This is a genomic window from Saccharospirillum alexandrii, from assembly GCF_043641555.1.
In the GTDB taxonomy this organism is placed as follows: domain Bacteria; phylum Pseudomonadota; class Gammaproteobacteria; order Pseudomonadales; family Natronospirillaceae; genus Saccharospirillum; species Saccharospirillum alexandrii_A.
The window spans coordinates 861,363-976,705 of record NZ_JBHZRJ010000001.1; the positions used below are offsets into that span (position 1 = coordinate 861,363).

At 57.0% G+C, this 115,343-nt stretch carries 96 protein-coding genes and 1 pseudogene (2 of these 97 cut by a window edge); 49 read left to right on the top strand and 48 right to left on the bottom strand.

The features are described from left to right. The 10 genes from ACHUE7_RS03730 to ACHUE7_RS03775 all read right to left on the bottom strand — a co-directional run. Positions 1–544, bottom strand: partial view of an ABC transporter ATP-binding protein gene (locus ACHUE7_RS03730; RefSeq protein WP_394168798.1) — the 5' portion only. 218 nt of this gene lie to the left of the window's left edge; the window shows 544 of its 762 coding nt (coding positions 1–544); its start codon is at positions 542–544; its stop codon lies off the left edge, out of view. Next, the gene (locus tag ACHUE7_RS03735; RefSeq protein WP_394168799.1) at positions 537–1,574 is read right to left on the bottom strand and encodes a branched-chain amino acid ABC transporter permease; all 1,038 of its coding nucleotides are present in this window, start codon (positions 1,572–1,574) and stop codon (positions 537–539) included. Before ACHUE7_RS03735 ends, ACHUE7_RS03730 begins: the two co-directional genes overlap by 8 nt. 11 nt (positions 1,575–1,585) lie before the next feature. Beyond that, positions 1,586–2,506, bottom strand: coding sequence for a branched-chain amino acid ABC transporter permease (locus ACHUE7_RS03740; RefSeq protein WP_394168800.1), 921 nt, complete (start codon positions 2,504–2,506; stop codon positions 1,586–1,588). A 105-nt stretch (positions 2,507–2,611) separates the two neighbouring features. After that, the gene (locus tag ACHUE7_RS03745) at positions 2,612–3,754 is read right to left on the bottom strand and encodes an ABC transporter substrate-binding protein (RefSeq protein ID WP_394168801.1); all 1,143 of its coding nucleotides are present in this window, start codon (positions 3,752–3,754) and stop codon (positions 2,612–2,614) included. Positions 3,755–4,293: 539 nt separating this feature from the next. Further along, a complete protein-coding gene (locus ACHUE7_RS03750) occupies positions 4,294–5,916 on the bottom strand; it encodes a benzoate-CoA ligase family protein (protein WP_394168802.1) in 1,623 nt (540 codons plus the stop codon). A 99-nt stretch (positions 5,917–6,015) separates the two neighbouring features. After that, positions 6,016–7,155: an acyl-CoA dehydrogenase family protein gene (locus ACHUE7_RS03755; protein WP_394168803.1), complete on the bottom strand. Its 1,140-nt coding sequence runs from the start codon at positions 7,153–7,155 to the stop codon at positions 6,016–6,018. Beyond that, positions 7,155–7,964, bottom strand: coding sequence for an enoyl-CoA hydratase family protein (locus ACHUE7_RS03760; protein WP_394168804.1), 810 nt, complete (start codon positions 7,962–7,964; stop codon positions 7,155–7,157). The genes ACHUE7_RS03755 and ACHUE7_RS03760 overlap by 1 nt, the downstream gene beginning before the upstream one ends. After that, positions 7,961–8,473 (bottom strand): MarR family winged helix-turn-helix transcriptional regulator, encoded by a 513-nt coding sequence (locus tag ACHUE7_RS03765; RefSeq protein ID WP_394168805.1) that lies wholly within the window; start codon positions 8,471–8,473, stop codon positions 7,961–7,963. The genes ACHUE7_RS03760 and ACHUE7_RS03765 overlap by 4 nt, the downstream gene beginning before the upstream one ends. Beyond that, a complete protein-coding gene (locus ACHUE7_RS03770; RefSeq protein WP_394168806.1) occupies positions 8,473–9,234 on the bottom strand; it encodes an SDR family NAD(P)-dependent oxidoreductase in 762 nt (253 codons plus the stop codon). The genes ACHUE7_RS03765 and ACHUE7_RS03770 overlap by 1 nt, the downstream gene beginning before the upstream one ends. 3 nt (positions 9,235–9,237) lie before the next feature. After that, entirely contained in the window at positions 9,238–11,514 is a 2,277-nt protein-coding gene (locus ACHUE7_RS03775; protein ID WP_394168807.1) for a bifunctional salicylyl-CoA 5-hydroxylase/oxidoreductase, read from the bottom strand. A gap of 251 nt (positions 11,515–11,765) precedes the next feature. On the opposite strand from ACHUE7_RS03775, the gene ACHUE7_RS03780 reads away from it, so the two are divergent. Further along, a complete protein-coding gene (locus tag ACHUE7_RS03780; protein WP_394168808.1) occupies positions 11,766–12,623 on the top strand; it encodes an alpha/beta hydrolase in 858 nt (285 codons plus the stop codon). 132 nt (positions 12,624–12,755) lie between these two features. Next, on the top strand, positions 12,756–13,541 hold the full coding sequence (locus ACHUE7_RS03785) for a transporter substrate-binding domain-containing protein (protein WP_394168809.1): 786 nt from the start codon (positions 12,756–12,758) through the stop codon (positions 13,539–13,541). Positions 13,542–13,602: 61 nt separating this feature from the next. Here the strand turns inward: ACHUE7_RS03785 and ACHUE7_RS03790 are convergent, their stop codons facing one another. Further along, positions 13,603–14,763, bottom strand: coding sequence for a PQQ-dependent sugar dehydrogenase (locus tag ACHUE7_RS03790; RefSeq protein ID WP_394168810.1), 1,161 nt, complete (start codon positions 14,761–14,763; stop codon positions 13,603–13,605). 258 nt (positions 14,764–15,021) lie between these two features. On the opposite strand from ACHUE7_RS03790, the gene ACHUE7_RS03795 reads away from it, so the two are divergent. The 3 genes from ACHUE7_RS03795 to ACHUE7_RS03805 all read left to right on the top strand — a co-directional run bounded on the left by ACHUE7_RS03795 (position 15,022) and on the right by ACHUE7_RS03805 (position 17,218). Then, entirely contained in the window at positions 15,022–16,395 is a 1,374-nt protein-coding gene (locus ACHUE7_RS03795) for a hypothetical protein (protein WP_394168811.1), read from the top strand. Between the two features lie 64 nt (positions 16,396–16,459). Continuing rightward, positions 16,460–16,891: a type II toxin-antitoxin system RatA family toxin gene (locus ACHUE7_RS03800; protein ID WP_394168812.1), complete on the top strand. Its 432-nt coding sequence runs from the start codon at positions 16,460–16,462 to the stop codon at positions 16,889–16,891. A 15-nt stretch (positions 16,892–16,906) separates the two neighbouring features. Further along, on the top strand, positions 16,907–17,218 hold the full coding sequence (locus ACHUE7_RS03805; RefSeq protein ID WP_394168813.1) for an RnfH family protein: 312 nt from the start codon (positions 16,907–16,909) through the stop codon (positions 17,216–17,218). A gap of 20 nt (positions 17,219–17,238) precedes the next feature. Here the strand turns inward: ACHUE7_RS03805 and ACHUE7_RS03810 are convergent, their stop codons facing one another. Further along, on the bottom strand, positions 17,239–17,655 hold the full coding sequence (locus ACHUE7_RS03810; RefSeq protein ID WP_394168814.1) for an outer membrane protein assembly factor BamE: 417 nt from the start codon (positions 17,653–17,655) through the stop codon (positions 17,239–17,241). A gap of 48 nt (positions 17,656–17,703) precedes the next feature. Here ACHUE7_RS03810 and fur point away from each other — a divergent pair, with 48 nt between their 5' ends. Both fur and ACHUE7_RS03820 read left to right on the top strand, forming a co-directional pair. Then, the gene (fur, locus tag ACHUE7_RS03815; RefSeq protein ID WP_127556598.1) at positions 17,704–18,114 is read left to right on the top strand and encodes a ferric iron uptake transcriptional regulator; all 411 of its coding nucleotides are present in this window, start codon (positions 17,704–17,706) and stop codon (positions 18,112–18,114) included. A 123-nt stretch (positions 18,115–18,237) separates the two neighbouring features. Continuing rightward, positions 18,238–18,825, top strand: coding sequence for a TlpA family protein disulfide reductase (locus ACHUE7_RS03820; RefSeq protein WP_394168815.1), 588 nt, complete (start codon positions 18,238–18,240; stop codon positions 18,823–18,825). A 189-nt stretch (positions 18,826–19,014) separates the two neighbouring features. Here the strand turns inward: ACHUE7_RS03820 and recN are convergent, their stop codons facing one another. Further along, a complete protein-coding gene (recN, locus tag ACHUE7_RS03825) occupies positions 19,015–20,691 on the bottom strand; it encodes a DNA repair protein RecN (protein WP_394168816.1) in 1,677 nt (558 codons plus the stop codon). 339 nt (positions 20,692–21,030) lie between these two features. Between recN and grpE the strand changes: the two genes are divergently transcribed. The 5 genes from grpE (at position 21,031) to ACHUE7_RS03850 (ending at position 28,335) form a co-directional block, all read left to right on the top strand. Beyond that, the gene (gene grpE / locus ACHUE7_RS03830; protein ID WP_394168817.1) at positions 21,031–21,642 is read left to right on the top strand and encodes a nucleotide exchange factor GrpE; all 612 of its coding nucleotides are present in this window, start codon (positions 21,031–21,033) and stop codon (positions 21,640–21,642) included. Positions 21,643–21,821: 179 nt separating this feature from the next. Further along, on the top strand, positions 21,822–23,738 hold the full coding sequence (gene dnaK / locus ACHUE7_RS03835) for a molecular chaperone DnaK (protein ID WP_394168818.1): 1,917 nt from the start codon (positions 21,822–21,824) through the stop codon (positions 23,736–23,738). 176 nt (positions 23,739–23,914) lie between these two features. Further along, entirely contained in the window at positions 23,915–25,039 is a 1,125-nt protein-coding gene (dnaJ, locus tag ACHUE7_RS03840; RefSeq protein WP_394168819.1) for a molecular chaperone DnaJ, read from the top strand. 130 nt (positions 25,040–25,169) lie between these two features. After that, the gene (gene dapB, locus ACHUE7_RS03845; RefSeq protein ID WP_394168820.1) at positions 25,170–25,970 is read left to right on the top strand and encodes a 4-hydroxy-tetrahydrodipicolinate reductase; all 801 of its coding nucleotides are present in this window, start codon (positions 25,170–25,172) and stop codon (positions 25,968–25,970) included. A 1,108-nt stretch (positions 25,971–27,078) separates the two neighbouring features. Beyond that, positions 27,079–28,335 carry a hypothetical protein gene (locus ACHUE7_RS03850; protein ID WP_394168821.1) on the top strand — a complete coding sequence of 419 codons (1,257 nt, stop codon included), beginning with the start codon at positions 27,079–27,081 and terminating at the stop codon, positions 28,333–28,335. 271 nt (positions 28,336–28,606) lie between these two features. On the opposite strand, the gene ACHUE7_RS03855 is transcribed toward ACHUE7_RS03850, so the two are convergent. Next, positions 28,607–29,506 (bottom strand): LysR family transcriptional regulator, encoded by a 900-nt coding sequence (locus ACHUE7_RS03855; protein WP_394168822.1) that lies wholly within the window; start codon positions 29,504–29,506, stop codon positions 28,607–28,609. Positions 29,507–29,623: 117 nt separating this feature from the next. On the opposite strand from ACHUE7_RS03855, the gene ACHUE7_RS03860 reads away from it, so the two are divergent. Then, complete coding sequence (locus ACHUE7_RS03860) at positions 29,624–30,454, top strand: pirin family protein (protein ID WP_394168823.1); 831 nt, start codon at positions 29,624–29,626, stop codon at positions 30,452–30,454. An 80-nt stretch (positions 30,455–30,534) separates the two neighbouring features. Here ACHUE7_RS03860 and ACHUE7_RS03865 read toward each other — a convergent pair whose 3' ends face one another. Further along, entirely contained in the window at positions 30,535–31,719 is a 1,185-nt protein-coding gene (locus ACHUE7_RS03865) for an ROK family protein (protein WP_394168824.1), read from the bottom strand. A 435-nt stretch (positions 31,720–32,154) separates the two neighbouring features. Here ACHUE7_RS03865 and xylF point away from each other — a divergent pair, with 435 nt between their 5' ends. The 3 genes from xylF (at position 32,155) to ACHUE7_RS03880 (ending at position 35,549) form a co-directional block, all read left to right on the top strand. After that, on the top strand, positions 32,155–33,192 hold the full coding sequence (gene xylF, locus ACHUE7_RS03870) for a D-xylose ABC transporter substrate-binding protein (RefSeq protein WP_394168825.1): 1,038 nt from the start codon (positions 32,155–32,157) through the stop codon (positions 33,190–33,192). A 261-nt stretch (positions 33,193–33,453) separates the two neighbouring features. Beyond that, on the top strand, positions 33,454–34,734 hold the full coding sequence (locus ACHUE7_RS03875; RefSeq protein WP_394168826.1) for a sugar ABC transporter permease: 1,281 nt from the start codon (positions 33,454–33,456) through the stop codon (positions 34,732–34,734). Continuing rightward, positions 34,731–35,549: an ATP-binding cassette domain-containing protein gene (locus tag ACHUE7_RS03880; RefSeq protein WP_394168827.1), complete on the top strand. Its 819-nt coding sequence runs from the start codon at positions 34,731–34,733 to the stop codon at positions 35,547–35,549. The genes ACHUE7_RS03875 and ACHUE7_RS03880 overlap by 4 nt, the downstream gene beginning before the upstream one ends. Before the next feature lie 82 nt (positions 35,550–35,631). Here ACHUE7_RS03880 and ACHUE7_RS03885 read toward each other — a convergent pair whose 3' ends face one another. Continuing rightward, positions 35,632–36,465, bottom strand: a complete 834-nt coding sequence (locus tag ACHUE7_RS03885; protein ID WP_394168828.1) for a DUF4198 domain-containing protein — start codon at positions 36,463–36,465, stop codon at positions 35,632–35,634. Between the two features lie 162 nt (positions 36,466–36,627). Next, positions 36,628–36,897, bottom strand: a complete 270-nt coding sequence (rpsT, locus tag ACHUE7_RS03890) for a 30S ribosomal protein S20 (protein ID WP_127556583.1) — start codon at positions 36,895–36,897, stop codon at positions 36,628–36,630. Positions 36,898–37,298: 401 nt separating this feature from the next. Between rpsT and murJ the strand changes: the two genes are divergently transcribed. From murJ to ACHUE7_RS03950, 12 genes are all read left to right on the top strand, one after another. Next, positions 37,299–38,888 carry a murein biosynthesis integral membrane protein MurJ gene (gene murJ / locus ACHUE7_RS03895; RefSeq protein WP_394168829.1) on the top strand — a complete coding sequence of 530 codons (1,590 nt, stop codon included), beginning with the start codon at positions 37,299–37,301 and terminating at the stop codon, positions 38,886–38,888. A gap of 108 nt (positions 38,889–38,996) precedes the next feature. Then, the gene (locus ACHUE7_RS03900; protein ID WP_394168830.1) at positions 38,997–39,923 is read left to right on the top strand and encodes a bifunctional riboflavin kinase/FAD synthetase; all 927 of its coding nucleotides are present in this window, start codon (positions 38,997–38,999) and stop codon (positions 39,921–39,923) included. Beyond that, positions 39,920–42,742, top strand: a complete 2,823-nt coding sequence (gene ileS / locus ACHUE7_RS03905; protein WP_394168831.1) for an isoleucine--tRNA ligase — start codon at positions 39,920–39,922, stop codon at positions 42,740–42,742. The genes ACHUE7_RS03900 and ileS overlap by 4 nt, the downstream gene beginning before the upstream one ends. 27 nt (positions 42,743–42,769) lie before the next feature. After that, a complete protein-coding gene (gene lspA / locus ACHUE7_RS03910; protein WP_394168832.1) occupies positions 42,770–43,261 on the top strand; it encodes a signal peptidase II in 492 nt (163 codons plus the stop codon). A gap of 36 nt (positions 43,262–43,297) precedes the next feature. Beyond that, the gene (fkpB, locus tag ACHUE7_RS03915) at positions 43,298–43,741 is read left to right on the top strand and encodes an FKBP-type peptidyl-prolyl cis-trans isomerase (protein ID WP_213679480.1); all 444 of its coding nucleotides are present in this window, start codon (positions 43,298–43,300) and stop codon (positions 43,739–43,741) included. Next, the gene (ispH, locus tag ACHUE7_RS03920) at positions 43,731–44,678 is read left to right on the top strand and encodes a 4-hydroxy-3-methylbut-2-enyl diphosphate reductase (RefSeq protein WP_394168833.1); all 948 of its coding nucleotides are present in this window, start codon (positions 43,731–43,733) and stop codon (positions 44,676–44,678) included. Before fkpB ends, ispH begins: the two co-directional genes overlap by 11 nt. 201 nt (positions 44,679–44,879) lie before the next feature. After that, the gene (locus tag ACHUE7_RS03925) at positions 44,880–45,374 is read left to right on the top strand and encodes a GspH/FimT family pseudopilin (protein WP_394168834.1); all 495 of its coding nucleotides are present in this window, start codon (positions 44,880–44,882) and stop codon (positions 45,372–45,374) included. Next, entirely contained in the window at positions 45,371–45,859 is a 489-nt protein-coding gene (gene pilV, locus ACHUE7_RS03930) for a type IV pilus modification protein PilV (protein ID WP_394168835.1), read from the top strand. The genes ACHUE7_RS03925 and pilV overlap by 4 nt, the downstream gene beginning before the upstream one ends. After that, positions 45,856–46,983 carry a PilW family protein gene (locus ACHUE7_RS03935; protein ID WP_394168836.1) on the top strand — a complete coding sequence of 376 codons (1,128 nt, stop codon included), beginning with the start codon at positions 45,856–45,858 and terminating at the stop codon, positions 46,981–46,983. The genes pilV and ACHUE7_RS03935 overlap by 4 nt, the downstream gene beginning before the upstream one ends. A gap of 6 nt (positions 46,984–46,989) precedes the next feature. Continuing rightward, positions 46,990–47,526 carry a pilus assembly PilX family protein gene (locus ACHUE7_RS03940; protein ID WP_394168837.1) on the top strand — a complete coding sequence of 179 codons (537 nt, stop codon included), beginning with the start codon at positions 46,990–46,992 and terminating at the stop codon, positions 47,524–47,526. A 77-nt stretch (positions 47,527–47,603) separates the two neighbouring features. Further along, positions 47,604–51,422, top strand: a complete 3,819-nt coding sequence (locus ACHUE7_RS03945; RefSeq protein ID WP_394168838.1) for a pilus assembly protein — start codon at positions 47,604–47,606, stop codon at positions 51,420–51,422. Positions 51,423–51,503: 81 nt separating this feature from the next. Beyond that, entirely contained in the window at positions 51,504–51,917 is a 414-nt protein-coding gene (locus tag ACHUE7_RS03950; RefSeq protein WP_394168839.1) for a type IV pilin protein, read from the top strand. A gap of 26 nt (positions 51,918–51,943) precedes the next feature. Here the strand turns inward: ACHUE7_RS03950 and ACHUE7_RS03955 are convergent, their stop codons facing one another. The 3 genes from ACHUE7_RS03955 to ACHUE7_RS03965 all read right to left on the bottom strand — a co-directional run bounded on the left by ACHUE7_RS03955 (position 51,944) and on the right by ACHUE7_RS03965 (position 55,668). After that, the gene (locus ACHUE7_RS03955) at positions 51,944–52,516 is read right to left on the bottom strand and encodes a GspH/FimT family pseudopilin (protein WP_394168840.1); all 573 of its coding nucleotides are present in this window, start codon (positions 52,514–52,516) and stop codon (positions 51,944–51,946) included. 198 nt (positions 52,517–52,714) lie between these two features. Further along, entirely contained in the window at positions 52,715–54,085 is a 1,371-nt protein-coding gene (locus ACHUE7_RS03960; protein WP_394168841.1) for a sigma-54-dependent transcriptional regulator, read from the bottom strand. 8 nt (positions 54,086–54,093) lie between these two features. Continuing rightward, positions 54,094–55,668, bottom strand: a complete 1,575-nt coding sequence (locus ACHUE7_RS03965; RefSeq protein ID WP_394168842.1) for a sensor histidine kinase — start codon at positions 55,666–55,668, stop codon at positions 54,094–54,096. Between the two features lie 164 nt (positions 55,669–55,832). On the opposite strand from ACHUE7_RS03965, the gene ACHUE7_RS03970 reads away from it, so the two are divergent. Beyond that, positions 55,833–57,455 (top strand): NAD+ synthase, encoded by a 1,623-nt coding sequence (locus tag ACHUE7_RS03970; RefSeq protein ID WP_394168843.1) that lies wholly within the window; start codon positions 55,833–55,835, stop codon positions 57,453–57,455. Between the two features lie 11 nt (positions 57,456–57,466). Here the strand turns inward: ACHUE7_RS03970 and ACHUE7_RS03975 are convergent, their stop codons facing one another. Beyond that, complete coding sequence (locus ACHUE7_RS03975; RefSeq protein ID WP_394168844.1) at positions 57,467–58,309, bottom strand: outer membrane protein assembly factor BamD; 843 nt, start codon at positions 58,307–58,309, stop codon at positions 57,467–57,469. Between the two features lie 65 nt (positions 58,310–58,374). Here ACHUE7_RS03975 and rluD point away from each other — a divergent pair, with 65 nt between their 5' ends. The 3 genes from rluD (at position 58,375) to clpB (ending at position 62,955) form a co-directional block, all read left to right on the top strand. Beyond that, complete coding sequence (gene rluD / locus ACHUE7_RS03980; protein WP_394168845.1) at positions 58,375–59,358, top strand: 23S rRNA pseudouridine(1911/1915/1917) synthase RluD; 984 nt, start codon at positions 58,375–58,377, stop codon at positions 59,356–59,358. After that, positions 59,355–60,092 (top strand): peptidoglycan editing factor PgeF, encoded by a 738-nt coding sequence (pgeF, locus tag ACHUE7_RS03985; RefSeq protein ID WP_394168846.1) that lies wholly within the window; start codon positions 59,355–59,357, stop codon positions 60,090–60,092. Before rluD ends, pgeF begins: the two co-directional genes overlap by 4 nt. A gap of 283 nt (positions 60,093–60,375) precedes the next feature. Then, entirely contained in the window at positions 60,376–62,955 is a 2,580-nt protein-coding gene (gene clpB, locus ACHUE7_RS03990) for an ATP-dependent chaperone ClpB (protein ID WP_394168847.1), read from the top strand. A 202-nt stretch (positions 62,956–63,157) separates the two neighbouring features. On the opposite strand, the gene gcvA is transcribed toward clpB, so the two are convergent. The 6 genes and pseudogenes from gcvA to ACHUE7_RS04015 form a co-directional block, all read right to left on the bottom strand. Further along, on the bottom strand, positions 63,158–64,108 hold the full coding sequence (gene gcvA / locus ACHUE7_RS03995) for a transcriptional regulator GcvA (RefSeq protein WP_394169152.1): 951 nt from the start codon (positions 64,106–64,108) through the stop codon (positions 63,158–63,160). A 105-nt stretch (positions 64,109–64,213) separates the two neighbouring features. Continuing rightward, positions 64,214–64,666 carry a Fur family transcriptional regulator gene (locus ACHUE7_RS04000; protein WP_394168848.1) on the bottom strand — a complete coding sequence of 151 codons (453 nt, stop codon included), beginning with the start codon at positions 64,664–64,666 and terminating at the stop codon, positions 64,214–64,216. A 79-nt stretch (positions 64,667–64,745) separates the two neighbouring features. Then, entirely contained in the window at positions 64,746–66,317 is a 1,572-nt protein-coding gene (locus tag ACHUE7_RS04005) for a glycerol-3-phosphate dehydrogenase/oxidase (protein ID WP_394168849.1), read from the bottom strand. Between the two features lie 138 nt (positions 66,318–66,455). After that, positions 66,456–69,197, bottom strand: a complete 2,742-nt coding sequence (gene uvrA / locus ACHUE7_RS20640; protein ID WP_463558430.1) for an excinuclease ABC subunit UvrA — start codon at positions 69,195–69,197, stop codon at positions 66,456–66,458. Positions 69,198–69,257: 60 nt separating this feature from the next. Beyond that, positions 69,258–72,029: pseudogene (gene uvrA / locus ACHUE7_RS20645) on the bottom strand (excinuclease ABC subunit UvrA); the annotation flags it as partial. Positions 72,030–72,201: 172 nt separating this feature from the next. Further along, on the bottom strand, positions 72,202–72,687 hold the full coding sequence (locus ACHUE7_RS04015; protein ID WP_394168851.1) for an Hsp20 family protein: 486 nt from the start codon (positions 72,685–72,687) through the stop codon (positions 72,202–72,204). 360 nt (positions 72,688–73,047) lie between these two features. Between ACHUE7_RS04015 and ACHUE7_RS04020 the strand changes: the two genes are divergently transcribed. Beyond that, positions 73,048–73,608 carry an RNA polymerase sigma factor gene (locus ACHUE7_RS04020; protein WP_394168852.1) on the top strand — a complete coding sequence of 187 codons (561 nt, stop codon included), beginning with the start codon at positions 73,048–73,050 and terminating at the stop codon, positions 73,606–73,608. Next, positions 73,593–74,363, top strand: a complete 771-nt coding sequence (locus tag ACHUE7_RS04025) for a hypothetical protein (RefSeq protein ID WP_394168853.1) — start codon at positions 73,593–73,595, stop codon at positions 74,361–74,363. The genes ACHUE7_RS04020 and ACHUE7_RS04025 overlap by 16 nt, the downstream gene beginning before the upstream one ends. A 57-nt stretch (positions 74,364–74,420) precedes the next feature. Here ACHUE7_RS04025 and ACHUE7_RS04030 read toward each other — a convergent pair whose 3' ends face one another. Genes ACHUE7_RS04030 through ACHUE7_RS04050 form a run of 5 tightly spaced genes read right to left on the bottom strand, consistent with a single transcriptional unit; the run spans position 74,421 to position 78,838 of the window. Further along, a complete protein-coding gene (locus tag ACHUE7_RS04030) occupies positions 74,421–75,092 on the bottom strand; it encodes a tRNA (adenine(22)-N(1))-methyltransferase TrmK (RefSeq protein WP_394168854.1) in 672 nt (223 codons plus the stop codon). Between the two features lie 15 nt (positions 75,093–75,107). Then, complete coding sequence (locus ACHUE7_RS04035) at positions 75,108–75,941, bottom strand: heme ABC transporter ATP-binding protein (protein ID WP_394168855.1); 834 nt, start codon at positions 75,939–75,941, stop codon at positions 75,108–75,110. Next, positions 75,934–76,980, bottom strand: coding sequence for a FecCD family ABC transporter permease (locus tag ACHUE7_RS04040; RefSeq protein ID WP_394168856.1), 1,047 nt, complete (start codon positions 76,978–76,980; stop codon positions 75,934–75,936). The genes ACHUE7_RS04035 and ACHUE7_RS04040 overlap by 8 nt, the downstream gene beginning before the upstream one ends. After that, complete coding sequence (locus ACHUE7_RS04045) at positions 76,977–77,819, bottom strand: heme/hemin ABC transporter substrate-binding protein (protein WP_394168857.1); 843 nt, start codon at positions 77,817–77,819, stop codon at positions 76,977–76,979. Before ACHUE7_RS04045 ends, ACHUE7_RS04040 begins: the two co-directional genes overlap by 4 nt. After that, positions 77,816–78,838 carry a hemin-degrading factor gene (locus tag ACHUE7_RS04050; protein ID WP_394168858.1) on the bottom strand — a complete coding sequence of 341 codons (1,023 nt, stop codon included), beginning with the start codon at positions 78,836–78,838 and terminating at the stop codon, positions 77,816–77,818. Before ACHUE7_RS04050 ends, ACHUE7_RS04045 begins: the two co-directional genes overlap by 4 nt. Positions 78,839–79,132: 294 nt before the next feature. Here ACHUE7_RS04050 and ACHUE7_RS04055 point away from each other — a divergent pair, with 294 nt between their 5' ends. Beyond that, positions 79,133–81,007, top strand: a complete 1,875-nt coding sequence (locus ACHUE7_RS04055) for a TonB-dependent receptor plug domain-containing protein (protein ID WP_394168859.1) — start codon at positions 79,133–79,135, stop codon at positions 81,005–81,007. Between the two features lie 237 nt (positions 81,008–81,244). Continuing rightward, positions 81,245–82,381, top strand: a complete 1,137-nt coding sequence (locus tag ACHUE7_RS04060) for an HmuY family protein (protein ID WP_394168860.1) — start codon at positions 81,245–81,247, stop codon at positions 82,379–82,381. Between the two features lie 180 nt (positions 82,382–82,561). On the opposite strand, the gene ACHUE7_RS04065 is transcribed toward ACHUE7_RS04060, so the two are convergent. After that, positions 82,562–83,461 carry an energy transducer TonB gene (locus ACHUE7_RS04065; protein ID WP_394168861.1) on the bottom strand — a complete coding sequence of 300 codons (900 nt, stop codon included), beginning with the start codon at positions 83,459–83,461 and terminating at the stop codon, positions 82,562–82,564. 162 nt (positions 83,462–83,623) lie between these two features. Between ACHUE7_RS04065 and ACHUE7_RS04070 the strand changes: the two genes are divergently transcribed. The 5 genes from ACHUE7_RS04070 to ACHUE7_RS04090 are packed head-to-tail and all read left to right on the top strand — an operon-like array spanning position 83,624 to position 88,545. After that, positions 83,624–84,481 (top strand): ABC transporter ATP-binding protein, encoded by an 858-nt coding sequence (locus ACHUE7_RS04070; RefSeq protein ID WP_394168862.1) that lies wholly within the window; start codon positions 83,624–83,626, stop codon positions 84,479–84,481. Beyond that, on the top strand, positions 84,478–85,527 hold the full coding sequence (locus tag ACHUE7_RS04075; protein WP_394168863.1) for a FecCD family ABC transporter permease: 1,050 nt from the start codon (positions 84,478–84,480) through the stop codon (positions 85,525–85,527). The genes ACHUE7_RS04070 and ACHUE7_RS04075 overlap by 4 nt, the downstream gene beginning before the upstream one ends. 1 nt (position 85,528) lies before the next feature. Beyond that, complete coding sequence (locus ACHUE7_RS04080; RefSeq protein WP_394168864.1) at positions 85,529–86,593, top strand: FecCD family ABC transporter permease; 1,065 nt, start codon at positions 85,529–85,531, stop codon at positions 86,591–86,593. Positions 86,594–86,638: 45 nt separating this feature from the next. Beyond that, positions 86,639–87,580 carry a sucrase ferredoxin gene (locus ACHUE7_RS04085; protein ID WP_394168865.1) on the top strand — a complete coding sequence of 314 codons (942 nt, stop codon included), beginning with the start codon at positions 86,639–86,641 and terminating at the stop codon, positions 87,578–87,580. 29 nt (positions 87,581–87,609) lie between these two features. Beyond that, positions 87,610–88,545, top strand: coding sequence for an ABC transporter substrate-binding protein (locus tag ACHUE7_RS04090; protein ID WP_394168866.1), 936 nt, complete (start codon positions 87,610–87,612; stop codon positions 88,543–88,545). Between the two features lie 164 nt (positions 88,546–88,709). Here ACHUE7_RS04090 and ACHUE7_RS04095 read toward each other — a convergent pair whose 3' ends face one another. The 5 genes from ACHUE7_RS04095 to ACHUE7_RS04115 form a co-directional block, all read right to left on the bottom strand. Further along, the gene (locus ACHUE7_RS04095; RefSeq protein ID WP_394168867.1) at positions 88,710–89,759 is read right to left on the bottom strand and encodes a FecCD family ABC transporter permease; all 1,050 of its coding nucleotides are present in this window, start codon (positions 89,757–89,759) and stop codon (positions 88,710–88,712) included. Then, positions 89,756–90,760, bottom strand: coding sequence for a FecCD family ABC transporter permease (locus ACHUE7_RS04100; RefSeq protein ID WP_394168868.1), 1,005 nt, complete (start codon positions 90,758–90,760; stop codon positions 89,756–89,758). The genes ACHUE7_RS04095 and ACHUE7_RS04100 overlap by 4 nt, the downstream gene beginning before the upstream one ends. 15 nt (positions 90,761–90,775) lie before the next feature. Then, positions 90,776–91,693 (bottom strand): ABC transporter substrate-binding protein, encoded by a 918-nt coding sequence (locus tag ACHUE7_RS04105; RefSeq protein WP_394168869.1) that lies wholly within the window; start codon positions 91,691–91,693, stop codon positions 90,776–90,778. A gap of 719 nt (positions 91,694–92,412) precedes the next feature. After that, positions 92,413–93,108 carry a VWA domain-containing protein gene (locus ACHUE7_RS04110; RefSeq protein WP_394168870.1) on the bottom strand — a complete coding sequence of 232 codons (696 nt, stop codon included), beginning with the start codon at positions 93,106–93,108 and terminating at the stop codon, positions 92,413–92,415. Then, positions 93,105–94,634 (bottom strand): hypothetical protein, encoded by a 1,530-nt coding sequence (locus ACHUE7_RS04115; RefSeq protein ID WP_394168871.1) that lies wholly within the window; start codon positions 94,632–94,634, stop codon positions 93,105–93,107. The genes ACHUE7_RS04110 and ACHUE7_RS04115 overlap by 4 nt, the downstream gene beginning before the upstream one ends. Positions 94,635–94,967: 333 nt before the next feature. On the opposite strand from ACHUE7_RS04115, the gene ACHUE7_RS04120 reads away from it, so the two are divergent. The 4 genes from ACHUE7_RS04120 (at position 94,968) to ACHUE7_RS04135 (ending at position 97,908) form a co-directional block, all read left to right on the top strand. Next, entirely contained in the window at positions 94,968–95,483 is a 516-nt protein-coding gene (locus ACHUE7_RS04120; protein ID WP_394168872.1) for a cupin domain-containing protein, read from the top strand. A 40-nt stretch (positions 95,484–95,523) separates the two neighbouring features. Further along, the gene (locus tag ACHUE7_RS04125; protein WP_394168873.1) at positions 95,524–96,204 is read left to right on the top strand and encodes a helix-turn-helix transcriptional regulator; all 681 of its coding nucleotides are present in this window, start codon (positions 95,524–95,526) and stop codon (positions 96,202–96,204) included. Positions 96,205–96,319: 115 nt separating this feature from the next. Then, positions 96,320–96,949 carry a SatD family protein gene (locus ACHUE7_RS04130; protein WP_394168874.1) on the top strand — a complete coding sequence of 210 codons (630 nt, stop codon included), beginning with the start codon at positions 96,320–96,322 and terminating at the stop codon, positions 96,947–96,949. Between the two features lie 185 nt (positions 96,950–97,134). Further along, a complete protein-coding gene (locus ACHUE7_RS04135; RefSeq protein ID WP_394168875.1) occupies positions 97,135–97,908 on the top strand; it encodes a hypothetical protein in 774 nt (257 codons plus the stop codon). 1 nt (position 97,909) lies between these two features. Here the strand turns inward: ACHUE7_RS04135 and ACHUE7_RS04140 are convergent, their stop codons facing one another. Beyond that, the gene (locus ACHUE7_RS04140; protein WP_394168876.1) at positions 97,910–98,347 is read right to left on the bottom strand and encodes a nucleoside deaminase; all 438 of its coding nucleotides are present in this window, start codon (positions 98,345–98,347) and stop codon (positions 97,910–97,912) included. A 154-nt stretch (positions 98,348–98,501) separates the two neighbouring features. Between ACHUE7_RS04140 and ACHUE7_RS04145 the strand changes: the two genes are divergently transcribed. The 4 genes from ACHUE7_RS04145 (at position 98,502) to ACHUE7_RS04160 (ending at position 104,612) form a co-directional block, all read left to right on the top strand. Beyond that, positions 98,502–99,314 carry a response regulator transcription factor gene (locus ACHUE7_RS04145; protein WP_394168877.1) on the top strand — a complete coding sequence of 271 codons (813 nt, stop codon included), beginning with the start codon at positions 98,502–98,504 and terminating at the stop codon, positions 99,312–99,314. Continuing rightward, on the top strand, positions 99,298–100,935 hold the full coding sequence (locus tag ACHUE7_RS04150; protein ID WP_394168878.1) for a sensor histidine kinase: 1,638 nt from the start codon (positions 99,298–99,300) through the stop codon (positions 100,933–100,935). Before ACHUE7_RS04145 ends, ACHUE7_RS04150 begins: the two co-directional genes overlap by 17 nt. Before the next feature lie 124 nt (positions 100,936–101,059). Then, positions 101,060–102,838, top strand: a complete 1,779-nt coding sequence (locus ACHUE7_RS04155; RefSeq protein ID WP_394168879.1) for a hypothetical protein — start codon at positions 101,060–101,062, stop codon at positions 102,836–102,838. A 496-nt stretch (positions 102,839–103,334) separates the two neighbouring features. Beyond that, the gene (locus ACHUE7_RS04160) at positions 103,335–104,612 is read left to right on the top strand and encodes an MHYT domain-containing protein (protein ID WP_394168880.1); all 1,278 of its coding nucleotides are present in this window, start codon (positions 103,335–103,337) and stop codon (positions 104,610–104,612) included. Between the two features lie 49 nt (positions 104,613–104,661). Here ACHUE7_RS04160 and yfaE read toward each other — a convergent pair whose 3' ends face one another. The 9 genes from yfaE to hisA form a co-directional block, all read right to left on the bottom strand. Next, positions 104,662–104,934: a class I ribonucleotide reductase maintenance protein YfaE gene (yfaE, locus tag ACHUE7_RS04165; protein WP_348476863.1), complete on the bottom strand. Its 273-nt coding sequence runs from the start codon at positions 104,932–104,934 to the stop codon at positions 104,662–104,664. Continuing rightward, positions 104,931–106,055: a class Ia ribonucleoside-diphosphate reductase subunit beta gene (nrdB, locus tag ACHUE7_RS04170; RefSeq protein WP_394168881.1), complete on the bottom strand. Its 1,125-nt coding sequence runs from the start codon at positions 106,053–106,055 to the stop codon at positions 104,931–104,933. Before nrdB ends, yfaE begins: the two co-directional genes overlap by 4 nt. A gap of 9 nt (positions 106,056–106,064) precedes the next feature. Continuing rightward, on the bottom strand, positions 106,065–108,332 hold the full coding sequence (gene nrdA, locus ACHUE7_RS04175; RefSeq protein ID WP_394168882.1) for a class 1a ribonucleoside-diphosphate reductase subunit alpha: 2,268 nt from the start codon (positions 108,330–108,332) through the stop codon (positions 106,065–106,067). 425 nt (positions 108,333–108,757) lie between these two features. Then, positions 108,758–109,315, bottom strand: coding sequence for a TMEM165/GDT1 family protein (locus ACHUE7_RS04180; RefSeq protein ID WP_394168883.1), 558 nt, complete (start codon positions 109,313–109,315; stop codon positions 108,758–108,760). 205 nt (positions 109,316–109,520) lie between these two features. Continuing rightward, entirely contained in the window at positions 109,521–111,539 is a 2,019-nt protein-coding gene (locus tag ACHUE7_RS04185) for a TRAP transporter permease (protein ID WP_394168884.1), read from the bottom strand. Then, positions 111,536–112,072, bottom strand: coding sequence for a DUF1850 domain-containing protein (locus ACHUE7_RS04190; protein WP_394168885.1), 537 nt, complete (start codon positions 112,070–112,072; stop codon positions 111,536–111,538). Before ACHUE7_RS04190 ends, ACHUE7_RS04185 begins: the two co-directional genes overlap by 4 nt. A gap of 6 nt (positions 112,073–112,078) precedes the next feature. Then, positions 112,079–113,035: a TAXI family TRAP transporter solute-binding subunit gene (locus tag ACHUE7_RS04195; protein WP_127556521.1), complete on the bottom strand. Its 957-nt coding sequence runs from the start codon at positions 113,033–113,035 to the stop codon at positions 112,079–112,081. A gap of 393 nt (positions 113,036–113,428) precedes the next feature. Next, positions 113,429–114,187, bottom strand: coding sequence for an imidazole glycerol phosphate synthase subunit HisF (gene hisF / locus ACHUE7_RS04200; RefSeq protein WP_394168886.1), 759 nt, complete (start codon positions 114,185–114,187; stop codon positions 113,429–113,431). Positions 114,188–114,650: 463 nt separating this feature from the next. Then, positions 114,651–115,343, bottom strand: the 3' portion of a protein-coding gene (hisA, locus tag ACHUE7_RS04205) for a 1-(5-phosphoribosyl)-5-[(5-phosphoribosylamino)methylideneamino]imidazole-4-carboxamide isomerase (RefSeq protein ID WP_394168887.1). It continues 42 nt past the right edge of the window; 693 of the gene's 735 nt are visible here — the last part of the coding sequence; the start codon falls outside the window, past its right edge; it ends in the stop codon at positions 114,651–114,653.

The window sequence follows — 115,343 nt, forward strand, 5'->3', positions numbered from 1 at the left end:
CCGGACCAAGCCCTGCCATGGGTTCGTCCAGCAACAGAACTTTGGGCTTCAGCGCCAGAGCACAGGCTACTTCAACCTGGCGGCGCTCACCGTGAGACAGCTCGGCCACCGGCGTATCGGCGCGGTGGCCAAGGTCCATCTGCGCCAGTACCGCATCGGCAGGCTCGCGCAAGCTGGCATCACTGTTTACCGGTTTCCAGAAACGGAAACTGCTGCCCTGCAGGGCTTGCACGGCCATCATGACATTGCGCCGTACGCTCAGGCTTTCGGCCAGTGACGACACCTGGAAGCTGCGGCCCAGCCCCTGGCGAGCGCGCTCCGCGACCGACAGGGCATCGAGTGATTGTCCGTCGAGCCAGAGGGTGCCGGAATCGGGTGGCAGGGTACCGGCGATTTGGGCAATCAGGGTCGATTTACCGGCCCCGTTCGGGCCGATCAGCGCATGAATTTCACGCGGCATCACGTTGATGGAGACGTCTTTGGTCGCGTGCAGGGCGCCAAAGCGTTTGTTCAGGTTCTGAATGCTGAGGACGGCCTTATTCATGACGCGACCTCCCGGCCAGCAGACCAAACACGCCACCGCGCGCGAACAGCACGACGGCCAGCAACACCAGCCCGAGGAAGAACTGCCAGTATTCGGTTAAACCGCCGAGCCAGAATTCCATGGCAACAAACAACATGGCACCCGCTACCGGGCCATAGAGCCGGCCGACGCCGCCAAGAATAACGATGACCATGATTTCCCCGGAGCGATGCCAGTCGAGCATGGAGGTTCCAACAAAGCCGTTCAGGTCGGCAAAGAGTGCCCCGGCCAGGCCGGTGATCATACCGCTGATAACAAAGGCCACCAGTTTGACCGGACGGGGTTCAACCCCCGAGGTTGCCAGCCGGACGGGGTTCAGACGCGCCATGGTCAGGGCCGCACCGAAGCGCGAGCCAAGCAGGCGATGGCAGAACGACAGAGCCGCGAGCAGTAACCCGAAGCACAGAAAAAAGAAGACCAGGCTGTTGTTGGTATTCAGCCCCCAGATCTGGTTGCGAATGTAAATCGGCAGACCATCTTCACCGCCATAGGTCGGCCAGGAAATGGCGAAATAGTAGATCATCTGGGCAAAGGCCAGGGTGATCATGATGAAGTAAACGCCGGAAGTGCCCAGCGAAAGTCGGCCAATGCCATAGGCCAGCAGGCCGCACAGGGCAATGGCGGTTAACCAGAGCGGAATCAGCTGGTCGCTGCCGTTGGGCAGAAACGGAATGCCAAGCGCCGGGGTCATGTCGAACGCATGAAAAGCGCCGATGCCCGCGACATAGCCACCGAGGCCAAAGTAGGCAGCGTGCCCAAAGCTGACCATGCCACCAAAGCCCAATGCCAGGTTCAGGCCAACACCGGCCAGCGCGATGATGACCATGCGCGAGGCCAGGTTCACGAAAAAGTTCTCGCCGGCGAGGTAAGCGACCGAGGCGCCGACGGCCAGAATCAATAATAGGCTAAGGCTGATCCAGCCTTCCCGGTCGAGCCGGAAACGGGCCGGTTGTGCCGGGCCTGTTGCGGTAAGGGAATGCGATTGCGTCATAACCGGCCTTCTCAGTGTTTGACGGCAAAAAGGCCGTTGGGTTTAAAGATGAGGATGATCGCCATCAGGATGTAGATCAGCATTGAGGCAATGGCCGCCCCAACGCCGGAAGCGGCTGAAGCTTCCATAAAGAGTTTGAATAAATCCGGCAGTAAAACCCGGCCCAGGGTATCCACCACGCCAACCAGCAAAGCCCCGACAAGGGCACCCTTGATAGAGCCAATGCCACCGATGACGATCACCACAAAGGCCAGAATTAACACGGGCTCACCCATGCCAACCTGAACCGACTGCAGCGCGCCGATGGTGGCACCGGCGAGGCCAGCGAGACCGGCGCCCAACGCAAACACCAGGGTGTACAGCGTGCTGATGTCCACGCCGAGCGCACCGATCATTTCGCGGTCGTTCTCACCAGCGCGGATGCGCATGCCCAGGCGGGTGCGGCTAATCAGCAGATACAGGCCAATGGCAATCAGCACACCCATGCCAATGATGGCGAGCCGGTACAGCGGATACTCGACGCCAAAGGGCAATGTTACAGACCCCGCCAGGCTATCCGGCACATTTAGCCACAGGGGCGATGAACCGTACAGCCAGCGGGTGCCTTCGGAAAAAATAAGGATCAGCGCGAAGGTGGCGAGCACCTGGTCGAGATGATCCCGATGGTAGAGCCGTCGGATCACGGCAAATTCGACCAGTGCACCCACGGCCGCAGCCGCCAGCGTACCGGCCAGCAAACCCACCCAGAAATTCCCGGTGGTGCCGGTTACCCAGGCCGTTACAAAGGCACCGGTCATGTAAAACGACCCGTGGGCCAGGTTGATCAGCCCCATGACGCCGAACACCAGCGTCAGGCCACTGGCCATCAAAAACAGCATAGTGCCCAGCTGCAGGCCATTGAGCAGTTGTTCAAAGAGTAACGACAGGGTCACACCGGAGTCCTCGTAAGCATTAGCAGGTTATTGAAATTCGGAGAATTTCGGTGGCCTGCCTTTTTCAACAACCTATTAGCAGGGGGAGCGGGCTCCCCCGGTCAATCACATGCTGCACTGATCGACGTAAACGTCTTGCATGTCTTCAACGGCCACACCGACCAGCTGGTTGGTTACGCCGTCGCCGCTGGCCACGATCTCACGGACGTAGATGTCCTGAATCGGATGGTGGTTGGCGCCGAAGCGGAAGTCGCCGCGAACGGAGTCGAAATCGGCTGCACGCAGGGCTTCGCGGAAGGCATCTGCGTCATCCGGGTGGGCGTCGTCGAGGGCGGCGAGAATCAGGCGGGCGGTATCGTAACCCTGAGAGGCATACAAAGTCGGGGTGCGACCGTGTTTTTCCCGGAATGACGATACAAAGGCCTGGTTGGCAGCGTTGTCGAGGTCATACGCCCACTGGGACGTGTTGCGTACGCCAATCGCAGCGTCACCAATTGCGCCGATGATGATTTCATCGAAGGAGAAGGCCGGGCCGTAGACCGGAATGTCGACACCGGAACCGGCATACTGCTTCATAAAGGCGATACCCATGCCTCCTGGAAGGAAGTAGAACACGCTGTCGGCACCGCTGGCGCGAATCTGCGCGATTTCAGCGGCGTAGTCGGTTTGCCCCAGCTGGGTGTAGACTTCGTTGGCCACTTCGCCGGTATAACGCGCTTTGAAGCCTTCGAGTGCATCGGTACCGGCCGGGTAGTTGGGAGCCAGAATAAAGGCGTTTTCAAAGCCTTCGGTGCTCATGTATTCGCCCATGGCTTCGTGCAGGCTGTTGTTCTGCCAGGCGACGTTGAAGTAATTTTCATGGCACAACCGACCGGCCAGATCAGACGGGCCCGCGTTCACCGACAAGTAAAAAGTACCCTGGCGCACAACGCTGGGTACCACGGCCATGGCCAGGTTCGACCAGATAATCCCGGTCATGATGTCGACCTCTTCGCGCTGCACGAATTCATCAGCCAGGCTTTTGGCGACATCCGGTTTCTGGGCGTCGTCCTGAATCAGCACTTCAACATCGTCCCGCCCGGCCTGTTCAATGGCCAGCATAAACCCATCCCGTGCATCGACACCCAGGTGCGCGCCGCCGCCGGACAGTGTAGTAATCATCCCAATCTTAACGTTTTCAGCCTGCGTCGGTGCCGCAATGGCGGTAGCCATCAACAGTCCCAAACCTGCATTCATTACCTTCTTCATGGTCACACCTCCTGGTGTTTTTCTCGTTATTGTTTGACTCTACTTCTGATTCTCAGGTTGCTATATTTTTGTGCCAGTTGTTCGCAACGGCCGCCGGGTGTGGCACTGGCGGGTCGCTGCAAGTACATCCATGTAAGCTCGGCGGCTCCCATCCGTGGGAGCCGACGCCCCGCCAGTGCCATACCCGACAGCCGATGCTTGGGCTGTTGGTTGCTTTGGCAAGGTAAAAACCTCTTGCCTATGTGGGCGTGCTGTCCACCTAATAATGTAAAGGCTTTTACGGCCCCACTAAACACTTGTTTTGCTCAGGATCCACTCACGGCACCCTGAGTTGGAAATTCGCCATTGAATAACCTGTGATATTGCCTGGACTGTTGGGTACGCCTATTGAAGGCCGTGAGATCGCAGGGATGCGATCTACGAGCCTCCATGGATGGATCTACGGCGTGCCTTCAATAGGCGTACCCAACAGTCCTCTGCCACCCAATCATAAACAACCACAGCCTCCAATTGACCGAGCGAATTTTTAACTCAGGCCTTCAGGAAACCTCCTCCTTCAACCGGAACCGCTGTACTTTGCCTGTTGCAGTTTTTGGCAATTGCTCAATGAATTTGATTGAGCGCGGGTATTTATAGGGGGCGATCTGGCTTTTCACATAATCCTGCAGGCGCTGGATGCAGTCGTCGTCGGCGACCAGGCCCTCGGCCAGTACGATGTGGGCCTGGACGATCTGGCCGCGTTCTTTATCGGGCGTGCCGATGACCGCGCATTCGAGGACGTCCGGATGGCCAAGCAGGCAGGCTTCGACTTCGGGGCCGGCGATGTTGTAGCCGGAACTGATGATCATGTCGTCGGTGCGGGCGGCGAAGTGGAAGTAACCGTCTTCGTCCTGGCTGAAGGCATCGCCGGTGAGATTCCAGCCGTCGCGTACGTAGTTGAGCTGGCGGGCATCGTTCATATAGCGGCAGCCTGTTGGCCCGCGCACGGCAAGTTTGCCGACAGTGCCCCGGGGCACTTCGTTCATCTCGTCATCGACGATTTTTGCCTCGTAACCGGGCACCGGGGTACCTGTGCAGGCGGGCCGGGCGTCATCGAGCCGGTTGGAGATGAAGATGTGCAGCATTTCTGTGGCGCCGATGCCGTCGAGCATGGGTTTGCCGGTTTTTTGTTGCCATTCTTCGAAGACCGGGGCGGGCAGGGTTTCACCAGCGGAGACTGCCGCGCGCAAGCTCGATAAATCTGCACCTTCATCCATCGCTTTTAGCATGACACGGTAGGCCGTTGGGGCGGTGAAGGAAATGGTCGCTTTGTAGCGCTGAATAATGTCGATCATGTTGGGTGGCGAGGCGGTTTCCAGCAGGGTGGCGGTGGCGCCAAAACGCAGTGGGAAAATGGCCAGGCCGCCGAGGCCGAAGGTGAACGCCAGTGGTGGTGAGCCGACGAAGACGTCGTCTGGTGTGACCTGCAGAACTTCTTTGGCGTAGGTATCGGCGACGGCCAGCAGGTCGCGGTGGTAGTGCATGGTGGCCTTGGGTGAGCCGGTGGTGCCGGAGGTGAAACCGAGTAGGGCGACGTCGTCTGCGCGAGTCGGGGCGGCGTCGAAATGCACCGGTTTTTCCAGGGCAGCGTGGTCGAGTTCGGCGTCGTGATTGGCGGTGCCGTCGAAGCCAATAACAGATTTTAGGAATTTGCTGTCAGCGGCGCAGCGTTTTATTTCGTCGAGTAGGCGGGTGTCGCAGAGGGCGTGACTGATCTCAGCCTTGTCGACAATTTTGGCCAGTTCACCAGCGCGCAACATGGGCATGGTGTTAACGGCAACAGCGCCGACTTTGGTAACGGCAAGCCAACAGGCGACAAACGCCGGGTTGTTGGCCGAGCGAATGAGGACGCGGTTGCCGGGCTGGATCCCGAAGTCGTCGACCAGGGCATGAGCCAGGCGGTTGGTCCAGTCCGTCAATTCTTTGTAGGTGCGGCGACGTCCATTACCGATAAGGGCGGTGCGGTCGCCCAGGCCCTGGTCGACCAGGCGGTCGGTGAGTTCGACGCCGGCGTTTAATTGCTCGGGGTAAGGCACACTGTCGAGCAGGAACACCGGTTGCTGATCGGCCGGCGGCAGGTGATCGCGACAGTAGGTATCGGTGTGTGCTGACGGTACTGACATAGTTGCCTCTCTTGTTATTGTTGTTAGTCGAAATCTGCAGCTCTGTTTGGCTGTGTGGCAGTGGCCGCAGCGTCTGCTCAGCGATCTCGATTATTTTTGCTAGCCTGAACTCAACGCGCTACGTGCTATCACAATTTTTTGTACATCCGACGCGCCTTCATAAATTCTCAGCGCACGGATTTCCCGATACAGACTTTCGACAATGTGGCCTTTACGCACGCCGTCGCCACCGTGTAATTGCACGGCTTTGTCGATAACCGATTGCGCCCGGTCAGTGGCATAGAGCTTGGCCATGGCGGCTTCGCGGCTGACACGGGCGGCACCCTGGTCTTTGGTCCATGCGGCGCGGTACACCAACAAGGCGGCGGCGTCGACATCTAGTGCCATCTCGGCGATGTGGCCCTGTACCATTTGCAGGTCGGCGAGCGGGCCACCAAACAGTTCTCGGTTTTGACAACGGCTCAGGGTTTCATCAAGCGCGCGGCGTGCAAAACCGAGGGCGGCGGCGCCTACGGTGGAGCGGAAGACATCCAGTACCGACATGGCGATTTTGAAGCCCTGGCCAGATTCGCCGATGCGATTGGTGGCTGGAATGCGGACGTTTTTAAAACCAATGCGAGCCAGCGGATGCGGGCTCATGGTGTGCAGGCGATCGCGAATGTCGAACCCGGCCCGGTCGGCTTCGACCAGGAAGACCGATAGCCCTTTGGCGCCCGGGGCATCGCCGGTGCGTGCGAAGACGGTGTACAAGTCGGCGATGCCGCCGTTGGAAATCCAGGTTTTTTCGCCGTTGAGAATGTAGTCGTCACCGTCGCGGATGGCCTCGGTGGTGATGTTGGCGACATCGGAACCGGAAGCCGGTTCCGTCAATGCGAAGGCGGAAATGGTGTCGCCGGCACGGGTTTTCTCGAGCCATTTTTTTTGCTCGTCGGTGCCGAACAGGCTGATGGCACCGGTGCCGAGGCCTTGCATGGCGAAAGCAAAGTCGGCTAAACCATGATGGCGGGCGAGGGTTTCGCGGGCCAGGCACAGGGTGCGTACGTCGATGGCGTCGCCGGCTGTCGGTTGCAGAAAACCGGCTTTGCCGAGCGCGCGAACGAGGTTGATGCACTCGGCATCGGTGTCGGTTTCATTGCTGTGCTTGCTCAGGTTGTCGTTGCACCAGGCGTCGAGTTCCTCGGCCCATTCGCGGTGGCGGTCTTCAAAAAACGGCCAGGTGAGAAAGCTGGTATCGCTCATCAGTCGCCTCCAAAAACAGGTTTTTCTTTGGCGACGAAGGCTTTGTAGGCGCGTTCGAAGTCTCGCGTTTGCATACAGATTGCCTGCGCCTGAGCTTCAGATTCGATGGCCTGGTCGAGGCTCATTGACCATTCCTGGTTGAGCTGGGTTTTGGTGATGCCGTGCGCGAAGGTTGGGCCTTCGCAGAGTGTTTGGGCATAAGCTATGGCTTCGGCTTGAATCTGGTCGGCCTCGACCAGGCGGTTATAGAAGCCCCAGTTATGGCCTTCTTCGGCGCTCATGCTTCGACCGCTATACAGTAGGTCAGCGGCGCGGCCCTGACCGATGATGCGCGGCAGCATGGCGCAGGCGCCCATGTCGCAGCCGGCGAGACCGACTTTGGTGAACAGGAAGGCAGTTTTTGAATCCGGTGTGGCAAAGCGAATGTCTGAGGCCATGGCGATGATGGCACCGGCACCGACGCAGATGCCTTCGACGGCGGCGATGATGGGTTTGTTGCAATGGATCATCGCTTTGACCAGATCGCCGGTCATGCGGGTAAAGGCGAGCAGGTCTTTCATGTCCATGCCGACCAGCGGCGCGATGATGTCGTGTACGTCGCCACCGGAACTGAAGTTGCCGCCGTTGGCCGCAAACACCACTGCATGAATGTCGTCGGCGTACGCGAGGTCGCGAAAGGTGTCGCGCAGTTCGGCGTAGCTTTCAAAGGTGAGCGGGTTTTTGCGTTCGGGCCGGTTCAGTTGAATGATGGCGACCGGGCCTTCCGTGCGCCAGAGAAAATGCTTGGGTGCGTGGTTGGCCATCTTCATGGGGTATCTCCCTGAGTAGTCGGTTCGGGGCTGCCCGGTTCCGGCCCGGCTTCGGTGGGTAGGTGGGCGAACAGTTCATTCATGTGGTGCGTTTCCTGGCTCGACAGTGAGCTGAACAATTCATCGACCCAGTATTCGTGCGCCTGGGCCATCTGATGAAATTGTTCGGAGCCGGTTCTGGTCAGCAGTACCCGTGTTGCTCTGCGGTCGCCTTCGATGGCGATGCGTTCCACCCAGCCATCTTCAACCAGGCGGCTTATGATGCCGGTGACGTTCCCGTTCGAGACTTTTAATTGTTGCGACAGTTCGTTCATTTTCAGTCCGTTCGGGTGACGCGACAGAGCGGCCATCACATCAAAGCGAGGCAGGGTGGTGTTGAACTGAAGGCGCAGCCGTTCACGCAATTCGGATTCGACTCTGCGGGTGGTGCGCAACAGGCGCAGCCAGAGCCGCAAGTGCTCTTTGCTGGTGAGATGCCGGTTTGGGGCGATGCTAGCTGGTTCGCTCATTACAGCTCCCCTCCGGCAATGGCGATAGCCTGGCCCGTAATAGCCTGGGCGGCGGGGCTGGCAAGCCACAACGCGGTCGCCGAGACATCCGATGGTTGAATCAAGCGCCCCTGGGGATTGGTGGCGGTCAGTTGGGCCCGGGCTTCTGAATCGCTAAGCCCGGTTTTAGCGCTGATGTTGGCCAGGCTTTCATCGAGCAATGGGGTTTCGGTGAACCCAGGGCACAGAGCATTGACGGTGATGCCCTGTTTGGCGGTTTCCAGGGCCAGCGCGCGAACGAGCCCGATTACGCCGTGCTTGGCTGCACAGTAGGGCGCAACATAGGGGTAACCTTTTAGGCCGGCGGTTGACGCAACGGCTAATAACCGGCCACCGTCAGCCAGTTTGGTCAGCCCGCCTTGCAGCGTTAAAAAAACCCCGGTCAGATTCACATTGAGCATGCGTTGCCAGTCTTCGAGGCTGGTTTTGCGCAAGGGAGCACTGCTGGCGGCACCGGCATTGGCGATGACAATGTCCAGTGAATCGATATCACTGAACAGAGCGTTGACCGAGGCTGGGTCAGTTACATCGGCGACCCGGTATTCTATTCCGGAATGCGCCGCAGTAACCTGCTGAAGTTTGGACTCGGTGCGCCCGGCGATGATCACCCTCGCGCCGGCATTGGCGAAGGCTTGCGCGAGGTCAGCACCGATGCCGCTCCCGCCGCCGGTGATCAGAACCTTTTTGTCAGCGAAGCTGTTGTCCTTCGAAACTGATGGCATGGGTTAAATCAGTCCTTCATCGCGTTCAGCCAGACGCAGCAGTTGATCGCGCCCCGCATAGTAAGGTTTGGGCCAGTTCTGGTGGTCGTTGCCGATTTTGGCAGCGGCGTGCAGGGTCCAGTAGGGGTCGGCCAGGTGCGGCCGTGCCAGGCAGACCAGATCGGCGCGGCCAGCCATTAAGATGGAATTCACATGGTCCGGGTCGTAGATGTTGCCGACGGCCATGGTGGGTATTTTCAGATCGTTGCGAATGCGATCGGCAAACGGGGTCTGGAACATGCGGCCGTAAACAGGCTGCGCTTGCACCGAGGTCTGACCCGCAGACACATCGATCAGGTCAACACCGACGGCCTTGAATCGTGCTGCGATTTCGACGGCTTCATCGGGTGTAATGCCCTCATCGCCGACCCAGTCGTGGGCTGAAATTCGCACCGACAGCGGTTTGTCTTCAGGCCAGGCTTCGCGCACCGCCTTTACCACTTCGAGCGGATAGCGCATTCGGTTATCCAGACTGCCGCCGTATTCGTCGGTGCGGTGATTGGTCAGCGGGGTAATGAAGCCCGAGAGCAAATAGCCGTGTGCGGCGTGCACTTCGAGCATGTCGAAGCCCGCTTCTTCAGCCAAGTGGGCAGCCTTCACAAAGGCGTCCCGAACTGTATCCATATCGGCGCGGTCCATGGCTTTGGGCAATGCGTTGTTCGGTGACCAGGGCAGCGCCGTGGCGGCCATGATGGGCCAGTTGCCTTCTTTAAGCGGCGCATCCATGGTTTCCCAGCCGAGTTGGGTTGAGCCCTTGGCGCCGGAATGGCCCAGTTGCATGCAGAGTTTGGCGTCGGTTTCCGCATGCACAAAATCGGTCAGGCGTTTCCAGGCCGTGACTTGCTCGGCGCTATAGAGGCAGGGGCATCCGGGCGTGATTCGGCCTTCCGGGGTAACGCAGGTCATTTCGGTGTACACCAGCCCCGCCCCGCCCTTGGCGCGCTCGGCATAATGCACGAAGTGCCAGTCGGTCGGGCAGCCATCGACGGCCTTGTATTGCGCCATTGGTGAAACGACCACCCGATTTTTCAGTGTCATGCCGCGTACTTTGTAAGGTGCGAACATGGGTGCCTGATCAGTGTCGGCTCCGGCCTGTTGCTGGTACCAGCGCTCGGCCGATTGCAACCAGGCCGGGTCGCGCAGGCGTAAGTTCTCGTGGCTAATGCGTTGCGAACGAGTCAGCAGGGCGTAGTTGAATTGGACCGGATCCAGATCCAGGTAGCGTTCTACCTGTTCAAACCATTCGGTGGAATTACGTGCTGCTGATTGCAGGCGTAACACCTGCAGTCGTCGCTCTGCTTCGTAGCGTTCGAAGGCGGCACTGAGCGTTGGTTCGGATTCAACATAGTCGGCCAGGGCAATGGCGGATTCCAACGCTAGCTTGGTTCCGGAACCGATGGAAAAATGCGCGGTGGCCGAGGCGTCGCCCATCAGTACCACGTTCTTGTGGCTCCAGCGTTCGCACAGTACCCGCGGGAAATTGATCCAGGCTGAGCCGCGAATGTGGCGGGCGTTGGTCATCAGCGCATGGCCGTCGAGATGATCTGCGAAGATACGTTCGCAGACGGCGATTGATTCGTCCTGGTTCATTGACCCGAACCCGAAGGCGTTCCAGGTTGCTTCTGAGCATTCAACGATGAAGGTCGCGGTGTCGTTATCGAATTGATAGGCGTGCGCCCAGACCCAGCCGTGCTCGGTTTTCTCGAAGATGAAGGTAAAGGCATCGTTGAATTTCTGATGGGTGCCGAGCCAGACAAACTTGCAGGCACGAACGTCGATATCGGGTTTGAAAATGTGCTCGAAGTGCTGACGTACCTTGGAGTTGATGCCATCGGCCGCGACTACCAGGTCGAAGTCACTGACAAAGGTGTCGATGTCTTCAAAAGGCGTTTCGAAGTGCAGGGTGATCCCGAGTTCCCGGGCGCGCTCCTGCAGCAGAATCAGTAATTGCATGCGGCCAATGCCGCAAAAACCATGACCGGTCGAGGTGGTGCGCACGCCGTTGTGAACAACGGCAATGTCATCCCAGTAGGCGAAGTGCTCGCGAATGCGTTCGGCGCTAACCGGGTCGTTCTGCGACAGGTTGTCGAGGGTTTCGTCAGACAGTACGACCCCCCAGCCGAAGGTGTCGTCGGCCTTGTTGCGCTCAAACACCTGGATGTCATGGTCCGGATTACGCAACTTGGCGCTGATGGCAAAATACAGACCCGCAGGTCCACCGCCGAGGCAAGCTATTTTCATTGTTTTAACCTTTGCTACTGTGGCAGGCAGATTCAAGTTGTTCGGACCAATGTAGACTCCCCTGAAAAGTATTTCAAGCCTAAACGTTTATACTTGAAGAATATTGTTAGTAAGCGCTTTAATGGCGTCCAAAAGGCGTTCGGGGGTATCCTGAAGCCCTTATTGAAATTCAGGAGGCTCTGAACAATTCACGCTAGGCTCCCGCAGAGCCCCGCGTGAATTGTTCAGAGCCTCCTCAACCCGGAGTCATCATGCTGTACCGTCACTTTGAAACTCAGGAGGCCATTGATCTGGCCTACGACCCCTCGAAAACGGCCGATGGGGCTGCCGCTATGGCGCGTTACAACGCTATGAGCGCGGCCACGGTGGCTGATTTGAAGGTTCATGCTGATCTGCGCTTTGGCCAGAGCCTGGCGGAAACGCTGGATCTGTTTCCTGCCAAAACTCCGGGCGCCCCGTTGCATGTGTTCTTTCATGGGGGCTACTGGCGTTCGTTGAGCAACAAGGAGTTCGCCTTTGCCGCGCGCGGGCTAGTAGAGACCGGCGTCAGTGTGGCGGTGGTCAACTATGCCCTGTGTCCTTCGGTGACCTTGGGCGAACTGGTGCGTCAGTGTCAGGTTTCCCTGCTTTGGCTGGCCGATCATGCGGCAGACTATGGCTATGACCCGGAACGCATTACAGTGTCCGGTCATTCGGCAGGCGGGCATATTGTCGGTATGTTACTGTCGACCGACTGGCAGGGGCTTTACGGCCGCTCGCCTGACTTGATTAAAGGCGCTACGGCTATTAGTGGGTTATTTGATCTTGCGCCTTTTCCCTATTCCTGGCTGCAGCCCAAGCTGCAACTGACGGGGAGGGATGTGATGACGCTGAGCCCGGTTCGTATTGAGCCAAGGGTAGCTTGCCCGGTGAATCTGGTAGTGGGAGCCCTGGAGTCGGATGAGTTTCACCGTCAGTCGAAGGCGTATCAGGCTCATCTTTTGGCGACTGACGCGCAGCAAGGCGTTGCCGTGGAGTCTGTCGTCGGCTGTGATCACTTTACCGTTATTGACGGATTGAATGACGGATCAGGCCAGGTATTTGACGCCATTATGCGCCACATAGCATGATTACGGGTTAGGCCGCCGGTTTTTTCAGCCATGAGTACATAATCTGCATAAATACGACCTCAGGCCGGGTGTGGGGGTTGAAATTACGGTACGGTATCTGTTCGGTGAATCCCTAGAGAGTGAATGCGTTATATGAATCTGAAGATTATTCTGCCGTTACTGATTGTAGTGGTTGCTGTCGGTGCCGGTTACGGCTATATGCAATTCCAGGGGTCAACGGAAATAGATCTCGATGTTGTTCGTATCGGCGTTGATGTGCCATACCCGCCCTACGAGTTCCGTGATGATAACGGCGAACTCACCGGGTTTGAGATTGATTTAGGCAATGCCACTTGTCGCCGGTTGAACATTCAATGCGAATGGGTCGTCACCCCTTGGGATGGCATCATCGATGGCTTGCTGGCTGGCAACTACGACACCATCATGTCGTCGATGTCGATTAACAGCGAACGCAAAGTGCGGGTCGACTTTTCCGACCCGTATTACTCGACCCCGTCGGTTTTGTTTACCCACAGCGCTAGCGGCATCAGCTCCGACAGCAAGAACGCGCTGCAAGAGCGCCGGATTGGCGTCATTGCAAACACCATTCAGCACGAATACCTAATGGAAACGTACGGCGATGTAGCCTCAATTCGTACCTACGAGACCAACGAAGAGGTCAATACGGCCTTGCGCAGTCAGGAAGTGGATGCCGTGTTTCACGACTACCCCCACTGGGAAAGCGAGTTCATGATTGGCGGTAACTTCCCGATTCTGGGTAAGGCACGCCAGTTGGGTGAAGGTGTTGGCATGGCGTTCCGGCCCGAAGACGATAACCTCAGACGTCTGTTCAACCAGGGGTTGGACTCGGTAAAAAGCGATGGGACTTACAACCGCATCCGTAAAGATTACCTTTTCTTCGACGTGATGGTCGACTGACGTGACCCTTTGCCCGGACTCTGGCGGCCAATAGAGCCAGAAACCGGGCGCTCAGACTCCCTCAGTTTGGGGGCGAGACGCGCAGAATGCGGCCGCTGTCGGTCGACAGATACAGATGGCCCCGGTTGTCTTCGGCAACCGCCCGAATGCGTTCGCCCAGGTCTTCAAGCAAGCGGTCTTCCTCGCCAATCTCACCCTGGGCATTTACTGCGATGTGATTCAGGTGCGTTAGCACCAGTGCACCGGCAAATAAGTGGCCTTGCCAGTCAGGAAAGGCGTCGCCCCGATACACCAGAAGGCTTCCGGGTGCGATGGACGGCACATAGACTTTTACCGGGTCGACGTAGCCGGGCAGCGACTCTGCTTCGCCCACATCGACCGGGCCCCAGTACTCCCGGCCATGAGAAACCACAGGCCAGCCATAGTTCTCGCCCGCCTCAATCACGTTGATTTCATCACCCCCGCGCGGACCATGCTCAATCTCCCAGAGCCGATGTCGCTCGAGATCATAGGCCAGACCCTGAGGGTTCCGATGGCCCAGACTCCAGATTTCATCGGGAATATTGGCGTCGTCAACAAAGGGATTGTCATCCGGCACCCGGCCATCCAGATGTAGCCGCATGATGGATGAGGCATGGTTGCTGAAATCCTGCCCATTGTCCCTATCACCCCGGTCGCCCACACCAAAGTAGACGTAGCCCTCGTGGTCAAAGGTGACCCGGCTGCCGAAATGCTGGCCGGCGTTTGAAGCAGAATCGGTTACCAGCAGGTCTTCCCAGCCCGTTAGCTGGTCACTGTTTTCTGATAATACAGCCCGAGCCAGCGTCGTGGCTGCACCGCCGTCGACTGCCTTGCTGTAGGTAAAGTACAGCGTCCGGTCTGACCCGAATGAGGGGCTGGTTTGCACGTCGAGCAGACCACCCTGGCCGCGGGTGGCGATATCGCCGGGCAGACCGCTGAGTTCTGAGCTTTCGCCGGATTCAGTATTCAGCAGCCAGAGCTGCCCTGCGCGGCCGGTAATGACCATTTTAGTATCGGAAATAAACGCCATACCCCAGGGCGTGCCGAAGCCACTGGCGACTGCTTCAACCTGGTACTCGTGGCCCAGGCTGGAGCCCTCAGACAACGGTTCGGCCAGAATGGAGGAGGGCAGTAAGAGTAGACCCGATAGCAAAAGCATCGCTGATCGAGTCGTTGTGCTGGGTCGGCTCGCTCTGTTCATCGTTAGACTCCTGATGGTATTTCCAATTTTTCTGAATTTGGGATGTGGCTGTTAGCTAAGCACCGAGTGACGTCTGCCGGGCAGGCATCTCCGGGGAAATCCGAGGCATGGATGCCGAAGTCTAGGCCCCAAGGACGGGTTTACGCCGACCCCGGAGGTGCCTGCCCGGCAGATGGCACGGATTACTGCACCCAATTAGACTCGGCCACTAAATTCTACGCAATCTGACTGTAGGCGGTTTCAGGGTATACTGCGCGGATGAATCGATTATTGATCCTGTTGATCCTTTTTGGCAGCCAGATTGGCCTGTCGGATTTCCTGTTATTGCCTGTGTATGCGGCACGGTATGGGGAGCTGACCTTTCTGGCGCTTTACGCCATCTTTAAACTGGTGATCGTGCTGCCGCTGCTTCATGCAGAGCTCGTGGCCGGGCGTCATTACCGTATTACGCCCTTTGAATGGGTGCAAACGGGTCGGCTGGGCCCGCTGGCACCGGTGGTGTTGAGTGCGCTGGTGCTGGCCGTTATCTGCGTCGTAGCGCTGACATTGCACAACGCCAGTTGGACACTCGCCATCACCAGCGACGCCCTGCGCGGTGGCTTGACCGACTTCGACGGGCTCGACCGCATACTGTACTGGTATGAACTGGGGGCCGACCAGGTGCACCTGTCGCGCTGGATCGTGCTGCAAGTGGGTATTCTCGCCGTGCTGGCCTGGTTTGCCTGGTATGGAATGGCCTTCGCATACGCCGTCGCGTTACCGCTGTGCCTGTTGTTCATCATTCTGCAAATTCCCCAATCCGGCGCCCTGCTCGATGCCTGGAGCTGGGGAGAAGTGACCGCCGAAGGCGTGCAGCAGGCACTGAAATACGCCCTGTTGTCATCGGTTGCCGGCTTTCTGGTTTGGTATCTGGTCGGTACCCGGCTGCCACAAAGCCTGCCCACCGGTTACTGGGTGCTTTCGGTGCAGTTATTTGATTTGTGGCTCGGTTTATCGATTGTCTCGGCTGTTTTTCCGGGCCTTACCATTATTCCCGCTTCCAGTGGCGATGCTGGCCTGGTGCTGCAAGGGTTGGTTGAACAAATCGCCAGAGGGGGTGACGGGGTCACCCAGTTACGGCTGTTCATGCTGGTGGCCGCCGTGATTGGCATGCTGAGCAGCGTACCGCTGTTGCTGCTGATCAGCCTGAGTGGCAGTGGTCAAACCCGGCGAGGTGGCCTGCTGCTGGCTTTGCTAGCGGCGGCCCTGCTGGCACTGGTGTTGATGGTGTCGGTGCAAGTCGAATCAGCGCTGACCTGGCGTGGCCAGCCGTTTTCCGAACTGCTCAGCGGCTTCAGTTATTCACTGGTGGTACCATTGGTGGCGCTGATGATTTCCTGGGGGGTAGGCTGGCACTTACCGCCCAACCAGGTGTTGAAACAAGTTAACCCCCGGGTTGGCGGGCGCTACCTGGCGTGGCGTGCCTCACTCAAATTTGTGATCCCGGCGGCGCTTGCGTTAACATTTACCCGCGATTCGCTGGGGTTGAGTGGTGCCAGCCTGTCCGAGATTCTCGGTGTTACCGCACTGCTGGCGGTACTGCTGCAGCTGGCCCGCTGGATCCGCCGCCAGGCTATTTACCCGCTGGATTGATCGGCTCAGGCGGGCCAATAATCTGGGTTGATGCCGCCTTACACACATTCACTTGCAGGTTTTCATGACCGACATTCACCGTTCTGCCCTGTTGCCGCATTCAGCGGAAACCCTCTATGACCTGATTAACGATGTCGCTTCCTATCCGGCGTTTCTCGACGGGGTGGTTGCTGCCGATGTCGTAGAGGCTTCAGAGCATCATATGGTCGGGCGAATGGTGGTGCGCAAGGCAGGCATCGAGCGGACGCTCATCACCCGGAACCGGTTGGAGCGGCCGCACCGCATTGAATTGAATCTGGAAGAAGGGCCGTTGAAGTCTCTGCACGGTGTCTGGACCATTAAGCCTCTGGGCGATGATGGGTGCCGGGTAACGCTGGATTTGAACTTTGAGACCGATGGCCGGCTGGCGGCCTTTGCCTTTGGGCAAATCTTCAGGCAGGTTGCAGACCGCATGGTGGACGCATTCGTGCGCCGGGCACAGCAACTCTACGGGTAAAGGCAAGTTTTTTGTATGGACATGATCAAAGTAGAAGTGGCCTACGCTACGCCGGAAAAACAGCGCATCATCGAGGTGGAGGTTCCGGTGGGCACCACGGTTGCCGAAGCCGTTCGTCAGAGCGGGATCGAGCGGGAGTTTCCGGAGCTATCGCTGGAAGGCATACCGATGGGGGTGTTTGGTCGAAAGGTACCCAAGCCAGATAGCGAAGAGCTGCATGCAGGAGACAGGGTAGAGCTGTATCGTCCGTTGCTGATCGACCCCAAGCAGGCCCGGTTAAACCGGGCCGCCAAAGCCAAACAGGATGCCGCTGGCGAGAACCTGTAGTCTGTGACCGTGCACTGGCGTCAGCTGCGGCTGATGCGTGCCACGCTGCTGCCTTCGAATTCCACGGTTACTGTGCGGTATTCACCCTCTTCATCCAGAATGGGGTACACCCAGCGGTTCTGGGGGTCTTCGCCCGTCAGCATGGGCGTGCCCAGCAGAAACTGTACCTGCTCGGTCGACATGCCTGGTGTAAGTTGCTGAAGCTGCTCTTCTTTAACAAAATTCCCTTGTTTGAGCTCTGGCTGATAAGGCGTTAGCAGGGTGCAAGCGCTCAGGGTAAGGCTCACCAGTGCGCTGCTGATAAGGGCGCGGGCAATTACCTTTGTTCTTTTCAGGTTCAAATCGTTATCATCCCATTCAATAGTTAAGACACAGTACAAATAACAGTACAAAAAGACGGTCAGCGGCATGGGTGCCAGCTGTTGAATGTTGCGCATGCGGCAGCGCCCGGCAGTGTATCACGCAAGATTACAGGAGACGACACAGTGACAACTCAAAACCAGGAACTGAAAAAAGTTGGCCTCAAAGTCACTTTGCCAAGGCTCAAAATCCTGCAAATGTTCGAAGGTAACCCCGACGGACACATGAGTGCCGAAGAGGTGTACAAAGCGCTTCAGGACAGCGGCGAAGATGTCGGGCTGGCAACCGTATACCGGGTGCTGACCCAGTTTGAATCGGCCGGGCTGGTGGCCAAGCACAATTTCGACGGTACCCACTCGGTTTATGAGCTGGCAAGCCCGGAACACCACGACCATATGGTCAATGTCGATAATGGCGAGGTGATTGAATTCGTCGACGACATTATTGAACGCCGCCAGCATGAAATTGCAAAAGAACATGGTCTTGAGCTTGTGGACCACAGCCTCATTCTGTACGTGCGCGCCAAAAAGGCCTGATACGCCCGTTTTAGTCCGGGTATAAAAGCCTGGAACCTGCCCGGGGCGTGAACCCGTTCCCGTTCCTGTGGCCGGTGCTGACGTATACTGCTGGTTCGATCGATCCAAAATGGAGTGGGTAGTATGTCGGCAGTTGGAAGTATTGTTTACCGGTTTGGAAAGCGCTCTGGTACCGGCCAGCCCCTGGCTGACCGCGTGACAGGTGCCAGAAAGGGCACCATCAGATTATCGCTGATATCGGGACTGGTCGCTTTGGGTGCTCTGTTCAGCGTCGCCCCCGCCGCCATGGCGGATGTCAGCGAAGGCGACAGCATGCCCGCATTCCGGCTGCCCACACTCGATGGCCGGGTGCTCGACAGCACTGCGCTGCAGGGGCGCGTCGTTTATATCGATTTCTGGGCGAGCTGGTGCACCACTTGCCGTAAATCCTTCCCGGAAATCAATGAATTGCATGAAGAACTGCGCGGCCAGGGTGTTGTGTTCATTGGTATCAACACCGACGAAGACGTAGCATTGGCAGAGCGCTTCCTGCAAGGGACCCCGGTCGACTTCCTGATCCTGTCGGATAAAGACCAGCAAGTAGTCAGCGAATTCCGTCCTCAGGGGTACCCAACGGCCTACGTTATTGATAAATCCGGTACCGTCCAGAAAGTAGAAGCCGGGTTTGCAGGTAAGGAAGAAACTCTGGCGTTTCTGCAGAGCCTGCTTTAACACTGTAGAAAACCCTCTCCCGTAGGACGGGTGAGGGTGCCGTTAGTTGACTGGAAATGACCAGCGGCTCCCACTTATGGCACTGCAATTAACTGGCCTCTCTCCACTTCAGGGGGAGAGTTAGGGTACAGGGGAAGGGCGCTGCCATTACTGCTATAAGCAGCCATAACTGCCATGAAATGCATCTCATCAATGTTGGCGCTGCTGCCGCATTAGCATTTCTTCCGCATGGGCCCGTGTCTGGGCCGTTATATCAATGCCCCCCAGCATACGGGCAATTTCGTCGATCCGGCTTTCTTGTTGGATCGGCAATATCCGGGTGCGGGTAATCTGGCCTTGTTGCTCTTTGCTGACCACGCAATGGTTGTGCCCCTGGGCTGCGACCTGTGGCAAGTGAGTGACGCAAATCACTTGGCCACGTTCGCCAACACTGCGCAGCATTAACCCAACAATTTCGGCCGTTGCACCGCTGATGCCCACATCGACTTCGTCGAACACCAGGGTGGGAATGGTGCTGTGCTCGGCGCAAATTACCTGAATCGCCAATGAAATTCGCGATAGCTCACCACCGGAGGCAACTTTGCCCAGCGGACGTACGGGTTGCCCCGGGTTCATGCTGACCAGGAATTCGATCTGATCCAGGCCATCGGGCGTGGCTTTATCGAGTTCGGTAAAGGCTACCTCAAAGCAAGCGCCGGGCATGGCGAGCTGGTGCAGTTTTTCCATCACATCGTCGGCCATGCGTGTAGCGGCGGCCTGGCGTTGCACGGAGAGCTCCCGGGCTTGTTGTTGATAGGTTTCGGCCAATGTATTGACTTCATCGGCCAGATCTTCGAGTCCGTCAACGGCTTCGGCAAGGGTAGCCAGTTCGGTTTCCAGCTCTTCGATCAGGCCAGGCAGGGCCTCGGAGCGCACCTGGTGCTTGCGCGCCAGGGTGTGAATGCGGTCGAGCCGCTCTTCTACATGCTGCACCCGGCTTTCATCAACCTCGAAGCTGGCCAGATAGTGGTCCAGATCGTTAACGGCTTCCTGGCTTTGAATCAGTGCGCTGTCGAGCAGCTCCATCGCATTACTTAACGAGGTATTGGTGTCATTCAGGTTGCGTAACTGGTGCAGGGCCTGTTTGAGGCCATCGAGTGCGCCGGGTCCGTCGGTTTCCGGTTCCAGAAACTGACGCGCGGCATAGGCACCGCTGACCAGCGTTTCGGTTTGTCCGTAGCGGCGAAACTCCACCTCCAGGGCCTCCACTTCACCGGCTTCCAGTGCCAGGGCACTGAGCTCCTCAAACTGATAGTTCAGTAATTGCTGACGGGCGCTGTTGTCGTCGGCCTGGGCTTTAAGCTGGTTGTAATGGCGCGCCTTGCCCTGCCAGCGTATCCAGGCATGGCGCACAGCCTGGGCCTGGTCTGCCAGGCCGGCGTAGTCGTCCAGCAGGGTGCGGTGGGTGTCTATGCGCAGCAAGGATTGATGGGCATGCTGGCTGTGAATGTCGATCAGCATTTCGCCCAGGGCTTTCAGCTCCGTCAGTGGTACCGGTTGCCCGTTAATGTAGGCACGCGAACGGCCTTCGGCCGAGACGGTACGGCGCAGTATGCATTCCTCGCCCTGGTCGAGATCCCGTTCGGCTAGCCATTCCAGTGCTGACGCGATGCGCCCGACCTGGAAGGTGGCAGTGACCTCGGCCCGTTTTTCACCGTGCCGTACCACGCTGCTGTCAGCCCGTTCGCCCAGTGCCAGCGACAGTCCGTTAAGCAAGATGGACTTGCCCGCCCCGGTTTCACCGGAAATGGCGGTCATGCCCTGTTTCCATTCCACCTCAATGTTGTCGGCGATGGCGATGTTGCGAATCAGTAGTGTGTGCAGCATGGGTAAGCGACCTGGGTTGCCTGAATACTGTGTTTTTGTACAGTAAAAACTGGGCAAGCTCAAGTAGATTTTGCAGGGGCTGAGCGCTTGTTCCTGGTAACAAGCCGGCGATCAGCCGACGTTGTTTATTCTGATTGTTCCTTAGATAAGCCTGATAGACGGTTTTTTTGGCCGAAAGGCGTCGTTTTGTCGCGTTAAAGAGGTGTAACAGCCTTGAAATGCCCACTCACGGCCCAATTAAAGTGCGCCAGCTAGCTTCTTCCTGTTATCCGCTCCGGGTGCCGGAAGAGCCTCACTTTGAACACGGTCGTTTTTTGGAATAGAGAGTTGGATCAGTAAATGGCACACGAAGAGAAACCCGTAGAAGCACAGGAAACCGACGCCCCCCAGGATGAGACGCTGGTCGAAGACACCCAGGCAGCGCCCGAAGAGGCCGCAGGGGCAGCGACAGAGCAGGACCTGGTGGCTGAGCTTGAGGCAGCCCGTGAAGAGGCTCAGCACAATAAAGACCGCTACTTGCGTGCTGAAGCAGAGATGGTAAACGTGCGTCGGCGTGTTGAAAAAGACGTCGAGAATGCCCACAAGTATGGCCAGGAAAAACTGGTACGGGAAATTCTGGACGTAGCCGACAACCTTGAGCGCACGCTGGCGGCGATTGAGACCGAGACAGCCGAAGTCAAGCCGCTGAAAGAAGGCGTGGAGATGACGCTGAAGAGCCTGCTGGATAGCTTTGAAAAGTTCAGCATCACGGTCATCAACCCCGAAGGCGAGCCCTTTGATCCGCAGGTGCACCAGGCGATGAGCATGGTGGAAAACCCGGACATGGAGCCCAATACCGTAATGGCGGTTATGCAAAAAGGCTACGCCTTGCATGGGCGCCTGGTGCGTCCGGCCATGGTGATGGTCAGCAAGGGTGGCCCGTCCAAAAACAGCATTGACGAGACCGCTTGATTATCACGTTCGGCACCTTATTTAGGGCTGAAACAGCTTTTTTGGTTTAAAAAAGCGGATAAAAATACCCCTGCACAGTGTGGGGTCTTGAATTCAGCAAAGCGGCTCTCATATAGCCAGACAAGACGTTAACCGAACCGTTATCAGAACCGTTCAGCAAATTATGGAGTGTCAGTATCATGGGTAAAATCATTGGCATCGACCTGGGCACAACCAACTCGTGTGTAGCGATTTTGGAAGGTGACAAACCCAAGGTTATCGAAAACGCAGAGGGCGATCGTACAACGCCGTCTATCGTTGCCTTCACCGACGACGATGAAACACTGGTTGGCCAACCGGCAAAACGCCAGGCTGTTACCAATCCGAGCAACACCCTCTATGCGGTGAAGCGCCTGATCGGCCGTCGCTTCGAAGACGACGTCGTGCAGAAAGACATCGGCATGGTGCCGTATAAGATCGTGAAGGCCGACAACGGCGACGCCTGGGTTGAAGTGAAGGGCGACAAGAAAGCTCCGCCACAAATTTCAGCCGAAGTGCTGAAGAAAATGAAGAAAACCGCTGAAGAATACCTGGGCGAAAAAGTAACCGAAGCGGTCATCACCGTACCGGCCTATTTCAATGATTCCCAGCGTCAGGCCACCAAAGACGCAGGCCGCATTGCCGGTCTGGAAGTTAAGCGCATCATCAACGAGCCGACGGCTGCAGCCCTTGCCTATGGCATGGACAAGAAGCGCGGCGACAGCGTGGTTGCCGTCTATGACCTGGGTGGTGGTACCTTCGATATTTCCATCATCGAAATTGCCGAAGTCGATGGCGAGCACCAGTTTGAAGTGCTGGCCACCAACGGTGACACCTTCCTCGGTGGTGAAGACTTTGACCTGAAACTGATCAACTACCTGGCGGATTCGTTCAAAAAAGATTCAGGCATCGATCTGAAGGGCGACGCCCTGGCGATGCAGCGTCTGAAAGAAGCGGCCGAGAAAGCGAAGATTGAGCTGTCTTCCAGCCAGCAGACCGACGTGAACCTGCCTTACATCACGGCCGATGCGTCTGGTCCCAAGCACCTGAACGTGAAGGTGACCCGGGCCAAGCTGGAATCACTGGTGGAAGAGCTGGTTGAGCGTTCACTGGACCCAGTTCGTATGGCGCTGAAAGATGCTGACCATGAAATTGGCGACATCGACGACATCATTCTGGTCGGTGGTCAGACCCGTATGCCACTGGTTCAGAAGAAAGTCGCTGACTTCTTCGGTAAAGAGCCACGCAAAGACGTTAACCCGGATGAAGCCGTGGCCATCGGTGCTGCGATTCAGGGCGCGGTACTGTCTGGCGACGTGAAAGACGTACTGCTGCTCGACGTAACGCCGCTGACGCTGGGCATCGAGACTATGGGTGGCGTCATGACGCCGCTGATCGAAAAGAACACCACGATTCCGACCAAGAAGAGCCAGGTGTTCTCTACGGCCGACGACAACCAGGCTGCCGTGACCATTCATGTGGTTCAGGGTGAGCGTAAAGTGGCGGCACAGAATAAGTCTCTGGGTCGGTTCGACCTGGCCGACATTCCGCCGGCTCCGCGCGGCATGCCACAAATTGAAGTCAGCTTTGACCTCGATGCGAACGGCATTCTGAACGTGTCTGCCAAAGACAAGGGCACCGGTAAAGAGCAGTCGATTGTTATCAAGGCCAACTCTGGTCTGAGCGATGATGAAATCGACAAAATGGTCAAAGATGCCGAAGCTCACGCCGATGAGGACCGCAAGTTCGAAGAACTGGCTCAGGTTCGCAACACGGCCGACGCTTTGGTGCATTCGACTCAGAAGACGCTGAAAGAACATGGCGACAAGGCAACCGACGAAGAGAAGCAGGCCATTGAGACGGCCATTCAGGACGTTGAGGAAGCACTGAAGACTGACGACGTTGAAGCGATTAACGCCAAGGTCGAAGCGCTGACTCAGGCGTCTTCTGCACTGGCTCAGAAGATCTACGCCGATCAGGGCAGTGACGCTGGTGCTGAACAGGCTGAAGGCTCTGCCGAGAGCACGGCTGACGATGCCGTCGATGCCGAGTTCGAAGAAGTAAAAGACAACAAGTAAGTACATTACTTGAGTAAATCGAAAGGTGACACCCCGTAAGGGGTGTTGCCTTGTCTGGTTTTTAGCTATTGGCTTTTTGGGTGAGCCATGTGGCAGCCACCACCAGGCCCGGATCAAAACCAACAGCTAAAAATCATCAGCCCAACCGCCCATTATAAAAGGTTAACTGTACTCCCATGTCCAAACGAGACTATTACGACGTACTCGGTGTAGAACGCGGTGCGGACGAAAAAGACATCAAGAAAGCGTATCGCCGCATGGCCATGAAGTATCATCCGGACCGTAATCCGGATGACAAAGACGCTGAAACCAAGTTCAAGGAATTGTCCGAGGCTTATGAAGTGCTGGCCGATTCGCAGAAGCGAGCGGCATACGATCAGTTTGGTCATGCCGGTGTTGATGGCCAAAGCGGCTTTGGCGGCGGCCAGGGCGGCGGTCACGGCAGCTTCAGTGACATCTTTGGCGATGTGTTTGGTGATATTTTCGGGGGCGGCGGTGGCCGTGGCCGGTCCAGCGTGCAACGCGGTTCAGACCTGAAATACAACCTGGAGATGTCGCTGGAAGACGCGGTTCGCGGTACCGAGAAGACCATCAAGGTGCCCACCCTGGTCGCCTGTGAAATCTGTGACGGCAGCGGTGCCAAGAAGGGCACCAAGCCGACTACCTGTACCACTTGTGGCGGTATCGGCCAGGTGCGAATGCAGCAGGGGTTCTTTGCGGTACAGCAAACCTGTCCGACCTGTTCCGGCACCGGTCATATGATTACCGACCCCTGCAACAGCTGTTATGGCCGGGGTGTGAAGGAAGAAACCAAAACACTGAATGTGAAGATTCCAGCGGGTGTGGATACCGGTGACCGAATTCGCCTGTCTGGCAAGGGTGAGGCGGGTCGCAACGGTGGCCCGGCAGGTGACCTCTACGTTGAAGTTCATGTTAAGAAACACGCCATATTCGAACGCGATGGGGCTAATTTGCACTGCGAAGTGCCGATCAGCTTCGCCGAGGCAGCCCTGGGGGGCGAGCTGGAAGTGCCAACTCTGGAAGGCCGGGTAAAACTCAAGATTCCCGCCGAAACCCAGACTGGCCGTTTGTTCCGCCTGCGAGGCAAGGGTGTTACCCCGGTTCGGGGCGGTGGCATCGGTGACCTGCTGTGTCGCGTGGTGGTGGAAACCCCGGTAAACCTGACCAGCAAGCAAAAAGAGCTGCTTCGTGAGTTGCAGGACGGCATGGGCAGTAACAAGCACTCACCCCGTTCCAACGGCTGGTTCGACGGCGTGAAAAAGTTCTTTGAAGAGCTTTGAGTTACCTCCCAATCTGCTCCCGCTTACGGGAGAGGGTGTCAACAGCAAAAGCTACGCCGCCCCCTCTCTCTGATTCTCTCCCCCAAAGGGGGGAGAGAGGACGGAATAATGCCAACCATGAGGCCTCTGTATGTTAAACATCGCAATAACAGGCGCATCTGGCCGAATGGGCCGGGCCCTGCTTCAAGCGGTTTACTCAACCGAAGGGCTGACTCTGGCAGGTGCCACGGTCGCTCCGGGATCAAGCCTGATGGGTGCGGATGCTGGCGAGCTTGCTGGTTTGGGCAAGTTGGGTGTTGTGTTAACTGATGATGCCCAAGCGGCCTTTGAGGACGCAGAAGTTGTAATCGACTTCACAACGCCAGAGGCAACGCTTGCGCATCTCGATCAAATCAGGGGTACCGACAAGCGCATCGTTATTGGAACCACTGGTTTTTCAGAGTCTCAACTCAGCCAGTTAAAACAGGCGTCTGAAACCATACCAGTCGTCTTCGCGGCCAATTACAGCGTTGGGGTGACCCTGTCGTTGCAGTTGCTCCGCCTGGCCGCGCGGGTGATGGGTGAATCGAGCGACATCGAAATTATCGAGGCGCACCATCGCCACAAGGTCGACGCTCCAAGCGGCACAGCTTTGCGCATGGGCGAGGCGGTGGCGGAAACGCTGGGACGTGATCTCTCCAAATGCGCCGTGTACGGCCGCGAAGGCCAGGAAGGGCCCCGGGCAGACGAGACCATAGGCTTTGCCACGGTAAGGGCGGGTGACATTGTCGGGGAGCATACTGTGCTGTTCGCCAGTGAGGGCGAACGCCTGGAGATCACCCACAAAGCCAGTAGCCGCCGGACCTTTTCCCGGGGGGCCGTGCGCGCTGCACAGTGGTTAGAAACCCAGCCTGCTGGCTTGTATGACATGGAAGCTGTGCTCGGGCTTTAATCGGGGCCCGTTGGCTATTCGCACAGGCCTGCGGGGTCAGGCTATTGAGTTCACAATTCGGTGGAAAGTGGCCGGGTAGAGATCCAGTGATCCCTTTCTGTGGAATACGGGCCTCCAGGGGAGCACATTGTGAATACTCATTAGGTGCCAAAAAAGCTTATGTTTAGTAGGCCGACACTGTTCGGAGATTGCTTTCGGCCGCGTATCTGGCTGGCTGAAAGGGAAATTGTGCCGATATTTACCTGCTTGGCAGCAATTTTTTTTCACAGATCAATTTCTAAATAATCTTCCATTGGTCGTATTTCATATACCAGCCAGGAGGGCATTCTCAATGTGCCGCCAGGCTTCCACGCCAATTGTTTGCGGGCATGAGTGTTAGCCGCTGCCAGTGGACGGGTGCTGCTGGTTAAGCTGTTCCATAAGCCAACCTATTGATATTTCCCGCTACCTCTTTGAATTTAAAGAATTTTTTTAACAAGTACCCTTGGGTATGGCGTACTGTGGCCTGTCCCGTTTCGATCACTGAACGTCTTAAGGCTGGGCGTACATGCCCGGTATCGATTTCAACCCCTGTCAAAAAAATCCCGTGAAGTCGGCCAAGCCGCTCACCACGGGCATCGGCCGGTTGTTCAAAGAATCACCAAAGCGTCAAAAAAACGCAAAAAAATGGGTTGACCGATAATCGTGCCTCTGGTTTGATAGGTCGTGGACGTTGATTGAGGCATTCTCGATCAATCCTGAGCAAGGGGAGCAAAGACGCTCGCGTAACAAACGCAGTCGACCAATAACAATCTCCCGGTCAGGTGTGCTGACTTACCCCGGTAACAACGCACAAGCAGTCGGATCGGCCAGACAGGTCTTTTATGAGACCGTTATTAGGGACACCGCTTTTGATACATGTCACCTTTTGTTCAGTAACGTTTTGACTCTGCAACGTGGTTGTAATATACATGCTGCAGGATATAACAAAATAATGGTTGTCGATTGACGTAGGTGTTGTGATTCGTTATTGGTTACCCAATCGGTAGCGTACCGACACTGAAACAACGATGGCTCATCGAGAAGTCTGGTCACCAAACCAGTTGAAATAAAAAAAGGGGAATCTTGAATGAAAGCGATTAAAATTGCTTCTGGCGTTGCGGTATCCGCACTGGCTCTGGCTATTTCTGCCCAGGCAAACGCTGCTGCTCACGAAGGTATGGCTACTGAAACTGAATGGAGCTTCACTGGCTCTATGGAGTTTCTGACCGTTGTCGATATGGCTGCTGGTGCAGTTAACCGTGACGGCGATGCTACCGACACTGTAATTGACGTTGAACTGGACGAAGAAGACGATTTCGATGAAGGCGCCGCTGGCGACGCTTGGGGTCTGGAAGCGGCTCTGTCTGTTGTTCACGGTCCTTTCTCCGGTGGTTTCATCCTGACGGGTGATGACGAGTCTGACGTTTCTGTTGAACTGGACGACTTGGTTGTAACCGACGGTGCTATCTCTTTCGGTCAAACTGGTAGCCTGGTAGACGAGACTCACGAATACGCATACGACATGGACGACTCTGGCGACAGCGCTGCTGCCCGCTCTGAAGGCCGTGACGTTGGCGCTGCTCTGCGTTACACCATGGAAGGCCTGAAAGTTCAGGTTGAAGGCTCTAACCGTAAAGACGCCTCTGGTGATGGCGTTGTAACCGGTATCGATGCTTCTGCTGGTGATACTCAGAACTCCGACTTCGGTGTTGCAGCACAGTACATGGGCGAAGCCGATGCGCTGAGCTACGTTGCTGAAGCCCAGTTCCGTACTTCAAGCCTGGGCGGTGATGACGACAGCCCATACACCTACTTCGGTGTTGGCGCGACTTACACCATGGACATAGTTACAGCCAAGTTTGGTCTGAACCAGTACTCTGTAACTACCAGTGCTGACGCACATGATGACGCAATTCTGGAATACGGTTTTGAACTGACCGCTACTCCGATTGATGCCTTGTCTGTATACCTGAAAGGTCAGGACCTGGACAGCGGCGACGTCGTTACTGAAGAAGCCATGAAGCTGTTGGCCGGTGCTGCTTACACAGTAGACGCACTGACCTTCACCGGTGAATACACTTACACTGACGTAGAAAGCGCTGGCGATGAACTGTTCGCTGAAGTGGCTTATGCCAGTGGTGCTATCGGTGCTTATGGTTCTGTAACTCTGGCGAACTTCGATGCTGACACTGCTAATGCTCCGTTGATCGAAGCTGGTGTATCTTATACCCAGGACAACGGCGTTAAGTATGCAGCTGACTATGACCTGCGCGCTGAAGAAACTGATGCTATCGACACAGCTGAAATCAACCGCTTCCGTCTGACCGCTGCTTACGCGTTCTAATTCAGATTCCTCTGAATGATGAAGTAGAGCCACCCTTCGGGGTGGCTTTTTTTATGGGTGCCAGTAAAAGACGTTGAACTTGGAAGGACGTAAGACATTGAAAGACGTGGTACAGGAAAGGACGTAAAACACTAAAAGACGCACAAGATGAAAAGACGATTGACATGAAGTGACGAAAAATCTCTACACTGACTCACAGCTCACAGCTCACAGCTCACAGCTCACAGCTCACAGCTCACAGCTCACAGCTCACAGCTCACAGCTCACAGCTTTAAACTCCCAAAACCTCCGCGCCAATCCGTTCCCGAAACCACCCCAATGCTTTCCCGGTTACTCCGGTTCGCCAGGCAATTACCGCCTCTGACGGCGGGTTCGTCTCACTCAGCTTCACTTGCACCAGGGCGCCACTGTCCAGTTCTGACTGAATGCGGTGGCGGGGCAGATAGCCGACACCCAGGCCAGCCAGTTGCGCTTCGATTTTATCGCGCATGGTAGGTACGGTGATCAGTCTGTTCTGGCGCGTCCAGCCGATGGTGCGTGGGGCCATCAGTTTACTGGAATCCCGTACGACGATGGTTGGGTAGGCTTCAATTTGTTCATGAGTCCAATCGCAGGCATTGCTGGCCAGGGGGTGATTCTTCGCGACGGCGAACACCATGCTCATCTCACCAAAGCGGCTGGTCTCGTAGCCATCGATTTTGGGGTCCAGTAGGTCGGTCGACAGTATCAGATCGGCGTCGCCGTTGATCAGCATTTCCCAGGTGCCAGAGAGTGATCCGTGAACCAGATGCACCTTGATGTATGGGTGTGCTTCGTTGAATTCATGCACCAGTGGGTAGAGTCGCGCCGGTTCGAAGACGGTATCGACACCGATGCGCAGCTCGGGTTCCCAGCCGCTGGCGATTTTCTTGGCCGAGCTGGCAAGGTTGTCGATATCGCGCAGGATGCCGCGGCCTTCTTCCAGGATCAGCCGGGCTGCGGGTGTCATTTTTGCACGGTGACCACTGCGATCGAAGAGGTCTATGCCAAGGTCCTGTTCAACCTTTTGCACGGTATACGTCAGCGCGGAAGGCACTTTATGCAGGGCTTCGGCGGCGGCGGCAAAGCTGCCACGCTGGTCGATTGCATCCAGTGCGCGCAGCAGGTCCAGTGAAAGGGGGTTGTGGGCCATAAAGGTTCAGTTTTTTTGAAATGTAGAGGCAATATATTCCGCTTACGGGCCACCCTGCAACTGCCTAGACTGGTCGGTACCAGAAATCGATCAAACAGCAGACCAGGAGGTGCTCTCATGACAACATTACGCAGCGTTCGGCAGGTGGCCAAAGGGTTACCGACGTCGGATGGCGCCGGGGTAAAGCTGACCCGGGTCATCGGAAACCAGTTCGTGAAGAATCTGGACCCCTTTCTGATGCTCGACGAGTTCAAATCGGACGATAAGGCCGACTACATGGCGGGCTTTCCCATGCATCCGCACCGTGGTTTTGAGACCGTTACCTATATGCTCAAGGGCGCGTTTCGGCATGGCGACAATCAGGGCAACACCGGGTACCTGGCTCCTGGCTCCATTCAATGGATGACCGCCGGCCGCGGCATTGTGCACGAAGAGATGCCCAACCAGGAAGATGGCCCGGTATGGGGCTTTCAGCTCTGGGTCAACCTGCCGGCCAAGCACAAGATGACTGCGCCCCGCTACCAGGATATTCGTCCCGAGCAGGTGCCCGAGGTCGAGCTGGAAAACGGTAAGGTCAAGGTACTGGTGGGTAATTTCCAAGGGGTGATTGGCCCGGTTGAAGACGTGGTGACCGACCCGCTGTATCTGGATTTTCACTTGAATGAAGGTGCCACCCAGCGCATTGATATTCCAGGTAACAAATCGGCTTTTGTATACGTCTACCAGGGATCTGCGCAGATTGGCACAACCGAACTGCCCGAGCGGCATCTGGGTATTCTGGGGGATGGTGAAGGGCTTGAAGTGACGTCAACCGCCGCCGATACCCGCCTGCTCGTGGTCGCGGGTGACCCTATACAGGAACCCGTTGTGCAGTATGGGCCCTTTGTCATGAACACCGTCGATGAAGTGCAGCAGGCGATTGTCGATTTCAACGAAGGACGGTTTTGAGGGGCAGAGCTACGAGCTCAGAGCTGCGAGCTTTGAGCTAAAAACTAACAGCTCGAAGCTCGAAGCTTGCAGCTCAAAACCTATCGAAAATGCTTCAGAGCGAGCGCAATAACCCCTTTCCCGGTCATGTCTTCTGACCAGGAGTAGGGTTCAATCTGTGAACGCCCGATCAGCTCGGGTACCAGGGCTTCGTTAATGCCTTCGTGAATGCCGGGTTCCATCAGGGCGTAGGCTCTCACGCCGGGCCCGGTGACGACGATGCGTTCCGGGCTCATCAGTGCCAGAATGTTGGCTATGCCATACCCGAGTACCTTTCCTGCCTGGTGAAACAAGTCGACCGCATAGGTGTGCTTCTGATGTCCAAGCTCGGTTAGCCTTTGCATCTGTTTTTCTGATGGGTGGCGCCGGTCTGTCGCCGGAAGGTCCATTACCGCGCTGGCGTCGCGATACAGTGCATAGTCGCTTACGTAAGCTTCAATGCACCCCCGTTTGCCGCAGGCACACTGGGGGCCTTCATGGCTGTATTTGGTGTGGCCAAACTCCGCCGCAGCGCCGAAATGACCACTGTACAGGCTGCCATTCACAACCAGGCCGCCGCCAACGCCGTAACCAATCATGATCACGACGAAGTTATTGCACTGGCTGTATTCGGGGTGCTTTTGAATGGCGTAGGCAATGCTGTTGGCGTCGTTGGCCAGTTCTACCGGGCATTCAAAGGCGTTTTCCAGGGCGTGCGTCAGATTGACGTTCTTAATGTTCAGTGCCGGGCTCCAGACGACGTCGCCCTTGTGTACATCAACAAACCCCTGAATGGCGATGCCCACGCTGACCAGTCGGGCGGCGTGATCCGGGTGTTGGTCCAGGAACCGTTTGGCCTGCTCGACCAGCATCTCATTCAGTGAGGCTTGGTCATGACGCTGGGTCTTCTGCACCACCACGGTCTCGTGTGCAATGTTACCCTTCAAGTCGCCGAGCATCAGTCGCACTTCATTGATCGACAGTTTGATGCCCAATACCGAGGCGTGGGTGGGGTCCAGGTCGATCAGCACGCGCGGACGCCCTCGGCCCCCTTTGACCTCGGGCCCTTTTACTTCCTGAATGATGGCAGCTTCCGACAATTCAGAGGTAATGGCGGTTACGGTTGCCGGACTAAGGCGGGTGATCTGACCAATGTCGACCCGGGCCAGTGGACCAAACACGCGCAGGGTGTTGATGATGTCTATCCGGTTGTCCGCTCGAATTTGTTCGGTGTCGTTTTTCTTCATGCTAGGGGAACTTACTGAATAGAATCATGTTTTCAGTGTAAACCGGGGGTCTTTTCCAGTCGACTCTAAAATTATATCTACGCTGCAATGCGAGATTTGAGCCTCGGTTGTTGACTTGTATCGGTGTTTGTTCGGTACACCGACAAACTTCATTAAGGCCGGTTTGTGCCGTCTCCCCTGTGTCTTGTGAATTCAATTAGCGTGAAGCGGCGGCGATTGCGTCTACAAAAATACTTTTACTGGTAAAATAAATTGGGTGGTATGTGCCGTTTTCTGGGTGTAAAGCATACGACCATTGTCAATATTTGGCTGATTTCATTGACTTTGTCTATTTTGCGATCAAGAATAACTTTGGGTATAAAAATAAAGCTGGGCACAGTCCTGGCCGCCCGCTACTTACAATAACAATATGGTCCCGAATCAGGAGTTATAACAATGAGAAAAGTACTGATCGCTGCCGCTTTATCCGCCTGTACCGCGGTTCCTGCTGTAACTATGGCACATGACCTAACCGTCGGTGTGTCCTGGTCCAACTTTCAAGAGGAGCGCTGGAAAACCGATGAAACGGCTATTATTGCTGCCCTCGAAAAGCTGGGTGTTGAATACATCTCTGCCGATGCCCAATCGTCTGCTTCAAAGCAACTGACCGATATCGAGAGCCTGATCGCCAACGGTGCGGATGCATTGATTGTGCTCGCTCAGGACGCCAGCGCGATCGGCCCTGCCATTGAGGCGGCCGCCAACGAAGGCATTCCGGTAGTCGGTTATGACCGGCTGATCGAGCATCCCGATGCGTTTTATTTAACCTTCGACAATAAAGAAGTCGGTCGAATGCAGGCTCGCGCCGTGCTTGAAGCCCAGCCTGATGGTAATTACGTTTTCATCAAAGGCTCGCCAGCCGACCCCAATGCCGATTTCCTGCATGCCGGGCAGTTGGAAGTGCTTGCATCGGCCATGAACTCCGGAGCCATAGAGAACGTAGGAGAGGCTTACACCGATGCCTGGTTGCCAGCCAATGCACAACGCAACATGGAGCAGATTCTTACCGCCAATAACAACGAAGTGGATGCCGTTGTTGCCTCAAACGATGGTACGGCTGGCGGTGTAGTTGCTGCGCTGTCTGCACAGGGTATGGACGGTGTTGTTCCCGTTTCCGGGCAGGATGGTGATCACGCTGCATTGAACCGCATCGCGCTCGGTGTGCAAACCGTATCAGTGTGGAAAGACTCTCGCGAGCTGGGTAAGGCGGCTGCCAATATTGCCTTCCTGATGGCCAATGGAGCTGAAATTGATGAAATTCCCGGTGCGGGCGTGTTTAGCGACGGACCCCGGGGCGTGTCGATGAACTCCATCTTCCTGAAGCCATTGCCAATCACTGAAGATAATCTCGATGTGGTGATCGATGCCGGTTGGGTTACGAAAGAGACGGTATGCCAGGGCGTGCCCGCCGGACGAGTTTCCGTTTGCAATTAAAGTAATTCACGTTTCGGAATTCACCTAGCAGAATAGCGGCGGGTGCCGGGTGTGCTCCTGAGGGGGAGTCCGCAGCAAGGATGCTGCGGTCTAGGCTCCATGGATGGATCTACGCCGACCCCACAGGGGCATACCCGGTGCCCGGCGCGGGCCAATGCCTCCCAGGCAACCCGAACTCCGAAGCTTGAGTTGTAATTCAAGGCGCCGGAGGCGAAAGCCTCTGACTGCTTTCTGAATACATGGCAAATGGAGCCTCGTGACATGGTTGAGACTTCGGTCAACCCATTTAAAAAACTATTGGAAGCCACCGAGGTAGATACCCGCATATTGGGAATGGTTGCGGTATTGGGCCTGCTCTGGCTGGGGTTTGGCATCGCCACGGATGGCGCCTTTTTAACCCCGCGTAACCTCTGGAACCTCAGTGTCCAGACCTCGTCCATTGCGGTGATGGCAACCGGCATGGTGCTGGTCATCGTGACCCGGAACATAGACCTGTCGGTCGGGTCTCTGTTGGGGTTTACCGGCATGATCATCGCTGTGACGCAGGCCGAATGGCTGCCCGCTCTGTGGGGTTATGATCATTCGATGACCTGGGTAACTGCATTGCTGGTAGGTATGGTTGTCGGCGCGCTGGCGGGTGCCCTGCAGGGGTTTGTCATCGCTTACATGGGTGTGCCGGCTTTTATCGTGACGCTCGGCGGGCTGTTGGCTTGGCGAGGGGCGGCCTGGTGGGTCACCTCGGGTCGTACGGTAGCGCCGATGGATTCAACCTTTCAGATCATGGGGGGCGGGCCGTCCGGCTCTATCGGTGAACTGGCCACCTGGTTAATTTCAGGTGCGATCTGCCTGATGATTGTCGCCGCTTTTTTACGGGGCCGGCATCTGCGCCGCTTGCATCAGTTTCCACTGCGCCCGGTTTGGGCCGAGTTCGTGTTGGCGGGGTTTTACTGTACCGGCGTAATGGGGGCTGCAGCGATTGCGAATGCTTACCCCTGGCCCTCCCGTATTGCCGAGCGCTATGCACAGGCTGAAGGCATTCCCATTCCTGAAGGAGGCCTGGTGATCGCTCACGGGTTTGCCGTGCCGGTATTGATCGCTGTATTCGTAGCCGTGGTGATGTCGTTTATAGCAACACGAACCCGGTTCGGGCGTTACGTCTTTGCCATTGGCGGCAATCCGGAAGCGGCTGAGTTGGCTGGGGTAAATACCCGCAAAGTGATACTGCTCGTATTCACCATTATGGGCATTCTCGCTGCCATCGGCGCGGCCATTTCCACGGCCCGGCTGAACGCCGCCACCAATGCGCAGGGCACGCTGGATGAACTCTATGTTATCGCCGCCGCTGTGATTGGTGGTACATCGCTGGCGGGGGGGGTTGGCAAGGTTGCTGGTGCTATTTTGGGGGCGCTGGTGATGCAGTCGCTGCAAAGCGGAATGGTTCTGGTGGGTATTGATACGCCTTTGCAAAATATGATTGTTGGTGTGGTATTGGTCATTGCCGTCTGGGTCGACACCCTCTATCGCAAAAGGAGCTCGTTATGACGGATAACCAGCAACCCCTGGTCGATATGCGCAACATCTCGATCTCGTTCGGGGGTATCAGAGCCGTGGATGACGTATCCATCGATCTGTATCCCGGTGAGGTTGTTGGGCTGCTGGGGCATAACGGCGCCGGCAAATCGACCCTGATCAAAATCCTCTCCGGGGCTTATCCGATGGACGCCGGTGACATTTTTGTAGATGGTGAGCCGGTCACCATCAACAACCCCAGAGATGCCAAAGACCTTGGCATCGAGACTATTTATCAGACGCTTGCACTGGCCGATAACGTCGATGCCGCTGCCAATCTGTTTCTGGGTCGTGAGCTGCAGACGCGCTGGGGTACGCTGGATGACGCCGCGATGGAGAGTGCATGCCGGCAAGTGATGGGCAGGTTGAACCCTAACTTCCAGCGCTTCAAGGACCCGGTCAAATCCCTGTCCGGTGGGCAGCGACAGTCCGTCGCTATTGCTCGGGCCTTGTATTTCAATGCTCGCATTCTGATTATGGATGAGCCGACGGCGGCGCTGGGTCCGCAGGAAACGGCTCAGGTGGCGGAGTTAATCAGGCACCTGAAATCCGAAGGCATTGGTATCTTTTTGATTTCCCATGACATACATGATGTTTTTGATCTCTCGGATCGGGTCAATGTCATGAAGAACGGCAAGCTGGTGGGGTCCGCCCCGGTCGATGTGGTGACCAAGGATGAAGTGCTGGGCATGATCATTCTTGGCAAATGCCCGCCTCAGGTAAGACCAGGCCCGGGCGCGGTGGCGACAGACACGTCAGTAGAGGCTGTCGTTTCGGGGGGTGGGTAGTAATAAGCTGTGAGCTTCGAGCTTCGAGCTTTGAGTAAAGGCATTAACTCACAGCTCGCCGCTAATAGCTCGAAGCTTTCCCTCACTCCCTATAAAACACGGCAGACGCCCACAAACTTTCCCAAACGGCACCGGTTTCTTCAGCAACATCAGCCGGAGGTTCTTGCATGTGCACGCTGCTGACCAGATAGGCGGTATTTTCCCGAAAAGGAATGCTGATCTGGCCGCTCTCATCGGTAGTCAGCCGGAGTTCTTCGGCCTCTTCATTGCCTGATTTCATAAACACACGGGCCAGCACACCAGCCGATGGCTCGTCGTTCAGAAAAAGCGTTGCGGTCAGTGGTGCTTGTTCGTTGGTGGTGTAGGGGTTGTCTTCCAGGCGCCATTCCAGCGGGTAGCCAATCAACCTGTCTTCGCCTTGCGCATTGCCGGTACCGATGTAGGACTTTGCAAAGCGTCTGAACACTTCAGTAAAGCCACGCTCTGGCAAACCACGGTCTTCATGAGCCTTACGCACCCAGTCGAGCCCGTCGAGCGTTAGGAAATTGTCGAAAACCGCCGGGTCGTCGTAGATGAGTTCGGTGTAGGTTGATTCGTAGGTCAGGGTAGTTAGCCCATCGCTATCGACGGCCTGTGCGGCGGCAGGCCGTGCGCCGAGGCGAGCGCTGATGGGGCGTTCCCGGCCGTTGTGGTGCAATTCGAAGCGAACAAAGCGATTGGGGAAGAAAGCATAGGTATCGCCCTTGAAGTTTTCGCCGACTTTGATGTCGGCCTGCACGGTCTTGTTGATGTCGATGCGATACTGGAGTGGCTCTAACCAGAATTCATGGGCATTGGCCAGGTTGCCCAGGGTTAGGCCGAGCAGGGTGGTGAAGGCAAGGCGTAACAGGCGGTGTGTTGCGGTTATCTGGGTCATGAAGGGGCTCTGTATGGCTGAATGGAAAGCATACTGAGACTACGTCGGCGAGGCCAGTACAGATGCCGGCCGAGTTTGGGGTGGGGTAGTTCGCGTAATCTCCAGACACAAAAAAACCGGCGTAAAGCCGGTTTTTTAACGTCAGGTACCGCTGAAGGCCGATTAAGCGGCTTTCAGGGCCTTTACGCGGGCGTTCAGGCGGCTGATGGTGCGAGCAGCCTTGTTCTTGCTGATGATGCCTTTACGGGCCATGCCATCAACAACCGGTTGAGCGGTGGTGAGTGCTTTGGTCGCCTGGTCGTAGTCTTTAGCTTCGATTTGAGCAACAACCTTTTTCAGGTAGGTACGAACCATGGAACGCAGGCTTGCGTTGTGCGCGCGACGCTTCACTGCCTGACGAGCACGTTTTTTAGAACCAGCAGAGTTTGCCACGGGCAGCTCCTTAATAGTCGGTTACTGGGATTTGGAGTCAAATTTGAGGGGCGCGATTCTAGGTTTTTGAACCCGACCTGTCAATGGCTGATTGGCTGTAAGTGCCTCTGTGTTGCATAGGTGGTTGTTCCGGTTAGGTTGAATTGGGAGGTGGGAGGTCGCGCTGGCCACCGGGTAGGCTTATCCGGGGCCGGCGTGAACCCCTCCATGGGGCCTAGATCGCAGCATCCTTGCTGCGAACTTCCCCGGATAAGCCTACCCGGCAGCCATCACTTACTATGGAGTTGTTTCGAACTTACTGCAAAAGGCTACAAGCACCTAAAAAGACGCAAGACCCATTTTCCAGTATCCGGTAGACTGACGCCCATTCTTGAACTGCCTACTGGCCTTTATTTGCACTCATGACGACGCCTACACCAACAGAGCCTGATTTGCCAAAACAGCCAGCCGTTGCTGGTCGCAAGACCCGAGGTATTTTGGGTAACTCCGTTATAGTGGGCGGGGCTACGGGCTTGTCCCGTGTACTCGGGTTGGTTCGGGATACGGTCTTTGCCGTGCTCTTTGGTACGGGCGGGGCGATGGACGCCTTCTTTGTTGCCTTTAAGATCCCCAACTTTCTGCGGCGTCTGTTTGCTGAGGGGGCGTTTAATCAGGCGTTTATTCCGGTGCTAGCCTCCGTGCGCGAAGCGGAAGGGGATAACGGCGTGCGCCGCCTTGTTGCGGCGACGCAGTGGACACTGGGGTCGGTGGTTGGCTTTATTACGGTGGTTGCCATGCTTGGGTCTCCATTGGTGGCCTGGGTGTTTGCGCCGGGGTTTCATGACGATGGGGTTAAGCTGGATCAGACGGCCGATTTTCTGCGGCTGACCTTTCCTTATTTGTGGTTTATTGCGCTGACGGCCCTGGGTCAGTCGGTGCTGAATACCTACGGTCGTTTTGCGGCGCCTGCCGTGACGCCGGTGATCCTGAATCTCTGCCTGATTGGCTCGGCTTTCTGGCTGACGCCTCAGTTTGATGTACCCATGACCGGTCTGGCCTGGGGCGTGATGCTGGCGGGCTTGCTGCAGTGGTTATGGCTGTGGCCGTCGCTGATTTCCGTTGGCGTCTGGCAACCACTTCGGTTTGGCTGGCACCCTGGGGTGCGGCGGATTGGTGTGCTGATGATTCCCGCCCTGTTTGGGGTGTCTGTCAGCCAGATAAACCTGCTGTTGGATACTGTGCTGGCTTCGTTGCTTCAAGATGGTTCAGTGGGCTGGTTGTATTACTCGGATCGCTTGTCGGAGCTGCCACTCGGGGTCATAGGCATTGCCATTGCCACGGTGTTGTTGCCGAAGCTGTCGCACAGTGCGGCGACGTCTGATCACCAGTCCTTTAAACGGACGCTGGGCTGGGCGATTCGGGTGGTGTTGCTGATCGGGCTGCCAGCCATGGCCGCTCTGCTGGTGCTTGCCGGGCCGCTGCTGACCACCTTGTTTCAGTACAAAGCCTTTACCGTATTCGATGTGCAGCAGAGCAGCGCGAGCCTGATGGCCTATGCGCTGGGGTTACCTGCTTTCATGCTGATCAAGATTCTGGCACCGGCCTTTTTTAGTCGGCAGAACACCCGAACGCCGGTCAAGATTGGTATTTGGGCGATGGCTTTGAACATGGTGTTCAATCTGATTCTTATTGTGCCGCTGGCCCATGTTGGGCTGGCGCTGGCCACCTCGTTGTCGGCCTGGATCAACGCCGGTCTGCTGGCCATTACCCTGCACCGTCAGGGGGATTTGCCCGGTGTTGAACTGTGGCGAGGCTCGGTGGTGCGCGCCCTGGCGGCCTCTGTGGCGATGGCACTGGTGTTGTGTTTGCTGCTCGGCTGGCCGCTGCTTGACTACCCGGAGGCCGTCTTCGGTCGGGTGTGGCGTACGGGGTCGCTGGTGGTTACCGGGCTGGTCAGTTACAGCCTGTTCTGGTTCCTGCTCGGGGGGCGGTTGCGTGAGGTGCGCCACTGAGTCCTTTTTCAGCGAGGCTCGCACGGGCAATTATTCAGAGGCTCCTTAAAGACGGGCGCGACGGTTTTTTGTATACTCCGCGGCCTTGTTTTGTCCCTGGTTCGTTTTATGCACATTAGCCGCAGTCCCTACCGCCTGGGTCAGCCCAGCGCCGTTACCATTGGCAGTTTCGATGGCGTGCACCTCGGGCATCAGCATCTGATTGCTGAGGTGCTGCGGGAGGCGAAGCAACGCGGGCTGACCTCGACCGTCGTTACCTTTGAGCCCCAGCCGCGCGAGTTCTTCGACCCCGAGGGTGCGCCCGCCAGGTTGTCGTCTTTGACCGATAAGGTGCGTCGGTTCCGAGAACTCGGTGTTGAACAGTTGGTTGTGTTGCCGTTCGACCGGCGCTTGCGTGCCATGTCCGCTGCCGGCTTTGTCGAACAGATACTGCAGGAAGGGCTGCAGGCACGCTGGGTACAGGTGGGTGATGACTTCCGCTTCGGTAACGACCGTAAGGGTGATGCTGCTTTTTTGCGTCAGTACGACTTCGACGTAGCTGAGATGCCTTCACAGCGCATCAATGGCCAGCGGGTGAGCAGTACGGCCATCCGGTCGCTGTTGGGTGACGGTGACTTGCGCGAGGCGGCCGCCATGCTGGGCGAACCCTATACCCTGAGCGGCCGAGTGATTTACGGTCGCCAACTGGGCCGAACCCTGGGTGTGCCTACTGCCAATATGCTACTGGCTCATCCTAAATTGGCGATGGCTGGGGTTTATGTTGCGCAGACCCGCCTCAATAATGAGTGGGTGCATGGCGTTGCCAACCTGGGCCCCAAGCCGTCGGTGAATGATCCGAGGTACTGGCTGGAAACGCACCTGTTCGATGTTAGCCCGGATCTTTACGGCCAGCGGCTCGATGTGCAGCTTCTGCACAGGCTGCGGGGTATAGAAAGATTTGATACGCTTGACGCCCTGAAACACCAGATTCATGCAGATATCCAGGCCGCTCGTGCCTGGTTTTCCCCATTAAACGGAAGTGATCGAGCTCCATGACAGACTATAAAGCGACTCTGAACCTGCCGCATACGGATTTCCCGATGCGCGGTAACCTGGCCAAGCGTGAGCCGGAAATGCTGGCCCACTGGGAAAAGAACGGCATTTACCAGCGAATTCGCGAAGCCAGTGCGGGTCGCCCCAAGTTCATTTTGCATGATGGCCCTCCGTACGCGAATGGGAACCTGCACCTTGGGCACGCTGTGAACAAGATGCTTAAGGACATCATCATCAAGTCGAAAAACTTCATCGGCTACGATGCTCCCTATGTGCCGGGCTGGGATTGCCATGGTCTGCCGATCGAGCACAAGGTTGAGACCATGATCGGCCGCGCCGGCGACAAGGTCGATTTCAAAACCTTTCGTGCCAAATGCCGCGAGTTTGCGCTGGGCCAGATCGACGGTCAGCGCAAAGAATTCATTCGCATGGGTATTTTCGGCAGCTGGGACAAGCCCTATCTGACGCTCGACCACCAAACCGAAGCCGACATCATTCGTGCCCTGGGCAAAATTGCTGAAAGCGGTCACCTGGTGCGGGGTTTCAAGCCGGTATACTGGAGTGTTGTCGGCGGCTCTGCGCTGGCCGAAGCAGAAGTGGAATACCACGACAAAACGTCGTTCAGTATCGATGTGCGCTACGCCGCTCAGGATGAAGCCAAGGTACTGTCGGCCTTTGGTACTGAGGCGGGTAAAGGTGAAGTGTCGGCCGTTATCTGGACGACAACTCCCTGGACGCTGCCTGCCTCTCAGGCGATTTCCGTAGGCCCTGCGCTCGACTACGTTTTGGTGCAAACGCAATTTAACGGCGAACCGGCACGGCTGATTCTGGCTGAAGGTTTGCTCGAAGCCGTTGTGGCGCGCGCTGAGCTGGGTGATGTTGAGGTACTGGCGCGTGTTCCCGGTACGGCACTGGAAGGCCTGGTGTTTGACCACCCCTTCTACCAGCGCGATATCCCCATTCTGCTGGGCGACCACGTGACCCTCGACGCCGGTACCGGCTGTGTACACACCGCCCCCGACCACGGCATGGAAGACTTTGTCGTCTGTGGCAAATACGGCATCGAGACGCTGAACCCGCTAGACGACAAGGGTGTGTACCGCCCCAACGTCGAGTTGTTTGCTGGTGAGCATGTGTACAAGGTTGAACCGCATATCCTTGAGGTCTGTACTGAAAAAGGCCGGTTGCTGCACGAAGAAAAAATTCGTCACAGCTACGCTCATTGCTGGCGCACCAAGACGCCGCTGATCTACCGGGCGACACCACAGTGGTTCATCAGTATGGACAAAGAGGGCCTGCGCGCCAAAGCGATGGACGCCATTAAAGGCGTGCGTTGGGTGCCGGGCTGGGGGCAGAACCGCATTGAAGCCATGTTCGAGCAAAGCCCAGACTGGTGTATCTCGCGTCAGCGCACCTGGGGCGTACCGATTGCCTTTGTGACCCACATCGAAACCGGCGAGTTGCACCCGGAAACTCCGCGCCTGATTGAATCCGTGGCAGCCCGAGTTGAAAAAGACGGGATGGACGCCTGGTGGGATCTGGAACTGGCTGAGTTGCTCGGAGACGATGCCGTCAATTACGAGAAAGCGACCGATACACTGGATGTCTGGTTTGATTCGGGCGTGACGCACGACACCGTGCTGCGCAAGCGTGAAGAGCTGGGCCAGTACCCGGCCGATATGTACCTGGAAGGCTCGGATCAGCATCGCGGCTGGTTCCAGTCGTCGCTGAAGACCGCTGTCGCCATGAATGGCAGCGCACCCTACAAGCAAGTGCTTACTCACGGCTTCACCGTCGATGAGAAGGGCTACAAGATGTCCAAGTCGCTGGGCAATGGCATCGAGCCGCAAGAGGTTTTCGACTCTCTGGGGGCCGACATCCTGCGCCTGTGGGTGGCTTCGACCGACTACAGCGGCGACATGGCGATGTCGAAAGACATTCTGAACCGCTCGGCCGATGCGTACCGCCGTATCCGCAACACCTCCCGTTTCCTGATCTCCAACCTGGAGGGCTTCGACCCGGCTGAACACAGCGTGCACCAGGCTGACATGCTGGCGCTGGATCGCTGGGCTGTAGACCGCGCCTACCGTTTGCAGCAGGAGATATCCGACGCTTACGACAACTACCAGTTCGTGCAGGTGTACCAGAAGATTCATCACTTCTGCGTGCTCGACATGGGCGGTTTCTATCTCGACATCATTAAAGATCGTCAGTACACCACCCAGCCAGATTCCCTGGCCCGGCGCAGCTGCCAGACAGCCCTGTATCACGTACTGGAAGCCCTGGTGCGCTGGATCGCCCCGATTCTGAGCTTTACCGCCGATGAGCTGTGGCAGTTCATTCCGGGCAAGCGCAGCGTTTCAGTGTTCGAACACACCTGGTACGACGGCCTGCAACCGCTGGACGACGATGAGCCCATGGGCGTTGCCTTCTGGTCGGAAGTTCAGGCTGTTAAAGAAGGCGTGAATAAGGTGCTGGAACTGGCCCGTAACGAAGGCCGGGTAGGTGGCGCGCTGAAATCAGAAGTGACGCTCTACTGCGACGATGCCCTGAAGTCAGTGCTCGCCACCCTGGGTGATGAATTGCGGTTCGTCACGCTGACCAGCGCGGTTACCCTGGCAAACCTGGCGGATGCGCCAGAAACGGCCCACGCCACCGAGCTTGAAGGGCTGAAAGTCAGTGTTGCTGCTTCAGAACAACCGAAATGTGGCCGATGCTGGCATCAGCGTCCGGATGTTGGTCAGCATGCCGCTCATCCTGAGCTGTGCGGCCGCTGTGTCGAGAACGTCGATGGTGACGGTGAAGTGCGCCACTTTGCGTAAGGGCTGGGCATGGCAATGAATGCAAGGATGAAACAATCGGTCTGGTTGCTGATTGCCGCTGTAGTAGTGGCGCTGGACCTGTGGACCAAGAGCCTGGCAACCCAGATGTTGCAATATGGTCGACCGGTCGAAATTCTGCCGGTTCTCGACTTTACCCTGCTGCACAACCGGGGTGCGGCCTTCAGCTTTCTGAGCTCGGCAGGTGGCTGGCAGCGCTGGGTGTTCACCATCATCGCTTTGGCCGTCAGCATCGTATTAATGGTCTGGACAGTACAGTTGAAGCCCCATGAGCGCTGGCTGTCGGTGACGTTGCCGTTGATTCTGGGCGGCGCCCTGGGCAACCTGCATGACCGGCTGACGCTGGGCTATGTGGTCGATTTTGTTCATTTTCACTGGCAGGGCCGCTATTTCCCAGCCTTTAATATCGCCGATGCTGCCATAACCGTCGGCGCCATTATGATGATCATCGACGCGCTCTGGCTCCAGCCCCGGCGAAATTCAGCTTCTGGTCAGTCGTAACGTTGCTGCACTCCTCTTTCGTACAGGTAGTCAATTATGCAGATTCAGGAAAACTCGACCGTTACCTTGCACTTTGCCTTGCATCTGGACAGCGGCGAGCAAGTCGACAGCACCTTTGATCGCCGCCCGGCCACCCTGACCATTGGTGATGGGAACCTGCCGGAAGGGTTCGAGCGCCACTTGATGGGGTTGAGCGCAGGCGACCGGCGCAAGGTCCAGGTGCCGCCGCAAGATGCCTTCGGCCAGCACAACCCGCAGAATATCCAGCAATTCAAGCGTGACCGCTTTGCCCAGTCTGAGCCACTGGAAGTGGGCATGGTGATGTCGTTTGAAGATGCCGGCAAGAATGAACTGCCCGGTGTCGTAGCTACACTGGACGACGAATTCGTTGAAGTCGACTTCAACCACCCGCTGGCGGGTAAAACACTGGATTTTGAAGTCGAGATAATCGAGGTGAAAGGGGCGACCGATGGACATTAAGCTGGCCAACCCACGTGGCTTCTGTGCCGGCGTGGACCGCGCCATCGACATCGTGAACCGGGCGCTGGAGCTGTATGGCTCCCCCCTCTACGTGCGCCATGAAGTCGTACACAACAAATTTGTGGTCGATGACCTGCGTAACCGCGGCGCCGTCTTTGTCGATGAACTGCACGAAGTACCCGACAACCAGTTGGTGATTTTCTCGGCCCACGGTGTCTCCCAGGCTGTGCGCCAGGAAGCCGATAAACGCGGCCTGAAAGTCTTTGACGCGACCTGTCCGCTGGTTACCAAGGTGCATCTGGAAGTCTCCCGATACAGCGCCGATGGTATGGAATGCATTCTGATTGGCCACAAGGGCCACCCGGAAGTGGAAGGCACCATGGGGCAGTATGACGCTGCCAATGGTGGCGCTATTTATCTGGTCGAAGACGAAAACGACGTGGCCCAGATGCAGGTTCGGGACGAAACGCGCCTGGCGTACGTCACCCAGACCACCCTGTCGATGGACGATACCGCTCGTATCATCGATGCCCTGCGAGCGCGCTTCCCGCACATTCAGGGCCCGCGCAAAGACGACATCTGCTACGCCACTCAAAACCGTCAGGATGCCGTGAAGACGCTGGCGCAGGATTGCGATGTGGTGCTGGTGGTCGGCTCACCCAATTCCTCAAACAGCAACCGGCTGCGTGAACTGGCCGAGCGCATGGGTTGTAAGGCCTACTTGCTCGATGACGCCTCCCAGCTGGACCCCTCTTGGTTCGATGAATCCACCGTCATCGGTGTAACCGCAGGCGCCTCCGCACCGGATATTCTGGTGAGCCAGGTGCTGGAAGGGTTGAAAGCACTGGGGGCCACCGCGCCGGTTGAGCTGGATGGCATTCCCGAGAACATCACCTTCTCCATTCCCCGGGAGTTACGGGTCAAACAACTGGGTTGACGCCCTGACAGCCCGAATCATGTTCGTCGCTCGCAAAGGGCGGCGAATGGCGGTCGAAAACGTCAGTCAAAAGTATGAACCCGTTGGCATTCTCCACGCCTGCCCAGCCACTTATCCTGCCGCTTGAACCGTCTGTCGGGTATGATGAGCCGTCGTTTACAAACCCATTAAGCTACGTTTCATATACCTGTGGATTCTTCTATGAGCAGTCAGAAGGGCTTTACCTTAATAGAACTGATGATTTCGCTGGGCATCCTGGCCATTCTGGCCACCATGGCGGTGCCCAGTTTCCAGCGGGTGATCGAAAATAATAGGGTCACTTCACAGGCCAATTCGCTGTTATCGGCGGTTCAAACAGCCCGTAGCGAGGCGGTCCGGCGCGGGGTGGCCGTGCGGTTCAGCGCGGCAGCCGGTGGTTTTGTCAACGGCTGGTGTGTTCATACCGGGGCAGCCTGCACCGCGGCAACCCAGATACGAGTGGGTGAAACGAACGCGGCCGTCACCTTCGGCGGCCCGACCGTGTTTGAATTTGATGCTCGCGGGCAGCGTTCACTACCCACCTTTGCAACCGAGGGAGCAGAGGCCTCCTTTACCTTGCAACCCAATGGCTGCACTACCGGTACGCCTAACCGCCAGAGATCTGTGCAGGTAGGGATCGGTGGGCGTTCAGTTGTGGTACGGGGGGCCTGTGCATGAAACCCACCAATACCATTCCGAATACGAAACAGTTGGGTGTGGCCACCCACCAGGGCGGGATCGGCCTCGTTGAAGTTCTGATCGCAGTATTGATTCTGGCCATCGGTCTGCTGGGTCTGGCCTCCATGCAAACCAATGGCATGCGCATGACCAATGGCTCAATGAGCCGCAGTCAGGCCGTGTTTCTGGCTAACGACATCGTAGAGCGTGCGCGTGCAAATCGCGACAATCGGGAGGATTATGCCCTCGCACCTAATGCGGTTGGCAATGTGGGTGCCTGCAATCTGGCGCTTGCTTATGACGCGACTCTAACCGTCGCGCAGAACGACATGGCTGAGTGGTTGAACAGCCTCGCCTGTTTACTGCCGGAAGCTGACGCCAGTATTGCGTTCGTCACTGCAAGCAACCGGATGACGGTAACGGTCGATTGGAACCGCAGTGCAGGCAACGTAGAAAACCGCGTGATGGTGAGGACGCAGCTATGAACAGACCATTCCAACCGCGTCCTAAAAGTAAGCAACGTGGGTTGTCGCTGGTTGAGTTGATGATTGCTCTGGTATTGGGCTTGGTGTTGTCTGCCGGGGTGTTTCAGGTATTCACTAACTCCAGTCAGACGTATCAGTTGAGCGACAGCCTGTCGAACATGCAGGAAAACGTGCGATTTGCAGTCGGTCGTTTGCAGTATGAGACCCGTATGGCCGGTTACAAGGGGTGTTTGATAGGGCAGCCATTCAATAACCTCGATACCGGAGGAACGGGCTACGACGCATCCATCTACGGTGGGCAACCCGTTGCTGGCTGGGAAGCGGCGGGTACTGACTTAGAGGATGAATACACCAACGATGACTTTGCCAGTGCCGCAAACTTAACCCAAGCCTCTGCCGGTGCACTGCTACCCGCTGCTTTGAACGGCAGTGTTCTACCCGGCTCTGACGTAATTGTGGTGAATAACGCCTCGGTTGCGAACGTTACGCTGACGGGCAATCCGGGCGCAAACGCCAATACCATAGTGACTGCCGGAAACACCGGAATCCCGGCTGGAAAGATCATTATGGCGGTGACCAGTGACTGTTCAGGCGGCGATATCTTTCAAAAAACCAATGCGGCTAATTCTGTGTCACTCACCAAAGGAAGTGGTCAGGATCCCGGCAATCAAACGCCGGTGAATAATGGATTTAACGCGACATACGACGATCAGGCAACCATCTATGAGTTCACCAGCACCGCCTTTTTCATCGGCACTGGCGTATCGGGTGACCCTTCACTCTTTATGCGTCGACTGGATGCGGGTGACCCATTTGGCAATGTTGAGCTGGTGGAAGGGGTTGAAAACATGCAGGTACTGTATGGTGTCACCAACCCCGGGGGTGAGACGGTGGTGAATTACGTATCGGCTGACACAGTTGCCGACTGGGCCGATGTTGCCAGCGTGCGTATAGCCTTGTTGTTGCGCAGTGATGACGGCGTACAGGACGGTGGCCGGGAGGCAGGAGAGGCCCCGGTTGCCCGTGTTTATAACCTGCTCGGGACTCAGATAACGACCGAAGCAGATGATCGCGCCCGTATGGTGGGTAACCTGACCGTCGGCATTCGCAACCGGCTGGAGTAGATGACAATGAATTCCATACCGTTGAGGACATCTGTGCAGATCAATGCTGGCAAAGAGCAAACAGGCAGCGCACTGGTCATTTCACTGATCATGCTGTTGATCATCAGTTTGCTCGCGATTGGTGGCTTGCGCAGCACTATTCTCCAGGAACGTATGTCCGCCAATTTGCATGACCGGGAACTGGCATTTCAGGCAGCGGAAGCCGCACTCAGAGCCGGTGAGCGGTTTTTGGTCACTACCCCGCCAAATACCATCACCAACTCTAATGGGCTCTACGAGATTAATAATGCGGCTGCACCCGATTGGCTTGGGCCTGCAGCATCCGTTGCGGCGACGGGTGCGTTCGAACTGACCCCAGAACTGGCTTCAGTGGCCCGGCAACCGCAATACTTTATTGAGCGAATTGGCATAACACCACCGGGTACGGAAACGGAAATTGGAACGGCAAAACCACCGGTTTCCTTTTACCGAATAACCGCGCGTGGCTTTGGTGGTACCGACGATTCGGTTGTAGTGGTTAGTAGTGTCTTTCGCAATCAGTAGTAGCCACATTTCAGATTTCACAGCTTGGGGAGAACGGTACCCCGGGCACGCAGAGGGTTAGCACTATGAACGTTTCAATGCTGTCTTCATCATTTCCGAAAACCTCGGGTCTGCTGCAAGGCTTGGCTGTTGGGTTTGTCTGCGCGACGGCGTCCAGCATGGCGCAAGCCGATATTGCTCAAGAGCCCTTGTTTCTTGGGGGCGGTGGGATTCCTGGCAATATGCTGCTGGTGCCCTCTGTTGAGTGGCCGACGATTGAAAGTGTCGCTAACCTGACGAACACCTATACCTCCGCTACGGAGTTTGCGGGGTATTTTGATCCGGGCAAGTGCTACGTATATGTCTACAGCGCAACTGAGTCAGAACGGTATTTTCGCCCCAACAGCCTGACTGGGGACCGGCAGTGTACCGGCAGCGGGGAATGGAGCGGCAACTACCTGAACTGGGCGACTACCCAGACCATTGACCCATTTCGGAAAATTCTTACTGGGGGACTTCGGGTTAAGGATACCGAAACGGAAACCTGGCTAGAGAAAGCGCGGCATCCAGGCCAGGGTGGAGGCTTCCCAACCCGCGACCTGACCGATGATGATGAAATTGAGGGCGCAACACCGTTTAGTTCAGATCGAATTCGGGTCCGGATCAGTGGACTCGGCACTGAGATGCGGTTCAGCTTGAACAACAATAACTTCAACAACAACCCTACGAATTATCGGCCAGGTGTTGATGACCCCTACGATAACCGGGGGTTTGAAATGTCGGTACGGGTCAGCGTCTGTGATGACTCCGTCGGCGTCGAAGAAAACTGCCGGCAATACGGTGACAACTGGAAACCGGAAGGCCTGATTCAGCAAAATGCCGAGTCCATCCGCTTCAGTGTGTTCGGTTACTTGAATGACAGCGACGTAGAACGTGACGGCGGTGTGTTGCGTGCGCGGCAGAAATACGTCGGGCCGCGCAAACTGGAGGCGGGCCAGGGGTATGTCGATAATGAGGCAACTGAATGGGACCCCGATACCGGTATCTTTGTACAGAACCCGGATTCAGACGACGCGGCCGACACCAGTGCCACCATCGTTAACAGCGGTGTTATTAACTATTTGAACAAGTTTGGTCAGTTGAATACAGGCAACAACAAGTCCATTGACCCAGTAAGTGAACTTTATTACACGGCGACACGCTACCTGAAAAATCTGGGCAATGTCAGCGCTTACACCAGCATGGGCGGGGCTAATGCCGCCACGCGCGATCAGTGGCGTGACGGCTTCCCGGTGATTACCGATTGGAATGACCCCATTCAGTATGCCTGTCAGGCCAACGTTTTTCTGGGTATTGGGGATGCCAACACCCACCGGGATAAAAATTTGCCTGGAAATACGGCTTTCAGGAATGATGAGCCCGCCATGCCGGCAGAAGTGGCTGCTGATACCAGTGTGAATGTGCGAACCCTGACCGCCCGTGTAGCGCAGTTGGAAGGGCTCGGAAACATTGGGGAGCAAAACAGCTTCAGTGGCCGGAATAATTCGGCCTATATCGCCGGTCTTGCCTGGGACAATCGAATCAATGACTTGCGCTCTGACCTGGCCGGTGTTCAATCTGCGTCAACCCACTGGGTAGATGTATTGGAAAACCGGGTACTGCTAGCGCCCAACCAGAACCAGTATTACCTGGCCACCAAATACGGTGGGTTCCGCATACCAGAAGACTTCGATCCCGCTGCGATCACAAGTCTTGAGCAAGACTGGTGGCACAGTAATGGCGATACACTAGCCGCCAACAACGGTACCAACTTTCTGAGGCCCGATAACTATTATCTGGCTGGTGAAGCCGACGCCATGATCGAGAGTCTGCGTGAAGCCTTTTCCAACATTGCGGAAGAGTTGCAGAGCTCTTCAGCGGCTGTGGCAGCCAACTCAACGCGTCTCGATACCGATACCGCCGTATTCCAGGGGTCATTTAACAGTCAGCGCTGGAGCGGTGAGTTGGCAGCATTCAAAATCCAGAATGATGGGCTTGTTGAAGCTGAGCCAGCCTGGGTGGCCAGTGAAGAACTGCCAACGGCCGCCAACCGGAATATTTTCACCATCGATCATTTGGTTGAGCAAACCGGTGGTGACGCGGATGGTGAATACCGCGCGTTTACTGGTACTGAGTTTTTGTGGGATAACCTAACGGACCTGCAAAAGGCCGCCTTGAGAGCGCAACCGGATGCCACGCTCTCAACCGTGGCTTTTGCTCAGGATCGTCTGAATTATCTGCGTGGTGATACCGCCGAAGAACAGACACAGGAAGATCAGAGTAAACCCTTCCGTCGTCGCGATACGTTGTTGGGAGATATCATCAACTCCAACCCGCAATTTTCGCACAATGCCAACTTTGGCTACGGTTCGCTGGGGAATATTGCCGCGTTTTCGAGCGTGGGTGCTACCAGCTACGCAACTTTCCGCACAAATACTGCCAGCAGATCCCCTATTGTCATGGTGGGTGCTAACGATGGCATGTTGCATGCCTTTGATGCCGATCCGGATGATGGCGGTGAAGAGTTGTTCGCGTTCGTGCCATCGAGTATCTACAACAACCTGTATCGGTTGACCCTGCCAGGCTACGCGCATCGCTATTATGTAGACGGCACCCCCCGTATTGCAGACGCCTGGATGGGCAGCGAGTGGGCAACGCTGGCGGTAGGAACCACAGGCGCGGGTGGCAAAAGCGTATTTGCGCTGGACGTAACCGATCCGGAAAACTTCACCGCTGACGACGTGTTGTGGGAGTTCTCTCACCCGAATATGGGCTATACCATTCAGCAACCGGCTGTCGTGGCCTTGCCTTCCGGTCAGTTTGGTGTCGTGGTTACCAGCGGCTATCACGATGACCCAGCGGTTGATCGTAGCGGTTACATCTGGATCTTGAATGTTAGCGATGGTTCCATAATTCGCACTATTGAGCTGGAAAACAGCGGTGAACTGGGCTCGGCATTGGTTGTTGACCTCACCAGCGACAGCGTAGCCGATCGCATCTATGTCGGTGATACCGAGGGCAAGCTGTGGCGGATTGATCTTGACGACACTGACCCGGACGCTTGGGACGCGCCGTCTGATCTGAAACCGAATGCCAATACGATTGACCCTCTGTTTGCCGAGCCGAACGGCCGGCCGATTACCGCCCAATTGACTTCGGCTTTCAATGAAAATAAAGAACACATGGTGTTTTTTGGTACCGGCAGTTTTATCCGGGTGGGTGAAAACATCGTCGACAACAATCCTCCGCTTGAACGCTTTTATGGCATTATCGACCGCGGGGAGCCGATCGATGACCTGGCTGACCTGCTTGAGCAGCGCATCGAGCTGGAAGGAACCTTTGGTGGTCCCGGTGGCCGTCGCTTCCGTGTCGTAAGCGATGAGGACATAGAAGAAAGTGACGAAGGCTGGTACTTGCCGCTGATCTGGGCTGCTTCTGAAGGCGGCTCGAACAGTACGACAGGTGAGCGAGTGGTAGCGCGTGCCATTGTTCGCGGTGATCGGGTTATTTTCCCAACACTGATTCCTGACGCTGACCCTTGTGCATTTGGGGGTAACAGCTGGCTGATGGAGCTTGAAATGGAAAATGGGGGCCGACTGAGCTACTCAGTGTTCGACCTGGATGAAGACGACGAGTTCAATGAAGACGACTTCGTTAACATCGGGACTGAAGATGACCCAATATGGGTGCCAACCTCTGGTTTTGACCCTGAGGTGGGGATCATCAACACGCCCGCCGTGATCACCGGCGTCGACCCGACCGGGTCAGGCGATGATGATGAAGTGAAGGTCATCAGTGGTAGCTCGGGCGACCTGATCTCGATACCCGAGGCCGGTACTCGATCAAGAGGTCGGCAGGCCTGGCAGCAATTGCGGTAGTAGCATTGAACGAATGCAGAGAAACCCTGAGCAAGACCAGGGTTTTTCTGCTTTAGATAGCAAATTTATTAGGGTAGTGCCATGAAGAACCAAAGACAGTGCTCAGGCGGTTTCAGCCTGATTGAAATAATGATTGTGGTGGCTATTGTGGCAATTATAGCCGTGATAGCGGTGCCTAGTTATACCAGCTATGTTGAGCGCTCCCGGTGCACTGATGCTCAAGCCGATCTAATGGAACTGGCTCAATGGATGGAGCGCCGGTATGCGGCGAACTTTAATTATCTGGATTTAACAGAAGACCCTCCGGCGGTTCCAGACTTGCCATTCACGCAATCGCCAGATGATGCCTCGGCTGCCTTTGATATTACGCTGGAGGCAACCGCCACGACCTTTACTTTGACAGCGACACCAATTGCAGGTCGAATTCGAGCAGATGGTGGTGCTTGTGGGACGCTGACGCTGGACAATCAGGGCAATGAAGGCGACTGGATATAAACCGCCCTTTTTAAAGTCACCCCGCTTCAGGCACAGCTAATCGGCTGGCCTGAAGCCTTTTCCACAACCCCATCACCAGAGCGGTCTTTCCCCCAGCGAATGCGGCCGCCAAAATTCACAATCACATGTACCCCACGCTCAGCCATCAAGCTATCCGGGCACCAGGTCAGGTTGCCAATGGTACCGTGAACGGTGCCGTCTGGGTTGAACTGAAAGTAGCGTCGCTCCTGAGGCCCTGAATGACTGGCGATGAGGGTGCCGTTGGGCATCGCTTTGAAGGTCCGTATCAGGTAATCCGGTTGGGCCAGTACTTTTAGGCTGCCCGGGTCGATAAAGACGGAGATCGGTTGGTCCCAGTCGTTAGTGCAGGCATTTGCGGCATCTAATGGGCAGAAGGTGGTCATTTGGCGGCGGTTGATGGCCGTGTGGCGGGCTACCTGGAACAGCGTGCGTAATTCCTGTTTGGTTTGCCGTGCCTGATGCCGCTCAATGGTACCTTGCCAGTTGGCGGTTGCCATCCCGGCGATGATGACCAGCACGGCCAGTGAGATCATGAGTTCGATGATACTAAAACCGGCGTTATCCTTACGCGGTTGCATACGGTAATTTCCTTTTCCCTGTATATGTTGGTCCCAAGCCCGGTGTTTGCATAGGCATCGCCAAGCGTGGAGGTGACTTATTGCTTAATCCTTAAGCAATATCGCCAGAATAGGAAAAGGTAAGAAAGGGAGTCAATCGACGGCCGTCATTGTTGTGATGATGATCGCAAAGAACAGGAAAGCCAGATTGTCGCAGTGTTAATCCAGCCCCAATTTCTTCAACCGATACCGCAAAGCCCGAAAAGTAATACCCAGCCGTTTTGCGGCTGCAGTCCGGTTCCATCGGGTTTCTTCCAGGGCCTGTTCAACCACTTCCCGTTCAACTTCCATCAGGTAGTCTTCCAGATTCATGTCGCTCGGCCGGGCATAGCGTTCGCCGTTGCCATTTCCGTTGGCCCCTGAAATGGCTGCTGCGGGCGTCTGGTCCAGTTGCAGGTCGCGCAGGCCTATGCGGTCGTCTTCGCATAGGGTGTAGGCTCGCTCCAGTATGTTTTCGAGCTCTCGAACGTTGCCAGGAAAGGGGTAGTTCATCAGGGCGTTTTCAGCCGCTTTGTCGAGCCGTGCTGGTGCCAGCTCGTAGGATTCGGCAATGCGGATCAGAATGCGCTGACACAGGAGTGGGATGTCACTGATGCGCTCGCGCAGGGCGGGCACCGGCAGGTTGATCACGTTGATGCGGTAGAACAGGTCTTGTCGGAATTCACCCGAGGCGACCAGGGCATCGAGGTTCTTATGCGTCGCGCTGAGTATGCGAACATCGACATCGGTTTCCTGCTGGCTGCCGATGGAGCGAATCTTTTTCTCCTGAATCGAGCGCAACAGTTTGACCTGCATGGCCAGAGGGAGGTCGGCCACTTCATCCAGAAAGAGGGTGCCGTTGTTGGCGGCCTGAAAAAAGCCAGCTTTGTCTTCAGAGGCCCCGGTGAACGCGCCTTTTTTGTGGCCGAAAAATTCACTTTCCATCAGTTCACTGGGTATAGCGCCGCAGTTTACCGGTACGAAGGGGCCTTCAGCACGTGGCCCCAATGCGTGTATCTGACGGGCAACCAATTCTTTGCCGGTACCCGATTCGCCCTGAATAAACACAGGTGCCTGGCTGCGAGCGAGCTTTCGAATTTTGCTTTGCAGATGCGTCATCGCCTCGGATTCACCCACCATGGTGGGGATGGCTTGCGCGGGTGAGGCCTGGCTAGAGGGGGTGTTGCTGATTTTAAGTGCCTGGTTAACCAGGGCACGCAAGCGTTCAATCTCGACCGGTTTGGATACAAAATCGAAGGCGCCCGCTTTTAGGGAATCTATGGCCAATTCCATGTTGCCGTGAGCCGTGATCATCGCCACGGGCGTATCAGGGCGCTTGTGTTGAATGTATTTAACCAGTTCTAACCCATTGCCATCGGGCAGGCGCATGTCGGTCAGGCACAGGTCGTAGGCGTGCTGGTCGATCTGACGGATGGCGGATTTGAGATCCGGCACGCTGAGGGTATCCAGGCCCATGCGCATCAGGGTCAGTTCAAGCAGTTCACGAATGTCGGGTTCATCATCGACAATCAGGACGCGTTGATTGGCCATGTTGGTGTTTACTCCTGTACAGCAGCGTGCGCAAAAAGGATTCGGAAGCAGGCGCCATTTTCATCGCCGGTATAGAACAGCCGGGCGCGGTTGGCTTCGGACAATTCTTTGGCAATGTACAAACCCAGGCCGGTTCCAGTGGCTTCGGTGGTGTAAAACGGCTCGAACAAATGCTTTAGCTGGTCTTCGGCAATGCCAGGACCAAAGTCCCTGATGTCCATATACGGTTGCTCGGTATCTGCCAGTGTACCCAGTTGAATGGCAACTTTCCGTGAACCGGTTCTGAGTTCGCTATAGCGTAGCCCATTGTCGACCAGGTTGATGACCACCTGCATCATGCGTTTGGGGTCGATTCGAACCCGGATGTCGGGGTTGCCTTTGATTTCAATGTTGTCCGACTTGAGGTGGCCCTGGCAATACTCGCTCAGGCAATCATCCAGAAATTCGCGCAGGTAGATGGGCTCTAGTTGCAGGTTCAACTGGCGCGACATGTCCAGAATGTTGTTGATGATGGTGTTAATACGGTTACTGTGATTGCGGACGATGCTCAGCAGCCGCTGGTCGCCTTCATCGAGCGAGGGGTTCTCGGCGAGTAACTGGGATGCATGGCTGATAGCACCAAGTGGATTGCGAATTTCATGTGCAATGGACGCCGTTAACCGCCCCAGGGAGGCAAGTTTCAGGTGCTGAGCTTGCTGCTGCACTCGTCCGGTGTCTTCAATGAAAATGATCAGATCGCATTTTGGGCTGTCTTGCAGTGGGGCAAAATTTAACTGTACCAGGGGGTGGTCTTTGTCCATTTGCAAGGGCTCAGTGCGCTCAGCCGGTTCTGCCTGCCAGCTTTCCATGCGTTTTTGCACGGGCTGCGGCAGCCAGAACGCCCGCTTTTCGGTCATGCCGAGCAGGTCTTTGGCGGCGTCATTCATCAGCCGAATGGCCCCTTCCCAGGTGGTTACAATGATGCCGGTGCGCATCCGCTGGACGATCAGTTCGTTCAGGTGGCGCAAGTCGAGAATGGTATCAGCCTGAGCCTGGGCCAGTTGTTCCGTCGAGCGAACACGCGACGTCAGGTATTGCAGCAACAGGGTAACGGCAAAGAAAGCAACACCGAGTAGAGCCGCTTGAAGCAGGTTGTCCTCACCCAGGGTAGTAACCGACAGAATTTCAGTATAGACGGCGCCAGAGGCGGCCATGGCGGCAACCAGCATGCTGTGCTGAAACCGCAGTAACAGGCTGCCGATGGCCACACTGACGATCATCAGGTTGCCGAAGCCGGTGCCCACTCCCCCAAGGTAGTGAAGAATCAGCGACTGCATCAGGATGTCTGTCAGCAGCAGTACCACGGTTGGAATGCTGCCCATTTGTCCGCGCACCGTTACCACCAGACCAATGACGCAGATGACCACGTAGGTCAGAGTGGCATACAGAAACGAATCTGCATTTAGCCGGGGCAGAGCCATCATGGTTTCGAGCGGCATCAGCGCCAGCACGCTCAGGGCGCTGGCGAGCATCAGCCGGTAGATGCCGTAATAAAACAGAATCTGCTGGCGGCGATAGCTTGGGTACTGGGGCGAGAAAATCATTGTCGGTTGCGTTCCCTGTCGCAAAGTACCTTATGGGCGGGCCCGTTTGAGGTGCTCAGTATAAACACCCTTCAGGCCGTGAAAACAACACCCGGTGCTCCCGACTTGTTCTACCCCGGTGAAAACCGGACAATAGCGGGCCTCAGTCATCGGTGGAGAAGGTAATGACGTTGCGTGTGGCCCTGGTTCAGGATCGGTTTCCGGTCGGCGACATTCCCGGCAATACTCAGAAAGTGCTGGAGCGGGCGCAGGCGGCCATAGACGAGGGCGCCGACCTGGTCGTGTTTCCGGAGCTGACGCTGGCGGGTTATCCACCGGAAGACCTGCTTCTGCGCCCGAGCCTTGGGCTGCGAATCAATGACGCACTGGAAGCGATAAAGGCAGCTGCATTGCCGATCGGTATTGTGGTGGGCTACCCGGAGCGGGAGCAGGGTGCCTTGTACAACAAAGCCATGCTGATCGACCGGGGAGAGGTCATCGCCGACTACCGCAAGCAGCATTTGCCGAATTACCAGGTGTTCGACGAGAAGCGCTACTTCACCAAAGGCACTGAAACCTGTGTGTTCGATTACAAGGGAGCACGGCTGGCACTGACCATTTGCGAAGACATCTGGTACGACGGCCCGGCCCGTCGGGCCGCCGAAGCCGGCGCGGAAATCAACATCAATATCAATGGCAGCCCCTACCATATCGGTCGTCTGCCTGAGCGCCATGCGCAGGTGGCCCGGGTGTCGAAAGCCTTCAGCGCGATGACCATCTATGTCAATCATCTTGGGGGTCAGGATGAACTGGTTTTTGACGGCGGGTCCTTCATTACCCAGAGCGATGGTGAGATTGCTGTGATGTTGCCGGAATTCGAACCGGCGCTGACCTGTGTCGACCTGCACAAAACCCAGAGCGGCTGGCAGGTGGCAGAACCCACCAAGGTGCCCGTGCTGGACAATGAAGAGGCGCTTTATGAAGCGCTGGTGATGGGCCTGGCAGACTACGTGAACCGCAATGGCTTCCCGGGGGTGGTGTTGGGGCTGTCTGGCGGTATTGACTCGGCTCTGAGTGCCGCCATCGCCGTTGATGCGCTGGGTAAAGACCGGGTGCATGCGGTGATGATGCCTTACACCTACACCGCAGCAATGAGTTTGGAAGATGCCCGGGCCGAGGCTGATCTGCTAGGTATTCGTTACGATGTTTTGCCCATCGGGTCGGCCTACGAAGCTGCGCTTCAGACGGTTAACCCGCTGTTCGAGGGGCGTGATGTCGATACCACCGAGCAGAACATGCAATCGCGCATGCGCGGCCTGTTCCTGATGGCGCTGTCGAACAAACTGGGTGCCATGGTGCTGACTACTGGCAACAAGAGCGAGATGGCGGTGGGCTACGCCACCCTCTACGGCGATATGTGCGGTGGCTTCAATGCGCTAAAAGACGTGCCCAAGACCTGGGTATACAAGCTCTCGAATTGGCGCAACGCCCGCAACCGGGTGATCCCGGAGCGGGTGATCACCCGCCCGCCCTCGGCCGAGCTGGCACCGGACCAGAAAGACGAAGACAGCCTGCCACCCTATGACATTCTGGATGCCATCATCGAGCGCTACGTCGAACGGGATGAAAGCCTCGATACCATCGTGAACGCAGGCTTTGATGCAGCAGAAACCGAACGGGTCATTCGATTGATTGACCGCAACGAGTACAAACGCCAGCAGGCACCTGAGGGGGTGAGGGTCACCCGCCGAGGTTTCGGTACCGACCGGCGTTATCCGCTAACACATGGCTGGAAACCGGGCCGCTAGCGCACTGCTCATTAGCTAAAGAAGCCCAGTGTAAGAATCTTAAGCCACCAGCGGTCCTGCTGTAGGTAGGGGGATTCGTACTCGCCGCTGGTCAGGGTGACATGCCTTGGGTAATCGCGTTTTAGAGCCTCCAGCGCCAGCGCCCGGTCTTCCGGCAGGCCGAGCTGGTTGTAGGATTCAATCAACACCACCAGCGCATCGCCCTGGGCACTGACGCCCGGGTAATGCTGGCGCACCACCTGAGCCCGCTCGGCGGCGGCTACCCAGGCATCACGACGCATGTAGTAGTCGGCGACAATCAGTTCGTGTCGGGCGAGGGCGTCTTTGAGAATAATCATCGTATCGGTGGCGTCTTCACGATAGTCGCTGGTCGGAAAGCGCTGCAGAAACCGGCCAAGCGCTTCGAAGGCACTTTCACCCTGGGCTTGCGAACGCAGGGCGAGGTCGCCACGGCCGGTGATGCCCGAGTTCTGTTCGTACAACTTGTAGTAGCTCATGCCCCTGAGATACCAGGCGTAGTCGACATTGGGGTGGTCCGGGTTCAGCCGCGTGAAGCGGTCGGCATCGAGCAGGGCTTGGGCGTGGTCGTTGCTCATGTAGCGGGCGTACATCAAATCCAGTTGCAGCTGTTTGGCATAGCGGCCAAACGGGAAGCGGCTCTCCAGTTGCTCCAGGGTATCGATCGCCAGTGTGTAGTTGCGGTTCTCCAAATGCCCCGATGCCTGCTCATAGAGCGCTTGCTCTGATTCCTGGTTGTTGGTTTGGAACAGGCTGCAGCCTCCCAGTGTCAGGGAAAGCAGGAGAATGGATACCAGTGCTGGCCAATTGAATGAAGCAGAATGACGGTGAAACATGCGTTGGGTCCGGCCCTTGAAGTACAATAGGCGGCTATTGTAACCACAGGCACCCAAGGGCTCCAATGACCGATTCCCCCCAGACACTGGAAGACAGCAAAACAGTACCGCTCGAAATGGGCCAGAAACGGCTCGATCAGGTCGCGGCAAGCCTGTTCAGCGAGTATTCCCGCTCGCGGATCCAGCAATGGATCAAGGAAGGTCAAGTCCTGGTAAATGGCCAGGTACGCAAACCCCGGGACAAACTGATCGGCGGTGAAACCCTGAGTCTTAAGGCCGTTCTGGTCGACGAGGAGCGCTGGGAGGCTGAACCGGTAGAACTGAATGTCGTTTATGAAGACGAAGACCTCATCGTCATCAACAAGCCCGCTGGCCTGGTCGTGCATCCTGGGGCCGGCACGCCGGGCGGCACACTGCTGAACGGCCTGCTGTATCGCTATCCGGAACTCAAGTCGGTACCTCGCGCCGGCATTGTGCACCGAATCGATAAAGACACCACCGGCCTGATGGTGGTCGCCCGTAACCTGGCGGCTCACACCAGCCTGGTAAACCAGCTTCAGGACCGCACGATGGGCCGGGAGTATGAAGCGCTGGTCACCGGCACCATGACGGGCGGCGGTCGTGTGAACGAGCCGATAGGCCGCCATGCCACGGCCCGCACCAAGATGGCGGTGACGCCTACCGGTAAAGAAGCCACCACGCATTACCGGGTCACCGATCGCTTTCGCAACCACACCTTCATTCGATGCAAGCTGGAAACTGGCCGCACCCATCAGATTCGGGTGCATATGGCGCACATCGGCTATCCTTTGGTGGGCGACCCGGTGTATGCCGGTCGCAAACGCCTGCCCAAGGGCGTAACACGGGCGGTATCGGAAGCCTTGCGTCAGTTTGAACGCCAGGCATTGCATGCCGCACAACTTGAATTGATTCACCCTCGTACCGGCGAGCGTATGGCCTGGCAAGCCGACACACCCGATGACATGCTCGATTTGCTGGCGCTGCTTGAAGCGGATCACGAAGGTGAGGTGGATGACGACGATTTATGACCATGGAAAGGCCCTTGTGGCCGGTGCCCAATGCAGTGCAACTGGGCTGGACGACTCGCCAGGGGGGCCACAGCGAGGCCCCTTTCAACAGTAATAACCAGGCGCATCATGTCGGCGACTCTTCAGTCGCGGTAGAGGCAAACCGGTCAGGATTGTTAGCCAGTCTGACCGGCTGTGAGCGCATTTGCTGGCTGTCTCAGGTTCACGGAACCCGGGTGGTGGCTGCGGAATCCGCTGCCGATGGCACCGAAGCTGATGCGGCAACGGTTTCTCAACCGGGCATTGCCGCCGCTGTGATGACGGCCGACTGTCTGCCCGTGTTCTTCTGGCAGGATGACGGCGCCCAGGTGGCCATCGCTCACGCTGGCTGGCGTGGGTTGGCAGCCGGTATTCTCAACGAGACACTGCAACAGTTTAGCGACCCAGCCCGGGTGCGCTGTGGCCTCGGCCCTGCCATCGGTCCGGACGCTTTTGAAGTCGGTATGGATGTGATTGAAGCCTTTGCCAACTGGCCGGGCGCACAGCGCTGTTTCAAACCCGCAGGCTCTCCCGGTAAATGGCTCGCCGACTTGCCGCAACTGGCTGAATTCTGGTTACAGGAAGCCGGTGTACCGGCGGTCTACCGAAGCCAGGCTTGTACCTTTACCGATGCCGACCGTTATTACTCCTACCGGCGTGATGGAGCGACCGGCCGAATGGCGAATCTGATCTGGCGGAGTACCGAGGCCGTCTGACACCTAACAGGTTGTTGAAAAAAGCTTCCTGCCTTTTTAAAAACACGAGAACCAAACATTGCGATTTTTGCTTCTCTCACACAAAATCAATGACTTAGCAGTCATCAATTTTGCCGGAACGTCCATGTTCCGAGAGCAGGCCGCCGAAATTCTCCGAATTTCAACAGCCTGCTAAATTTCAACAAAAACTGATCCGGGTCAACTGTTCAAATTTCAAGCGCTTGTTATTAATCGCTTAGCCCCTATTTTCCTACTAACTTGAACAGATTATTGAGGTTACCTCATGCGTATCGACCGCCTGACCAGCAAATTGCAGGTCGCACTCTCCGATGCCCAGTCCGTCGCGCTGGGCAGAGACCATAACTTCATTGAACCGGCGCACTTGCTGGTGGCTTTGCTCGACCAGAAAGGCTCGGCCATAGCCCCCCTGTTGCGTAATGCCGGGGCTGATGTAGCCCAGTTAAAAGCCGGGCTTGCCAGTTACCTGGACGGCCTACCGCAAATTCAGAATCACGACGGCGAAGTCCATATGTCCAACGACCTGGGCCGGGTCATGAACTTTGCCGACAAGCTGGCTCAGAAGCGGCAGGACCAGTACATCGCCAGTGAGCTGGTGATACTGGCGATGACGCAGGATCGTAGCCGCATTGCCTCGGTTCTGCGCGATGCGGGTGTGACCGCTGAGAAACTCGAAGCCGCCATCGACCAGGTGCGCGGTGGCGAGTCGGTTAACACCCAGGAAGCCGAAGAAAGCCGTCAGGCACTGGAGAAATACACCGTCGATCTGACCTCTCAGGCCGAAGCCGGAAAGCTGGACCCGGTGATTGGTCGCGACGATGAAATACGCCGCACCATTCAGGTTCTGCAGCGCCGGCGCAAAAACAACCCGGTGCTGATCGGTGAGCCAGGCGTGGGTAAAACCGCCATCGTCGAAGGGCTGGCGCAGCGCATCGTCAACGGCGAAGTGCCGGAAACATTGAAAGACAAACGCGTGCTGTCACTGGACCTTGGCTCATTACTGGCGGGTGCCAAATACCGCGGTGAATTCGAAGAACGGTTGAAAGCCGTATTGAACGAACTGTCGAAGCAGGAAGGTCAGATCATTCTGTTTATCGATGAGCTGCACACCATGGTCGGCGCGGGTAAGAGCGAAGGCGCCATGGATGCCGGCAATATGCTGAAGCCGGCGCTGGCTCGGGGTGAACTGCACTGCGTGGGCGCTACAACGCTGAACGAATACCGCCAGTACATTGAGAAAGACGGTGCACTGGAGCGGCGCTTCCAGAAAGTACAGGTTAACGAGCCCAATGAAGAAGACAGCATTGCCATTCTTCGCGGCTTGAAAGAACGTTATGAAGTTCACCACGGTGTCACCATTACCGACTCGGCAATCATTGCGGCTACGCGCCTGTCTCAGCGGTACATCACCGACCGACAATTGCCCGATAAAGCCATCGACCTGATCGACGAAGCGGCCAGCCGCATTCGTATGGAAATCGACTCCAAACCAGAAAGCATGGACAAGATGGAGCGTCGGCTAATTCAACTGAAAATCGAAGCTGAAGCGCTGAAAAAAGACGATGACAAGCTGACGCGTAAGACGCTGAACCAGCTGGAGCAAACCATCGAACAGCTGGAGCGCGAATACGCCGATTTGGAAGAAATCTGGAACACCGAAAAGGCGGCGGTGCAGGGCACTCAGCATGTCAAAGAACAACTGGAGCAGACCCGCATCGAACTGGAAACGGCTCGCCGCAGTGGTGATCTGGCACGCATGTCCGAATTGCAGTACGGCCGCATTCCAGAACTGGAAAAGCAGCTCGATATGGCCAGCCAGGCCGAAATGATGGACATGCAGTTGCTGCACAACAAGGTCACCGACGAGACCATCGCCAACGTGATATCCCGCTGGACCGGTATTCCGGTCGACAAAATGCTGGAAGGCGAGCGCGAGAAACTGCTGCATATGGAAGACAACCTGCACAGCCGGGTAGTTGGCCAGCAGGAAGCGCTGGTCGCGGTGTCCAACGCCATTCGCCGTTCTCGCTCCGGCTTGTCGGATCCAAACCGGCCGAATGGGTCTTTCCTGTTCCTCGGCCCCACCGGTGTGGGTAAAACCGAGTTGTGTAAGGCGCTGGCCGAGTTCCTGTTCGACACCGAAGAGGCGATGGTCCGTATCGACATGTCCGAGTTTATGGAGAAACACTCTGTTGCCCGGTTGATCGGTGCGCCTCCAGGCTATGTGGGCTACGAAGAAGGCGGTTACCTGACCGAAGCCGTGCGTCGCCGGCCTTACTCGGTGATCTTGCTCGATGAAGTGGAAAAAGCCCACGGCGATGTCTTCAACATCCTGTTGCAAGTGCTGGACGATGGTCGTCTGACCGATGGTCAGGGCCGCACGGTTGACTTCCGCAACACCGTCATCGTGATGACCTCGAACCTGGGCAGCGACATCATTCAAACGCTGGCGGGTGAAGAAAACTACGAAGCCATGAAGTCATCGGTGATGGACGTGGTCGGCCAGCATTTCCGGCCAGAGTTCATCAACCGGGTCGATGAGGTGGTGGTATTCCACCCGCTGCAGCGCAACCAGATGCGCGGAATCGCCGACATTCAATTGGCGGCATTGCGGGAACGCCTGACCGAGCAAGGCATGAAATTGCACCTGACTGAAGAGGCCATGGACAAGATCTGTGCTGCGGGATACGACCCGGTGTACGGCGCTCGGCCGCTCAAACGGGTGATTCAGCGAGAGCTGGAAAACAGCCTGGCGCAATCCCTGTTGCGCGGTGATTTCGGCAGTGGCGATGCCATAGCCGCAGAAGTGCGCGATGGTGAGATAGTGTTTTCTGTGGGGCACTGAGTGTGAGCAATGAATACACTCAAGATTCAGAGTTCCCAATGAACTGAGTGTCAGGTGCCGGGTAACCCTATCTGGGGAAGTTTGAGGCATAGATGCCGAAGTCTAGGCCCCATGGATGGGTTAACGCCGGCCCCAGATAGGGTTACCCGGTGCCTGACACGGACCCCTGGCATCAAGGCTAAACCAAACTCGGAGGTTTGAATTATTCAGTAGCCCCCGGGTTCAGCGCATCAATCGCCATCTCAGCCATGATCCAGTCCTGAAAGGCTTTCATCGCCGGGGTCAGTGGCCGGTTTTTGCGGTACACCAGGTAAAAGGATTTGGACAGTTCCAGCGGGATATCCAGCGGGGCCACCAGCTCGCCTGACTGGATTTCCTCGCTGATCAAACTGATGTCCGACAGAGCGACGCCAAGGCCTCTTGCTGCGGCCTGGGCTGTTAATAGACCACTGGAGAGAAACATGCCCTTGCGGGTTTCCCGGTACTCGGTACCGGCCGCTTCGAACCAGGCGCGCCATTCATCGGGGCGTTTGCTGACGTGCAGCAGGGTGTGGCGGGTGATGTCTTCAGGTACGTGAATGGGCTTGTTGTTCAATAGGCTGGGCGTACAGACAGGAATGAGCGCCGAGCGCTTCAGGAAACTGCATTCAACATTGTCCCATTGGCCGTCGCCAAAATAGACCGCCATGTCGGTATCGCTGTGCGCGAAATCGATCAGGCCGGTTGAGGCCGACAGCTCCAGTTCGATGTTGGGGTGGGTGTCGTAAAACCGGCTGATGCGGGGCAGCAGCCAGCGGTGCAAAAAGGCGGGTGCAACCGATAGGTTGAGTTCGCCGGTTCCATGGGCCGAGACCAGGCGCTGGGTGGCGCGTTCAATGTCTGACAGGGCTTTCTGAACAGTGCGCAGATAGTCTTTTCCCGCTGAGGTCAGCTCTATGCGCCGGGTCTGGCGAATAAATAGCTCTACCTCCAGAAATTCTTCCAGTGATTTGATCTGGTGACTGACCGCAGAGGGCGTCACGAACAGTTCCTGACTGGCCTTTTGAAAGCTGCCCAGGCGCGCGGCCGATTCAAAGCTTTTCAGACTGTTGAGCGGGGGTAGGCGTTTAATGGTGATACTCCAGTTAGAACAGTCGCCACAAACGAAGGGCAGCGTTTGCTGATCAGGCTTTACAAAGCCATCCTTGATTAATCAATAGTCGGAAATCGGGTTTACTGCAAGTTGAACGCTGAGTCTCAGTCAGCCCTGAGCCGTGCTTCAGTGCTGGCAGCGCTTGCACAGGCCGTGTATTTCAAGCGGTGTGGACCCAATGCGAAAACCACTGTCATCGGCACTGTGTTGCAACTCGCTCATCAGGTCGGAGCCCAGGCCAATTTCTTCAACATGGTGGCACTGATCGCAGATAAGCAATTGCGGTACCCGGTGCGCATGGTCGCAGGCAATGTGCGCACAAGCCATAAACTGGTTGGTGGTGGCCAGGCGATGGGCTAAACCGGCATCGACCAGGAAATTCAGCATGCGATAGACCGACATGGCGGCCGGGCTTTCGCCATAAGCGCGATCGTGATCGCTGATCAGGTCGTAGGCTGATTTGGGGCCATCGGCTGCCAGTAGCAGCGCGAGAATGCGGCTGCGCTTGGGCGTAAGCCGTTCACCGCGCTGCTGGCAGTGCTGGCTGGCTTTTTCGAGAATGGCCTGGGTTGAAGGCATGGTAACGGGTCACGGTGTTTACATCGGACGGATAGTGTACCCCGTCACCGGGCCGATGAGAAACCGCCGAGCGTCCCGCTCAGGCGGCGTTTACCAACTGCTGCAACCGCGCCCCGATCTGGTCTGCTGCTTGCTGATCAAGCATGCCAACCCGTAGTCGCCGGTAAAGCACGTCGTCTGCCTTGCATGCGCCCTCGTAGCGCATCGCCCAAACCAGTTCTGCTTCAACGTAAGGCGCTTCACTGACGAGCCGTTCCGGGGAGCCTTCTGCCAACACCAGGTGAGCCCGGTCGCCATAGGCTTGCCACAGATAGTCGGCGATGTCTTCCGGCAGGTCTTTTAACGCGGCTTCCGCGGCAGCCGTGTCGCCATTGGCACCCGGCAGACGCAGTTCCTGAGTTTGACAGGCCCTGGCGTTCAGGCCTTTGGTTTTAACCACGATGTCCATGCAGTCTTCGGCCATGCGGCGCCAGGTGGTCCATTTGCCGCCAGTGAGGCTGAACAGACCCTTGTCTTGTAGAACCACGTGATCGCGGGTCAGCCCCGAGGTGGAGCTTTCGTCCGGGTCGGAGACCAATGGGCGCAAACCCGAGAAGGTGGCGCTGATGTCACTGTGGCTGACGGGCTCGTCGAGCCATTCGTTGATGTGCTTGATGATGTAGTCTATTTCGGACTGGCTCGCTTCGGGCCGGTCGCTGAGTTCCGCGGGGTCGTCGGTGGTGCCAACCAGCGTTTTACCCAGCCAGGGCAGCATGAACAAAACCCGGCCATCGTCGGTTTCAGGAATCAGAATACCGCGGCCTTCGGGCAGCAGGGTCTTGTTCAGCACCACGTGAATGCCGCTGGAGACGGTCATCAGTGGTTTGGCGTCCGGGTCGGCCTGCAGGCGCAGGGTGTCTGTCCAGGGGCCAGTGCAGTTGACCACCGCTTTGGCGCGTATCGTCAGTGAACGCTTACCGAGCAGATCGGTGCAACGCGCACCAGCGACAGTGCCGTCGTCGTGTTTTAGCAGTTCGTTTACTTCAACGTGGTTGGCAACGGTGCCACCTTGTTCAACGGCTGAACGCACCATGGCAATGCCAAAACGCGCATCATCGAACTGACCGTCCATGTAACTGACGCCTCCTTTGAGGGGCTTGATGTCGAGGCTGGGGCAGGCACGCTTCATGTCGGCGGTGCTTTCAATACGCGATTTCCCCAGGCGCTGCGAGCCGGACAACACGTCATACAAACCCAGGCCGAACCGGTAGTAGGGCAAGCCGATCAGGCTTTTAACCGGGGTAATGAGCGTCAGTGGCCAGGCCAGGTGCGGCGCCATCGACAACATGCGTTTGCGTTCGGCCAGCGCCTCACGCACCAGCTGGTACTTGCCGTAATCGAGCCCTTTGAACGCCTGTTCCAGATAGCGTACCCCACCGTGAATCAGCTTGGTGGAGCGGCTGGAGGTTCCGGCCATAAAATCCTGGCGATCCACCAGCGCGGCCGTCAGCCCGCGACTGAGCGCGTCCAGCAGCACCCCGGCGCCACTGGCACCGCCGCCTATTACCAGCACATCCACTTCGGCCTCGGCCAGACGGTCCAGATGATCGTCCCGGTTCCAGGGTTGAACGGCAGTGGTTTGGTTGGTTGCAGCGGGGTTGGGCACAGACATGGTCGCTCCACGAAATAGGGTGATCGATGAGCGTTAGTCTAAATTTGTTTTCGAAAATGTCAAAATAATTTTCGTTAATGTTCGTTTTGGCGGATGGGCGCGTCAGCACCCATGAGCCAACCTTAAAACGATCGCGTGCTATGGCGCATTGAGAACCTCCTTCAAGTACTGACCCGTGAAAGACCGTTTGCGCTTTGTCAGGGTCGCTGGCGTGCCCTGAGCAATGACCCGCCCGCCATGCTGTCCGCCTTCCGGACCCATATCGATGGCCCAGTCGGCTTCGGCAATCACATCCAGGTTGTGTTCGATCACCAGCACCGAGTTGCCAGCATCGACCAGCCGGTGCAGGACGCGCAGCAGTTTATCCACATCGGCCATGTGCAGACCGACCGTTGGTTCGTCGAGCACGTAGAGGTTGTGTTGCGATCGTCGGCCTTTGTTGTCTTCCGGGGTCATGTTGGCCTTGGCCAGTTCGGCGACCAGTTTGATGCGTTGGGCTTCGCCGCCGCTCAGAGTTGGGCTCTGCTGGCCGAGGGTCAGGTAGCCCAAACCGACATCTTGCAACAGGCTCAGGGCGTGGTGGACTTTGCTGATGGGCGCGAAAAAGTCGACGGCTTCGTCGATGTTCATCGCCAGGACTTCACCGATGTGTTTGCCCTTGTAAGTGACGCTCAGGGTTTCATCGTTGAAGCGCCAGCCGTGGCAGACGTCGCAGGGTACGCGTACGTCGGGCAGGAAATTCATTTCGATTTTCTGTTCGCCCTGGCCGCCGCAGGCATCGCAGCGACCGTCGCCTGCATTGAACGAGAAGCGGGCCGGAGTATAGCCGCGCAAGCGGGCATCGACAGTGCCGGCAAAGAGTTTACGAATGCTGTCCCAGATGCCGATGTAAGTGGCCGGGCAGGAGCGGGGCGTTTTGCCGATGGGCGTCTGGTCGACCTCCAGAATGCGGTCGATGCTTTCCCAGCCGGCTATCTTGTCCGCGCCTTGCCAGCGGAGTTTGGCTTTGCTTCTTTTGTTCTGGTTGGCAATGGCCTGCTTCAGATTAGGGTAGAGAACGCCGCGTATCAGGGTGCTTTTACCGCTGCCGCTAACGCCGGTGATCGCGACCAGTTGGCGCAATGGAACACTGACGTCGATTTGGTGCAGGTTGTTCTGGTGGGCGCCTTGAATGTGCACGCTCTCCTGTTCCCACAGCTGTCGCATGTCGGCGTTGCGCAAATCGGGCATGGGGTGGCGCAATGGTTGGGACAGCATCTTCCCGGTCAGCGACCGCTTGTTGTTCATGATCTGTTTCAGACTGCCATAGGCGACGACTTCGCCGCCGTTGACGCCAGCGCGGGGGCCCATATCGATCAGGTAGTCGGCTTCGCGAATCGTGTCTTCATCATGCTCAACGACGACCACGGTGTTGCCCTGCAGCTGCAGTTCACGCAGCGTTTCGATCAGTTTGCGGTTATCCCGTGTGTGCAGGCCGATGGTGGGTTCATCCAGAACATAGCAAACGCCCTGGAGGCTTGAGCCCAGCTGTGCGGCCAGGCGAATGCGCTGGGCTTCGCCGCCGCTTAAGGTCGGCGCAGCGCGGTCCAGGCTCAGGTAGTTCAACCCGACTTTTTGCAGGAACTGCAAACGGCTGTGCATTTCCGTGAGCAGATCGCGGGCGATGGCCTGTTCTTTGGTGTTGAGCGTCAGTTTGTCGAACCATTGCTCTGCCCCATCTACCGGCAGGGCGGCCAGGTCGGCTATTGAGCGATCACGAAAACGCACAGCCAGGGCGGTTGGGTTCAGGCGTTGGCCTTCGCAACCGGGGCAGGCTTTTTCGGTAAGGGTGTCGTCTTCCGGTTGCCAGGTGTTTTCTTCGCCGGTCTGCTCTTCATCGAAGCCTTTGATCAGGCTACCGGTGCCAAAACAGCTGGTGCACCAGCCGTGTTTGGAGTTGTAGGAAAACAGGCGCGGGTCCAGCTCGTCAAAGCCAGTGCCGCAGCTGGGGCACGCGCGCTGGGTAGAGAATAAACGATCGGTTTTCTTGCTGGCTTTGACTGACGTGCCCGGGGCGACGATCAACAGTCCGTTGCCAAGGCTCAGAGCCTGCTCAAGCCCTTCCGTCAGGGCCCGTTCGTTTTTGGGTGTTACGGTGATCTCTAGCAGTGGCAGTTCAATATCGTGTTCTTTGTATCGGTCCAGTTGCGGCCAGTTGCCCGTTGGTTGGTAGGTTCCATCTACTCGCAACTGGGTATAGCCGCGCCCAGCCGCCCATTCCGCCAACTCCCGGTAGATGCCTTTGCGCGCCACCACCATGGGTGCGAGCAGCGTGACGGCCTGGCCGCGAAAGTCTTTTTGGATGCGGGCCAGAATGGCGGTTGGGGTTTGCGGTTCGATGGGCACATCGCAATCCGGGCAATGTTGAGTGCCGAGCTTCACGTAGAGCAAGCGTAGGTAGTGATAGATTTCGGTCAGGGTGCCCAGGGTGCTTTTGCGTCCGCCGCGGCTGGTGCGCTGTTCTATCGCAACCGACGGTGGAATGCCATAGATGGCGTCCACATCCGGGCGTGACGCCGGTTGCACAAATTGCCGCGCGTAAGCGTTTAGAGATTCCAGATAACGACGCTGGCCCTCGCCAAAAATCAGGTCAAACGCCAGGGTGCTTTTGCCGCTGCCACTGACGCCGGAAATCACGGTCAGCTTGTCGCGGGGCAGGGTGACGTCGATGTTTTTAAGGTTGTGTTCCCGGGCATGGTGAACGCGGATGGTGTTGTCAGCTGATCGTTTTACCCGCGCCGAGTAAGTGGCGGCGATTTCCGCAACGCCCTTGCCGCCCTGGGCCAGCGATTGCTCATACGCTTGCAACGCTCGAGCGGTGTAGCCGGTGTTGCTGGCCATAACCTGGGCCGGAGTTCCGGCAATCAGCAAGTCGCCGCCAGCGTCACCGCCTTCCGGGCCGATATCGATGAGCCAGTCTGACGCACGCATGACATCGAGGTTGTGTTCAATAACCAGCAGGGAGTGGCCCGCTGACTGCAACTGACGGAAAGCCGCCATCAGCGTGGCGATGTCGGCAAAGTGCAGGCCGGTGGTGGGTTCATCGAACAGGAAGAGCGTGTGGTCTCGTGCTTTGCCCTTGGTGCCGGTTGTTGCCAGATGCCCGGCCAACTTCAGGCGCTGAGCTTCCCCGCCGCTTAGGGTGGGTACGGCCTGGCCCAGTTGCAGGTAGTTAAGGCCCACATCGGCCAGAGGTTGCAGACTGCGCTGAATGTCGGTTTCGCCTTTGAAGAAGTCCAGTGCTTCGGCCACGGTCATTGCCAGTACATCGGCAATTGACACCGCATTTGAGCGTTCAGTGTCCGTCGAACCGGGCAGAAGTTTGACCTCCAAAATCTCATCGCGGAAGCGTTTGCCATTGCAGTCCGGGCAGCGTAAATAAACGTCGCTTAAGAACTGCATTTCCACATGCTCAAAGCCATTGCCCTGGCAGGTGGGGCAGCGCCCCTGGCCGGAGTTGAAACTGAAGGTGCCAGGCGTGTAGCCGCGCTCTTTGGACAGTGGGGTGGCGACGAAACGCTTGCGAATGGTATCGAATGCGCCGACGTAAGTGGCCGGCGTTGAACGGGTGGTCTTGCCAATCGGGCTCTGGTCTACCATCACCACCCGGTCGATGTATTCGAGGCCGTCGATGCTGTCATGCGCGCCCGGGGCTTCGGTTTGCTCGCCCTGATGCTTGAGAATGGCCGGGTACAGTATCTGCCGCATCAGTGTGGATTTGCCGGAACCGCTAACACCCGTCAGGCAGACCAACTGACCCAGGGGAATGTGGACGTCGATGTTTTTCAGGTTGTGTTCGCGTGCGCCATTAATTTGGATGGCGGCTTCGGCCGTTTGACCGGTTGCGACGGGTGCAGTGCTGACCTGATCAGTGCCATTCAGGTAGCGCGCGGTAAGATTGTTCTTGCGACGAAACAGGGTTTTGGGTGTACCAAAGAATTCAATATTGCCGCCTGCTTTTCCAGGCCCCGGGCCAATGTCGAGAATGCGATCGGCCGCCAGAATAACCTGAGGGTCATGCTCGACCACAAGCAATGAATTTCCCGCATCGCGCAGCCGGTGCAGTACCGTGACCAGCCGTTGAATGTCGCGCGGGTGCAGGCCGGTGCTGGGTTCGTCCAGCACGAACAGGGTGTTGACCAGGGAAGTGCCGAGCGCTGTGGTCAGGTTAATGCGCTGTACTTCGCCGCCGCTCAGGGTTCGCGATTGACGATCCAGCGTCAGGTAATCCAGACCGACTTCGCACAGATAGGCCAGGCGCGAGCGGATTTCGGTCAGCAGTAATTGCGTCGGTTCGTCGGTATCCGTGCTGGCCAATTGTTCGAAGAAATTGGCGCAACGCGACAGCGGCAGTTGCATCATATCGGCGATGTTGAGGCCAGGGAGTTGCTGAATCGTATCTGGCTTCAGCAGGGAACCTGCTGGAACAAAACGCGGCTGGCCCGCCAATGCTTGTTCTGCAGCAGACAACGAGCCAACCCGCCACCACAGCGAGGCGGGTTTCAGGCGAGCGCCATCGCAGCTGGGGCACGAGGTGTAGGAACGGTACTTGGAGAGCAGCACCCGAATGTGCATTTTGTACGCTTTGCTCTCCAGCCAATTGAAAAACTCCTGAACGCCATACCAGACGCCCTGGTCCCAGTCGCCTTCGCCATTGATTACCCAGGCTTTATGGTCATCGCTGAGTTTGGCCCAAGGTGTATCGGTCGGGATGTTGCGTTTTTTGGCATAACGCATCAGGTCGCGCTGCACTTCTTCGTAAGCCGGCGTCTGAATGGGTTTGATAGCACCCTCTTTCAGGCTCTTGCGCTCATCGGGTATCACCAGGCCATAGTCGACACCGATGATGCGTCCGAACCCCCGGCAGCTTTCGCAGGCGCCCAGGGGTGAGTTGAAGGAAAACTGGCTGGGGCTGGGTTCCGGGTAGTCGAGATCGCACTGGGCGCAATGGTGATGACTGGAGAAGCGCTCGGGCTTGCCCGTTTCCCGCGCATCGTCCATTGGGTAAACCAGCACATGGCCCTTGCCGTAACGCAGGGCCGTTTCCACGGCTTCGGTCAGCCGACTGCGGTTATCGTCAGTGAGTTTCAATCGGTCCTGGACGACCTCCACCCGGTCTCCCTCGCGCCGGTGGATGCGGGCGTAGCCCTGCTGGTTCAGCAGTTGGGATACCTCCTCATCGCTCAGTCGCTCCGGGACGTGCAGGGGAATACACACCATCAGCCGTTGCCCGGCAGACGCATCCCTGTAGAGAGCGCTCACAATGCTTTGCGGCGTATCGCTGACCACTTCCCGCCCACAGCTTTGGCAATACAGGTGCGCCAGGCGGGCAAAGAGCAGCTTGAGGTAGTCGTTCAACTCGGTCATGGTGCCCACGGTCGAGCGGGAGGTGCGCACCGTGTTGCTCTGCTCGATGGCAATGGCGGGCGGAATGCCTTCAATGCTGTCGACCGCGGGTTTATCCATGCGGTCCAGAAACTGGCGAGCGTAGGTTGAAAAGGTTTCGACGTAGCGGCGCTGACCTTCGGCGTAGATGGTATCGAACGCCAGGGTCGACTTGCCCGAACCGCTCACCCCGGTAACCACCACCAGCTCACCCAGAGGAATGTCCAGATCGAGGTTCTTCAGATTGTTCTGGCGTGCGCCGCGCAGGCGAAGGGTGTCTTGAGGCATGGGGCTGGTCTTCCGGTTTGGGATTCAGGGCTGACTGTAACGGAGCGAGAGAGTACGACCAAGGTAGGTCGGTAGATGAACAGTATTGCAGTTTTTCGAAGCCCGGGGGAAAAAAAGCATAAAAAAAGGGGGGATAAACATCCCCCCTTTTCTACTAACGGACAGTCGGCAATCAGGCGGCCTTGGTTTTGTCCTTGGCTTCCTGATGCTCAATGGCCGTGCCGGAAGTCTTGCCATTAATGGCAATGGTTTTCGGTTTCATCGCCTCGGGCACTTCTTTGACCAGTTGAATGGTCAGAAGGCCGTGCTTGAGCTCAGCGCCGCGCACTTCCACATGGTCGGCCAGATTGAACTTGCGTTCAAAGGACCGATAGGCAATGCCCTGATGCAGGAAGCGACGGTTCTTGTCGTCTTCGTTGCTGGCTTTCTTGCCGCGTACCGTCAGTACGCCGTTTTCGACCTGAAGATTCAGTTCGTCTTCTTCAAAGCCGGCCACTGCCAGGGTAATGCCGTACGCGTTTTCACCCGTCACTTCGATGTTGTAAGGCGGGTAACCATTGGAGGTTTGCTCGCCACGCAGGGCGGAATCCAACAGGTTAGCCATACGGTCGAAGCCAATGGTGCTGCGGTACAGTGGTGTTAAGTCGATGTGTGTCATAGTCATATTCTCCTAACGAAGCAATACAATAGTCAGCCCCTGAGGGCACTGGTTAGATAGCAGGCGGGACTCTCATCGAGACGTCCTGCTGCACAACCTAAGATAAGGTTGAAGCGAAGGGTTTCAAGCGGCTCTGAATTGTAAAAAGTTCGTTAGCAATGAGTGAGTGGTAAAGATCCTGACGGGTGCATCCAACCGTTACCCGGGTAGCGTCTGTACTGATAAATCGGATGAATAATTGAGGCATCAAAGTATGGCTGCCAGCGTCGCCCCTACAATAGTCGCGTTGTGCTCGTCTTTCGCTGACAGGGTCCCTACACCGCTTTATACTGGCACCGGATTATGAACGGAGCCCTAGAAGTGGCCACTCCTTCCCGTACCAGAGAGTCAGACCCGGTCGAAGCCGCGCAAATGCAGCGCTGGCTGGAACGAGTGTGCGCGCAAGACACCCGGGCGCTGCGCAGCCTGTACGACCTGACCAGCGCCCGACTGATGAGCGTATCGGCACAGATCCTCAAAGATGATGCAGAAGCCGCCGATGTCTTGCAGGAGGTCTACCTGAAAGTCTGGCAGCAGGCGGCAGATTACACCGGGGTTGGGTCTGTCTGGGGCTGGTTGATCGTCATTACCCGCAATGCCTCACTTGATCGGCTTCGCAGCCGGCAGCGTAAACGTGAAGAATCCCTGGATGACCTCGACCCGGTTGATATCGGGGAGCAGTCCCACCACAACGCAGTGGACAGTGGCATAGAGCGGTGCCTGGAGGTTCTGAACGATAATGCTCGCCAGGCCATCGTTTTATCCTACATTTACGGGTTTAGCCATCATGAAGTCCAGCAGCGACTGGAGCGACCTCTGGGTACGGTGAAAGCCTGGATCCGGCGTGGTTTACAGGAGTTGAAACGATGTCTCGAAGCCTGAGGTATTCCAACCCCGACGTCTGCGACCAGTTGGCCGCCCAGTACGTCGCGGGTGACATGACGGCCCGGGTGCGTCGACGCATGGAGCAACTGATGCAGGAACATCCGCCGCTGAAGGCTGCGGTTGCGGACTGGTCAGACCGAATGATGCCGCTCCAAAACCGCTACCCCGAGCAGGCGCCACCCGCGAGCCTTTGGCGTCAGATCGAACACTCATTACCGGCAGATCGCAAACCAAAAGCGCAAACAGCGCCGACTCGAAAAACCGGTGTTCTTACCCGACTTCTGGATCTACTTAACCCGGGCGTACTGTGGCCAGCGGTGACCGGTGGTGCCTTGGTGGCCTTGGTGATGATCACCTTGAACCTCGGCCTGGTGCGTTCGCCCGAATCAATCGGCCCAGCGTATATGGCCCCGCTCAGTTGGGAAGGCGACGTTGCGCTGGTGGTCAGCGGTTACCGCCGCAACGGCGACCAACCGGCCTGGTTATCAGCCCAGTGGTCGGCTCGCCTGGATGATCGGCCAGAGGGTGCTACGCACCTCTGGGCTGAAACCGGAGAAAACCGGGAGTGGGTTTACCTGGGCGCCGTCACCCCTGAAAACCGACGCTGGGATCTGGATGCCGAAGGCTGGCAGGCCGTGATGGAAGCCCACCGGTTGGTGGTCAACGACAACCCCGGCACCATTCAACCTCAGCTGGCGTTGATGGAAGGACCCTGTATTCAACTGGGTAATTGGGATTCGGCCGACAGTTAACATTGCCAGTTACGCTGGAGCCGGGTTCGTCGAATGGAGCCCGGCACCAGGCCGATGTCATTGCCGGGCCGGGGTTAACAGCGGCTCGTAAAGCGTTAGCATCAACTGGGCATCCGCTTCTTTTGGATTGTTCAGTTGCTTGCGGGCGTGCCTGACCAACTTCTGTAGGTGTGAGCGATGCTCGGGCCGTTGCGCATCCCAAAAACCAGCCGGATTGGGGATAGAGGAGGTCGCCCGTTGTCGATCCTGACTCACCCTCAACCATTCGTAGCCGCGCCCGTTTTCAAAGACCACACCTTCGTCTAATAAGCCGAATTCCTGTTGTTGCAGATAGCGTCGAACCTGAAAGAGATTGTTCGCCGGCGAGATCAGCCAGTCGGGTTGGGTGTCAGCGTTGTTTTCCGAGACCGCACTGACAATCGCCTGAGTGACTTCATCGCCAACACCGGCCAGTACCAGTAAAGGCTGGGTGTTGGGTGTAAGTACCAATTGCTCTGCTGGCAGGATATGGAGTTCGTAGCCGGTCGCGCCATAACGATCCAAACGGCCTTGCAGGTCGGTCATAATCGAGTCGATCTGATCGACGAAATGCACCTGGTTCGCTCGCTCGCTTTCCAGCAACGCCAAGCCCAGCCGGCCATGATCACAACACAGGTCCCACACCTCGTCATAACCGGGTGGAATGGCATCAAACAAAGCGGTCAGTCGTTTTCCAAGTCGGGTTTTCATAGCGCTATGGTAGCGTCAACCGGCGGCGGCGTCTGCGCTTTTGAAAGGGACTGGCTGTGGCGCGACTAGTGGATTCTTACGGGCAACTAGCAATGGCCATTCAGCCTCCGGGTGAGACAGGCGATGAGTGTGCAACGCAAACGCCTCAACCATAGCTTGCGGGGTGAGGCAGCTTTTGACTGGCCCGGCATCAAGTAAGGCGCCGTCTTTTAATATCAGGACCCGGTCGGCGTATTGAGCCGCCAGGTGTATGTCGTGGACGATGGCGAGCACACCGATGCCTTCGTTGGTCAGTGCCCGCACTCGTTGGAACACTTGATGTTGGTGCGACGGGTCGAGGCTGGCTGTACATTCATCGAGAAACAAATAACGATGTGTGGCTTGTGAAGAGAGCAACTGATTCAGCACTCGGGCCAGTTGCACCCGCTGCTTTTCGCCACCGGACAGCGCCGTGTAGTGGCGCTCGGCAAGATGCGCGGTGCCGGTCAGTTCGAGTCGTTCCAGTGCGGTTTTGCGTTCTCGCGCCGGTCGATTCAGCCCGAACGGCGTGCGCCCCAAAGCCACCACTTCCCAGGCTTTGAACGGGAAACTCATCGGGCTGGCCTGAGGCATCACGGCCCGGCGTTTGGCCAGGTCCTGTTTGCAAATGCCTTGCACCGGCTCGCCATCGTAACTTAGCTCTCCCTCTTGCAAGCCCCATTCGCCACTGACGACTTTCAACAATGACGACTTACCAGCGCCATTGGCGCCGATCACCGCGACCACTTCGCCGGGTGTTAACTGAAAGGAAATTGAGTCCAGCAGGCGGCGCCCGCCTTTGGACAGGCTGAGTTGGGCAACGTTAATCATGTTGAATGCCTTCTGTGGTTTGTCGCATCAGCAAATACAAAAAGAACGGGCCGCCGAGCAGGGCGGTGATGATGCCAATCGGCAATTCGGCCGGAGCGACCAGCAAGCGAGCCAGAATGTCAGCCCAGACCAGCAGGGCGGCACCGACCAAACCGCTCAGCGGTATAAGCGCCCGATGGTCCGGCCCGAGGGCCAGGCGCACCAGGTGGGGGACAACTAGGCCAACAAAGCCGATCATTCCGGCCACCGAAACACCCGCGCCAACGGCCAGTGCCGTGAGCACAAAGACACGGCGCCTAATGCGGTCCGGGTCGATGCCGAGGTGGTCGGCGACGGATTCACCCATCAGCATTACGTTCAGTGCGCCCGCCATCAGCGGAAAACCTATTAGCGAAACACTCATCCAGGGGGCGGCGATGGCCAGGTCCCGCCAGGTGACTGACGCTAGGCTGCCCATGCTCCAGAAGGTGAAGGAGCGCAGTTCCGCATCGTCGGCCAAGTAGGTCAGCAGACCGGAAACCGCACCGCTGAACGCGGTGATGGCGACGCCAGCCAGAATCAGAGTCGTGACCTGGCTACCGCCCGGGGTCAGTTTGGCAATGCTGTAGATGACCCAGGTGACCAGTAGGGCCCCTAAAAAAGCAGCAAACGGCAAGGCCAGAAAACCAAAGGTTGCCATGAAGCCGGCCAGAATGGAGTTACCCAATACGATCACCGCCAGCGCAGCCAGTGCCGCTCCGCTGGAAACACCTATCAACCCCGGGTCGGCCAGAGGGTTGCGAAACAACCCCTGAATCGCCGCACCGGCCATGGCGAGCGACGCCCCAATCATCAACCCCATTAGCATTCGGGGCAGTCGGATATCGCCCAGCACGATGGCAACGTGCCGGGGCAGTTCCGGCAGTGTCATCGGGCTCCAGTGCATCGACCAGATGCCGAGTTCTCGCAAGCTGACCGGCACTGGCCCGAAGGCCAGGGCCGTCATAAGCGCAACGGCCAACAGCAAACCGATCAGCGCGGTAAAGAGCCGGGTGGTCATGTGCGGTCCGTCATGCGGCTCATTAAAGCCTGCAAGGCAGTACCGAGCCTCGGGCCGAAGGTGAGCAAATCCAGGTCGTCGACATTGTATAGCTGACCACTCTGAACGGCCTGGGTCAGGCTGAGAGCCGGGTTGGCTGCCAGCTCATCCAGGCTTTTCTGGCTGTGAAACACCAGAATGACGTCCGGGTTGGCATTGATGGCCGCTTCGGGCGTCAGGGGTTTGTAGCCCTGAATATCGGCGAACGCATTATTGAAACCCGCCACGTCCAGCACACCGCCCGCCAGCGTGTTACGACCGGCTACCTGAAACCCGCGCGAGCCGCCGTCCATGACGAACATGACGTTCAAGGGCCCCAGTTGGTCGGCGATTGACCGTTGGGCCTGTTCAACCTCGGCTGCCACCCGGCTAGCCAGCTCATTCCCTGCTTCGCGCTGGTCCAAAGCCGCTGCGGTGGCCTGTATTTTTGAGACCAGTCCGGCCAGTGTCGGTGTGTTGTCGAGAATGTTGATGTCGATACCGGCGGCCTGAAGTTGTGACAGTGCATCGGCCGGGCCCGCATCGGCGGTCGTGATCACGCGGTCTGGTGCCAGCGACAGGATGCCTTCAGCAGACAGCGCCCGCATGTAACCCACATCCGGGAGTTCGGTTGCGGCAGGCGGGTAGGTGCTGGTGGTATCGACACCGACCAGGTCGGCATCGGCGCCGAGTGCATAGATGATTTCAGTCAGGGAACCGTCGATGCTAACCAGGCGATCGGCACTGGCCAGACTGGCGAATCCGACAGTCGATATCAGCGTTGCCACAAGCAGGCGTGCGGTTGTTTTTGCCAGGGTCATGCCGCCACCACCGCTTTGCTGACCAGTTCATCCATCAGAGCACGCCAGTCTTCACGCTCGTGGCGGCCCTCGGCCCGTTGCCCGAAGAACTGCACCACGGAGCGTCCCTGCTCATCAAAGCCTTCCAGAGAATGCACCCAGCCGTCGACGGTGGGGCGGCGGCTGATCCAGGCGCTGGCCAGGCCCTCGGTGTTCAGGTGCAGGTTAAAGTCCGGATCCAGAATGTTGAACCAGGGGCCGGTGCGACGCAGCGTGCCCGGTACCCGGGTATGAATCTGCACCGCGCCGCGGTTGCTGACAAACGTCATCAGCGGAATCTGGCGCAGCTGGCAGGCATAGAGGGCGGTTTCGATCAGGCTGGTATCAACCTGAAGCGCCAGATCATCGTCGGCAGCTTCAAAAGCGCTCAGCCGGTCGACACCGTGGTGTTTGAGCAGGTTGTTGAACTGGTGCACATCGGTCAGGGCGCGCCAGTCATCCATCATGGCATCCGCCGAGCCAGCCAGTGAGCTGCGTTCGTAGGTGGGTGCCGCAGCGAAATCCGGTGTAATAGGGTGCTCACTGTGCTGCGCGACCAGGCTTTCCCAGTTAGCGATCTGGGTGTCAACCAGACGGTAAAGTTTGATGATGGCCGTGCCGCTTTCATCAAACACCTGAAGGCTGTGACGCTCGCCTTCTACAACGGCCAGGGTATAGCGCCAGTGCCGGAAAAACAGCCGCTGATCCTGCTCACCCAGGAACAATCCCATCATCCCGCCACCCTGAAGATCGGCAAAACGACCACTGGTTTCGTGCACGGCGTTGTCGTTGCGAACCAGAGCCATCACCCGACCGAGGTCGGGCAAATGCATGGCAAGCTCCCGACCGGTTGGTTCCAGCAATACCGACTGTGAGCCGGGCTGAGCCAGCAGAAGCTCCAGTTCGGACACTCCGAGTATATCGGCAGCGTTGCGAATGCGCAGCGAGGGTTGTTCCTGTTTCAGTTGCAGCCAGGCGCGGGCGAGGGCGGATTCAGTCATGGCGATGTCCTTGTTGTGGTGGCGTTGAGAGTGAGCGCGCGACGTTGAACACGCAGGTCTCATTGGTTATTTGATATTAAATCTCATTTGCGATTGACGCGCATTAGCGCTTGCCTCTATATTAAATAGGAATGATTATTAAATGCAAATAACAATCACATAATTTAAAGTTCGAGCACCGCTGGTGCAGCGGGCTTCCATTAGCCAAAGAGGTTGAGCGTGTCAGTCGTTGTAAAAACACCCCGAAGCATCCTTAGTCTTAATGCCCTGTCGGCAGGCCTCGCAGGCGTGCTCATGTCTGTACCGGTGTCAGCCGAGCAAGTGACCCTGCAACCGCTGGTGGTGACGGGGACCTTGTCGGAGGTCACCGCAGAGGATAGCCCGGTGGCGGTTCGGGTGATTGATCGGGAGACGCTGGCGTCGACGCAGGCAGTTACGCTGGAAGACCTGCTGGCGGATATTCCCGGGTTGCAGTTGAAGCAAACTCACGGCCAGACCGGTGCCTCGGTGTTGCTTAATGGTCTGTCTGAAAAGCATGTTCTGATCATGCGCGACGGCGTGCCACTGAATCAGGTCAACGAGTCGACCATTGATACCCGGTCGCTGCGCCTGGCCGACATTGAACGCATTGAAGTGGTGTCGGCCAATGCGTCGGCACTGTATGGCAGTGCGGCGATGGGCGGGGTTATCAATCTGATCAGCCGCGAGCCCCAGGGCCCGGAATTCGAGATCGGCGTTAATGCACGCCAGTACGAAGCGGAGACCGAGCGGCTGCCCACTCAGATCGACTGGGCGGGGCGTGTCGCCGTACCCATTCCGGGTGGCTATTCGGCCACCACCTGGTCGCTGACACAGGATGCCGGTCTGGATAAAACACCTGAGACCTGGGCAGAGGATGTGCCCAGCGGATTCGGCTGGTCGCTGGCGCAGCGCTTCGATGTTTACGCGAAGCGTGACCATCGCCTGAGTCTGAACTGGAGCGGGTCGGATCTGACCAAACCCGGTGCCCATGCCTTGACCGGCAACCCGAACCGAAGCTTGGTTACCGACCAGCGTGTGTCTGCCCAGTACCAGGCAACGAGCGATCGGCTCGATGTTATTGCTTCCGCAGGGCTCGGCTGGGGTGTTTCCGAGCAGGATAAGCTGGGCAGCGAGGGCACGGATCTGCGCCGCGAATACGCGCTGTGGAATACGGCTTTGGAGGGTCGCTGGAGTCTGACTCAGGGCATGCACGATGCCGTGCTCGGCGGCAAAGTCAGTGCGGCTGGGCTGGAACAGGAAAAGGCGGATTTAAACGCGCCCAGCGAAGACGAGATTGCCCCGGTCGATCAGCAGAGCCTGGAACTGTTTGCCCAGGACAGCTGGTTCGCGACCGATCGACTGGAGCTGGTCGGTGGTTTGCGCGGCCACTGGGATGAAGCCTACGGTGTGCACTGGGCGCCGAATCTGGCCAGCCGGTTCGATGTGACCACGAACAGTTATGTGCGAGCCAGTCTCGGGCTCGGTTATCGGGTACCGGATCTGAAAGAACGGTATTACCAGTTCGATCACAGTCAGTTGCACGGCTATCGCGTAACCGGCAACCCGGAACTTGAACCGGAGACGTCGGTTGCGGCCCAGCTTGAGTGGGTGATCGATCCGGTGTCGATGGAGCTGTTCTACCGGGACATTGAGCAATTGATTGTTACTGCTGAGGCGGAGAGTGATGAACCCGGCGTAACAGTCTACCAGTATCAGAACATCGACCGGGCTGAAGTGTATGGCGTGAGTCTTTCGGCCGAGCATCAGTTGGGTTCGCATCAAGTGTCTGCTCATGCTCAGTGGCTGCATGCGGTCGCCCTGGCGACCGGCGACCGGCTGGCCCAGCGGCCGGAATACACCTTTGGGCTGACGCATGAATGGGCATTGGGCAAACAACGGCCGGTCACACTGCGTACTCAAATCGCCCATACCGGCCCGCAATTTTATGGGGAAGATGAAACTTTGCCCGTCGACCCATACACCCTGGTGGACGTCTCGCTGAGTTATCAGTTAACGCCCGCCTGGATGCTGACTTCAGCGATTAACAACCTCACCAATGAAATGTCACCTAGCGATGGTACGGCCGATGGCCTGCCTATTGGCGGCCGCCAATATGCGCTGGGCATTCGTTACCGGCATCCGTTTTGAAAGATTGGCGCCATTAGTTCGTGCGGGCCACCGGGTAAGCCTATCCGGGGTCGGCGTAGATCCATCCATGGAGCCTAGATCGCAGCATCCATGCTGCGAACTACCCCGGATAGGCTCACCCGGCAGCCCGCACTTGGTTTGTTGCCGACCAAGAATTTTAGACCTAAAGATGTGTAGTTAGTTGAGAAGCAATCCCCGTAACCCTGAATTAAGTAGTTAATTTCAAGGAGATTTTTTATGAAGGTTAATAGTTGGCTAGTTACAATGGCCGCATCCACCGTATTATTGAGTGGGTGTAATGTCGAAGAGAAGGATGATCCTGAAACCGGAGGTGGCTCTTCACAAAATGATAATTTCAAGTCACTTCAGGTTGATGCTAATTCGGAGTGGGCTTACGTAGATTTTTCTACTGACTCAGAGGTGTCGGCAGGCGACGATTGGGATCTGGCATTCCAGTCCACCAGTATTCGCAGTAACTCAACTCGCACTCAGTTAGCGTTGGCTGCTCCTCAGGATGATTTTTTTGACTCTGGAGAGCCAAACGTTAACGTTTGGACAAATGCGACTGCCGGCTCGGAACTGGAGCATTTACTAGCCAGCTATAGTGTGGATGACCTGGAGTTCTCCCAGGACAGCATTGATGCGGTTGTTGGGCGTGATGGTGTTGAATTTTACGAATATGTTCCACCAATGTCTTTTTCAGCCAACTCTGATGCCTGGTGGTTGATTCGCTCTGCAGAGGGTGACAGCTACGCCAAAGTTAATTTTACAACGGTTAACTATGACCCCACACCCGGCGTCCATGCAGTCACTGTAGAGGCCGATTTCTTTGTTAAAGGCAGCGATGATGCTGAATTTTCCAGCACAGCAGTTACATGGACACGAGACGAGGACAGCGAAAATTGCTTCGATTTCGACAGCGCCGCAGTTGTGGATTGCGGCTCTGACGCGTGGGATGTCCAGTACGCTAGTATTAATCGCAGTATGATGATTCTTGTCAATGGGGGTTACAGCGGTAGTCATCAGGGTGGCGTATTCGTTACTGATGACAGTGTTCCTTCGAATGAACTGTATGCGATGGAAAAAGCTGATGTTGATGGAATCGACGTCTCTACTCTTGAAGAGGGTAATTTTGTTACAGATGCCGAATCTACAGAGAACATGTTTTACAATCTCAGAGGCGAGTTCGGGAGTGACTATAACGACTGGTATGCCTATGCCCTGTTAGGTGGGCATGGTATTTACCCCAACTTCCGAGTATACGCAGTTAAAGAAACAGATACCGATGATGTAACCCTGGTTCAGGTCGTGAACTACTACAATGATGCTGACGAAAGTGGTCATGTTACTGTCCGGTATCGCGCGTTAGATTGATACAGGATGTGATTGAATAGCCGGGTGTACTCCCGGCTTTTTAGTGCCTGGAATTTAATGCACCGATTGAGTTCGGAGCACAAGAGCGCAAGAGCATGAGGAAATGCTGTTAAAGGTAGGCTTGGTGTTGGTGTTGGTGAGGCTCGAAGAGGGCTTGTGGTAGTCCGTCTATTGATTAACTCAATTCAACTTAAAATCAATCGGCACAGACACAGCAAGCCCCCCGTTGCCCGCTTCTTCAGGCAAAGCTGGCAAACCGGAAATACGTTCGATCATGGCGATGGCCGATTCGTCCAGCAGGTTGTAGCCGGAGCTTGAATCCAGGGTGATGCCGGCGATGCTTCCGTCCGTTTCTATGCGCAAGGCAATTTGCACCCGGCCTTCCTGACGGCGGCGCAAGGCGCTTCGGGGGTAGTCGAAGCTGAGCCGCAGTTCCTGCATTAAGGCGGCGAGGTAGGTGTCGTAGAGTTGTTCTCTCAGCACCGCCTGTTGACTGGCGGCTATGGCCGATTCGGTTTCTGTGTTGGCAGAGCCGGATGTGTTGGGGCTGACTGTAGGTTCAGCGTTTTCAGGTAACGTCGCGTTCGATTGATTGGCAATCTGAACGGGTTCCGGTTCAATTTCTGGCTCTGGCTCTGGCTCTGGCTCTGGCTCTGGCTCTGGCTCTGGCTCTGGCTCTGGCTCTGGCTCTGGGATTGTTTCGGGTTCGGGAGCCAACTCAGGTATGGGTTCCGGGGTCAGTTCAGTTTCTGGCTCAGGCTCGGGCTCGGGCTCGGGTTTTGGTGTCTGCTCTGGTTCCGGCTGCGGCTCGGGTTTTGGTTCAGGCTCGGGTACCGAAACGGTATGGGTCGAGGGGCCTGAACTGGCGATTACCCGGTGGTTCTCTTGCACTATCGCTGGTGGCGCTTGTTCCGGAGCAGGCCTGGCTGCCTGGTTGAGCTGCAGCGCAATGGGAGGCGGTGGTGAGGGTTGGCTCTTTAACAAGATTGCCGGTGTCTGGGTCTGGGCAATAACGATCGCCAGTGCCAGGTGGGTCAGCAAAGAGGCGCCAATAGCCAGGCCTGTCTGTCGGGTTTGCATTGAGTTGACAGGGCCAGACTGATGTTGATTGAGGGTGTCGATTGGAGACATCGCTGAGCTGAACCGGTCTAAAAACAGGCAGCTATTATAGCCGACGAGATTGTAAATAAAAGTGATTCGCAATAACATTGTGAGACTCGTTGCTAACGGAGTCCGCTTCCCATGTCTGAATCAATCTCCTCCAGGTCCATTCGTTATGCCAGCCGGTTGCAGGGTGAGTCCCTGACGGTGGGTTATGACGCCGCCCCTATTCTCAACGATGTCGATTTTCAGGTTCCGGATGGCCAGGTGACGATTTTGGTAGGTCCCAATGGCAGCGGCAAATCAACGCTGCTGAAGGCGCTCGCACGAATTCTGACGCCAACCGAGGGGCAGGTGCTACTCGATGGTCAGGACATTCACCGCAGCAAGACCCGGGAAGTCGCGAAAAAGCTGGGATTGTTACCGCAGGGCCCCGTGGCGCCAGAAGGGCTGACGGTGCGTGAGTTGGTGGCTCAGGGCCGGTTTCCGCATCAGTCACTGCTGCGGCAGTGGTCGAGCGAGGATGAACGCGCCGTCAACGACGCCATGACGGTCGCCAAGGTGATCGATTTTGCCGACCGGCCGGTCGATGGGCTGTCGGGCGGTCAACGTCAGCGTTGCTGGATTGCCATGGTTCTGGCGCAGCAGACCGATCTGGTGTTGCTTGATGAGCCCACAACGTTTCTGGATCTGAAAGTTCAGGTCGATTTGATGGAGCTGCTGGTGCAGTTGGCGCATCAAATGGGCCGTACGCTGGTGGTGGTGTTGCACGAACTGAACCTGGCCGCCGCTTATGCGGATACGCTGGTCATGCTGCGTGACGGCGCGATTATGCAATGGGGCGCGCCGTCGGATGTTTTTACCAGTGCCAATCTAAAAGCGGTGTTTGATCTGGATGCCCACGTCATTCGGGACCCGCACTCCAAGCGTCTGATCTGTGTGCCGACGTCTGCGCCGGAGCCAGCTCAGCACGTTGAGGTCGGCGTTCGCATCGCATGACCACCCAGGCTAGCCATAACGCCATGTCATCATCGACCGCAGACAGCACCTCGGGGGCCTGGCTGGCATACAGCGCCGGGTTGCCGGTTGTGGTCGGTGTGCTGGCGCTGATGTTTGGCTGGCACATTGCTGTGGGGGCCAAATCGCTGCCGTTGTCGACGGTGTTGAACGCCCTGGTTTCATACGACGCCACCCAGTTCGACCATATGATTGTTCGCGATTTGCGTCTGCCCCGCGCCGTTATTGCGGTGCTGGTAGGGGCAGCGCTCAGTGTGGCGGGTGCGCTGATGCAGGGTGTTACGCGCAATCCGCTGGCGGAACCGGGCATTCTGGGGCTGATGGCCGGAGCCTCCTTTGCTGTGGTGATGACGATTGGTGTGTTTCAGACGGTACCGACCGTCTGGTTGCCGTGGGTTGCGGCCGTGGGCGCCATGGTCACGGCGGTCGTGGTTTGGTTGATCGCCCAGTGGGCGCCTGGCGGTGCCACGCCACTGACGCTGACGCTGGCCGGTGCGGCAATAACGGCGTTTCTGGGCGCATTGATTTCTGTTACGCATTTGCTCAATCAGGAGACGTTTGAACAACTGCGAGTCTGGCTGGCGGGGTCGCTGTCAGGCCGGCGGGTCGATGTCTTGTCGGTAGCGGCGCCCTGGTTGTGTCTGGCGCTTGGGTTGGCCATGGTGCTGTCTCGCAAGGTGACGGTGCTGGCCATGGGCGACGATGTGGCTCGTGGTCTCGGTGTTCGTACTGGCTGGCTCAAAGTGCAGGTGCTTCTTTGTGTCGTGGTGCTGACCGCCTGTTCGGTCGCGTTGGCCGGCCCATTGGGCTTTGTCGGGCTGGTCATTCCCCATGTGGTGCGGCTTTTCATCGGTTCAGATTATCGCTGGATCGTGCCTTATTCGGCGCTGGTTGGTGGGGCCTATTTGCTGGGTGTCGATATCATCGCCCGGCTGGCCTTACGGCCCCAGGAAATTGCCACCGGCATTATGACCGCCATGGTCGGCGCGCCGCTGTTTATCCATCTGGTTCGGCAACGGGCGTCCTGATATGACCCTACGTTCAGCTCACTACTGGGTACTGCGGCTTCCGGGCGAGTGGTTGTCGTTTCGACTGCCGGTTAGAGCGTTAGTGTTGGCGCTTTTGCTGACAATCGGTCTGCTGTCGCTGATAACGCTTAGCCTGACCATTGGCAGTTACGAGATGTCATTGCGTGAGGTGCTCAGCACCTTGCTAGGTGACGAAGTCTCCAGGCAAATGACAACAGTGGTGTGGGAGTTCCGGTTCCCGCGCACCCTGGTAGCCGCCTTTGTCGGTACCATGCTGGCGCTTTCCGGTGCCGCCTTGCAGAACGTGACCCGCAATGGCCTGGCAGACCCCTCGCTGGTGGGCATTTCCCAGGGCGCGAGTCTGGCCGTGGTTGCGTTGACAGTGATTTGGCCAGACCAGAGTTCCGCACTGCGGCCCTGGGTGGCGTTTGCTGGCTCTTTGCTCGTCGCAGCTCTGATTCAGGGGTTGAGCTGGAACCGTCGCGGTGGCAGTTCGATTCGGTTTATTTTAATGGGCATTGGCGTGGCCGCCTTCATCAGCGCTATCACCTCAGCGCTGATGACCTATGGTCAGATCGACCGGGCCATGTCGGCCCTGGCCTGGCTCAGCGGCAGCATTAACGCCGCGGGTTGGCCTGAAGTGCGGATGGTGGCGGTATGGTGTGCCGTGCTGATGCCGCCGTTGCTGATTCTCAGCCGCTCAATGTCGGCATTGCAAATGGGCGAGAGCACCGCTGTGGGCCTCGGCGTTCGTGCCAGCGTTATTCGTTATGCGCTGATCAGTGTGGCGGTCGGTCTCGCCGCCATCGCCACGGCTGCAGTTGGCCCGCTGGGGTTTGTCGGGCTGATTGCACCTCATATGGCACGGCGACTGGCACGCAGCGGCGTTGGTATTCACCTGCTATTAACGGCTTTGATTGGCGCCTTTGTGGTGACCCTGGCGGATCTTCTGGGGCGCGCCCTGTTTGCGCCAATTCAGATTCCAGCGGGTCTGGTCACGGCCATTATCGGGGTGCCGGTGTTCATTTATCTGTTGCAGAAATCCCAGGCCAAAAGCGCGCTGTGATACGCCTGGCCGGGTTGCTCTGAAATTCAGAAACAGGAGTTCGTTTTGACCGCGTTTTGCGCCCAAATAAGCCGGGATGTTGCCGAGCCCTTACCGGGGACGGGTGGGCACCCGGGCGCCAATCTGTTGTTGAGCTGGCCCTTTAGTCGCTGGTCGAAAACCTTTAATCAGGCAAAGGACATGACCGCCGATGAAATGGGCGCCATAGCAGCTTTGGCTAAGGCCGGCCGGCGTCTGAACCTGATTGACCGGAAGGCTCAGCCACGGACAGCACATCGCGCCTATTTGATGCCGGAGTCGCGTGCCTTTGATGTACCGCGGACTGAGCTGGTTGCTTTTTTATCGGCATTGGAAGCAGGGCAGTCGCTGGCTGACTGGGAAGTCTCAGACATACCCAACTCAGTGGTGCTGTGCTGCACTCATGGTAAAAAAGACCGATGCTGCGCCAAGTTCGGCAATGCGAGCTACAAGGCGCTCACGGCTGCAGCAGAGGCACGGCCGGAGACTGTCGAAATCTGGCAGAGCACACATTTGGGTGGTTGCCGGCTAGCGACATCGATTCTGGTGTTTCCGCAGGCCCGAAAATACGGTCGTGTTGATGCTGACATGGCCGACGCCTTTCTGGATGCGGAGAGGAATGATCGTCCCTTTTTACCGTGCTACCGGGGGGACCGCTTATTGTCGCCGGAACAGCAGGTCGCTGAAGTGGCGATTCGAGAGCATCTTGCGCAGCAGTCTATCTGGCCGGATAGGCTGGAGCCAGAGAGTGATACCGACCTTGACGGAGGCCGCAAGACAATCACGCTGCGCTGGCGATCCGGCTCGGAGTGCGGTCAGTTAAGTGTGCTGCTGGCACCCGAGACGGTTCAGCGCTTTGGAACCTGCACCGCCATGGACGATGGCGAAGAACCTGTTGCTCACAACACCTGGCAGGTTGTGTCTGTATTTTCGCAAGACAGCCTGATTGCTCTCGCTTCACAACCTTAATTCATCCTTCCACTGCACAGGGAATTACCATGCCGATTAAACTGGCTCTAATGGCCGTTATTCTGTTTTCCAGTACCGCTGTCTGGGCTTTCCCGGAATCCTTTGACCATAAATATGGGACCACCACCCTGACCGAAGCGCCAGAGCGCATTGTCTCAATCGGTTACAGCGACCACGATGATCTGCTGGCACTGGGCCAAAAACCTCTGGCCGTGCGCGACTGGTACGGCGATATGGACAAAGCCACCTGGCCCTGGGCGGCCGACCTGTGGGGAAGCACTGATCCGGTGGTGTTGCCTTTTGGTGAGTTGGATATGGAAACCATTGCTGCCCTGGAGCCGGATTTGATCGTCGGCTTGTCGTCGGGTATCAGTGCCGAGCACTATCAGCAGCTCAGTTTAATTGCACCAACACTGCCACAGTCGGGCGACTATATTGAATGGGGCATGCCCTGGCATGAGCGGACGCTGTGGATCGGTCGGGCAGTGGGCAGGTTGCCGGAAGCCGAAGCCATGGTAGAGGACGTTGAGCAGCGGTTTGAGTCAGTGACTGAACAACATCCGGAACTTGGGGGCATGCAAGCTGCCATCGCTTATTACTGGGAAGGCCAGTTGGGCGTATACAGTGACAACGATTTGCGCGGTGTTTTTCTGGAACGACTGGGGCTTAACATTCCTGAGGCCATCAATGACCTGGCGGGTGATCGATTCTACAGTGAGCTGAGCCTTGAAGAGCTTTCCCTGCTGAATGTTGATGCCCTCATCTGGCTGTCGACCGGTGACGCTCAGGCCGATGCAGACAAAGTACCCGGCCGGGAGCTGATGCCGTTTCATCAACAGGGCCGCGAAATTTATGTCGATAAAGAGTTGGGCGGTGCCTTTTCATTCATGTCGCCGCTGAGCATTCATTTTATTTTTGATGAGCTGGTGCCACAGATTGTTCAGGTTGTGGACACTCAACGCTGAATTGTTGAACCGAATTAAGCGCATCGATTGCGGTCATTCAGCGGGCCCTGAATTACTGATGAAGGGCCGCACCGTTCTAGCTACAGTTCACAGCAATTAGCCTGTCCGGCACTTTACACTCTGTTAGAGGCATGTCTTCAACCTGTAGGTGCAGTTACTGTGTATCAGGACCGGCGCCGGTAAAGCAGATAAATAAAGAAAGGCGCGCCAACGCCCGATACAAATATGCCGGCCGGTAAATCCTGTGGTAAGAATGCAACCCGGCCTAGCAGGTCTGCCAATAAAACCAAACAGGCTCCGGTAAGTCCGGCCCCCAGAATCAGGCCGGTGCTGGTCTGGCCGGTATAACGTCGCGCCAGGTGCGGTGCCATCAGGCCGACAAAGGCCATGCCGCCGGCAAAGGCAACGGCGGAGCCGGCCAGACCTACACTGCACGCTAGTAACAGGAACCGATACCTGCCCACAGCCAGCCCCAGCCCACGGGATTGTTCGTCATTCATGCCCAACAGCGTTAGAGCTCGTGCTGCCAGCATCGCGACCGGTATCAGGGTGATCGTCCAGGGCAGCAGGCGTGCAACATCCTGCCATTGTGCTCCATAAACCGTACCGGTCAGCCAAATGTAAGCTTGTACCGTGGTGCTTAGTGGGCTCATTACCAGTACCAGAGTGGCAACGGCTTTTAGTGCGGCCGCCAGTGCAATGCCCACCAATACCAGCCGAATCGGAGCAACGGCTGTCGTGCTGCCGGGCTTCCAGGCCAGGCCGTAGATGACGGTGGCGGTTAGCGCGGCAGAGGCAATGGCCACAGGTGGCAACCAGGTCAGGCTGACAGTGCCGGCCAGCCACGCCAGGAACAGCACAGCGCCCAGGGCGGCGCCGTCGCTGATGCCGATGATGTCCGGAGAGGCCAGGGGGTTGCGCACAATCTGTTGTAATAGCGCGCCGGAAACGCCCAGGCCGGCACCCACCAACAGCGCCAACAATCCCCTTGGCAGGCGCAACGTCTGTATGACGAATTGATGCTCGCTGGTGTCGGGTGATAGCAGGGTGTTAATAACGTCCATCGGTGGAATGCGGGTGCTGCCCAGGCAGAGATAGAACAGCAACAAGCTCAGTGTTAACCCCAGCAAAACCAGGCAACGCCTTAAGGTCTGGCGATGAATGGCCAGTGCCAGGGCTTCCGAGGTTGAACGAAACAGGTAGTGAGAGGTCATAATGTCGGGCTGCGTTTACGGGCGATGGCAATAAAGACAGGTGTGCCGACCAGCGCCGTCAGAGCGCCGACTGGCACTTCCTGGGGCGGCACGATAAAGCGCGACAGGGTGTCAGCGCCCAGTAGCAAGCTGGCCCCCAGCATGGCCGCTGACGGGAGCACCCAGCGATGATCACGGCCGAACAGGCCGCGCGCCAGATGCGGAATGATCAGTCCGATAAAGCCGATCATGCCTGCCAGTGCAACGGCACCGCCGGCCAGTAAAATGATGACCACACCGAGCGCCAGCCGGGTGATCACCACGCGTTGGCCGAGGCTGCGGGCGACGTCGTCATCCAGCATCATCAGGTTGATCTGACGCACAAGTATGACGGTACCCATAATCGCGATGCCGTAAAAAGGGAGAAAGGGCAGCACGCTGCTGAGTGGTTTGCCGGCGACTGAACCACCGAGCCAATACAGAATGCCTTCCAGGCTTTCCCGGTTAAGAATCAGCAGGCCCTGGGTAAAAGCGAGAAACAAAGCAGTAATAGCTGCGCCTGCCAGCACAATGCTAACCGGTGACCGTGAGGCACTGCCGGTCATGCCCAGGCTGTAGACGAGAATCCCGGCAACGGCGGCGCCAAAGAAGGCGATGTAGATGTAATCTTGCAGGCGGGTCAGCGAAAAAAAGGTAAACGCCAGTGCCACAAAGAATAGCGCGCCGGCGTTAATGCCCAGCAGGCTGGGTGAGGCCAGGCCATTGCGGGTCATCGCCTGCATCAGGGTGCCGGCAATGGCCAGGCTGCTGCCAACCAGAGCCGCCAGAACGGCCCGGTTCAGGCGGTTGGCACGCACAATAATGTGTTCGATCTGGCTGGCATCGTAGTTGAACAGAGCGTTGATGACCGTGGCAAACGACATGGGCGTTTGCCCCAGGGCGATGCTGGCCAGGGTGGTTGCCAGTAACAGCGCCAGGCACAGGGTCAGACCCAGTGCCTTGACCGGCAGTGTCGACAGCACGGCGATTCCTCTGGGTTAGTCGAGACCGTAATGGTCAAACACGCTGTCGACCATGCGTTCGGCTGCAATGGGGCCGCCGCCCATGTTCCAGTCGACTTCATTGACGCGGTAGACCTGGTCATTTTGCACCGCGGTCAGGGTGTTCCACAGGGGGTGTGAGGTCCAGCTGGTGAAGTTCTCCATCACCGTCGGGTCGGTTTCTGTCATGAACATAAAGAACACATCGGCGTTCATGCTGGGAATGCTTTCCTTGGACGTCAGCTTCACGCCCCAGATGTCTTGCTGATGGCCAGCGGGGCGTTCAAACCCGAGTTCGTTCAGAATGTTCCCGGCGAAGCTGGAGTAGTAAATGCGGGCATGGTCGTTGCGAAAGTTCAACAGTGCTACTTCCTGTGGCCAGGCTACGTCAGACTCGGACACTTGAGATTGAAACGACTGAATGCGCGCATCCCACTGGTCATGCCACTCGGCAGCTGCGTCGGTTTTACCGGTTGCCTGAGCGACCAGATCGAGCGTTTCCTTGAACTGAAACACCGTCTCGTGCATCACGGTCGGTGCAATCTGGGCTAACTGGTCGTAGATTTTTTCATGGCGCATTTTGGCGCCGACGATGACATCCGGGTTCAGGGCAGCAATGGCTTCCAGATTGGGCTGGGTTTCAAGGCCAACATGGGCTACGCCGGCCAGGTCTTCGCGCAGGTAGTGGTACATCGGTTGCTCAACCCAGGAATCGACTACACCCACAGGCGTAATGCCCAGAGCCACCGCTGCGTCGGTGGCACCCTGGTAGAGTGTGACCACCCGTTGCGCCGGAGCGTCCAGTTCAGCGGTGCCCATGGCATGAGGAATACTGATGGATTCTGCCCGCGCGAAAGACAGCGATGCCGCCAATATCAGGCCGAGCAGTTTGGTTGAGGTAAGACGATGAGCCACGGACAACTCCTGAGATAGGTTAGGGGTTGCTGATAGTATTGATAGTTGTTCTTATTATCAACCGCATCCACTGGAGCGTCAGAAAGAAAAAGCAGTTATTCAGGGATGTGATGGAATTATCAAATTATAGTTTGCAAATGATAACTATTATCATTAAAGTGGTTTTCGAAGGTCGATTCAGCGTTGGGCCCCGGGGAAGGAGCACGGTCCCGAACCAGGGTAAAAGGAAGTCGACTCGTTAACGCCTTTGTCCACCCTCTGTCGCAAAGGCGTTGGCTGAGTGCCAACAAGGTTGTTGAACACGCTGAATGGTTTCCAGCCGGGATTTTTCCCCTCCAATGTTAAATCCCGGCTGGTTTTTTAGGAAAACAACACCCTTCGTACAGGAGCTCGACATCATCATGGAACTGCGCAGCAAACTCTGGGCTCTAACGGTGACCACGCTGTTGTTCACCCTGGCCCTCTCCTTCAATCCCTCCAGTATGACGATATTTGCCGGGTTATAACTCAAGAATTGGAATTGGCACTTATCTGAGTGTCGGGTACCGGGTAACCCTATCTGGGGTAGTCCGCAGCATGGATGCTGCGGTCTAGGCCCCATGGATGGGTCCACGCCGACCCCAGATAGGGTTACCCGGTGCCTGATACGGACTCCAGTTACTGAAGCAAACCCGAACTCCGAACCTTGAGTTATAACCCGGCGACTGGGCCTGTTTTCTTCAGTTCATAGCTACCAACCGATCCAGACGTTCAAGGTCATTGATTACTCGCCACTGGCCACCGCCTTCCATGACCCGTTTCTGCCAGGCATTCAGACGATTCTCATAGTCGCGCGGGTCGATGTTATCCCGGGTTAACTTGGTGACGTTCAATGCGACGACTTCGATGCCGGCGACATCAATTGGGAAATCGCGCACATGGCCTTCCGGTAAATCCTCTTCCAGATCACTGAACACCAGAATGGTTTTTTCATCGGCATCGGTTTCGTTCAGAAAATCAATGGCCTGCAATACGCCCCCGGTAATGTCGGTATGGGCACTGCCGCGAACCAGTTCTGAGGTAAACGTCTGCACGTGGTGCTGAAACAAACGCTTCTGGTCGTTGGCGGTACTTGGCCGCACGTCAAAGGTGGCCTTGGCGATGATGTCCTCTTCGTTAAAGCTGGCGCTGTCGATGCGCGCCAGCGCCAGGGAATCACCGCTGTCGAGCGTTGCCAGCAGGTAGTTCATGATGGTCTCGGCCTTGTCGAGTTGCTCGGTGTAGGTGCCCGAGGTGTCGATCAGCATATAGACTGCCCGGCTTTTGACCGGGGACTCTCCGCAGCCGGCCAGCAGGCCGGTACTGAGCAAAGCGGTGATCAGCAGCAGTGTCATGATGTGACGGCTGAGCCTGGCTGAATCGGTAACAAGTTTCATGGGGTTACCTCCTGCGTGTCGGTGAGGACGGGTTCAACTTTGGTACTCCGGCTGCGCTTGGTCTTTGCCGTTGTGGCCGGGGCATCGTCCGTATCGTGTTTGGTCTTGGCGGCCACCGTGGTGTCGCTCAGATCGGGCGCTGTGGAGCGGTGGCGAATCAGTCGTTCAACACCCAATGGCACCATGATGATCAGGTCATAAAGGTGCGCCAGTATTTTGCAGGCATGATTGGCGAGGTTGCCGACCAAACGCAGTGCAACTGCCACCGTGCGCAATACACCGACAACAATCATTCCAAGCACACTGCGCAGCGAATGAATGAATGACTCCAGCGGGATGGCCACAAAGGCCAGCGCGAACGGCAGGATAAAACCCATTACCATTTGGCCGATCGACGGAATCCAGCGGAACTGAGCTTCAACCACGCCGACACCGGCCAGCGATTGTTGCAGGGCGGCGCGGTCGAGCGCGAGCAGGTCACGCATGTAAGCCAGTGAGGCTTCAATGGTGGCGAGAATGGTCAGTAGGGTGAGGGTGACCACGATCATGCGCCGGCGCATGCGATCGTCCATGCTGCCGATGACGGGAAACAAGTGGGTGATGCGCAACGACTCAAGCAGGAACAGACCCATGGCAATTTCAATCAGAATGATCACCAACGCCGCGATGTCGGACATGCGCAGCGAGCCAATGGTCGCTGTGCCGCCGACCATTTCGGACATCGGCAAGGCAATCAGTTGAAAGTTAATCAACCCGCCCATAGCTGCGATGATCAGCACCAACCCAGAGATGAAAAACTGGGTTAACGAAGACGACAGCAGTGAGTTGGCCGCCGCATCTTCGTTGTTGCGAATCGATTCATAACGATCCATCTGCCCATCGATCATACGGGTGCGTTCTTCCAGGCTGTCGAGTGTGGTCTCGACCTTGCCCATGGTGGTTTTCAGAGTACGCCACTGAGGGTGCATCTTGGCCAGGTGCCCATGACGCTCGAGCGTGGCTTTCTGAAACGCTTTCAGGGTTTCTTCGTGCGAATCTTCAATCGCATCTTTTATGTTATCGAGAATTTTGTTCAGGGCCGGGTCGGCACTCTTGGGCAGTGCCGAAATGGTATCGACCACATCGGACCAGGCGGGTGGCAGGGGTGCCGACAACGAACTGGCCTGATAATCAGCCTCGATTTTTTCGATCGCATCGGCCAGGGTGCGGTGCAGGCTGGGGTAGTGCGCCAGATCCCGCGCGACCAGGGTGCTGACCCGGGTGAATTCGCGTTCAATGGCTTTTTCCGCAGCGGTACGGCCCAGCGCCATCAGCACATCACGATTGCGCTGGCTGAGCCGGTGCTCCAGTTTCAAGACAGAACGTGACGCCAGACGCAGTGCGGTAAACACCGCGCGGCCGGTGGTGGAAAACAGGTGGTTCGCCTGCTGGCGCCCGAGATAGAGCACAGTAACGAGTAAAACCAGCCAGATCGCGGCCGAGATGGCGGCGGAATCAGACCAGACAGTGAGCAGTTGTTGAAACATCGCAGAACCTCCGTTGAGTTGACAGGAGGGAGTGTCGTTCAGGGCGGTGAAAATTCTGTGAGTTTAGTGGGGATGGTCCGCGGCGGGTGCCGGGGGAGCCCTTGTGGGGTCGGCGTGAACCCGTCCATGGGGCCTAGACCGCAACATCCATGTTGCGGACTTCCCCACAATGGCTCCCCCGACACCCGCCGCTCGTTTCGCCGGCGAACACCGAAGTTTATTAATCATGACAACTCCTGACAGCACGTTGTCAGGAGCCCAGGAGCATACTGGGCACCAAGCTATCGGAAGACGATGGTGACACTCGTTTGGATCAACAGAAGGAAATTGATCATGAACCCTATTTTGAATGTGAATGAAGTTGAGCTTCATCCCCGCCCAGCTGAATACGCTGCGCCGGGGGAAGCAGCCGAGCGATTTGATGCGCGTCTGGGTGAACTGAGCCAGCCATTAGGGGCTCGTTTGCTGGGCTACAATGTCACTCTGATACCTCCGGGTAAGCGCGCGTTTCCGTTTCACAGCCACCAGCAAAATGAAGAGATGTTCTATATCATCGAGGGTCGGGGCGAGCTTCGGCTCGGTACGCAACGGTATCCGGTTAGGTCAGGAGATGTTATCGCTTGCCCGCCGGGTGGTGTTGAGAGTGCCCATCAATTGATTAATACCGGGGACCAGGATTTGCGGTTTCTGGCTGTCAGTACCCAATTAGCCTCGGAAGTCTGTGAGTATCCGGATTCGGGCAAGTTCGCGATCAGTGCTGAGGTGACTGATGCAAACGGAGGTGAGTCGAGAGTGTTTCGGTTTGTCGGCCGCTTGGAAAGCAGTCTGGATTACTGGGACGATGAATAGGGCAATGTGCCACGGGTGAGGTATGTCCTGGGAGAGAGTTATGCGTCGAGCTGATCGGTTGTTCCAGATTATCCAGTACCTGCAGGGTCGGCGGTTAACCACGGCCCGGCAACTGGCGGATAAACTGGAAGTCTCCGAACGCACAATCTACCGCGACATTCAGGACCTGATGGCTTCGGGTGTGCCCATAGACGGCGAGGCCGGCGTGGGTTATGTGCTGCGCAGTGGCTTTCATCTACCGCCGCTGATGTTCACACCGGAGGAGATGCAGGCGTTGATTGTCGGGGTGCGGTTGATTGACGCCTGGGGTGGTGAAAAGCTCTCGGCCGCCGCCACTGAGGCGCTGGTTAAGATCGAGACGGTCTTGCCGCCCCGGCTGAAGGCCTCGCTGCGCAACCCGCGAATTTATGCGCTGGTATTTTCCGATCGCAAAGACCTGGCACCGCGACTGGATGTATTGGGCGCGGCTGTGAACGACCGGCACAAGCTGCGGTTGCACTATCATCGCGAAGATATGACCGCGTCTGAGCGGGTGGTCTGGCCATTGGGACTGGTGTTCTGGGGCAGCGTCTGGACGCTGATGGCCTGGTGTGAGTTGCGGGCCGACTTTCGGATGTTCCGGGTTGACCGCATTGTCGAATTCGAGGTGTTGGAAGCGGAATATGAGGAAACCGCCCGAATCTCCCTACAGCAGATCCTCAGACAAAATGAGTTGGCCTAAAAGTCGCCCGGGTAAACGCTTTCGGTTTAATTCATCAGATTAATCCAAAATGGTTTAAATTATAAAAATAAACCTATTTGGTTGATTAATTGGTTCAGCTATCTAAACTGTGACCATGAACCGACTGATTGTAATAGCAGACATCGTTGCTTCCAGAGAAATCACCGACCGGGCCGCTGTTCAGCACGACCTCAAAGCAGCGCTGGATCGCTTGAACCGGCAAACCGACGGCCTGCTCTCACCCTATACCATCACGCTGGGCGATGAGTTTCAGGCCGTGCTAAGCACGGCCAGTCGAGTCTTTACCGATATGATGGCCATTCGGGCGGCCATTTACCCCGTCCGGCTGCGCTTTGCCGTCTCGATTGGCCCCCTGGCAACGCCCATCAACCCGGACCAGGCCATCGGGATGGACGGCCCGGCCTTTCACGCCGCCCGGGAAAGCATCGAACAGCTTAAACAGGGTGACCACCAGTTGGCTCTGGCCGGTGAATTTCCAGGCCAGCCACAGGACCTGATGCACAGCACCCTGAATTTACTCGATCGCCACTGGCAGAGCTGGCAGGCCAATCGACTGGTGATCTTGCACCGCCTGCTGCAGGGCGATACCGTAGCGACGCTGGCTAAATCACTGAAGATCAGTGAACAGGCGGTCTACAAGAATATTCGCCAGGGCGGGCTGGACGATGTAACGGAAAGCATCCAAACCCTGACCCGATACCTGGATGCGGCCCTGGCAGAATGACCTGGACTGGTGGCAATGGCCCGCAGCGGGAACCGATGGTGTCTCTGCGGGGTCGGCGTGAATCCGTCCGTGGAGCCTAGGCCGCAGCATCCTTGCTGCGGACTACCCCGCAGAGACACCACCGGCACCCGCCGCTCGTATTGTGCGAACTCCGAAACGTGGATATTAATTGAGGGAATAAGTCGGTGACATCGTTAATACTGCTAACCACCTGGTTGTTAACACGCCTGTGTTTCATCCGCTACGATCAGCGCCTTCCCACCCGCTTGCTACTGATTCTGGTGTTAATCCCCATCATTCTGGCACCTGCCTTGGCGCTGGGTGTCACGTCGATGATTTGGTCGATACTAGCTGCCGCAGCCCTGATTTTTTCCGAGAAAGTCATTCCTGAACGGCTGCTGGTGCCCGGTCGCCTCATGGGGCTGGCTTTAGTGGTGGTTACAGCCTGGCTGATGCCGTTGCCGGAACTGAGTTCATGGTCGGTATTAACAATCGACTGGCTGGGTCTGACTACAGAGCGATTGACCACAGGCTTGTGGTGGTTGCTCGGGTTTCTGCTGGTTGCCGGAGAAGCCAATTTACTGATTCGGTTGCTATTCCACAGTTTCGATCTGGAACCCATGAGCAAGACACCTGAGCCTGCTGAAACCGAACAGACCACGACAGCAAACCAGAACGTAGAACCGGAAATCGACCAGCGCGAGTACAATGCCGGTCGCATCATCGGTATTCTGGAGCGCTGGCTGATGTACATCGTTTTGGTTGGCAGTCAGCAAACGGGTGCTGCATCCGGGTCTCAGTACAGCATCATCGCGGTCATTCTGGCAGCCAAGGGGTTTGCGCGGTTCCGGCAACTGGAGGAACGTGCTTTCGCAGAATATGTGTTGATCGGAACGCTGGCTTCGACACTGTTAACGGTGGCGGTGAGTTTGTTGATCAGTAGCCGGCTAGCTGCATAGCTCACTCACCAATATCCTCATTCCACAGATCAGGCCGCTCGCGGATGAAGGTCTCCATCAAGTGGATGCAGCCCGGCTCCTGGCGCACGTCGAGCTCTACGCCGCGGCTGGTCAGCAGCGCTTCGTCGCCCTGAAAGGTCTGGTTTTCACCGATCACCACTGTGGGAATGCCGTACAGCAGAATGGCGCCGCTGCACATGGGGCAGGGCGACAGCGTGGTGTAGAGCACAGAGTCGCGATACACCGAGGCTGGCTGGCGGCCGGCATTTTCAAGTGCATCCATCTCGCCGTGCAGTACCACGCTGCCCTGCTGAACCCGGCGGTTGTGGCCCCGGCCAATGATTTTGCCCTTGTGTACCAGTACCGAACCGATCGGGATGCCGCCCTCGGCGACGCCTGCTTTTGCCTCATCGAGCGCGGCCTGCATGAATTCGTCCATGTCGGACTCCTGTGAATGGGGGTATAACCTGCAAACTAGCGGAGGGTGGGGTGGCACGCAAGCGAGTAATACAACCTCAGTCACATTTCAGGGTCAGTCGGAGTGCTAGACTGTAAAGACGTTTCAATGACACAGACTAAAAGGCAGTAACGCCATGACCCGGATTGTGTGGGTAGAAGACCAGTCCCACTGGGTCGAGCGGTTTAAACCGACGTTGGAAGCCACCGACTTTAACGGGTCGCCAACCGATGTTCAGGTCTTCAAATTCGCTGAAGCCGCTTGCCAGTACATTAAACAGTGCCCCGATGCCGATGCACCCGATGTCGCGTTGCTCGATGCCCATATGGGTGGCAACAGCCATGCTGGCCTGACTGTGTCGCGCGCTCTGCAGAAGCGCTGGCCGGACTTGCCGGTGGTGTATTTGTCGGAGCATAGCGGTACCGATATCGAACAGGCGGCGTTTGAGCAGAATGGCACCCTGGATTTTATCGCCAAGCATCAGCGTAATGTCGAAGCCGTGCTGTGCTGGCGCATTCAGGCAGTATTGCGCCAGCAACGTCACCAGCCCGGCGAAATCGCCACAACGAACAGCGATACCCTGCGCAGCGGCTCGCTGAGCATCGATACCCGCACCTGGGAAGTGTTCTGGCAAGGGCAAAAGCTGATGAACCCGACCAATCCGCGCCGGCCGCTGGCGCCGACGCCGCGCAAGATCCTGCGCTTTCTGGTGGAAGCAGCACCGAGCCCGTTGTCGACCTGGCAGATTGCCGATAAGCTCGATGCCGACCCGGAACGGTTTTCCTACGCTAACTACCGGCAACACATTCGTACGTTAAGGCGCGCCTTCGATCAGGTCGAAGCGGGCGACGCCGGCTTTACCGACCGTTGCCGGGAAGGGGTTGGAATCGTCACCTTTGGCGACCAGGAAGCCTACTGCTGGAGGCCAGACCATGACCCTGCGCGCTGACACCGATAGACCTTTCAAGCCTAGCTGGCCACAGCGATTCAGTGTGCTGAGCAGTTTTTTCGGACTGGGTCTGGTAGCGTATTTTTACCTGATCACCGAACCCGACCTGTTGGCTTACTATCAGGTGCCTGAATGGGTGCTGGATCCACGTCTGAAAATGGCCCTGTGCGCAATTTTTGCGATATTCCTGATCAACGATGCGCACCGTTATTCCCAGGCGCGCCGTCAGCAAAAACAGCAAGCCCGCCAGTTGCAGAGTGAGTATGACAACCTCTGGCAAAGCCGCAAACAACTGCAACACAAGGTGCATACCTATGCTGGCCATGCCGATAAACTAAAGCTGTTTATCAGCGACAAGCTGCTGGAATACATCGAGTATGATGAAAAATTCCTGCACTTTAAAAGCATTGCGGCCGAGGTGCGGCACAACGGCGTGATCGGGTTCGATAAGGTTCAATCAGCGCTGGAGCAGGCGCTTGCCCAGCCCCAGTTGAACGAGGCTGATCAGTCACGAACCCGGGAGGCCTTGCAGCAACTGCGTTACGTCTGGGATCTGCTCGATCTGGCCACCACCGATAACATTGCCCTGCACCTGGCCAATCAATTGTGCGATCTGGAAGAACCCTATTACCAGCAATCTCTGAATCCGGAATCGGCCGATTCACATGAGCTGCAATCTACGTTTTCGCCGGTAGCCGGTTTGGTGAGGGCGCTGACCCCACTGCTGAATACCCCCGACTCGCTGCACCAGGCGGTAGCTGAAGGTTTGCCCTGTGAGTGGCAGGACGACCCGTCGTTCTGGTTGTCGATGGAGCCCTGTGGTGTGGTGCTGGGGAATGAAAACCACTGGGTGCTGCTTCTGGAAAACCTGCTCAAGAACGCTCAGTTCTTCAGTGGCAAGCGACCCTACCGGCACAAGTACCGGCGTATCGGCGTTCGGCTTGCCGAGCATTCGGGCAAAGTACGGCTGCAGGTGTTTAACAGTGGCCCGGGCATCAGTGAGGAAGACAAGGCCAAAATCTTTCAACTCGGCTTTTCCACCCGCCGGGTGAAGGAAAACCACGGTAAGGGGTTGGGGTTGTTTTTTGTTGGCGAGATTGTCAAAGGCTACGATGGCACGGTCGCTATTGAAAACATCGATAACCGGCCCCGCCAGATGACGCTGCGGCTTGAGTTTGAAAACGGCGATGTCCACACCGATTCGTTTTCCATCGACGTGGAAGACGACTTGCCGGTGTGCCAGCGCCACGGTGAAACGGGCACCGACAAAACACTGAGTTGGTCGTTCGAGCAACGGCTGCGCTCGGTCGAGGTATCGTCGGCCGATGCCCACCAGCCGAACAGAAAACTGCTGGATTCGTCTTCTCGCAGCCTTAACTGGCTAGACCCGCAGTACCCGGATAACCCGAGCTGGGTGCTGGACATTAACCTGGCGCGCAAGAGCTCCGGCATTCAATTCACGCCGCTGGATGTCCGTGGCGTGCAATTCACGGTGGAGCTGCCACTGGCGGCGTCACGTCTGGCCGAGGACGCGACACTGGAAGACCTGGATGCTATCGATGTTGACCGATTGAACCAGCCGTTTCAGGCGCTGGATCTGTATCATGAATCCAATCATTAATGGCTTGAGTCAGACTATCTCATCTGCCTAACCCGCCGCTATCCGGGGGTATGACTTTTCTCCATTGTCAGATCCCGTTATTCTGAATCTGAAACTCTCGCCCCTGACGATAAGGATCGACTCAGTGACCCGTCTATTGTGTGTATGTATTCTGTCTTGTGCTCTGGTGTTAACCGGCTGCAGCAACCTGGCCTCTCAACCGGACACCCGGGTCGACTGGCCCGTCGAGCTGGCTGAGCCGGCAACCTTAATCGACCGGCTCGATCCGGATGTCATCAGCTACGTCCGGCTACCCAGCCCCAGCGCCTGGATAACCGCACCAAAGAACAACGAAATGGGTGACCTGCTGGCGACCGATGCCAATCGGGCTGCCGTTACCACGTTGCTGGATGCACTGCGTCAGCAGCTGGCACCGCTGGGTACGGATGGTGCAATGGCCGGCCTGTTGCTGGATCGGCTGCGGTCACCGATAGAGATCGCCGTTCGCCTGCCCGGGGATACCGCCCTGACCGGTGCTGAGCTGCAAGTGTCGGCGCGGCTCGATTTTGAAACCCGTCTTGCCTTTGAACAACAGCTCGGTAGCCTGCTGGAGGAAAACCCCCTGGTGAGGCAATTGGTTCCGGCAACCGCCGATGCCCCGGGTCGTCTGAGCCTTGGCGTTATGCCAGCCTATTATCAGTTTGATCCGCAAACCCGGCGCTTTACGATGTCGGCCGGGTTTGGCAGCAGTGCGCAAGCGCTGGCGCAGCTCGGCGAGGTGGCAAACCCCGATCACCCGGCTGTCAAGCGTCAGGCCGAACTGGAAGACAGCCGATATGGGGTGTACCTGTGGGCCAATACCGGCGCTGTGATTCACCAGTTGGAACCTCTGTTACCCGCAGCGCAGGCCAGAGAACTGGAGTCGCTGGGGATCATGAGCAGCGAAGAAGTCGCCCTGTCCATGGGGTCGCGGGCAGGCAGGGGGCAGACCACCCTGCTGTTACGGGGGAGTGAAGGCCCACTGTGGGATCTGGCCCTGCCGGATAGCCCGGCCACTCGCGTGCAAAGTCTGGGCGAGCCCGATTACTTTTTTTCCACTGTAATACCGGATGAGGCCTGGGTGCGACAGCTGGCGTCCGTATCGGGCTGGTCGTTGCGTGACCTGAACCAGTTAACCACGAAAACCGGCCTGAGCTGGACGGCGGTTGTGGCCGGGCTGACAGGGCGCTTCAGTGTGATTGCGGATGATGCCGGAAGTTACCTCGCCTTTGAGCCAACCGATGCAGATGCTTTTGCGAGCCTGCTGGATGAACTTCGTTTTCGCGGCTATACCGAGACATCTTCATTTTCGACGGCAAGCGGCCCTATGAATCGTTTGCAGTTGCCGTTGTCAAAACTGTGGCTGGATCAGGAGATGCCATTGGCGTCCGACTGGATAATGCGCAGCCAGGATTCTCAGGGCTGGTATTATGAACAGGCGGGTATCTGGTACTTCGCCACCGTGCCTCAGGTGCTGCTGGCCCGGCAGCAGTCTGCACCAGAGGTGGCACTGGCGAGCTGGAGCCAGCAGGAGACCGATCGGCCGACGCTTCAGTTCACCGGTCAGTTCGATTCGTTGATTCAAACCAACTATCACTATTATCTGGAAGGGCTGCAAACGCTGGCCCACATGCTCGATGCCGAGATCGATATGCTGGCGTTTCCTGTTGCCCGGGTCGCGCAGTTGCCCGACCGTTCACAGGCTAGCCTGTCGCTTACCTATCGCCAGAACACCTTGAAGGCGGTCTATGGTTACGAAACCCACCCCCTGGATCCGCTGCAGGGGTCGATGGGCGGTGTGGCCATTATTGGCATTCTGGCGGCCGTTGCCATACCGGCGTATCAGGATTACGTCGACCAGGTCGCGCAGTATTCCGATATTTAATATCCCTTTTCTGCCGCCGTACGACCGGATGTTTGCCATGCCGGTCTGCGGCCGTTACGGCTGAATAGCTCCGTTATTGCCTAGGGAGCCTCTGAACAACTCCCCCAGGGCTCTGCGCGAGTCAAAACGTTCTGCCACAAGGCGCACTTCGCAGCGCAATGGCCGTAGCCCTTGTCAAGAAGTGCAACGCCGGGGCAGGACGTTTTGGCCGCGCCCTACGGGTGGTGCGGCATTCCGACTTTCCGAGGAACGTAGCCACCGCGTTGGACTCATTTGAAAGGTCTAGACATTCCTGCATGAGTCCGCCTTGTGGCAACGTCCCTCGGATAAGCCAGAGCCCAGGGGGAGTTGTTCAGAGGCTCCCTAGTAAACCCTCGCCTTGTCCAAACCAGTACCCAGACGTTTTTACTCAATAGTGTGATCCAATTCACAATTGGAGGCGTATAGGTAAGGTTAAGCACAAAAACCAACGTCGATTATGCTGTTCGAGGTGAGCATGGAAGGTAGTTACGATATTTCGCTGGTCAGTTTGTCCTATCTGGTGGCCATACTGGCGTCCTATTGCGCTCTGTATTTTGGAACCCAGCTAACCCGGGTAGAGGGCAACAAGCGTCGAATCTGGTTGATATTGGGTTCGCTGTCGATGGGTCTGGGTATCTGGAGCATGCACTTTATTGGCATGGGCGCTTACCAGATGGACATGCCGATGACGTACGATCTGACCATGACGGTTGTCTCCTGGATCGCTGCGGTATTAGCCTCTGGACTGGCCTTGTTCCTGATCAGCAAATCCGTAGCCGGAGTCGGTGTGCTGATACTGGGCAGCCTGGTGATGGGATTGGGTATTGCCGTGATGCATTATTTGGGTATGGCGGCGATGCGCATTACCCCCTCGGTCAGTTACGACCCGTTCTGGTTCACGGTGTCCATTTTCATTGCGGTAGGTGCCTCCGGTGCGGCCCTTGCCATTTGTCGTTACACGCAACGTTTGGTGGGGCGCCAGGCCGTCGGCTTTCAGGGTATTGCCGCCCTGGTGATGGGCGCAGCGATCTGCGGTATGCACTACACCGGTATGGTGGCTGTCATATACCCGCAAGGTGCCATGCCAGCCATGAGCAACCAGTTGACGGGTTCAGCCATTGGCACACCGATCATCCTCGCGTCTGTTCTGTTTATTGTGTTTTCTCTGCTGGCGGTTTACAGCGATATCAAAGCGCGCAACAACGAAGAGGAATGGAACCGCCAGGAAGCCGAGCGGGTTAAGAAAATGGCCTTCGTCGATGAAGCCACCGGTTTGCCGAACCGCTCACGACTGGAACATCACCTGCTTGAGTCGCTGGTGGAGACCGGAGGGGCGGCGTCGCCATTTACCCTGGTTATGCTGGAGATGTCGAACTACCGGGAATTATCTGCCGGAATGAACAGCGAGACGCTGTATCAGCGGTTACACACGCTGTCGGAGCAGATTCAGAAACTGATACCGGCCGGGGTGTATCTGGCGCGTTATTCCAACGCAACCTTTGGCCTGGTGATTCATGATGCCATCGATTCGAAGGCTGTGAACCAGACGTTCGGCACGTTGGGCAAGGCGACAACCGCACTGAAAGTCACCGGGTGGAATGTGAACTGGAAGGCTGGTTTCAGCCGATTCCCGCAAACCGGTCACTCCAGTCGGATGCTGATTCGCGAAGCCCTCAAAACGGCACCGCTGGCGGAGTTGATCAATGACAAGGCGCCTGCGACGGAGTCGGGCGTGCAGATGCTGATTAACTGAGGCAGGAACGTGATTGTTTGAGCGGAGGCCGTCCCGGGTTGGATCGGCCTCAGGCTTTGAACGTCACCGTGGCATCCACGACCACGATGCAACTGCAGGCCAGAATCTCACTGTCACCGCACCAGGCCAGCGGCTCCTGTACGTAATCGACCGATCCTTTCATCAACACCATGCGGCAGGCGCCGCAATAGCCTTCACGGCACTGATAAGGCACCTTGAACCCCCGCTTCTCCAGTTGCTGCAGAACAGTCACCGGGTCAGGCGAGGGGAACAGGGTAATGCGATGCGTCTGTGACGCGTTCGGGTTGACCTCTCTGGTCACAACTCGAAATCTTCCAGAGCGCCGGTGTCGACATCACTTTGCAGGGCGCCGACCAGATATGTGCTGATCTCGGTTTCCTGAGGAGCAACCTGTACCTGGTCGCTTTGCAACCAGGCGTCCATCCACGGCAGCGGATTCTTGGGCGAACCAAAAGCCGGTTCCAGATCTATAGCCGCCAGGCGCTGGTCGGTAATGTGCTGGACGTATTGCGCCAGAATGTCGGTGTTCAGACCAATCATCGACCCGTCTTTGAACAGATAGGCAGCCCACTCTTTTTCCTGCTCGGCCGCATCGATGAAAATTTTGCGCACGTTGTCGCGTTCTTCTTCGGCGATCTCTGCCATGTCCGGGTCGTCGTGGCCACGCGCCATCAGGTTCAGCATGTGCTGGGTGCCGGTCAGGTGCAGGGCTTCGTCACGGGCGATCAAGCGAATGATCTTGGCATTGCCTTCCATTCTCGAACGTTCGGCAAAGGCAAAGCTGCAGGCGAAACTGACGTAGAAGCGAATGGCTTCGAGCACGTTGACCGAGGCCAGCGTTAAATACAGCTTCCGTTTCAGGTCGCGCAGTGCTTTTTTGCCGTCTGCACTGGCCTGCCACTCGTCGGTCTGCACCTGAAACCGCTGAGTCGCTTCAATCAGCGCATCGTAATACCGCGTGACGGTTGTTGCGCGCTCGACAATGGCCGGGTTGTGCACGATGTCATCGAACACCTTGCCCGGCTCGGTCAATACATTACGCATGATGTGCGTGTAAGAGCGCGAGTGAATGGTTTCACTGAACGCCCAGGTTTCGATCCAGGTTTCCAGTTCGGGCAACGACACCAGCGGCAACAGGGCCACATTGGGTGAGCGACCCTGGACGCTGTCGAGCAGCGTCTGGTACTTCAGGTTGCTCAGGAAAATGTGTTGCTCGTGCGCGGGCAGGGCAATGAAGTCCTTGCGGTCGCGCGTGAGGTCCACTTCTTCCGGTCGCCAGAAGAACGAGAGTTGCTTTTCGATCAGCTTTTCGAAAATCGGAAACTTCTGCTGATCGTAGCGCGCCACGTTTACCGTCTCGCCGAAAAACATCGGCTGACTGAACGTATCGAACTCGCGCTGGTTAAACGTTTGGTAAGCCATTCATGCTCCTCAGATCTTGCACGCGCCGCTGGCGCAATCGTCATCGTCCATGGCACTGCCGGCACCGTCGCGGGTGTTGTGGTAGTACAGCGTTTTGACACCCAGCTTGTAGGCCGTCAGCAGATCGTTGATCAGCTGTTGCATCGGTACCTTGTTGCCGTCAAAACGGGATGGATCGTAGTTGGTGTTGGCGGAAATCGACTGGTCGACGAATTTCTGCATCACGCCCACCAGATTCAGATACCCTAGGTTGTTCGGCTGTTGCCACAATAATTCATACTGGTTTCTCAGGTTGGCGATGTCGGGCACTACCTGCTTCATCACACCATCTTTCGACGTCTTAACGGAAACCAGGCCACGTGGCGGCTCAATGCCGTTGGTGGCGTTGGCGATCTGTGAACTGGTCTCAGAAGGCATCAGCGCCGTCAGGGTCGAGTTGCGCAGACCGTGTTGCTTGATACGGGCGCGCAGGTCATCCCAGTTCAGTTTTAATTCGGTATTGCAGATCTTATCGAGGTCTTTTTTGTAGTGATCGATCGGCAGCTTGCCCTGGGCGTACTGGGTTTCGCTGAAACCCGGGCAAGCGCCTACTTCTTCGGCCAGCACACTGGAAGCCTTGAGCAGGTAGTACTGAATGGCCTCGAAGGTATCGTGTGTCAGTTCCAGTGCAGAACCATCGGAATACCGCTTGCCGTGTTTGGCCAGATAATAGGCGTAGTTGATCACGCCAATGCCCAGGGTACGCCGCTTCATGGAGCCAAGCTCTGCGGCTTTAACCGGGTAATCCTGGTAATCGAGCAGGCTGTCGAGCGCACGCACGATCAGTTCCGCTAGAGGTTCCAGCTCGTCCAGCGATTCGATCGCCCCCAGGTTGAAGGCAGCCAGCGTACAGAGGGCGATTTCACCGGTTTCATCGTTAATGTCGTGCAACGGCTTGGTCGGCAGGGTGATTTCCATGCACAGGTTGCTCTGCCGTACCGGTGCCTGTTTTGGATCGAAGGCACCGTGGGTGTTGCAGTGGTCAACGTTCTGAATATAGATACGACCGGTTGAGGCACGCTCCTGCAGCAAAGTGGAGAACAGCTCTACGGCTGGAATCTGTTGCTTGCGAATGTCGTCGCGTTGTTCGTATTCGGCATAGAGCTGCTCGAACTTTTCCTGGTCTTCGAAGAACGCATCGTACAGGCCGGGAACATCAGATGGGCTGAACAGCGTGATCGGCTGGTTCTTGATCAGACGGGTGTACATCAGACGGTTGATCTGGACGCCGTAGTCCAACTGACGCACGCGGTTTTCCTCGACGCCACGGTTGTTTTTCAGTACCAGCAGGCTTTCAACTTCCAGGTGCCAGAGCGGATAGAACAGCGTTGCCGCACCGCCACGCACACCGCCCTGGGAGCAGCATTTAACGGCTGTCTGAAAATGCTTGTAGAACGGAATGCAGCCGGTGTGGAAAGCCGCACCGCTGCGAATCGGCGAGCCGATGGCGCGAATGCGACCGGCGTTAATGCCGATGCCGGCACGCTGGCTGACGTAACGAACCACCGCTGCCGAGGTGGCGTTGATGGAATCGAGGCTGTCGTCACTTTCGATCAGTACGCAGGAGCTGAACTGGCGGGTAGGGGTACGCACACCAGACATCACCGGGGTTGGCAGCGACAATTTGAAGGTCGACACCGCCTCATAGAACTTCTGAATCGTATCCAGACGGGTGGCATTCGGGTAGCTGGCGAACAGGCTGGCCGCGATCAGAATGTAGAGAAACTGCGGTGATTCGTAAATGTCACCCGTTACCCGGTTCTGCACCAGGTATTTGCCTTCGAGCTGCTTGACTGCCGCGTAAGAGAAGTTCAGGTCGCGCTCGTGGCGCAGAAAACCTTCCATCGCTTCGTAGTCGGCTTCGCTGTAGTCGGTGAACAGGTGCGCGTCGTAACGGCCGTCTTCGACCATTTTCTCGACATGCTGGCGCAACGTAGGCGGCTCAAACTGACCATAGGCACGCTTGCGCAGGTGGAAAATAGCCAGGCGCGCGGCCAGGTACTGGTAGTCGGGGTATTCCTCGCTGATCAGGTCAGCGGCGGCTTTGATCAGGGTTTCATGAATGTCGGAGGTGGTAATACCGTCGTGCAATTGCAGCTGGGCTTTCAGCTCAACCTGGGACACGGATACCGAGTCCAGCCCTTCAGCCGCCCAATTCAGTACTTTGTGGATTTTGTCGAGATCGAGGGGTTCGCTACGTCCACCGCGTTTTTTGACTGAAATGGTTGCTGTATTCACCTGCGCTTCCTCCGCTGTAGGGGCTGCATCGGCAAATGGCTGGGAAAACCAACTGAATGACTGCATAAGTTGGTTTTGCCAGTGTAGACCACTTCGCCTGACGCGTTATGTTTGGGGTGCATGGGTGGGGTCTGAAACGGACAGGGAAGGCTGAGCTGAAACACGCGACTACTTATGTTTGCAGCCGGTGTTTGACAGCGCCGCCAAGGGGCGCTGCATGGCCAGAATTCCCTGTAAAGACCCGGTTGAGCTGAGTACCCGGAGTAGTCCGCTCAAATCACCGAATGCCTATATATGGTGTTGTTTTGGTGGCGGCCTGTCAATATATAGATGTTTGCAAAAATGTGATGCAAGTATTTACTCGCTCTGGAAGGCCCTGATAGTGGGCTCCGTGAGCGTTAAATTTTCTTCGTAAATCTGAGTGGCTAAGCACCGGCTATTGTCCAGACACCAAAGCCAATAAACAACAGGCAGGCAACGATGTGGGCGGTGCGAACCGGCAGGCGTTGCATCAGCCAGTTGCCAGCCAGAATGACCGGTACATTGGCGATCAGCATGCCCAGCGTTGTGCCCAGCGTTACCCAGAACATCGACTGGTATTGGGCTGCGAGCAAGACCGTGGCTATCTGGGTTTTGTCGCCGATTTCGGCAATGAAAAACAGAATCAGCGTCGCCACGAAGGCGCCCATGGATTCAAAGCGGCTCGGGCCGCTGTCGTCTTTGTCCGGAATCAGCATCCACAGGCCGACGGCGATAAAGCTGCCGCCGATGATCCAGCGCGCCCAGTCGCCCGGTGTCCACTGACCGAGCAGGGTCCCCAGCCAGGCCGACAAACCATGATTGACCAGGGTGGCAACCAGAATACCCGCAACAATGGCCCAGCGGTTGCGAAACCGGGTGACCAGAAACAGGGACAACAGTTGGGTTTTATCACCGATTTCCGCGAGGGCAACGGCCAGGGTCGAACTGAGAAAGGCTTCCATGATTGTATTCCGAGGGCGGGGAGCATTACCAAAGGCAAACGCCACAGCCCCACCCGGTTCTGTGTCGTTTGCCTCAGGTCTCATCAGTCCGGCGGCTTGCGACAAACGCAGTGCCGGATGCGACCACCATGAACCTTCGGTTCAATTATGTTGATGGCCGCGCCGGTGGGTACCGGCCGATTACTCCCCCAAGACGGCGCGCAGTTTACCCGGCTGCGGCAACCGGAGCAACCTTGGGCCGGTTAATGAAGTTGATGGAGAGCAGCACCAGCATCAGTGCCACACCGGCGACTTCAGCGACAAAATTCGGGTAGAAAATGGCCACCACCCCGATTGAGAGCAGAGCCCGCATCCAGTTGCGCATGGGGCCGAAGAGGTAGCCCTCCAGCGCTGCGGCAAATGCGGCCAGTGCCAGTATCGCGATAAAACCATTCCAGAGTACAAGCGGAACGGGCCCGCCCATAATGATGGACGGATTAAACACCATGAACAGCGGAATCAGATAGAGCCCCTTGGCGAACTTCCAGGCCTGGACACTGGTTTCCATGGTTTTACTGCCCGCAATGGCCGCCCCGGCGAACGCCGCCAGGGCAACAGGGGGCGTCACGTTGGAGTCCTGTGAATACCAGAAGACGACCAAATGGGCGATCAGCAGCGGAATGCCGAATTCATTGGTCAGCGCCGGGCCGACCAGGACGATCAGTACAATGTAGCTGGCGGTAACGGGTAACCCGAGGCCCAGAATCAGGCTTGCTACAAGCACCAGCAACAGAGCCAGCAGAATGTTGCCACCGGAGAAGGCGATCATCATGGATGAGAATTTCAGGCCCAGCCCGGTCAGACCGACTACGCCGACCACGATGCCAGCGACGGCGCAGGCAATACTGACCGACACGGCATTCCGGGCACCGAGTTCCAGGCCCTGAAGCAGCTTAACGCCACCGTTACGCAAGGTGCCGCGTACTTCCGTGGCGAGCTGTCCGTTCTGCTGTCCGCGTCTCAACGCCAGCCAGAGGCCATTCAAGCCAGCCACTGCCATGATGCTGATGATGGCGTAAAAGCCGACCCGCATGGGCGATATCCCGAGCACCAGCAGCCACACTAGCAGCAACAGGGGCACCAGGAAGAACCAGCCCCGTGCGAGTACGTCGCGAATATTAGGTAGCTGACTCTTGGTTTGGGGTTGCAGCCCTTGCTTGACCGCGATGATGTGCACAAACAGATACACCGTTGAAAAATACAGTAAGGCTGGAAACACGCTGACTTTCACGATTTCCAGGTAAGGCAGGCGGGTGTATTCGGCCATTAGAAAGGCGCCCGCCCCCATCAGCGGAGGCATGATTTGTCCACCGGTACTGGCGGCTGCTTCAATACCACCGGCCTGGGCCGGTTTGTAACCGAGTTTCTTCATCAGTGGAATGGTAAATGCACCGGTGGTTACCACGTTGGCAATGGCACTGCCGGAAATGGAGCCCATGCTGGCTGAGGCGAGTACGGCTGCCTTGGCCGGGCCACCACGCTGGGTGCCGGTGGCCGAGTAGGCAAGATCAATAAAGAATTTGCCAGCGCCGGTGACTTCCAGCAAGGCCCCAAACAGCACGAAGATAAACACAAAGGTGGCCGCAACGCCCAGTGGTAAGCCGAAAATGCCTTCCTGACCGAGGTACAACTGAGCAGCGACCCGGTCGAGTGAATAGCCGCGGTGGTTAAGAATGCCGGGCAGAAACTCGCCCAACCAGGGTAAGTCGCCACGCGAACCGGCCAGCGCATAGGCAATCGCCAGGGTGCCGATGATGGTCAGGCCAGCACCCACGGCGCGGCGGCTGGCCTCAAGTACGGTGACGATGCAGATAATGGCGAAGATGATGTCGGTGTCCGACCAGAAACCGGCCCGGTTGATGATGTCATCGAGAAACCAGACAAGATAGAAGCCGGAAGCCGTTGAAGCGACAAAGAAAACAAAGTCGACGCCCATGGCGATGGGGCCTCTGGGCTTGCCGGGTTTCGGGCCAAACAATACAAACGTCAGCATCAGAATCAGCATCAAATGGATGCCGCGCTGATAAAACAGGCCCAGCGGTTCGATGCCGGCGCCATAGAGATGAAACAGCGACAGGCTGATGCCCAGAACGATGACCAGCCAGCGCCAGACGGCGGGCCCGGGCATCAACTCGGCCTGCCAGTCGCTCTCAACCTTAAAGGGTATCGGGGTATATTGTTTCATGGAGTCATACTTCCAGTGGGTACGTCAGCGGCGAGGCGAATGATGACGCGTTGGTCAAAGGCCAGTTCACTGAGGCTGATCAAATTGTGTTCAATTGCAATGCGGTGATTAACCCGCATTGATCCGACCCGCAACACGAGCTGATTGCCCGGTAACGGCTGGTTAAAATTGGTAATGCGATAACCGTGCTGGTTATCTGATTCCAAAGCACCGCGTCCGGGAATGTGCCCCAGGCCCGCGGCAAAATCGGGAGTGTGGGTGCTGTCGAGAATCAGTGTCTGGCCATCTACCCGAAAGCAGTCTTCTACCTGAAACCCCTGAACCGAGTGATTCCAGAGCAGGCACCAGCGGCCTTCATCGTTGGGCAAGTCGACCCTGGCCAGAATCTGATCATTGCGATCGACAACTTCCAGCTGCCAGGCAATAGCCGGTGTAACAACGGTGATTAATCCGGTGAGCACACCTAGCCTGATGTGTTTAAAAAAACCGCGGGTCTTGCGACCCACGGTTTCCAGGCTGGTTAGCCGCGTCATCTACAATTACTGGCGCAGGCGAGCCGGGATGTCGGCACCGATTTCTTCGTAGTACCGAATGGCACCCGGGTGCAGCGGAATCGGCGTAGAGGTCAGCGCGAAATCCACGGTGGTGTCGTTTGCGGCCGGGTGAATGTCTCGCAGGTATTCAACTTCCTCGAACAGCAGCTTGGTGATCTGGTAAGCCAGATCGTCAGACATGGCGGTGTTGACGGTCAGAACGTTGGGAATGCCAACAGACTGAACCGGTTCGTCCATGCCTTCATACAGGCCAGCACGGAGGGTATAAGGTGCAAATACCGGTTCCAGTTCCAGGGCGTTGGCCACTTCTTCTTCAGACAAGGACAACAGCTTGATGTCGCGGGTGGTGGCCAGGCTCAGAATTGAGCTGGTCGGCGGGCCGACACTCCAGAAACCCGCATCGATGTCGCCATCGCGAATCGCATCAGCGGTTTCGTTGAAGTTCAGACGCAAGGCAGTAAAGTCATCGTAGCTGATGCCATTGCCTTCGAGAATGGCATTGGCATTCACTTCAGTACCACTGCCCGGCGCGCCAACAGAGACGCGCTTGCCGCGCAGGTCAGCCAGAGAGTTAATGTCGGAATCAGCCAGCGTCACAATCTGGACCGCGTTCGGGTAAAGGGAGGCGAGCGCTACTACGTCCAGTTTGTTGCCATTGAAGCGGTCACCACCGTTGTACGCCTGGTAGACCGTGTCGGCCAGGGCGATGGCCAGGTCTGAATCTTCGCGATGTACCAGGCCCATGTTTTCAACGGACGCACCGGTCACTTCAGCGACCGCATCATAACCATCAATGTTGTTGGTGATCAGTTCCGCCAGACCACCCCCCAGTGGGTAATAGGTGCCGCCGGTGCCGCCGGTAGCAATGGACAGGGATTCAGCCTGGGCAGCAGAGAAGCCCAGGGCTGCGGTAGCACACAGTGCCAGTGAAAGCTTACGCATGAGATAGTTACCTCGATTGTTGTTGGTTTTGTACGTCTATTATCGTCGTTCATGAACCCGTGGCTCAGTCGATGTGCCTTCCTGACAGACACAAGCGATCGAGCTCCACAAGGGATCCAGGCACAGGGCCCGTTAATGACCTGATTGTAGTCGTGAAGATGCAGCAAGCACGGGTTGGTTCGAGTTTTTTGTAGCCCGGCTGCCACAGGGTCAGTCAGGCTATTGCAACCGGTGTGCCAGAAGGGAGATGCTTTCAAACCCGCATGCTTTGGGGGTTGGGGAGAATCAACCAGAGCGAGTAGGCAAGATTTTGCTCATTGGCAGGGGTTTGGTAAGCAAGAATTGGCTGGGTGCGCGCTCGTTAGAGCGCGACTCGTCTATCAGTCGTGACATTCAACGCCGCATTTCAATACCGCGACCAGCCATCACGTCTTTCGCCTCGGCAATACTGTACTCACCAAAGTGAAAAATGCTGGCGGCCAGCACGGCGTCAGCATGGCCTTCAAGAACGCCGTCGGCCAGGTGATCGAGGTTACCCACGCCACCACTGGCGATTACAGGAATGCGAATGGCATCGGCAACGGCCTTGGTCAGCCCAAGATCAAAGCCGGTTTTCACCCCATCACGATCCATGCTGGTCAGCAAAATCTCGCCGGCCCCCAGGGCTTCCATTTTTTGCGCCCATTCAACGGCATCGATACCTGTTGGTTTGCGGCCACCGTGAGTAAAAATTTCCCAGTGGTCTTCAACCCGCTTGGCATCAATAGCAACCACAATGCATTGGGCGCCAAACCGGTCGGAAGCCTGTTTTACAAACTCCGGGTTAAACACCGCCGCGCTGTTAATGGACACCTTGTCGGCACCGGCATTCAGCATGGTACGAATATCATCCAGCGTGCGAATACCACCCCCAACGGTCAGCGGTATAAACACCTGGCCGGCAATGGCACTGACGGTCTCGACCATGGTGTCGCGGCCTTCATGAGTGGCAGTAATGTCGAGCATGGTAATTTCATCGGCACCCTGCTCGTTGTAGCGGCGCGCCACTTCCACCGGATCCCCGGCGTCCCGAATATTGACGAAATTCACGCCCTTCACCACGCGACCCTTGTCGACGTCGAGGCAGGGAATAATACGTTTTGCCAGTGCCATAATTTAGTCTCTCGGTTGCTCTGTATGGTGCCCGGGCTTGCGTTAGTGCCAGGGGGGCGTGTCAGGCACCGGGTAGGCTTCTCCGGGGTCGGCGTGAACCCGTCCATGGGGCCTAGGCTTCGGCATCCATGCCTCAGACTTCCCCGGAGAAGCCTACCCGGCACCTGACACTTAGTTTGGCGTCAATTCTAACAATGGTACTACTGAACAATAACGATGGCGGTTAGCTCACCTGAGTCCTGAGTTAGAAATTCGCTATCAATCAACCACGAAAATTGCGAAGGACGGCCGGGTATGCCCATTGGAGGTCGTTGGACCGCAGGGATGCGGTCTTCGAGCCCCCATGGATGGGTTCACTGCGTGCCTCCAATGGGCATACCCGGTTGTCCGCCTGGCACTATTTCCAAATCGACGCAGCGGCAAATTGACCGGCGAATTTCTAACTCAGGACTCAGCCACAAACTCAACCACGCCCATCGCAGTAAGCCTGAGCCTCTTGCACATCGATGGCACCGTCGTAGATGGCGCGTCCGGTGATGGCGCCCAGAATGCCCTGGCTGGCGACATCACAGAGGCGTTCTATGTCGGTCATGTTGGTGACGCCACCACTGGCGATGACCGGAATGCCGCCGGCTTTGGCGACTTCTACGGTGGCATCGACGTTGACGCCCTGCATCATGCCATCGCGGCTGATGTCGGTGTAGACGATGGCGCTGACGCCGTCGTTGGCGAAATCGCGGGCGAGGTCGGTGGCCAGCACGTCGCTGACATCGGCCCAGCCTTCGGTGGCGACGCGGCCGTCTTTGGCATCGATGCCGACAATGATGTGGCCGGGGAAGGCCTGGCAGGCTTCGCGTACGAAGCCCGGGTTTTTCACCGCGGCGGTGCCAATGATGCACCAGCTGACGCCGGCTTTGATGTAGGCCTCAATGGTCTCCAGCGAGCGGATGCCGCCGCCGATCTGGATCGGCAGGTCCGGGTATTTTTTGGAAATGGCGGTGACCGCTTCTGCGTGAATCGGGGTGCCTTCGAAGGCGCCGTTCAGGTCGACCAGGTGCAACCGACGGCAACCGGCTTCTACCCAACGGGTGGCCATTTCTACGGGGTCGGATCCGAATACCGTGGCGTCTTCCATGCGGCCTTGCAGCAGGCGAAC

Coding starts and splice junctions, on each gene's coding strand:
- ACHUE7_RS03735 (WP_394168799.1), bottom strand. CDS start 1,574: ATGACGCAATCGCATTCCCTTACCGCAACAGGCCCGGCACAACCGGCC.
- ACHUE7_RS03745 (WP_394168801.1), bottom strand. CDS start 3,754: ATGAAGAAGGTAATGAATGCAGGTTTGGGACTGTTGATGGCTACCGCC.
- ACHUE7_RS03750 (WP_394168802.1), bottom strand. CDS start 5,916: ATGTCAGTACCGTCAGCACACACCGATACCTACTGTCGCGATCACCTG.
- ACHUE7_RS03755 (WP_394168803.1), bottom strand. CDS start 7,155: ATGAGCGATACCAGCTTTCTCACCTGGCCGTTTTTTGAAGACCGCCAC.
- ACHUE7_RS03760 (WP_394168804.1), bottom strand. CDS start 7,964: ATGAAGATGGCCAACCACGCACCCAAGCATTTTCTCTGGCGCACGGAA.
- ACHUE7_RS03765 (WP_394168805.1), bottom strand. CDS start 8,473: ATGAGCGAACCAGCTAGCATCGCCCCAAACCGGCATCTCACCAGCAAA.
- ACHUE7_RS03770 (WP_394168806.1), bottom strand. CDS start 9,234: ATGCCATCAGTTTCGAAGGACAACAGCTTCGCTGACAAAAAGGTTCTG.
- ACHUE7_RS03775 (WP_394168807.1), bottom strand. CDS start 11,514: ATGAAAATAGCTTGCCTCGGCGGTGGACCTGCGGGTCTGTATTTTGCC.
- ACHUE7_RS03780 (WP_394168808.1), top strand. CDS start 11,766: ATGCTGTACCGTCACTTTGAAACTCAGGAGGCCATTGATCTGGCCTAC.
- ACHUE7_RS03785 (WP_394168809.1), top strand. CDS start 12,756: ATGAATCTGAAGATTATTCTGCCGTTACTGATTGTAGTGGTTGCTGTC.
- ACHUE7_RS03790 (WP_394168810.1), bottom strand. CDS start 14,763: ATGAACAGAGCGAGCCGACCCAGCACAACGACTCGATCAGCGATGCTT.
- ACHUE7_RS03795 (WP_394168811.1), top strand. CDS start 15,022: ATGAATCGATTATTGATCCTGTTGATCCTTTTTGGCAGCCAGATTGGC.
- ACHUE7_RS03800 (WP_394168812.1), top strand. CDS start 16,460: ATGACCGACATTCACCGTTCTGCCCTGTTGCCGCATTCAGCGGAAACC.
- ACHUE7_RS03805 (WP_394168813.1), top strand. CDS start 16,907: ATGGACATGATCAAAGTAGAAGTGGCCTACGCTACGCCGGAAAAACAG.
- ACHUE7_RS03810 (WP_394168814.1), bottom strand. CDS start 17,655: ATGCGCAACATTCAACAGCTGGCACCCATGCCGCTGACCGTCTTTTTG.
- ACHUE7_RS03820 (WP_394168815.1), top strand. CDS start 18,238: ATGTCGGCAGTTGGAAGTATTGTTTACCGGTTTGGAAAGCGCTCTGGT.
- recN (WP_394168816.1), bottom strand. CDS start 20,691: ATGCTGCACACACTACTGATTCGCAACATCGCCATCGCCGACAACATT.
- grpE (WP_394168817.1), top strand. CDS start 21,031: ATGGCACACGAAGAGAAACCCGTAGAAGCACAGGAAACCGACGCCCCC.
- dnaK (WP_394168818.1), top strand. CDS start 21,822: ATGGGTAAAATCATTGGCATCGACCTGGGCACAACCAACTCGTGTGTA.
- dnaJ (WP_394168819.1), top strand. CDS start 23,915: ATGTCCAAACGAGACTATTACGACGTACTCGGTGTAGAACGCGGTGCG.
- dapB (WP_394168820.1), top strand. CDS start 25,170: ATGTTAAACATCGCAATAACAGGCGCATCTGGCCGAATGGGCCGGGCC.
- ACHUE7_RS03850 (WP_394168821.1), top strand. CDS start 27,079: ATGAAAGCGATTAAAATTGCTTCTGGCGTTGCGGTATCCGCACTGGCT.
- ACHUE7_RS03855 (WP_394168822.1), bottom strand. CDS start 29,506: ATGGCCCACAACCCCCTTTCACTGGACCTGCTGCGCGCACTGGATGCA.
- ACHUE7_RS03860 (WP_394168823.1), top strand. CDS start 29,624: ATGACAACATTACGCAGCGTTCGGCAGGTGGCCAAAGGGTTACCGACG.
- ACHUE7_RS03865 (WP_394168824.1), bottom strand. CDS start 31,719: ATGAAGAAAAACGACACCGAACAAATTCGAGCGGACAACCGGATAGAC.
- xylF (WP_394168825.1), top strand. CDS start 32,155: ATGAGAAAAGTACTGATCGCTGCCGCTTTATCCGCCTGTACCGCGGTT.
- ACHUE7_RS03875 (WP_394168826.1), top strand. CDS start 33,454: ATGGTTGAGACTTCGGTCAACCCATTTAAAAAACTATTGGAAGCCACC.
- ACHUE7_RS03880 (WP_394168827.1), top strand. CDS start 34,731: ATGACGGATAACCAGCAACCCCTGGTCGATATGCGCAACATCTCGATC.
- ACHUE7_RS03885 (WP_394168828.1), bottom strand. CDS start 36,465: ATGACCCAGATAACCGCAACACACCGCCTGTTACGCCTTGCCTTCACC.
- murJ (WP_394168829.1), top strand. CDS start 37,299: ATGACGACGCCTACACCAACAGAGCCTGATTTGCCAAAACAGCCAGCC.
- ACHUE7_RS03900 (WP_394168830.1), top strand. CDS start 38,997: ATGCACATTAGCCGCAGTCCCTACCGCCTGGGTCAGCCCAGCGCCGTT.
- ileS (WP_394168831.1), top strand. CDS start 39,920: ATGACAGACTATAAAGCGACTCTGAACCTGCCGCATACGGATTTCCCG.
- lspA (WP_394168832.1), top strand. CDS start 42,770: ATGAAACAATCGGTCTGGTTGCTGATTGCCGCTGTAGTAGTGGCGCTG.
- fkpB (WP_213679480.1), top strand. CDS start 43,298: ATGCAGATTCAGGAAAACTCGACCGTTACCTTGCACTTTGCCTTGCAT.
- ispH (WP_394168833.1), top strand. CDS start 43,731: ATGGACATTAAGCTGGCCAACCCACGTGGCTTCTGTGCCGGCGTGGAC.
- ACHUE7_RS03925 (WP_394168834.1), top strand. CDS start 44,880: ATGAGCAGTCAGAAGGGCTTTACCTTAATAGAACTGATGATTTCGCTG.
- pilV (WP_394168835.1), top strand. CDS start 45,371: ATGAAACCCACCAATACCATTCCGAATACGAAACAGTTGGGTGTGGCC.
- ACHUE7_RS03935 (WP_394168836.1), top strand. CDS start 45,856: ATGAACAGACCATTCCAACCGCGTCCTAAAAGTAAGCAACGTGGGTTG.
- ACHUE7_RS03940 (WP_394168837.1), top strand. CDS start 46,990: ATGAATTCCATACCGTTGAGGACATCTGTGCAGATCAATGCTGGCAAA.
- ACHUE7_RS03945 (WP_394168838.1), top strand. CDS start 47,604: ATGCTGTCTTCATCATTTCCGAAAACCTCGGGTCTGCTGCAAGGCTTG.
- ACHUE7_RS03950 (WP_394168839.1), top strand. CDS start 51,504: ATGAAGAACCAAAGACAGTGCTCAGGCGGTTTCAGCCTGATTGAAATA.
- ACHUE7_RS03955 (WP_394168840.1), bottom strand. CDS start 52,516: ATGCAACCGCGTAAGGATAACGCCGGTTTTAGTATCATCGAACTCATG.
- ACHUE7_RS03960 (WP_394168841.1), bottom strand. CDS start 54,085: ATGGCCAATCAACGCGTCCTGATTGTCGATGATGAACCCGACATTCGT.
- ACHUE7_RS03965 (WP_394168842.1), bottom strand. CDS start 55,668: ATGATTTTCTCGCCCCAGTACCCAAGCTATCGCCGCCAGCAGATTCTG.
- ACHUE7_RS03970 (WP_394168843.1), top strand. CDS start 55,833: ATGACGTTGCGTGTGGCCCTGGTTCAGGATCGGTTTCCGGTCGGCGAC.
- ACHUE7_RS03975 (WP_394168844.1), bottom strand. CDS start 58,309: ATGTTTCACCGTCATTCTGCTTCATTCAATTGGCCAGCACTGGTATCC.
- rluD (WP_394168845.1), top strand. CDS start 58,375: ATGACCGATTCCCCCCAGACACTGGAAGACAGCAAAACAGTACCGCTC.
- pgeF (WP_394168846.1), top strand. CDS start 59,355: ATGACCATGGAAAGGCCCTTGTGGCCGGTGCCCAATGCAGTGCAACTG.
- clpB (WP_394168847.1), top strand. CDS start 60,376: ATGCGTATCGACCGCCTGACCAGCAAATTGCAGGTCGCACTCTCCGAT.
- ACHUE7_RS04000 (WP_394168848.1), bottom strand. CDS start 64,666: ATGCCTTCAACCCAGGCCATTCTCGAAAAAGCCAGCCAGCACTGCCAG.
- ACHUE7_RS04005 (WP_394168849.1), bottom strand. CDS start 66,317: ATGTCTGTGCCCAACCCCGCTGCAACCAACCAAACCACTGCCGTTCAA.
- uvrA (WP_463558430.1), bottom strand. CDS start 69,197: ATGGCCAGCAACACCGGCTACACCGCTCGAGCGTTGCAAGCGTATGAG.
- ACHUE7_RS04015 (WP_394168851.1), bottom strand. CDS start 72,687: ATGACACACATCGACTTAACACCACTGTACCGCAGCACCATTGGCTTC.
- ACHUE7_RS04025 (WP_394168853.1), top strand. CDS start 73,593: ATGTCTCGAAGCCTGAGGTATTCCAACCCCGACGTCTGCGACCAGTTG.
- ACHUE7_RS04030 (WP_394168854.1), bottom strand. CDS start 75,092: ATGAAAACCCGACTTGGAAAACGACTGACCGCTTTGTTTGATGCCATT.
- ACHUE7_RS04035 (WP_394168855.1), bottom strand. CDS start 75,941: ATGATTAACGTTGCCCAACTCAGCCTGTCCAAAGGCGGGCGCCGCCTG.
- ACHUE7_RS04040 (WP_394168856.1), bottom strand. CDS start 76,980: ATGACCACCCGGCTCTTTACCGCGCTGATCGGTTTGCTGTTGGCCGTT.
- ACHUE7_RS04045 (WP_394168857.1), bottom strand. CDS start 77,819: ATGACCCTGGCAAAAACAACCGCACGCCTGCTTGTGGCAACGCTGATA.
- ACHUE7_RS04050 (WP_394168858.1), bottom strand. CDS start 78,838: ATGACTGAATCCGCCCTCGCCCGCGCCTGGCTGCAACTGAAACAGGAA.
- ACHUE7_RS04055 (WP_394168859.1), top strand. CDS start 79,133: ATGTCTGTACCGGTGTCAGCCGAGCAAGTGACCCTGCAACCGCTGGTG.
- ACHUE7_RS04060 (WP_394168860.1), top strand. CDS start 81,245: ATGAAGGTTAATAGTTGGCTAGTTACAATGGCCGCATCCACCGTATTA.
- ACHUE7_RS04065 (WP_394168861.1), bottom strand. CDS start 83,461: ATGCAAACCCGACAGACAGGCCTGGCTATTGGCGCCTCTTTGCTGACC.
- ACHUE7_RS04070 (WP_394168862.1), top strand. CDS start 83,624: ATGTCTGAATCAATCTCCTCCAGGTCCATTCGTTATGCCAGCCGGTTG.
- ACHUE7_RS04075 (WP_394168863.1), top strand. CDS start 84,478: ATGACCACCCAGGCTAGCCATAACGCCATGTCATCATCGACCGCAGAC.
- ACHUE7_RS04080 (WP_394168864.1), top strand. CDS start 85,529: ATGACCCTACGTTCAGCTCACTACTGGGTACTGCGGCTTCCGGGCGAG.
- ACHUE7_RS04090 (WP_394168866.1), top strand. CDS start 87,610: ATGCCGATTAAACTGGCTCTAATGGCCGTTATTCTGTTTTCCAGTACC.
- ACHUE7_RS04095 (WP_394168867.1), bottom strand. CDS start 89,759: ATGACCTCTCACTACCTGTTTCGTTCAACCTCGGAAGCCCTGGCACTG.
- ACHUE7_RS04110 (WP_394168870.1), bottom strand. CDS start 93,108: ATGAAACTTGTTACCGATTCAGCCAGGCTCAGCCGTCACATCATGACA.
- ACHUE7_RS04115 (WP_394168871.1), bottom strand. CDS start 94,634: ATGTTTCAACAACTGCTCACTGTCTGGTCTGATTCCGCCGCCATCTCG.
- ACHUE7_RS04120 (WP_394168872.1), top strand. CDS start 94,968: ATGAACCCTATTTTGAATGTGAATGAAGTTGAGCTTCATCCCCGCCCA.
- ACHUE7_RS04125 (WP_394168873.1), top strand. CDS start 95,524: ATGCGTCGAGCTGATCGGTTGTTCCAGATTATCCAGTACCTGCAGGGT.
- ACHUE7_RS04130 (WP_394168874.1), top strand. CDS start 96,320: ATGAACCGACTGATTGTAATAGCAGACATCGTTGCTTCCAGAGAAATC.
- ACHUE7_RS04140 (WP_394168876.1), bottom strand. CDS start 98,347: ATGGACGAATTCATGCAGGCCGCGCTCGATGAGGCAAAAGCAGGCGTC.
- ACHUE7_RS04145 (WP_394168877.1), top strand. CDS start 98,502: ATGACCCGGATTGTGTGGGTAGAAGACCAGTCCCACTGGGTCGAGCGG.
- ACHUE7_RS04150 (WP_394168878.1), top strand. CDS start 99,298: ATGACCCTGCGCGCTGACACCGATAGACCTTTCAAGCCTAGCTGGCCA.
- ACHUE7_RS04160 (WP_394168880.1), top strand. CDS start 103,335: ATGGAAGGTAGTTACGATATTTCGCTGGTCAGTTTGTCCTATCTGGTG.
- nrdB (WP_394168881.1), bottom strand. CDS start 106,055: ATGGCTTACCAAACGTTTAACCAGCGCGAGTTCGATACGTTCAGTCAG.
- ACHUE7_RS04180 (WP_394168883.1), bottom strand. CDS start 109,315: ATGGAAGCCTTTCTCAGTTCGACCCTGGCCGTTGCCCTCGCGGAAATC.
- ACHUE7_RS04185 (WP_394168884.1), bottom strand. CDS start 111,539: ATGAAACAATATACCCCGATACCCTTTAAGGTTGAGAGCGACTGGCAG.
- ACHUE7_RS04190 (WP_394168885.1), bottom strand. CDS start 112,072: ATGACGCGGCTAACCAGCCTGGAAACCGTGGGTCGCAAGACCCGCGGT.
- ACHUE7_RS04195 (WP_127556521.1), bottom strand. CDS start 113,035: ATGCGTAAGCTTTCACTGGCACTGTGTGCTACCGCAGCCCTGGGCTTC.
- hisF (WP_394168886.1), bottom strand. CDS start 114,187: ATGGCACTGGCAAAACGTATTATTCCCTGCCTCGACGTCGACAAGGGT.